Origin of the sequence: Algoriphagus marinus, assembly GCF_001936475.1 — a bacterium.
Lineage (GTDB): Bacteria > Bacteroidota > Bacteroidia > Cytophagales > Cyclobacteriaceae > Algoriphagus > Algoriphagus marinus.
This window is the reverse complement of record NZ_MSPQ01000013.1, coordinates 57672-153126: the sequence shown is the minus strand read 5'-3', so window position 1 is coordinate 153126 and position 95455 is coordinate 57672. Positions and strand designations below refer to the sequence as shown.

General features: G+C 37.8%; 85 protein-coding genes and 2 tRNA genes (1 of these 87 running past the window's edge). 51 read left to right on the top strand and 36 right to left on the bottom strand.

The window, feature by feature from the left end:
• Positions 1-326: 326 nt before the first annotated feature.
• The 16 genes from BVC88_RS18135 to BVC88_RS18060 form a co-directional block, all read right to left on the bottom strand.
• Positions 327-1229 carry a glycosyltransferase gene (locus BVC88_RS18135; protein ID WP_075352129.1) on the bottom strand — a complete coding sequence of 301 codons (903 nt, stop codon included), beginning with the start codon at positions 1227-1229 and terminating at the stop codon, positions 327-329.
• 1 nt (position 1230) lies between these two features.
• On the bottom strand, positions 1231-2271 hold the full coding sequence (locus BVC88_RS18130) for a hypothetical protein (RefSeq protein ID WP_075352128.1): 1041 nt from the start codon (positions 2269-2271) through the stop codon (positions 1231-1233).
• Positions 2261-3010 (bottom strand): hypothetical protein, encoded by a 750-nt coding sequence (locus BVC88_RS18125; protein ID WP_139316605.1) that lies wholly within the window; start codon positions 3008-3010, stop codon positions 2261-2263. The genes BVC88_RS18130 and BVC88_RS18125 overlap by 11 nt, the downstream gene beginning before the upstream one ends.
• Before the next feature lie 56 nt (positions 3011-3066).
• Complete coding sequence (locus tag BVC88_RS18120; RefSeq protein WP_175574446.1) at positions 3067-3855, bottom strand: glycosyltransferase domain-containing protein; 789 nt, start codon at positions 3853-3855, stop codon at positions 3067-3069.
• Positions 3852-5750 (bottom strand): asparagine synthase (glutamine-hydrolyzing), encoded by a 1899-nt coding sequence (gene asnB, locus BVC88_RS18115; protein WP_075352125.1) that lies wholly within the window; start codon positions 5748-5750, stop codon positions 3852-3854. The genes BVC88_RS18120 and asnB overlap by 4 nt, the downstream gene beginning before the upstream one ends.
• Before the next feature lie 43 nt (positions 5751-5793).
• The gene (locus BVC88_RS18110; RefSeq protein ID WP_075352124.1) at positions 5794-6789 is read right to left on the bottom strand and encodes a glycosyltransferase; all 996 of its coding nucleotides are present in this window, start codon (positions 6787-6789) and stop codon (positions 5794-5796) included.
• A gap of 40 nt (positions 6790-6829) precedes the next feature.
• Positions 6830-7432: a class I SAM-dependent methyltransferase gene (locus BVC88_RS18105; RefSeq protein ID WP_075352123.1), complete on the bottom strand. Its 603-nt coding sequence runs from the start codon at positions 7430-7432 to the stop codon at positions 6830-6832.
• Positions 7425-8669, bottom strand: a complete 1245-nt coding sequence (locus BVC88_RS21395) for a flippase (RefSeq protein ID WP_083639150.1) — start codon at positions 8667-8669, stop codon at positions 7425-7427. Before BVC88_RS21395 ends, BVC88_RS18105 begins: the two co-directional genes overlap by 8 nt.
• Before the next feature lie 93 nt (positions 8670-8762).
• Positions 8763-9851 carry a Wzz/FepE/Etk N-terminal domain-containing protein gene (locus BVC88_RS18095; protein ID WP_075352121.1) on the bottom strand — a complete coding sequence of 363 codons (1089 nt, stop codon included), beginning with the start codon at positions 9849-9851 and terminating at the stop codon, positions 8763-8765.
• Positions 9852-10132: 281 nt separating this feature from the next.
• Positions 10133-10756: a NeuD/PglB/VioB family sugar acetyltransferase gene (locus tag BVC88_RS18090; protein ID WP_075352149.1), complete on the bottom strand. Its 624-nt coding sequence runs from the start codon at positions 10754-10756 to the stop codon at positions 10133-10135.
• 59 nt (positions 10757-10815) lie between these two features.
• Positions 10816-12135 (bottom strand): UDP-glucose dehydrogenase family protein, encoded by a 1320-nt coding sequence (locus BVC88_RS18085; RefSeq protein ID WP_075352120.1) that lies wholly within the window; start codon positions 12133-12135, stop codon positions 10816-10818.
• Positions 12136-12155: 20 nt separating this feature from the next.
• Positions 12156-14768 carry an SLBB domain-containing protein gene (locus BVC88_RS18080; protein WP_449353818.1) on the bottom strand — a complete coding sequence of 871 codons (2613 nt, stop codon included), beginning with the start codon at positions 14766-14768 and terminating at the stop codon, positions 12156-12158.
• A gap of 140 nt (positions 14769-14908) precedes the next feature.
• On the bottom strand, positions 14909-15370 hold the full coding sequence (locus BVC88_RS18075; protein ID WP_245803679.1) for an ArsR family transcriptional regulator: 462 nt from the start codon (positions 15368-15370) through the stop codon (positions 14909-14911).
• 169 nt (positions 15371-15539) lie between these two features.
• Complete coding sequence (locus tag BVC88_RS18070; protein ID WP_075352118.1) at positions 15540-15911, bottom strand: hypothetical protein; 372 nt, start codon at positions 15909-15911, stop codon at positions 15540-15542.
• Positions 15912-15916: 5 nt separating this feature from the next.
• On the bottom strand, positions 15917-18331 hold the full coding sequence (locus tag BVC88_RS18065) for a penicillin acylase family protein (RefSeq protein ID WP_075352117.1): 2415 nt from the start codon (positions 18329-18331) through the stop codon (positions 15917-15919).
• Positions 18332-18465: 134 nt separating this feature from the next.
• Positions 18466-19035, bottom strand: coding sequence for a DUF2911 domain-containing protein (locus BVC88_RS18060; RefSeq protein WP_075352116.1), 570 nt, complete (start codon positions 19033-19035; stop codon positions 18466-18468).
• Between the two features lie 226 nt (positions 19036-19261).
• Here BVC88_RS18060 and BVC88_RS18055 point away from each other — a divergent pair, with 226 nt between their 5' ends.
• Positions 19262-20305 (top strand): endonuclease/exonuclease/phosphatase family protein, encoded by a 1044-nt coding sequence (locus BVC88_RS18055; protein WP_075352147.1) that lies wholly within the window; start codon positions 19262-19264, stop codon positions 20303-20305.
• On the opposite strand, the gene BVC88_RS18050 is transcribed toward BVC88_RS18055, so the two are convergent.
• On the bottom strand, positions 20280-22562 hold the full coding sequence (locus BVC88_RS18050; protein WP_075352115.1) for an efflux RND transporter permease subunit: 2283 nt from the start codon (positions 22560-22562) through the stop codon (positions 20280-20282). The two genes, BVC88_RS18055 and BVC88_RS18050, sit on opposite strands and share 26 nt — an antisense overlap.
• 132 nt (positions 22563-22694) lie before the next feature.
• Here BVC88_RS18050 and BVC88_RS18045 point away from each other — a divergent pair, with 132 nt between their 5' ends.
• Positions 22695-23489 (top strand): thymidylate synthase, encoded by a 795-nt coding sequence (locus BVC88_RS18045; protein ID WP_075352114.1) that lies wholly within the window; start codon positions 22695-22697, stop codon positions 23487-23489.
• 38 nt (positions 23490-23527) lie between these two features.
• On the opposite strand, the gene BVC88_RS18040 is transcribed toward BVC88_RS18045, so the two are convergent.
• Entirely contained in the window at positions 23528-26356 is a 2829-nt protein-coding gene (locus BVC88_RS18040; protein ID WP_075352113.1) for a S9 family peptidase, read from the bottom strand.
• Positions 26357-26360: 4 nt separating this feature from the next.
• A complete protein-coding gene (locus tag BVC88_RS18035) occupies positions 26361-28280 on the bottom strand; it encodes a M14 family metallopeptidase (protein ID WP_075352112.1) in 1920 nt (639 codons plus the stop codon).
• 612 nt (positions 28281-28892) lie between these two features.
• On the opposite strand from BVC88_RS18035, the gene BVC88_RS18025 reads away from it, so the two are divergent.
• The 10 genes from BVC88_RS18025 (at position 28893) to BVC88_RS17980 (ending at position 37501) form a co-directional block, all read left to right on the top strand.
• The gene (locus BVC88_RS18025; protein WP_075352110.1) at positions 28893-29366 is read left to right on the top strand and encodes an Lrp/AsnC ligand binding domain-containing protein; all 474 of its coding nucleotides are present in this window, start codon (positions 28893-28895) and stop codon (positions 29364-29366) included.
• A gap of 231 nt (positions 29367-29597) precedes the next feature.
• Entirely contained in the window at positions 29598-31043 is a 1446-nt protein-coding gene (gene sufB / locus BVC88_RS18020) for a Fe-S cluster assembly protein SufB (RefSeq protein ID WP_075352109.1), read from the top strand.
• A 46-nt stretch (positions 31044-31089) separates the two neighbouring features.
• A complete protein-coding gene (sufC, locus tag BVC88_RS18015; protein WP_075352108.1) occupies positions 31090-31854 on the top strand; it encodes a Fe-S cluster assembly ATPase SufC in 765 nt (254 codons plus the stop codon).
• Between the two features lie 22 nt (positions 31855-31876).
• On the top strand, positions 31877-33145 hold the full coding sequence (gene sufD, locus BVC88_RS18010; protein ID WP_075352107.1) for a Fe-S cluster assembly protein SufD: 1269 nt from the start codon (positions 31877-31879) through the stop codon (positions 33143-33145).
• 6 nt (positions 33146-33151) lie between these two features.
• Positions 33152-34375, top strand: a complete 1224-nt coding sequence (locus tag BVC88_RS18005; protein ID WP_075352106.1) for a cysteine desulfurase — start codon at positions 33152-33154, stop codon at positions 34373-34375.
• Positions 34375-34806 carry a SufE family protein gene (locus BVC88_RS18000; protein ID WP_075352146.1) on the top strand — a complete coding sequence of 144 codons (432 nt, stop codon included), beginning with the start codon at positions 34375-34377 and terminating at the stop codon, positions 34804-34806. Before BVC88_RS18005 ends, BVC88_RS18000 begins: the two co-directional genes overlap by 1 nt.
• Positions 34799-35152 carry an iron-sulfur cluster assembly protein gene (locus tag BVC88_RS17995; RefSeq protein WP_245803678.1) on the top strand — a complete coding sequence of 118 codons (354 nt, stop codon included), beginning with the start codon at positions 34799-34801 and terminating at the stop codon, positions 35150-35152. Before BVC88_RS18000 ends, BVC88_RS17995 begins: the two co-directional genes overlap by 8 nt.
• Positions 35153-35173: 21 nt before the next feature.
• Positions 35174-35596, top strand: coding sequence for a BrxA/BrxB family bacilliredoxin (locus BVC88_RS17990; protein WP_075352105.1), 423 nt, complete (start codon positions 35174-35176; stop codon positions 35594-35596).
• A gap of 238 nt (positions 35597-35834) precedes the next feature.
• Positions 35835-37121 carry a citrate synthase gene (locus BVC88_RS17985; RefSeq protein ID WP_075352104.1) on the top strand — a complete coding sequence of 429 codons (1287 nt, stop codon included), beginning with the start codon at positions 35835-35837 and terminating at the stop codon, positions 37119-37121.
• A gap of 119 nt (positions 37122-37240) precedes the next feature.
• Complete coding sequence (locus tag BVC88_RS17980) at positions 37241-37501, top strand: acyl-CoA-binding protein (RefSeq protein ID WP_075352103.1); 261 nt, start codon at positions 37241-37243, stop codon at positions 37499-37501.
• A gap of 20 nt (positions 37502-37521) precedes the next feature.
• Here BVC88_RS17980 and BVC88_RS17975 read toward each other — a convergent pair whose 3' ends face one another.
• Together BVC88_RS17975 and BVC88_RS17970 are read right to left on the bottom strand one after the other, a co-directional pair.
• Positions 37522-38517 (bottom strand): bile acid:sodium symporter family protein, encoded by a 996-nt coding sequence (locus BVC88_RS17975; RefSeq protein ID WP_217694772.1) that lies wholly within the window; start codon positions 38515-38517, stop codon positions 37522-37524.
• The gene (locus BVC88_RS17970) at positions 38514-39260 is read right to left on the bottom strand and encodes a TrmH family RNA methyltransferase (protein WP_075352102.1); all 747 of its coding nucleotides are present in this window, start codon (positions 39258-39260) and stop codon (positions 38514-38516) included. The genes BVC88_RS17975 and BVC88_RS17970 overlap by 4 nt, the downstream gene beginning before the upstream one ends.
• Between BVC88_RS17970 and tamL the strand changes: the two genes are divergently transcribed.
• The 16 genes from tamL to BVC88_RS17890 all read left to right on the top strand — a co-directional run bounded on the left by tamL (position 39250) and on the right by BVC88_RS17890 (position 57976).
• A complete protein-coding gene (gene tamL / locus BVC88_RS17965; protein WP_449353817.1) occupies positions 39250-41700 on the top strand; it encodes a translocation and assembly module lipoprotein TamL in 2451 nt (816 codons plus the stop codon). The two genes, BVC88_RS17970 and tamL, sit on opposite strands and share 11 nt — an antisense overlap.
• A 17-nt stretch (positions 41701-41717) precedes the next feature.
• Positions 41718-42629, top strand: a complete 912-nt coding sequence (gene hemF, locus BVC88_RS17960) for an oxygen-dependent coproporphyrinogen oxidase (protein WP_075352101.1) — start codon at positions 41718-41720, stop codon at positions 42627-42629.
• Positions 42626-43201 carry a phosphatase PAP2 family protein gene (locus BVC88_RS17955; RefSeq protein WP_075352100.1) on the top strand — a complete coding sequence of 192 codons (576 nt, stop codon included), beginning with the start codon at positions 42626-42628 and terminating at the stop codon, positions 43199-43201. The genes hemF and BVC88_RS17955 overlap by 4 nt, the downstream gene beginning before the upstream one ends.
• 238 nt (positions 43202-43439) lie before the next feature.
• A complete protein-coding gene (locus BVC88_RS17950; protein ID WP_075352099.1) occupies positions 43440-44918 on the top strand; it encodes a hypothetical protein in 1479 nt (492 codons plus the stop codon).
• 2 nt (positions 44919-44920) lie between these two features.
• A complete protein-coding gene (locus BVC88_RS17945) occupies positions 44921-46081 on the top strand; it encodes a hypothetical protein (RefSeq protein WP_083639148.1) in 1161 nt (386 codons plus the stop codon).
• A 4-nt stretch (positions 46082-46085) separates the two neighbouring features.
• Positions 46086-48428, top strand: coding sequence for an OmpA family protein (locus tag BVC88_RS17940; RefSeq protein WP_139316603.1), 2343 nt, complete (start codon positions 46086-46088; stop codon positions 48426-48428).
• Between the two features lie 84 nt (positions 48429-48512).
• The gene (locus tag BVC88_RS17935) at positions 48513-49682 is read left to right on the top strand and encodes a helix-turn-helix domain-containing protein (protein WP_075352141.1); all 1170 of its coding nucleotides are present in this window, start codon (positions 48513-48515) and stop codon (positions 49680-49682) included.
• Between the two features lie 126 nt (positions 49683-49808).
• Positions 49809-51371, top strand: a complete 1563-nt coding sequence (locus tag BVC88_RS17930) for an arylsulfatase (RefSeq protein WP_083639146.1) — start codon at positions 49809-49811, stop codon at positions 51369-51371.
• Between the two features lie 58 nt (positions 51372-51429).
• Positions 51430-52455 (top strand): HAD family hydrolase, encoded by a 1026-nt coding sequence (locus BVC88_RS17925; RefSeq protein ID WP_083639145.1) that lies wholly within the window; start codon positions 51430-51432, stop codon positions 52453-52455.
• Between the two features lie 127 nt (positions 52456-52582).
• Positions 52583-53236 (top strand): outer membrane beta-barrel protein, encoded by a 654-nt coding sequence (locus tag BVC88_RS17920; RefSeq protein WP_075352096.1) that lies wholly within the window; start codon positions 52583-52585, stop codon positions 53234-53236.
• 256 nt (positions 53237-53492) lie between these two features.
• On the top strand, positions 53493-54689 hold the full coding sequence (locus BVC88_RS17915; RefSeq protein WP_075352095.1) for a BamA/TamA family outer membrane protein: 1197 nt from the start codon (positions 53493-53495) through the stop codon (positions 54687-54689).
• A gap of 175 nt (positions 54690-54864) precedes the next feature.
• On the top strand, positions 54865-55335 hold the full coding sequence (locus BVC88_RS17910) for a hypothetical protein (protein ID WP_075352094.1): 471 nt from the start codon (positions 54865-54867) through the stop codon (positions 55333-55335).
• Positions 55336-55353: 18 nt separating this feature from the next.
• A complete protein-coding gene (locus tag BVC88_RS17905) occupies positions 55354-56001 on the top strand; it encodes a DUF4136 domain-containing protein (RefSeq protein ID WP_075352093.1) in 648 nt (215 codons plus the stop codon).
• 2 nt (positions 56002-56003) lie between these two features.
• Positions 56004-56597 (top strand): outer membrane beta-barrel protein, encoded by a 594-nt coding sequence (locus tag BVC88_RS17900; protein WP_075352092.1) that lies wholly within the window; start codon positions 56004-56006, stop codon positions 56595-56597.
• A gap of 173 nt (positions 56598-56770) precedes the next feature.
• The gene (locus BVC88_RS17895; protein WP_075352091.1) at positions 56771-57313 is read left to right on the top strand and encodes a DUF4136 domain-containing protein; all 543 of its coding nucleotides are present in this window, start codon (positions 56771-56773) and stop codon (positions 57311-57313) included.
• Positions 57314-57337: 24 nt separating this feature from the next.
• Positions 57338-57976, top strand: coding sequence for a DUF4136 domain-containing protein (locus tag BVC88_RS17890; RefSeq protein ID WP_075352090.1), 639 nt, complete (start codon positions 57338-57340; stop codon positions 57974-57976).
• Positions 57977-58026: 50 nt separating this feature from the next.
• On the opposite strand, the gene BVC88_RS17885 is transcribed toward BVC88_RS17890, so the two are convergent.
• Positions 58027-60561 (bottom strand): phosphoenolpyruvate carboxylase, encoded by a 2535-nt coding sequence (locus BVC88_RS17885; protein ID WP_075352089.1) that lies wholly within the window; start codon positions 60559-60561, stop codon positions 58027-58029.
• A 168-nt stretch (positions 60562-60729) separates the two neighbouring features.
• Between BVC88_RS17885 and BVC88_RS17880 the strand changes: the two genes are divergently transcribed.
• Entirely contained in the window at positions 60730-61863 is a 1134-nt protein-coding gene (locus tag BVC88_RS17880) for a lactonase family protein (RefSeq protein ID WP_075352088.1), read from the top strand.
• On the opposite strand, the gene BVC88_RS17875 is transcribed toward BVC88_RS17880, so the two are convergent.
• On the bottom strand, positions 61860-62942 hold the full coding sequence (locus tag BVC88_RS17875; protein ID WP_075352087.1) for an o-succinylbenzoate synthase: 1083 nt from the start codon (positions 62940-62942) through the stop codon (positions 61860-61862). The genes BVC88_RS17880 and BVC88_RS17875 overlap by 4 nt on opposite strands.
• 70 nt (positions 62943-63012) lie before the next feature.
• Between BVC88_RS17875 and BVC88_RS17870 the strand changes: the two genes are divergently transcribed.
• Entirely contained in the window at positions 63013-64224 is a 1212-nt protein-coding gene (locus BVC88_RS17870; protein WP_245803677.1) for an S-adenosylmethionine:tRNA ribosyltransferase-isomerase, read from the top strand.
• Here the strand turns inward: BVC88_RS17870 and BVC88_RS17865 are convergent, their stop codons facing one another.
• A complete protein-coding gene (locus BVC88_RS17865) occupies positions 64225-64653 on the bottom strand; it encodes a LytR/AlgR family response regulator transcription factor (RefSeq protein ID WP_075352086.1) in 429 nt (142 codons plus the stop codon).
• Between the two features lie 155 nt (positions 64654-64808).
• Between BVC88_RS17865 and BVC88_RS17860 the strand changes: the two genes are divergently transcribed.
• Complete coding sequence (locus BVC88_RS17860; protein ID WP_075352085.1) at positions 64809-66356, top strand: hypothetical protein; 1548 nt, start codon at positions 64809-64811, stop codon at positions 66354-66356.
• Here BVC88_RS17860 and BVC88_RS17855 read toward each other — a convergent pair.
• Both BVC88_RS17855 and BVC88_RS17850 read right to left on the bottom strand, forming a co-directional pair.
• Positions 66353-67633: a hypothetical protein gene (locus BVC88_RS17855; RefSeq protein ID WP_175574444.1), complete on the bottom strand. Its 1281-nt coding sequence runs from the start codon at positions 67631-67633 to the stop codon at positions 66353-66355. The genes BVC88_RS17860 and BVC88_RS17855 overlap by 4 nt on opposite strands.
• A 218-nt stretch (positions 67634-67851) precedes the next feature.
• Positions 67852-68097 (bottom strand): hypothetical protein, encoded by a 246-nt coding sequence (locus tag BVC88_RS17850; RefSeq protein ID WP_139316600.1) that lies wholly within the window; start codon positions 68095-68097, stop codon positions 67852-67854.
• A 239-nt stretch (positions 68098-68336) separates the two neighbouring features.
• Here BVC88_RS17850 and BVC88_RS17845 point away from each other — a divergent pair.
• Positions 68337-68425, top strand: a tRNA-Ser gene (locus BVC88_RS17845).
• Between the two features lie 301 nt (positions 68426-68726).
• Positions 68727-68800 (top strand) — tRNA-Pro (locus tag BVC88_RS17840).
• Between the two features lie 224 nt (positions 68801-69024).
• Here the strand turns inward: BVC88_RS17840 and BVC88_RS17835 are convergent.
• A complete protein-coding gene (locus tag BVC88_RS17835) occupies positions 69025-69543 on the bottom strand; it encodes a hypothetical protein (RefSeq protein WP_075352082.1) in 519 nt (172 codons plus the stop codon).
• A gap of 256 nt (positions 69544-69799) precedes the next feature.
• On the opposite strand from BVC88_RS17835, the gene BVC88_RS17830 reads away from it, so the two are divergent.
• Positions 69800-71221 carry an alanine/glycine:cation symporter family protein gene (locus BVC88_RS17830; protein WP_075352081.1) on the top strand — a complete coding sequence of 474 codons (1422 nt, stop codon included), beginning with the start codon at positions 69800-69802 and terminating at the stop codon, positions 71219-71221.
• Positions 71222-71235: 14 nt separating this feature from the next.
• Here BVC88_RS17830 and BVC88_RS17825 read toward each other — a convergent pair whose 3' ends face one another.
• The gene (locus BVC88_RS17825; protein WP_075352080.1) at positions 71236-72330 is read right to left on the bottom strand and encodes an AI-2E family transporter; all 1095 of its coding nucleotides are present in this window, start codon (positions 72328-72330) and stop codon (positions 71236-71238) included.
• Positions 72331-72547: 217 nt separating this feature from the next.
• Here BVC88_RS17825 and BVC88_RS17820 point away from each other — a divergent pair, with 217 nt between their 5' ends.
• From BVC88_RS17820 to BVC88_RS17765, 12 genes are all read left to right on the top strand, one after another.
• The gene (locus BVC88_RS17820) at positions 72548-73393 is read left to right on the top strand and encodes an alpha/beta hydrolase (protein WP_075352079.1); all 846 of its coding nucleotides are present in this window, start codon (positions 72548-72550) and stop codon (positions 73391-73393) included.
• A 68-nt stretch (positions 73394-73461) separates the two neighbouring features.
• The gene (locus BVC88_RS17815) at positions 73462-74604 is read left to right on the top strand and encodes a 1-acyl-sn-glycerol-3-phosphate acyltransferase (RefSeq protein ID WP_075352078.1); all 1143 of its coding nucleotides are present in this window, start codon (positions 73462-73464) and stop codon (positions 74602-74604) included.
• Complete coding sequence (locus BVC88_RS17810; protein WP_075352077.1) at positions 74601-75170, top strand: peptidylprolyl isomerase; 570 nt, start codon at positions 74601-74603, stop codon at positions 75168-75170. The genes BVC88_RS17815 and BVC88_RS17810 overlap by 4 nt, the downstream gene beginning before the upstream one ends.
• 68 nt (positions 75171-75238) lie before the next feature.
• Positions 75239-76318 (top strand): Gfo/Idh/MocA family protein, encoded by a 1080-nt coding sequence (locus BVC88_RS17805; protein ID WP_075352076.1) that lies wholly within the window; start codon positions 75239-75241, stop codon positions 76316-76318.
• Between the two features lie 62 nt (positions 76319-76380).
• Complete coding sequence (locus BVC88_RS17800) at positions 76381-77139, top strand: SDR family NAD(P)-dependent oxidoreductase (RefSeq protein ID WP_075352075.1); 759 nt, start codon at positions 76381-76383, stop codon at positions 77137-77139.
• A gap of 146 nt (positions 77140-77285) precedes the next feature.
• Entirely contained in the window at positions 77286-78149 is an 864-nt protein-coding gene (locus BVC88_RS17795; RefSeq protein ID WP_075352074.1) for a fumarylacetoacetate hydrolase family protein, read from the top strand.
• Positions 78146-78976, top strand: a complete 831-nt coding sequence (locus tag BVC88_RS17790) for an amidohydrolase family protein (protein WP_075352073.1) — start codon at positions 78146-78148, stop codon at positions 78974-78976. Before BVC88_RS17795 ends, BVC88_RS17790 begins: the two co-directional genes overlap by 4 nt.
• A 28-nt stretch (positions 78977-79004) precedes the next feature.
• The gene (locus tag BVC88_RS17785) at positions 79005-79769 is read left to right on the top strand and encodes an L-fucose dehydrogenase (protein ID WP_075352072.1); all 765 of its coding nucleotides are present in this window, start codon (positions 79005-79007) and stop codon (positions 79767-79769) included.
• Positions 79766-81082, top strand: coding sequence for an L-fucose:H+ symporter permease (gene fucP / locus BVC88_RS17780; RefSeq protein WP_075352071.1), 1317 nt, complete (start codon positions 79766-79768; stop codon positions 81080-81082). Before BVC88_RS17785 ends, fucP begins: the two co-directional genes overlap by 4 nt.
• A gap of 129 nt (positions 81083-81211) precedes the next feature.
• Positions 81212-82129: an alpha/beta hydrolase gene (locus BVC88_RS17775; protein WP_075352070.1), complete on the top strand. Its 918-nt coding sequence runs from the start codon at positions 81212-81214 to the stop codon at positions 82127-82129.
• Positions 82130-82151: 22 nt separating this feature from the next.
• Positions 82152-82850 carry an HAD family hydrolase gene (locus BVC88_RS17770; protein ID WP_075352069.1) on the top strand — a complete coding sequence of 233 codons (699 nt, stop codon included), beginning with the start codon at positions 82152-82154 and terminating at the stop codon, positions 82848-82850.
• Positions 82851-82889: 39 nt separating this feature from the next.
• Entirely contained in the window at positions 82890-83810 is a 921-nt protein-coding gene (locus tag BVC88_RS17765) for a DMT family transporter (protein ID WP_245803676.1), read from the top strand.
• Between the two features lies 1 nt (position 83811).
• Here BVC88_RS17765 and BVC88_RS17760 read toward each other — a convergent pair whose 3' ends face one another.
• The 3 genes from BVC88_RS17760 to BVC88_RS17750 all read right to left on the bottom strand — a co-directional run bounded on the left by BVC88_RS17760 (position 83812) and on the right by BVC88_RS17750 (position 87654).
• Positions 83812-85569: an ABC transporter ATP-binding protein gene (locus BVC88_RS17760; protein ID WP_075352068.1), complete on the bottom strand. Its 1758-nt coding sequence runs from the start codon at positions 85567-85569 to the stop codon at positions 83812-83814.
• A gap of 107 nt (positions 85570-85676) precedes the next feature.
• Positions 85677-86075, bottom strand: a complete 399-nt coding sequence (locus BVC88_RS17755) for a DUF1573 domain-containing protein (protein WP_075352067.1) — start codon at positions 86073-86075, stop codon at positions 85677-85679.
• Positions 86076-86202: 127 nt separating this feature from the next.
• Positions 86203-87654, bottom strand: coding sequence for an ATP-dependent DNA helicase (locus tag BVC88_RS17750; RefSeq protein ID WP_075352066.1), 1452 nt, complete (start codon positions 87652-87654; stop codon positions 86203-86205).
• Positions 87655-87667: 13 nt separating this feature from the next.
• Between BVC88_RS17750 and BVC88_RS17745 the strand changes: the two genes are divergently transcribed.
• From BVC88_RS17745 to coaD, 4 genes are read left to right on the top strand one after another with little or no spacing between them, the layout of a single operon-like run.
• Entirely contained in the window at positions 87668-88177 is a 510-nt protein-coding gene (locus tag BVC88_RS17745; protein ID WP_075352065.1) for an NUDIX domain-containing protein, read from the top strand.
• Positions 88178-88226: 49 nt separating this feature from the next.
• On the top strand, positions 88227-88808 hold the full coding sequence (locus tag BVC88_RS17740; protein ID WP_075352064.1) for a hypothetical protein: 582 nt from the start codon (positions 88227-88229) through the stop codon (positions 88806-88808).
• A gap of 9 nt (positions 88809-88817) precedes the next feature.
• Positions 88818-89636, top strand: coding sequence for a DUF3822 family protein (locus BVC88_RS17735; protein ID WP_083639144.1), 819 nt, complete (start codon positions 88818-88820; stop codon positions 89634-89636).
• 3 nt (positions 89637-89639) lie between these two features.
• The gene (coaD, locus tag BVC88_RS17730) at positions 89640-90095 is read left to right on the top strand and encodes a pantetheine-phosphate adenylyltransferase (protein WP_075352062.1); all 456 of its coding nucleotides are present in this window, start codon (positions 89640-89642) and stop codon (positions 90093-90095) included.
• Here coaD and BVC88_RS17725 read toward each other — a convergent pair.
• Complete coding sequence (locus BVC88_RS17725; protein WP_075352061.1) at positions 90083-90769, bottom strand: NUDIX hydrolase; 687 nt, start codon at positions 90767-90769, stop codon at positions 90083-90085. The genes coaD and BVC88_RS17725 overlap by 13 nt on opposite strands.
• Before the next feature lie 92 nt (positions 90770-90861).
• Between BVC88_RS17725 and pyrE the strand changes: the two genes are divergently transcribed.
• Positions 90862-91506 (top strand): orotate phosphoribosyltransferase, encoded by a 645-nt coding sequence (pyrE, locus tag BVC88_RS17720; RefSeq protein WP_075352060.1) that lies wholly within the window; start codon positions 90862-90864, stop codon positions 91504-91506.
• A 29-nt stretch (positions 91507-91535) separates the two neighbouring features.
• On the opposite strand, the gene BVC88_RS17715 is transcribed toward pyrE, so the two are convergent.
• The 4 genes in view from BVC88_RS17715 to BVC88_RS17700 are tightly spaced (at most 42 nt apart) and all read right to left on the bottom strand, a layout consistent with a single transcriptional unit that may run on beyond the window.
• On the bottom strand, positions 91536-92726 hold the full coding sequence (locus tag BVC88_RS17715; protein WP_075352059.1) for a hypothetical protein: 1191 nt from the start codon (positions 92724-92726) through the stop codon (positions 91536-91538).
• The gene (locus tag BVC88_RS17710; RefSeq protein ID WP_317044979.1) at positions 92723-93553 is read right to left on the bottom strand and encodes a type 1 glutamine amidotransferase; all 831 of its coding nucleotides are present in this window, start codon (positions 93551-93553) and stop codon (positions 92723-92725) included. Before BVC88_RS17710 ends, BVC88_RS17715 begins: the two co-directional genes overlap by 4 nt.
• A gap of 42 nt (positions 93554-93595) precedes the next feature.
• Positions 93596-94714: a carboxylate-amine ligase gene (locus tag BVC88_RS17705; RefSeq protein ID WP_217694771.1), complete on the bottom strand. Its 1119-nt coding sequence runs from the start codon at positions 94712-94714 to the stop codon at positions 93596-93598.
• 19 nt (positions 94715-94733) lie between these two features.
• Positions 94734-95455, bottom strand: partial view of an ATP-grasp domain-containing protein gene (locus BVC88_RS17700; protein ID WP_075352058.1) — the 3' portion only. It continues 235 nt past the right edge of the window; 722 of the gene's 957 nt are visible here — the last part of the coding sequence; its start codon lies beyond the right edge, outside the window — the gene reads right to left on this strand; the stop codon is at positions 94734-94736.

The window sequence follows — 95455 nt, the reverse complement described above, 5'->3', positions numbered from 1 at the left end:
AGTTTTATAATATAAAACCATTTTTTTAACTTAAAGTTAATGATATATTTAATACCAATATGAAAACATTTACAGATCTAAAACTAAATAATATATTTTAAAAAAAGTTCTTAATAGATTTTATATAAATGATATACATCCTAATAAAACCAGTTACTTATTGAATTATTGATAGATATAAATTCCTTTAAGGAAAATGATAACCATAGAAAATACTAATATCAAAATAATTAGAAAAAAAATTAACAAAATTTGAAAATGTTTCTAAAAAAGTACATGATTAGATGAGAACCAAAAGTATTTACAATTAATACTTTGTTTATTTCTCAATTATTCTTTAAAAAAAATCGATTAAACTGATTTGAAATTTTGTAAAAAAAAGAGAAAAACAAAGTCAATACTATAAAGCCAAGTTTATTATAAGGTCTAAGATCCAAAGAATTCTTGAAAAGAATAGCTAGGTCATCAGTGGTATCAAAACCTCTTGAAAGAAGGAATTTTTGATAAAGCAGCAGTGTCTTTCCGTGCCTATATGATTTTATTATCTTTAAAATCGGATTTGATTGAGAAGCACCCAAAACATTGTTGGAATGCTGTCGATAATAACTTAATTGCTTAGGAATAAATTTATATGAGACAGAATTATGCAATACTAATAATGAAAGATACCAATCATGCATTGGAATCCTTTCATCAAACTCAAGGTTAATATTTTTTAGAAAAGAACTTGACATGGCAATCGTGTGACCTATAACACAATTGGAAAGAAACAAACTTGGAAGTGAAAAATCTCTTTGAACATCCCAAAAATTATGATAAAAAGAAGGCTTAATGGTCTCAAGATCAGAATTCACAATCACTACATCATGAAAAACAAATTTCGCTCCTTTTTGTATTTCTTCGAAAACAATCTCATTTTTTGTATGAATCCATACATCATCCTGATCACACAAGTAAAGAATATATTCAGAATCAAAATAGAAGTCTCTGATAATTGAGATTGAATTGAGAAATGAATGACAGGCTGATTTTGCGTAATCAAAATATTGAAACGACAAATGAGCATAGTCTCTGCTTAGTTTCTCAATCTTACTTCTTGATAAATCAGTGGATCCGTAGTCATGAATGATCACCAAATCTATCTCCAAGGTCTGATTCATAATACTCAAAACCTGTTCTTCGATGTAATTTTGTCCATTATATGAACAAATCAAGGCAATTTTCAACATTCTATTTTCTAAAGAAGTAACAGCATGTCAAAAACCAAATTGGTAAAAACAGCCATGGGTTAACAAATCCTATAGAAAAATACATAAGAGTGCTTTGAATAGGTTTTTCAACATCACTAAAATATAAAATAAAGAAAATAAAAGAAGCCAAAAGCAAAAAACCAAAAAAGCCCATTTGAAGAAATAGCATTGGTAATTGCATTTCAATTTGATAAGGTTGATTAAAATCTGTAACAAATTCATCAATTACAAACCCAAAGCCCCTTCCAAAATACAAGTAATCTCCACTAACCATACTTATAATACTTAATAACTGATTATACTTAAACACTATGCTCAAAGCAAGGTCAGCTCTTAATACATATGATAATAACTCAACACCTAATAAAAGGACACTAATTAAAATAAGTGGAAGAAAATACCAAAATTTTTGCATTATTAATACTTTGTAATCTCTCCATAATTTCCAAACAAAGAAAATAATAATGAAAAAGCTTTTGCACAAAACAAACACATAAATAAAAGTCAACAAAAACAAAACAATATTTAAATATTTCTTCTTGAATGAGCGATAATCATTAAGTATTAAAAGCGGAGTAGTCTCTATAAATACTCGATGAATAACTCCATCGGATCCTCTGATAAAATTTAGTCCTCGAAAAAAACTAAAATCAAGATTGAGAATGAAAAATAAGATGGCAAGAACTATGGAAATAAAATTAAATAAAGTTATCCACTTTAAATCAAAATCAAAATTAACTTTATATGAATGTCCTATTAAAACAACCGAAATAATAAAAAGAATAAAACCGATAAAATGATTATACCCAAATTCATTCTTCAAAGAATCGTTAAGCCAAAACAAGGTTAGAAAAGAGCCAGAAATAAAGAAGAAAAGGAAAAAGTAAATCATTAATTTCTCTTTCTTAGAAATCAAAAAAGACAAGATCTGTACCGGAATAAGTGCTTTTTGACTCAAAATCAGAAATATTGGCCAGACAGAAAAAATCCAGTTCGTCAGACGAATATCTTTAATTCTCATTCCAATTATTTATGACACTAGTTGATTTGATCTTTTTAAAACCAAAATTTCTTTCAATATCTTTCTTTAAAAATAAACTGTAATTAATTCGCTCAAATTTCAGTAGTCCTTTAATATTATCTAAAAAACCAAGTTTAATTAAAAACAATATATATCCTTTAAATTTTAATCCCAGATTTGGTTTAAACATAATCGAATAATTCCACCTTAGATTATCAACAACATAATCGTAAGTTTTTAATTCAAATTGCTCAATAACTTCAACTCTTGTAAAAGGTCTGTCATACTTTTTACAAGCATTCGATATTATATTTATGGAATTTGGGTCATTTTTGAGGTTTATTCCAAACAAAAAAGTTTGAAAATGCTTTTTAATCTCTTCACTTAGACTAAAACTAACAAAAATCGTTTCCTCCAACTTCTTATTCATTGTTATCAATGTATTACTAAAAATCGATGGGTTAGAGATATGAATAGAATTATTTATGAAAATAAACTTCCTTTTTTTTCTCAAGATACCTTCCAAAAATCCTCTTATGTAGCAATTTAAATCATAACCTTGGGTAGGATTTGGAAAAGATACTACCGTCTCTGGAACCTGATCCAGGTTAGTCAAATCCCCATTGTAAACTAATAGCACCTCGAAAGCGGAATTTCTTGAAATTTCTTCTAAGAAGGCCAACATATCCGTTCTCAGCTTAGAATTTCGCTCATAAATCGCAATAATAAGGGTTGTCAAAATTTTATTCGCCTAAAGAGAAAACCTATTTCAAAACTTCTATTCATGTCAAAGATTCAATTTGTATTCGCCAGTTTACCATAAACTCTATCAACAAAATCAAAAAAAGGTGGTAAGGGCTGATTAGAATCATAAAATCGCTTAAATTTTACATATCCGATCATACGGTTAAATTTTGTATCAAATCTTTTGTGAAGCGCAATCGAAAAATAGGGGCTACGTCTGATGGAAAAAATATTGGTATTATAATCAACATTCAATTTCCAGAGCACATACATTAATGACAGTTGATCTCTTTTACTTTTATTGCTAAACTCCCTCCACCAAAGCTCCATAGACTCAATTATCTGAGGATCAAGGTGTCTTCTGAAAAGCAAACCATTTTCTGTTAATCCGAATTCTTTGGGAAAGCCTTCCTCTTGATAACCTTTCATTTGAAGATTTACAGTATTTGCTTTCTCTTTTTTAGATTTAATAATAATCTGGGCTTCCTGATAAATACAGTTTCTTTCAAAGTGCTTAGAAAGAACAAACTTGTATTTACTCTCAGTTAATTGAAGAAATAACTTACTGGCCTTTTCTTTAATCACAATATTAGAGTCAATGTAAATACTCATCTCATATTGCTGTAAATACAAATGAGGTAATATTTTATACATTCTATTGAGTTCGAGTGAACTCCGATTTTCAGCAAAAACGAGCCGAATATCCCAAACTTTAGAAACAAGTGACTCTTGGTCAGTAAAGCAAATAAAATCAACCCCTTCAAAATTCCCATTGGGATCACTCAATTGATCATAATCCCCGAATAGAGCTGTATAAACTGCCAACCGATTAATTTTCATCGCATCCATTTATCGTACCACATTTGGAAGATCAAAACAGTCCAGACTTTTCCTGAAAGGTAAGTATGACCTTTCAAGAATAATTGCTTGATTTTTAGAATCTCAAATTCATTAAAAAGCCCGTGTTCCCTTAGTTTATCTGGATGAAAATAAAAATCAAGGTATTCACCAAAGCCATCAACCAACCATTTTTCTAAAGGAATACTAAAACCCATTTTGGGACGATCCAGTAATTCTTTAGGGATATATTTGTGCGTAATTTCCTTAAGGAGATACTTTTTATTTCCTTCCTTAATTTTTAAGCTGGAATCTAACCGAGCTCCAAATTCAATCAATCTGTAATCAAGTAGCGGCTCTCTTCCTTCCAAACTTACTGACATAGTCGAACGATCTACTTTGGTTAAAATATCATCCACTTGGTAGGTTTTAAAATCTAGCGCCATCATTTTATCTAGATCAGACAAATTTTCCGCTAGAAATTCCAAATCATTGAAACCAGTGACGGTATGTTCTAAATCAAATCGCATTAATTCATTGAGCTCTGAAGTTGTGAAGAATTTCTGAAGACTTTCCATGAATCCAGAATGGAAATCGGACTTCATAAATGACAACGAACGATAGAATTTTTCACTGAATTTTGGAAATAAGGAATTCACCTTCATTTTACGAGGAGAAACTTTTTCCAATACTTCTGAAAACTCTTTTCTATTGGGGATACGATTAAACAGATTATAGTATTTACCTGCAGCGATATACTTTTCATAGCCTCCAAATAATTCATCTCCACCATCGGCACTTAGCGATACAGTCACCTGCTGCCTAGCTAGTTTACTAACCAACATCGTAGGAATCAAAGAGCTGTCTGCAAATGGTTCATCAAAATAAAAAGCAAGATCTGGCAAAATATTCACAGCATCCTGTTGGGTACAATAATATTCCGTGTGATCAGTTTTTAAGTATTCGGCAATTTTTTTTGCATGGGGAGCTTCATTTAAATTTTCCTCAGAAAAGCCAATAGAGAAGGTTTTAATCTTTTCGGTCCGATCAGTTTGTAGTAAAGCAGTCACTGCAGAGGAATCATACCCCCCACTCAAAAAAACACCAACAGGAACATCAGCTATCATTCGATACTCACAGGCCGATCTCAACAAACTTTCAGTTTCTATCAAGACTTCTTGCTCTGAAATCACCAATTTCTCCTTATTGTAACAGTTCACGACATCCCAATATTTTGAAATTTTTATTTGGGATTTTTCAAAGGAAAACTCTAAAATATGACCTGCCATAAGCTTATGAGTATCCTTAAAAATAGTGTAAGGCTGAGGTATATACCCATATTGAAAAAACAGGCTTAACCCTTGTTTATCTATCTGCTTAGAAAATGAGGGATGTTCATGAAAGCTCTTCAACTCGCTGGCAAACATGAATAAGCCATCTTTAAAATACCAATAAATTGGTTTGACACCTGCCCGATCACGGATCAGGGTAACAGCTTTTTTACGCGCATCATAAATAACAATTGCAAACATGCCGTTCATCCGATGAACCATTTCTTTACCCCAATGGCTAAATGCCTTCAAGATAACTTCAGTATCAGAATTAGAATCAAAAGAAAACCCCAATGCCTCTAATTCTCTACGTATTTCTTGAAAATTATAGACCTCTCCATTATAGATAATCTGAAAATGCTGAAAAACCATAGGCTGATGACCTTGCTTCGAAAGATCTAATATCGAAAGTCTTCTATGCCCAAGTCCGACCTGAATTCCTGAATCGGTCGAATAATAGTATCCAGAATCATCTGGTCCTCGGTGCAATAAAGAATCCGTCATTTTCCTTAACACCTGCTCATCCGAAGAATACTGGTAATCTACAAACCCTGCAATTCCACACATAAAATAAATATCTCGCCTAAATGATTAAAATTAAATTCCTAAACTACTCTTGAGTCTGAGAATAATTACTAAACTCCCCTTTTTCGCCCAAATTGATCGCAGAAAACAAAAATTTCAATCGAGTATAAATGAAACTTGGGTTCTTGAAAAATTTAAAGGACCCCCAATAAATGAGAATAAAAAAAAGTGATAAATGATTCAATTTGTACTTTAACTTATTGGTTTTTATTTGTTTATAAAAGAAAGTTGTATTTCGGAATGAATAATACAACTTAACCAAAGAAATATTGGGGCTAAAAATATCCTCTCCCTCTTTATAAGACATATCCAAGTCTTCTATCTGGCTGGTATAAATCAAAAACTGAGTCACCCCTACTTGAGAAAACCTTATGGTATACTCATGGTCATCGGCGTATACAAAAAATTCTTTTTTGGGTAACCCTATTTTTTTAAAATTACTCACATGAGAGAACAATCCGCCATATGGACCATACTCTGTTTTGATAACAGGAAATTTGACTTCGTTTTCGGTCTCCAAATTGGGTTTCTTAGAAAACTTATTACCTAAATAGCTTAGAATATCGAACCCACAGAAAGAATTAACTCTTGGACCTTTAATAACACCATGCGTTACCGCCAATGCATCATCTTTCCAATGCTTGCCTCTATAGCTGTACAAAACGGGTTTCTCCATCCTTCTTGATAGAAGTGCATATGCTTCTTTTAATGCAAGAAGGGAACCATTGGTGGGAAGGTTGTCATCATCTAAAAACCAGAAATAAAAGTCATTTTCTAATTTAATTGCCTCATCTAAGATTCTTGCATACGCCCCAGCAGTTCCGATATTCTCTTCATTGGTGAATAAACGACATATCGAATACTTTTCGCTCAAAGAATTCATCCCCTGTTTGGATTCGGCAGAAGAACCATTGTCAAAAATCCAAACTTTAGAAGCGCCTTCAAGAATTGACGCTTGAACAACCTGTTCCAAGAAATGAAACCTACTTCCGTAAGTAACAATAACTACTATTACTTCCATTTATTTAAAAAACAAAAATGAAATTTTAACCATTTAAAGGTCAAGATTTTGGTTTTTGAATAACAAAATACAGCTCATAGCATGGGAAAATATACGAGAATGATTCTTCATACAATTCTTTCATATAGGTAGAAGAGTTGAATAGAAAAGTTAAAAATCTTTTAAATAAATTTCTAATTCGGAAATCAGATCGAAAAACTAGTTTAACATCAATAATCTCGAAACTAATGTCATTATAATACGCAGGAACTCGTCTTTTAAAAATTGAATTTTTACTAAAATAAGATATAGAATATAATCCCCAAAAACCTTTGTGGGTATAATCACTGTAGAAATAAGGATTTGAAAAGTGTGGTACCACATTAACCATCCGTCCTCCGGGCTTTAAAATTCGAAATGTTTCTTTCAAAAAAAGTGGGAGATTCTCGATGTGCTCCAAAAAATGACTGGAATGAATTTCATCAATACTATTATCCTGTATAAATGAAAATCCATTAGACAAGTCACAGATATAATCCACACTATCTTTTTTCATCATATCCAAACCTATGCAATATTCAAACTGCTTAGTCTCTCCAGGACCTAACTCCAATACACACTTTCCGTATTTATTTTGGTATTTTAATAATATGTCTTCAAACATTTTGTGTAGTTTTTAAAATCGAATAACTGGTGTAATATAAAGATAGTGTAATCAAAGTTTCAGAAACCAAAGTAGCATACAGAGCACCTTTATAGTCAAACTTAGGTACTAAAAGAAATAATAAGACTAAATCGACTCCCACACCTATCCATACAATTATGCTAAACTTTTTAGAATTTCCAGTTGACAAAAGGTATTGAACAGCGGGCACATTTATTCCTATTATAAATAAAGCGATAGCTAAAAATTGTAAAATTTCGATAATCACGGCCTCCTTACTACCCGATACGATAAGGGAAATAAAATCTGAGAAGAAAAAAGTTGAAAGAAATATACCTATTGAAAGGAAAACCGAGAGGGTGAACAGGTTTTTCAATGTTTCCGAGATTCCTGATTTTTTTTGATCCTGGGCTTTCGAAACACTTGGGAAAAAAGCTTGAGATAAGACTACATTCAATCCATTGATGGCTTCAAATATTTTCTTCCCAATTGAGTAAAACCCTAAATTGATTGGATCAAGGTAAAATGCAAGGATGAGCATTGAGTTATTTTTGTAACCCAAAATTGCCAAATTTGAAGTAAATATATTCCAGCCATCTTTAAGATAGTAGCTGACCGAATCTCTTTCAGGTATGTGGAATTTGACGCCAAATTGCCTAATTACTAAAATTAGAGAAAAAGCCCCGACCAAGATAAGGCCAATGGAATTTAGAAACGGGACTAACCAAATATCACTTTCCCCCTTCACAAAAATGAAAATCCCTAGTGTAAAAATCAATTTGGCGAGAACACTCAGATAAGTAATATACTTCATTTTTTCCATCCCCTGAAAAAGCCAGATTGGGAATAAAATCTGGCCAAAAACCATCCCAAATGAAAGAAATAATAAATCCTGGATTTGGTTGAATTTTTCAAAAGTGAAAACCAAACCTATCAAAATAAAAAAGCATCCGAGCATTAGGACTAATTTAATAATTAGGACGGAGCCGAATATTTCATTTACTTTTTGAGGATTATCTCTATGAATTGAAATCTGTCGGGTTGCAGAGAGGTTAAATCCATAGTCTGTAATCAATACAAAATAAGAGGTAACAGCTAATGAAAGCGAAAGAATACCATATTGATCTACTCCTAGTACCCTTACTAAATAGGGGAAAGTAACCAAGGGCATGATATAATTAATGCCCTGTAGCAGCAGCAAATTAAAAATATTTGAAACTATACTTTCTTTTCCCAAAAAATCAAGATCGTTAGGTATTTATTTCTTCTAGTAAATTCGGATTAAAAACTAATTTAGTTAAATCAATAATTTTAAGAGATTTAACCGATCCTAATTTGATTTTAACCTATTAAAAAATTCTACTCCTATAATGTAGGCAATAGAAAAGAAAATGCCGATCATCATAAAAATTACTAATATCACTGAACCTCTTAAGTTCGACTTTTCAAGTGGAACTGAAACTGGCTGAATAATGGAAAATACTGGAGTATTCTTAGCTACTTGTAATTTTGCTTGCTCCACTTGTTTAGCAAGCTCACTGTAAACTTCGAAATAAAAATTGTAGTTTGTTTCTAATCGTTGCAACTGATTAATAGCATACTCGGAATTTAGATTTTGGTTTCGATCTTTAAAATATGCTAATTTTTCCTGAGCTTCCTCAAAATCTTTCTTCCTTTCCAAAAACCGCTCCTCTACAAATCTTAATTGCTCTTTTGCATTCTTTATTTTAAACTGAATTATTTCTTTCTGGAGCAAATCAACTGCAAACTTAGCCATTTCTGCAGCCATTAGGGGTTCAGGCATTTTAAAGTAAACTGATACGATCCCTTCTTTTTCATTTGGAACTATCTTCAATTGGGAAGATATTCTTTTAAAATGGGAATATTCTTCAGGGCTAACTTTCAGTATTCCAATTTCTTCTTGATTGACTTCAATCTCTGTCTCACCTTTAAGGCTTTTTAGCAAAATCCCAGGCAAACCTATTGTATATTTTTGAATTAATTCTAAAACTCCAGGAGTTTGAACCTCTTTGTAATATTCCTGATAAGTCATGGTGCTATCAAATCCATTTACATGAATTTTGGCATCCAATAAAGCCTTTTGAAAACTGATTGAAGAAACAATTTTAGGATACAAAACAGGAGATATATCTGATCCCCCTGCCATTCCGCCAAGATTGAAACCCGCTAAGGATGCCAGACCACCCAAAGAGGCTCCAGACTTTGCCGATTCATCCATTTGAGGAATAAAGGTAGCAGTAGCGGAAAACTCTTTAGGAGCAATCAACGCTGTGACAATTCCCAGAAAAGCAAACGCAAAGGTAATCATCAAGACAACTTTTCGTTTTTTCCAAACGATTATTGCAAGGGAAATCAAATCGATTTCAGCAAAAGAAATTTTTGAGGTATTCTCAGACATATAACTATTAAAGTTGTCAAATAAGCAGTAAATAAACCAACTCCTGAATAATTATTTCAAGGATCTTTTATGTCCATAAGACACTAAAAAGCAAACCTTAAGAATTCTCAAACCAATTGGTTGAGGTAATTAAGTTCTCAAACTGTGTTTTCAAACAGTCCCAAATCTTCCCCTATTTCTTTCTGGATCTAGTCTGGGTTTGATAAAAACCCGAATTTCTCCCTTGGAAAATCTTTCAGTATTTAAAATTTGGATTCTGCGAATTCTTAATACAGTTAAATTTATTCTTTTTTTCGAAGTGGTACTGCTGGAATTCCTATTACAGTTTGATTATCCACAACATCCTTTGTCACGACCGCACCTGATCCTACGGTCACTTCATTTCCTAACTTGACTCCGGGTAAAATAACAGCACCTGCACCAATTCTACAGTATTCCCCAATTTGAGAGTTTCCAAGCATCATTGCTCCTGGTCCAATATCGCTAAAATCACCAACTTGACATTCATGATGAATATGAGCGCGAGTATTGATCAGAACACCTTTTCCAATTTTTGTTTTAGGCCCAATAAAACTGAATGGAAGCGCATCATATTGCCCATTAGCAGTATGACTAATAAAAGATGAATCATCTTTAATACTTTTTAATGAGCCTCCTGTAAGTTCTAATAAATCGCATAAATTCTGTCTTGCGGCAGGATTACCAACCCCAAGACAGAAATCATTTGAAATTGTGAAATGATGTTTTACTTCAACTAGAGAGGAAACTACTTTAATTCCATCTATTTCTTGACCATTTTTTTTAGGGTCTTGATCAAAAAACAGAATTTCATTTTTTGGAAAACCATTCTTTAATAAGACTTCCAAAACCTCTAAACTATGACCTCCAGCTCCAGCAATTATCATTTTCTTGGTTGCAATAAGAAATCTAAATACCTCCGAATTTAAATCCGGAGGCAAATTTTTTACTTAGATCCAATGCCGAAGAGCTCAAAGTCAAGGGACTTGAGATACTTTTTATCGTAGATATTTCGACCATCAAAAATTACTTTGTTTTTCAAAAGCTTTCCAACTACATCCCAACTTGGGATTCGGAACTCAGACCATTCAGTTACAAGTAATAATGCATCTGCGTCCACTAATGCTTCATAAGCATCTTTGCAATAAGTTACTTTATCGAAAATATAATGTGCTTTAGCTTCTTCCATCGCAACAGGATCATAGGCTTTCACTTGGGCTCCAGCAGCTCTAAGTTCATCAATGATTACTCCTGCAGGAGCTTCTCTCATATCATCCGTATTAGGTTTAAAACTCAAACCCCACATCGCAAAAGTCATCCCAGTCAAATCTTCTCCAAAATGGGCTTTCACCTTTTTAGAAAGTACAAATTTCTGAGCATCGTTTACATCTTCAACTGACTGAAGTACTTTAAGATCGTATCCATATTGTTTTGCGGTTTTGATAATTGCCTTCACATCCTTAGGAAAGCAAGATCCTCCATACCCCACACCTGGGTAGATAAATTTGTTACCTATCCTTGGATCCGATCCAATCCCTCTTCTTACCATGTTTGCATCAGCTCCTACCAACTCACATAGATTGGCGATATCATTCATAAAAGATATTTTGGTAGCAAGCATTGCATTGGCTGCATACTTAGTCATTTCTGCGGAAGGGATATCCATATAGATGATTCGCTCTCCACTTAATTGAAAAGGCTTGTATAATCGCTGCATGATCTTCTCCGCCCGCTCATCATCAACCCCAATTACTATTCGATCAGGCTTTAAAAAATCATCAACAGCTGCTCCTTCTTTCAAAAACTCAGGATTTGAAGCTACCGCAAAAGGTAAATCCGAACCCCTATCCTTTAATGCACTTGCTATAGCTGCGCGCACCTTCTCTCCAGTGGTAACGGGGACTGTACTTTTTGTAGCAACTACGATATAGTCGGTCATTTTTCGACCAATTTCATCCGCCACCGCAAGCACGTACTTTAGATCAGCTGATCCGTCTTCGCCAGGAGGAGTCCCAACAGCAATAAATGCAACTTCTGCACCCTGAATTGCTTCACCCAGATCAGTACTAAACTTAAGTCTACCACTTTTATAATTTCTGATTACAATCTCTTCTAAACCAGGCTCATAAATTGGCATAATACCACTCTTAAGCTTGTCGATTTTCTTCTGATCGATATCCACACAAGTGACTTCGATTCCTACATCTGCAAAACATGCTCCAGACACCAAGCCTACATAACCGGTTCCTACAACTGCGATTTTCATAAATTAATAGTTGATTATTTCTATTGAATTAAATTATTAACGAGTATTCCCAAGGTGGCTAAACTAGAAGCAAGCCCTATCCAACCAGCGGCACTTAAGCCTTCTTTCTCTGGCTTTCTTGGTACTATTATTTCAGCTCCAGGTTCAAGCTCGGGATAAAAATTCAAGCCCAGAAAACTGTGAGTACGTTTTGCATCACCATTGGCATAGACCACATAGGTTTTTGATCTCCTCGCTTTTTCAGTGAATCCACCAGCCTTTGAAATATAATTTTTGAGGTTTCTGTTCAAATCAAATCTAGTAGTGGTAGGAAGCAATACCTCACCAACCATTCTTACTGTTTGCAACTCCTTAGGAATTTGAATAATATCGCCTTCCATTAATATTAAATCTTCAGCACTACCGGGATTTTTCAGAATCTTTTCCAAGTCAATTCCAACGAAATCTTGCTGATTCATTCTCATACTGTAATCAGTTGAGTCACTATTTAAGGTGAGGTTAGTAAAAATCGTATTCTTTTCAATTTCCTTTTCGGTTTTCAGTTTTTCAAGCTCTGCTAACTCCAGCTTTTTTTCTATTCGTTCAAATAACAACTCCTCAGCTTCATTACCTTCTCTATTTTTTAGAGGGTCTAAATTATCTCTAATTTCCCGAAGCAAATCCTCTCTGATTTGATCATCAGTTTCTCCTTTGAAATAAATTGTCCTTCTGATTAAACTTGCACCTTTCGGATAAGCAAATTGGTTTAATCCACCTGCCCTTTTTATGACATCGGATATTCTTTCGTTGGCCCCCGATATAGCAAATTCACCGGGATAAATTACCTCTCCCTTTATCTGAACTATTTGCTCACGTTCAAACCCGGGTTTTCTTCGAATAAACACATGGTCAAAAGGCCTCAATGGCTTATTAGCCTCCTCAGAAGTCAAAATCAATTCCGGGTCGATATTCAATGTTTCAATTTCTGCGAGCTTTCCAGATTCATTATCCCGCACTCTTCTGGCAATCTCAATAAATGAATTTGACGCAGATTCCAAAAGTCCACCGGACCTTAATATCAAATCACCCACGGTCATTTCAGTTGCATAGGGATAAGTTCCGGGGAAATTAATCTCCCCTGAAATCTTCACATAATACTCCTCTTGAATATCATACCTGCTAGGCACAAAGAGAAGATCTTCATTTTTGAGTGGCACGTCCGGAACTGTTCCATCAAGAATTCCTTTTAAATCCAAAGGCTGAGCAGCTAAAGTAAGATCTTCGCTAGTTCGGTAAAGAGTAGCACGATTCACAAAAGCCTCCGGCTTGAGTCCTTGAGATTTATCGATTAATTGTTTTACAGTTAACCCGCTTTCATCAATCGAATATTCCCCTGGACGGTTTACTGACCCTGTGATTTGAACACGGTTGGAAAAACGTTCCAAAGCTTCCCCTACAAGAATTTCGTCTCCATCTTTTAGAGAGAATGACTGAAATTGATCGGATGATACATCAATTACTTTTCGTTGATTGTTTTCAATCCTTCGAATAGTCACTCTATCCTGATAAGCCAGACTCGTAAACCCACCCGTGTAAATGTAAAGATCACTCAGTGACTCACTTGGTTTTACTTCGAAAAGTCCCTCCCTGCGAACAGGGCCAATTACTTCCACACGTGCAGATATCGGAGGAACAATCACTACATCGTTATCCTGAAGCATGATGTTAGCCGATTGATCGCCCTTCGATAAAAACTCATAAATATCTACAGTAGCTACTAATTTACTATCTCTATATACTTGAATGTTTCTAAAGGCTCCGTTTTCATTTGGTCCACCTGCGGCAAATAAACCATTAAAAACTGTAGCAAAAGATGGTAAAGTGTAGGTTCCGGGTTTGGAAAGCTCTCCTACCATGGAAACTTTTATAGAACGAATATTACCTAATCTAAGCTGAAGAAAAGTATTCGGATTCGAACCGTTTAATCCTGAATAAATACGGCCCAAGGATCCTTTCAATCTTGAAGTAGCTGCTTCAATAGTAGCACCACCTACCTGAACAGGCCCGAGATTAGGTATCAAAACCCTTCCTTCGGGGCTTACTGTCAAATCAAAAGATTGCTGTGAGGCACCGTACACATCAATAAGTAATTGATCACCTGAACCCACGACATAATTTTGAGGGGTAGGTAAATTAAGACTTGGATTAAAATCAAGATTTTTGTTGTGGAACAGCTTATAACCAAAAATCTTTTTTTGTGTTGGTGTTAAATCAAAATAAGGATCAGCCCTTCTAATCGAGTCAAATAAATCAGGACTTTTTTCAAAATCGAATCCTCGGTTTACTTCTGATAATGAATTGCTTTGTGGATTAACCTTGCCCTGTAAATCGCTGATTCGCTGTCTCAACTTTGCCGCTTCCAATGCTGGCATTCCTCGTTCTCTTGCGAGGGATTCAAGCTGCGTAGCGCTCAAGCCGCTAGCTTCTGCTTTTTTGATTAATTGCTCAATTTGCGCGTCTGAAAGATTATCCACTTTCAAATTCTGGATATCGGATAAGCTTTGGCCGCTTACTGAAATAGTAATGAATACCAAAAGCAATAAAAGAAGTAATCTAAAGTTCGACTTGATACTATTCGATATGGTCAAATTAATATGTTTCAATCTTAATTGAGTTATGGAAGTTTTGATGGCTAATTTCTCACTTTTAATTTGTTTTCAAACTATGACTTCAAAGCTTCGCCCTTTCAGTCACAAAAGTGCCTAGCTAACTAAATAATATAATGGACAAAAAATCAGCTCCCTGCTTCCTTGTCAAATAATGTCAGCCCGGGAGATGGCATCCGGTGATCAAGCAAAGTCAACACCACTTTCCGCTCAATCATTTGCTCAATTTTGGCAGTAAGGCCCAGAATATAATTTTCATTTAATTCATCTCCTGTAACTACCACCTCTATTTTCCCGGAATCTATACCCTTTGCAATATCTCCTATAAGAATAACTTGACTGACCTCTCCCATCCGCTCCAAAATTTGCTCCAGCAGTCTATCCAGGCCTAGGTATTTTCTGATAATTTCTTGGATGTTTGAGAAGAAAGGGTGAGCCACGTTCGCTTGATACTCTATCTTATTTTTATCTGTCTTTTTTGTGAGAATCCCTGCTTGTGTTAAGTTGTTCAACTCCTTCCGTATTGCATTGGTGGACTCACCAAATTCATCGGCTAAGCCGCGAAGATGACTTTGTGTTTTTGAATTCACAAAAAACTTAACAAGCAACCTCAAACGAGTTTTCGAGGTGATTAAGGATTCTAGCATAAAAATTCACTTCAAAATAGTGAGTAACAAAGGTACTCATTTCAATGAACCCACGAAATAAAAAAAGATTCTTTAGTGTTAAAAGAATCTTTTTTTAAGCATTAAAACAGAATTACCCTCTATACAGGTTGTCTGGTTTTTTTCGAAATAAGTTTCTGAGCAAGCTGCCCGTTAAACCGCTGAAACTACCGAGGAAAAATCCAACAATCGCTGTAAGGCCTGCGATAGTCATTCCACTTCCTATGCCCATAAGTTCTGCCATTCGATTTGGAAGGTCACTTCCTGTTGTGGCACTGATAAATAAAGCTTGTCCAAGCCAAGCCAAACCATAGCCTAAACCTCCAGCGAGAAATCCCTGAATTCCACTTAATCCTAAAAGAGCTGAAAGTAAAGCAATTACTATCATGATCACCCAGAACGGAAAAAAGGGATTTAAAAAAACTACGACACCTATTACAACGAGAATAAATAGTATAAATCTCATGATGATTATTTTAAGATAGTTTGAAACAGGACACCCTCAGAATCTTCCTTGCTTCGAAGATTAAAATTCAAATATTCTCCATTGGCCCAAATTGGGATGAAATTGCTATAAAATTTACTCCCTGGATTTCCGGATTGACCACCAGGATAGACTCCAAACGCCGTAATTTCATCTCCCATTTCGACTACCATTCTCCAACTGGCACCATGGCGTTCACTTGTGGCATTAAGAATCCCTCTACCTCCTCCTGTATAGATATTGGTCACTGAGAATGGCGCAAATTGCGGTACCAAATGTTGTACGCTGGTTCGTTTATAATTTGCCCAAGAATAATCACCCTCTTTTTCCTCCCATTCCTTCATCGACTTCACCATAGCCTGGAAACCAATATTAATATGATCTGAAGCTGTCTCTACTACATCTGTTTTATCTATATCAAAAACGGGATCCTGAGGAGTTAATTCAAGTAAACGAACTGTTTGATAATTATTCGGTCGAACGACAGGAACACCAAATTCACCCCATTTCTTCCAGATTTGATCATATGTTTTATCCCACCAGATATAAAAAAGTGTTGGTGCCTTTTGATTGGGATCTGCGAAAAAATCCCAGCTTTTCAACTCATCTATATATTTCTTGGCTTCAGGATCAGAATCAAAGCTTGTCCCTAGCAGGCCTATCATTACAGGCAATGCCTCTGCTGCATGCAAGTAATAGTCATCAAACTGCAATAACTTCATGTCATCGGTAGTAATGTCGCTTAGCTCCCGAAGACGATTGTTCAACCTTCTATTTCGATAATGCTCATAGCTATTATCGAATACATAATAAGGATATGAGGGGTCAACAGGATGTTGATTTGCAGAAGAAACAAAACCCCTTTCAGGATTAAGAGTGGCGGCATTTTGTTCATTTGGAATATAACCTTGCCATTCAAATCGTGGATCAGCTCCATCCATGAAAAACTTACCTTGCTCTTTCCATTTCAGAGGAAATTTACCCTGAATCCTCATGGCGATATCTCCAGATTTGGAAGCAAAAACAAAATTTTGAGCAGGTGCTGAATAGTTATCCAGCGCCTTATTGTAATCTTCATGGTTTTTACTCTTGTTCATCATTATGAATGTTCTTTGTTCATTAGAACCTTCATGAACAGTCCATTTTAAAGCAAAATTGACATCCTGCCTCTCACTTTTGAAAGTACGATCGTAAACCACCGGGCCGTAATGAGTATATACTACGGTATCCAAATAGGGATTTTCCCCTTTTACTTTGATCTCTTCGATTCGAAAAGAAGTAGGCCTCCACTCATTGCCATATTTATAGGTTTTTCTTTGTTTGTCCTGAAATGTGATTTTATACCAATCCCGTGCATCTTTGGTAGCATTTGTAACTCCCCAGGCTATATCTTCATTAAATCCTGAGATCACTCCCAAAGCTCCCGGCAGGGTGGCTCCTTTCACAGAATGATTTGGAGTACTCAACTGCATACTATACCAAAGGGAAGGCAAGTTCAAACTCAAATGGGGGTCATTTGCCAAAATCGGATTACCACTTTTTGTTTTGGATCCTGAAACCGCCCAGTTGTTAGATCCTGTTCCTTCCTCAGGTTGGGGAAGTGGATCGATCGCGAGTAAATCATTTGGAAAAGGAATGCTGTCAGGCTTTATAACAGAAAGCGGAGTAAAGTCCCATACATGTTCTGACTCAATGACAGGATCATTATCTACTGGAAAATCTGGATAAAGCTTATCAAGCATTTCCTGACCTAAAATTTTTCTCAAATTTGAATACTCAAGATCCCGGTCTCCCACCAACATGTCAGACATGTATTTGAGTAGTAAGATGGATTTATAAGCAGTCCACTTTTCTGGTCTATAATTCAAAATCTTATATTCTACAGGAACTTGCCCCGGAGATAACTGGTCAATGTATTGATTGACTCCATCCGCATAGGCTTCAGCCAGCTTGAGTATTTCAGGATCGTTTTCTTGAAGGTATTTTAATCCTAATTCCGCTCCATACCCCAGACCTTTCCTTCGAGTCATTCTGTCAAGTTCTATAGCTATAGGACCTACTATTTCTGAGATTCTTCCAGAAGCAGCCATGGTTTGAAATTCCATCTGCCAAAGTCTGTGTTTTGCAGTAACATACCCCTGTGCACGATAAAGGTCTTCCTCATTTTCGGCAAAAATATGGGGGATTAAATTTTCATCATAGACCACAGTGACCGGAGAAGTCAAATTGGAAAGCTCCAACTCATCCTTAGCGAGTTCATCTTCACTATATGAGTTTTGCCAAAAACCATGATTTGGATCTAAAAGCGGAGCCAACGGCGGAACGGGTCCGAGAGGCATTGAAACTGCTATAGCAAGTGCAACTGTGATAGCTAAAGCAATAAAGAAACCGAAGTATTTCATTTACTAAACATGAAAGGGTGATTGGGCGAATTTAATTTATTCTATTAATTAAAAGTTTACCATTCCCGAAGTTTTGATACGGATCAAAAAAAACCTTCAAATTTTCACTTGAAGGCTCTTTATTTCAAAAACTTTTATTTCATCGATATCGGAAGCTTCATTTTCTCCCAACGGATTACAATCCCCGGATTTTCCACTTTAATAGAAAGTCTTTCTTCCGAATTCCCCTCCCAGGTGGGCATAACTTCAACTCTCAACACATCATTTTTTTCATCATATTGAAAATGTCCATGTTCTAAATTCCATTCAGAGTTGAAAATTACTGTCCAAGGTCCAGATTCTTTCGGAATAGTAAATACAGAGTATTTTCCTGCAGGGACAGAATTTCCCTCAACCATAAAGTCTTCTGCTAAGTCTACATAAGTTGCTTCATTTGCGCCAGTTCGCCATACAATGTTGTAGGGAACCAAATCACCCCAGAGTGTTCTGCCCTTTACTGCTGGGGAACCGTAGTGAATTTTGATATCTTTTCCTCCAATTTTTCCTTCCTCAATCACTACAGGAGAGGGTCTTTCATCTTCTGTTTCTGCAGGTACTGTTTCTTCTGAATTGCTTGATTCAACAGTATCAGTGGACTTAGGATTACACGAGAATATTCCTCCTGCAATTAAACCTGTCATCAAAATAGTTTGGTATGTTTTCATAGTGGGTAATTTAGGGTCTAAATAACAATTATTCAGTAAATCTTCAAAGTCTGAGCCTTGAATTCTCCGGCAGTCAAAGAAAAGTTTTCAATAAATACAAATGGCATACATTTACACGTTGTTTGTTATTGTTATTCAATTCCATCAAACTGATAATGCAAAACTATTTCAAATTCTTTTCGTGGATGAATAGTTGTTTTTCAATTCCTTTGTTCCTCATGGCAAAATGAAATTTATTACCTGGGTTGTTTTTATTGCTTCAATTGTTCTTTTTTCGAGCGTCTACATTTCGCCGGAGTATTTTGAATATGTGGGGTTGCTCCCATTTTTCATCCCTATTATTCTGGTAGTAAATGTTGTTTTGTTTGGTATTTTGACCCTTTCCTGGAGAAAATTAGCCTTAATCCCCCTACTTACGATGGTTATCGGCTACAAGTTTTTTTTGATTACGATTCAGGTCCGTTCCAATAATGAACCGGTTGAGGGTCTTCGAGTTTTGAGTTACAACGCGCACCTTTTTGATTATAAAAGCAGAACTGAGGGGAAATTTGATCCAAATGTATTCAACTGGCTTAGTGAGCAACCCGCAGATGTGATGGTTTTTCAGGAATTTTATCAGGATTATACCACTGCTTCAAGAAATGCCATTAAACTATTAGGGTCTGATATTGGATTCAACGTATCCTATCAAATAATCGAGGGCAATCCAAGTAAGCGTTCCTATGGGATGGCAATTTTTTCAAAATACCCGATAGTTAATGAAGGTAAAGTATTTGATAATAACCGTACTAATGGGGCCATTTTTGCAGATATAAAAGTAAATGAAGATACCATCAGGATTTACAACGCACATCTGGAATCAATGAAAATCAATTCTAAGGGATTGGAAGATATAGAAGGAGTCAAAGAAAATTATCGGCAGACTTTAGGCAAACTCCACCGTGGGAGTCTCGCAAGAAGCAAGCAACTTAAGGTTTTGGTAGATCACTACTCCAATAGCCCTCATCCTATTATTTTGATGGGAGACCTTAATGAAATCCCTTACTCCTATACCTATTTCAAATTGGGCGAATCACTCCAAAATGCATTCGAGATCGCTGGGCGTGGATTTGGTTTTACATATAACCGAATTCTTTTCTTTCTCAGAATTGATCATATTTTTTCCAGTCCAGAGTTAATTCCGATTCAATTTAAAACTCATCGCGAAGTAGATTATTCTGACCACTATCCCGTCTCAGCCGTTTTTACTTGGGAAGGATTGGAGCTTTAGAAATCCGTTTGTGAAACTTTTCATCCCACTTTTTCTTCATAGGTAAAAGCAAAATAGGGAGCAAAAAAAGATCTGCCAATAGCGCAAAAATAAGGGAAGCAGCAATCAGCAGGCCTGTAAAATGTGTTACTCCAAATTGGCTGAAAATCAATAATCCAAATCCTGCAACCAAGATAATGGTAGTTTGGATTATGGCCTCACCAGTCTCTATGAACGTTCGTTTCAAACCATAGATCAAGTTTTTCCCAGTTTGAAGTTCTTTACGAAGTCTGGTCATAAAGTGAATACTATCATCCACGGCTATTCCAAATGCTACTGTAAAAAGGATTGCAGTAGTCAGCTTAAACTCAATCCCCAAAAAATACATTAATCCCAACATCCAGATTAATGGGATGAGGTTAGGAATCAGCAAAATGAATGAAATTCGCCAAGACCGAAATAAAAAACCTGCAATAATCCCCACTAAAATAAAAGCTACTCCTAATCCTTTAGCCATTTGCCAAGTGACAGATTGATGTCCTTTATCTATCAAGAAGGAAGTTCCTGTCCACCGAATCTGGAGCAACTCCGGATTTATTTCCCGATCTGTAAAATCCTTGAGCGCTTGTCTCTTTTTAGACATTTCTAAGGTTCCAAGATCAGCCGTTCGAGTACTCAATCGACCTGTTTTCCGATCTTCACTCAATACTTTGATACCAGATTTTTCAAAGGCCTGATCTAAAAATCGTTGCATCCGCTGATACTGTCCTTTGGAGGGGAGTGAGAAGGCTTGGACACTTCCTTGATTTTGCGCCTGATTGAGCGACTTGACAATCGTTAAGGGACTTATAATTTGTCCTCCGAAAAACAAGCGATCTACTTCTTTCTCCAATTGATCAAGCTCTTCCAAGACTTTCAAATCGAGTAAGTCCCTTGATTCGGAGCCAATCATCAATTGAATTTCCAAAGGATTTGATCCACCAAACTGAATATCAAAATATGCAAAAGACTTTTGGATCGGATGTTCTGCAGGAAGGTTATCCAGTAAAAACCCATTTACTTTCAACTGTGAGCCAAGAAAAGCAGAAAGAATGGTGACAGAAATAAAAATGACCGCAATCCCTTTCCTTTTTCGAAGAAGAATCAAAAACAAACTGCTTAGATTTAGAAATTTGGTTTCACTTCTAGGTTTATCTGGAATCTTGATTGGAAACAAATAAAGAAGACCAGGAGTAATCAAGATTACAGCTAGAAACATGACTAAAATCCCTAGCCCAGTGGTCAATCCAAATTCCTTTAGCGCAGGAATTGAAGTGAAATAAAGCGAAAAGAAACCAAGAGATGTAGTCAAAACTGTCAGCCAGACAGGCACGAAAAGAGACTTAAAAACTTCTCTAACCGCCTTATCTTTTGGGCTTTTTAACCGTAACTCTTTGATCAAATGGTTGAAAAAATGAACTAGGGAACTCAATCCCACAATCAAAAAAATGGTCGGCTGCATAATTGACATAACATCCAATGCTTTACCCAAATGTAAAATCAAACCAAAGGCCCAAGCTACCCCGATAATTAAAATCAAGAATGGAATTACTACTCCCCACCACGTCCTAAAAATCAAGGCCAACATCAAAAGCATCAAGATGATAGAGAAGCCGAAAAACAAGCCAAATTCGCGTTGCATTAGATTTACAAAATCTCCTTGAGCTTGTATTTTTCCCGCCACAGCCTTTACAGTTACTGGAGCAGATTTAAAAATAGAGTTGATTCGATTATACAATTCATCACCGTCTTCTTTGCTGATATTTTGCTCATTTTTTACCCACAAGAGAAGACTTTCTCCATCTTTTGAAATCAGTTCGGTACGGTATTGATTAATTTTTTCACTTTGGCCTGCCAGATTCTCAGCATCTGTCCAGTCTAAGACTTTAACTTTCCGAAGTCCAAAAACCCCGATTACCGGTTGCTCAAGATTCAAAATTGAAATAACAGTATCTACTTTTTCCATCGCTTCAACCTCCTTTTGCAGAACCAGAGCATTTGATAAGAAGGTGGAATCAAGTAAAGCCCCATTGGGATTGCCAAGAGCTAAAAGCAGATAGTCGTTGTCATTTTCAAACTGCCGGCGAAATTCTTGGTAGAACTCCAAATCATCATCGTTCTGCGGGAAAAACTGCTCAAAATCATAATTAAAAACTGGTATTGGCCTGAAAATGAGAAGCAAAATTGAAATCAAACCAGCTATTCCAAGAAAAAAGTAAGCTCGGAATTTTTGAAACATGGGTGTTTTTGGATTTAATTCAGTTCGAATTTCTTTCCAAGTATAATAAGTTTGGCTAGTCTTTGTTTGTTTTCAGTTCCTTTTATTACTCGAACTCCTTAACTTGGCCCCTAGAGAAAAGCGATAAAAAATATGAAGCAGTATCACGATTTGATGCAGAAAATCCTTGATGAAGGAGTGAAAAAAGAAGACCGAACCGGAACGGGAACACTCAGTATTTTTGGTCATCAAATGCGATTTGATTTGTCTGAAGGTTTTCCGGTAGTCACTACCAAAAAACTGCATCTAAGATCTATAATTATAGAGTTACTTTGGTTTCTCCGTGGGGAGTCAAACATTGGCTACCTGAAGGAAAATAAAGTGTCTATTTGGGATGAATGGGCAGATGAAAATGGAGATCTAGGACCTATCTATGGATACCAATGGAGACATTGGCCTGACGGAAAAGGTGGTGAAATCGATCAGATCAAAAACCTAATTCATCAAATCAAGACTAAGCCTGATAGCCGAAGACACATAGTAAGTGCGTGGAATGTAGCAGATGTTGATCACATGGCTTTACCCCCTTGTCACACGATATTTCAGTTTTATGTTGCTGATGGCAAACTTAGCTGTCAACTATACCAGCGAAGTGCAGATGTGTTTTTGGGAGTTCCTTTCAATATTGCATCTTATGCTCTTTTCACAATGATGGTGGCACAAGTTTGCGATTTAAAACCAGGGGATTTTGTCCATACATTTGGTGATGCACACTTATATTCCAATCATTTGGAGCAGGCACATTTGCAACTGAGCAGAGATATCCGACCATTGCCTACAATGAAAATAAATCCTGATGTAAAAGATATTTTCGGCTTTAAATACGAAGATTTTGAGCTGATGAATTATGATCCGCACCCTCACATCAAAGCGGCTGTAGCAGTATAAAAAAAGCTCCGAATTTAGAAAATTCGGAGCTTTTGTTTTTAGTTGCCCAATTCGTATTTGAGTGTTTTCCCTTTTTCGACAGCAGGTAATCCCTCTGTCATCCAAAGCGGAGCAGGAGCTCCCTTCAAATAATGATCAAAGAATTGACTTAGCCGTATCGAAAGGTCTTTTCTGTTTTTTCGCTGAACCAGGTTATGATCTTCCCCATTGTATTGTAAAAGCCAAGCTGGCTGATTCAATCGCTTTAAGGACATAAACATTTCAATCCCCTGATACCATGGAACTGATCCATCAGCATCATTGTGCATAATCAGGACTGGAGTTTTTACGCGATCCATGTAAAATAGCGGAGAATTCTCCAGGTAATAAATTGGCTTTTCCCAAAGTGTGCCTCCAATTCTGGATTGAGTTTGCTCATACTGGAACATTCTGCTCATACCTGTTCCCCAACGAATCCCTCCATAGGCTGAAGTCATGTTAACTACAGGTGCTCCGGCACCAGCTGCCTTAAACATATTCGTCTGAGTGATCAAGTAGGCCACTTGATAACCTCCCCAGCTTTGTCCCTGGATAGCCATATTATCAGCATCTACAAAACCACGAGCCACAATTGACTGCACAGCAGGAATAATGCAATTGTATGCTGACGGTCCTGGAAGTCCCAAATCATATTTGATATCTGGAACCAAAACCAAATAGTCATTACTTACAAAATAAGGAATATTGATAGTCGAAGCACTCGGTGCAGGTGCTCTATAGCGGTGAATCCCATCACTGTTTCGCTCATAGAAATACACCATCATCGGATACTTCTTATTCGGGTCAAAATTTTCAGGCTTGTATAATAAGCCTTGAAGAGGCTCTCCATCATTTGCCAAATAGTTGACCAGCTCAACAGAACCCCAATTTACATTAGCTTGCTGAGGATTGAGGTTGGATACCTTATTCAAGTTTTTAAAGGACAAATCACCCAAATAAACATCAGGATTTTCCACATAGGTAGAACGATTCAATAAAACCGCATCTGCTTCCTTGGCTTTAATCAACCCAGAATAGCTGTGAGCAGTCATCAAGATTTGTTTTGGAGCAGCTTTTCCATCTATTGAACCTGTATAAAAACCAGCATCCTTGTCTTGTTCATTGAATGCTGATAGAAGTAACATTGCTTTTGGATCGATACTTCGCTCTTCCCGATCAAGATCTTGTCTTCTAAAAACAATATTTTCTTTTCTCCCCATACCCTGCGTGATGTTAATTGCAGCAGAAGGATTTTTTGGGTCGATTCTCCAAATGTCAAACCGGTCATAAATCAGAACTGCGGCGTCTCCGGCAATCCATCCTGCACTACCATAACTTCCAGGCAGTGAAGGGCTATCGTGAATCTCATCATAGAAAACCGTTGGAAGACTTTCGGACAATTTGATTTTAGCTTTGGACGCTACATCATAAGCTACCCAACTACTATCTCTGGCATCATACCAAGTCACATATTTCCCCTCAGGCGAAATCGAAGGAAAACCAGAAGCATTTTCTTCTACAAGTGTTTTTTGTCCTGTTTTGAAATCTACCAAGTACAAATCTCTACCGATCTGAATATCCCAACTGTAGCTTCGTCGGTAAGGTTGATCGGTATAAGCTAAGCCAAAGTCACGCTCTACCTTTGATTCTAAAGCCACATTGTCCAACTCTGGGGTCGCTAATTGTGTGATCTTTTTGGATCCTAAGTCCATGCTTGCGAGATATGACTTCTTTTCGTCTCGAGATTTACGAACCAGTTGCATAGGTTGAATCTCGTCATCTTGCCAACCCCAAATATCTAGGCTAACTCGCTCCTCATCTAGGATAGTGGTATCGTTTTGATAAGCATAATCTACGTAATCAGGAGCAACTCCGAAAAATAAACGATTCTCATTTTCTGAAAATTTCAGATCCCCATCCGGGCTGATTCTACCATTTGCAAGTATTCCAGAGGAGCTTTTTGAAGCTATTTCCTCCACAGTTCCTGCACTAGTATTTACTAGATAGAGCGAATGGTAAGGCTTTTTCGATTTGGCGGAATCCGCTGTTGCTAAGTAGGCCAAGTATTTGGATTGAGGGGAAAACGTCATGTCCGAATAAGTTGTCATTCCCTCTGAGATTAACTTGCTTTCGCCATTTGCTAAATTCAGCAAGTAAATCGCAGCGTTATCTAAGGTATCTTCCTCGGCCAATACATATTGAAGAAAATCACCATTTGCAGAAAAACTATAGGACTTCACCCGATCAAAACTATAAGTTACGGAACCATCCAATTTTCTAACCTCTAGCTTTGTCCCATCAGTTTTCTTCGGTTTTTCAGCTTTTTTGGTTGAATCGGTAGCCGTAGAGTCTGATTTCCCAGGTTTTTTCTCTTTTTCCTTTTCGTAATTGATCGCAATCCAACTTCCTTTTTCCGAAGGAATAGCGAATGATTTCACCTTTGGGATTTTTATCAAATTGCCATTACTCATCTGATAGATGAATAAGCTATCCGAAGGCATATCGTCCTTTTTGGTTTTTTTGAGCTTTAGAACTCGGATAGAATCCTGTTGTGGTGTGATTTTACCGACAGCATAGGAATCATCCGCCGTAAAATCAAAAGCAGTACCTCTAGGAATTACAATTCTATTTGTAGGGTTTTTGAATGAAAGAATCTCCAATCTCCCATCTCCTTCTTGAGGAGATACTTGATAGCCGACCCACATTCCGTTTTTAGTGATTTTTTCTGAAGCAACCCGTTCCCATCCATCGTAGTCTGCATGTGTCAAAGGTCTCTTTTGCTGCGCAAAGCTGAATTGCACAGCAAAAATCAGGAGGAGAAAAACTCCTTTTGATAGTTTGTTTGTCATTGGTTTAATTATTTAGCTTAAATTCTTGTTCGAAATACCCCCCTCGGGTTGAGGAAAGTTTTATTTTTCCAGTAACCGGGTCATCCCCTTCTACTGTCACTTTAAAGGAAACCGACTTGGCTTCTCCCTTATCTGTATATCCAGTATAGATAGTTTTATCATATAGCTCTGGACTGATTATTTTTACTTTTGCAGTTTCATATCCTTTCGTCAATTCCTTATCAAAATCGAGGGAAACCCGATCTTCTTGAACAATCTTCACAAGTTTGGCCTGCTCCAATGCAACAGGAAGTCCTCCAACATTCTTCCAGCTGATCGAAACTTCAAATTCTCCTTTACCTGTTTTGACAACTCTCACAGGAGAAACTTCAAGCTCTGGCAGTTTTTTAGCCATTGCAAGATTGAAAAGTGCTTGTTTCTTGGCCCAGTTTTCAAGCTGCCAAGGAGGCCCATTTTGTCCAAAAAACTTTGGATGAAAACCACCAATCTCCACTTCACCTAAAGAAGGGTGTGTAAATGATGTCCAGGACTTAAATCCTTTGCCACCGTTCTCAGTTTCATCCCAGACCAAGCCATCGTAATCATCATAGATCCCATCCCCATTGTAATCTTTCATGGCTCCATTATTCCAAAGCTCGTCCCCATACCAAATACTCCCGAAATAGAAGTACCCAAAATCTGGCCCGTGACCAAAAAGTGGCGTTGGTTTTAAAGGATCTCCAGTCATGTCATCGACTTTATAGCGGGTTGCATACGTCTCATATACATCACCTGCCCAAGGGTATGCAGTAAAAGAAAGACCCAGTTGATCCATCTCTTTATATATTGCAAGATCTGAAGGGTACATACGTTCCTCTGATTTAGAAGTAGAAGGAGCTCTTAGATGCATCGGCACTCGGGTATCCATAGAGTTTACTACCGAAATATTAGGATGACTGAGAATCCAAAGAACTGTGGCTTTTGATTCCACTTCACTCAATGGAGCTTCGCCTGCTCCATACTGGGTATATCCTCTTCCGGTAAGATCGCCTCCAATATCTGGTCTCCAATTTTCCGGATAATTCCGATGAAGATCCAAACCTCCTATTCCATCTTCGTTATAACTCCCATCCAGATCATTATCTATTCCTTCGGTGTACATAAGATATTCACCTTTTCCAGGAAAAACCCTCTTCATGAGTTTACCCGATGGATGAGCTGGATCAATAATAAAGTTTGCCTTTTCTTTTTCCTCTTTAGTGACCGCTTTTTTCCGAATCTGATAAATCACTCCATCTCCATCAAGGTCTTCCTCCGGATCTTCATCCAAAAGCCCATCACGGTCATTATCATGTGGTTTTACAGTGCTGCGGTTACGCTGCTCAGTAAAAAGGTAAAGATTTGACCCATCAGGATTGTTCTGAGGTCGTAAATAAATTGTCTTTGAATCAATTAAATGGGTGATTTCAGGATCTTTTCCATAGTTCTCCAATAAATGCTGAGTCAACCAGAGAATCGATTCACTTGCTGTAATTTCTCCGGAATGTCTTCCTCCTTCGAAGTATGCCGCAGGTTTGTCAGTATCCTTTCCAGTCTTTTTATTGGTGATTGTCATTTGGTAGATAGGCCGGCCTTCATAGGATTTGGCAATCTCATACAAGTCAACAATCTCGGGAAATTGCTCAGCCCATTTGATATACCAATGATACATTACCTCTACAGTGTGGTATTTATCGAAGGTCAATTGATCAGTAGGCTGATATTCTACTTCAGGGAATTCGAATTTCTTGAAAAATGAAGCCCCATGTCGTTCTCCGGAAACGGTATGAAATTTTGCATTGGGGTTGTTTTCGGGGAAAACATGTTCCTTTTGAAAAGATCTTACTTGGGAGTAGGAAAGGCCTGAATATAAAAACAGGAATAAGAGGACTGTGATTTTTTTCATTAAAGAAGAAGTTTTAAGAGCGCTAAAAATAATTATAGGAGATACCCTTTCCCCAACCGCTTAAAAAAAAAGAGAAAGAAACTGGAAAATTACTTTCGAATAATTAATTAAGAATGCAATGATTTCATGTCTTTAGACCCGAAAAAAATATGATATGGTATTCCATTCCCTAATAACTTTTTAAACTTCCTTCTCTGATTCCGCTTTCAACAATTCCCTGTCGATTCAAACAAATAACCTGCAAAATGGGCTAAAGAATGGGCTTTCTGGAAGTTCAAGTTTCCTCCATAGAAAAAATGATTCTAAACCTCGATTTACAAAACAAAAAAGTCTTGCCAATAGCAAGACTCTTTTCAGAATATAAACCCAAATATAACTTTAGAGATTAAAAGTTTCCTTTTTATGAACTAAAATTTGGCCAAATCAAAAGCCGCAAATTTTAATTTGAACAAATGTCTCAATGACAAAATTATCAATTGAACATTCATCCAGCGACAAAGTAAAGTGATTTTGATTTTAATTACAAATTGAAAAAAAAATTTTGCAATATTTTGAACAATCTCTAATTTACAGGCGGATTCATTATAAATCATCTAAATCCACAGCGAAAAAATGGATAAAATTTTAGATATCGACAACATAGACCTAAAGATCATCTCACTTTTAAATGAAGATGCTAAAACCCCTTACACTGAAATTGCGAAAAAAGTATTTGTAAGCTCGGGTACAGTCCATGTTCGAATGAAGAAGCTTGAGGATATGGGGATTGTGAAAAGTGCCACTTTGAATATTGATTTTGCGAAACTTGGCTATGACATATCAGCTTTTTTAGGAATCTACTTGGAGAAAAGTTCGCTTTATGACAATGTTATTGAAAAACTAAAAACCATTTCTGAAGTAGTAAGTGCCTATTATACAACAGGTAACTATTCCATTTTTGCTAAAATAATTTGCAGAGATACTAATCATCTGAGAACTGTCCTTGATAACATTCAAAAAGTAGATGGAATCGATCGGACGGAGACTTTGATCGTTTTAGAGGAGTCTATCAATCGTCCAATTCAATTTTTTGACAAAGAGAAATAAAATAATTTGGATTAAATCTAAATAACAATTTTAGAATTTTATAAAAGAAAAAGCATTGAGGTCTCAATGCTTTTTTTTTCGTTAAATCTGTCATTTAAACACAAAACGGAACTGTTTAGATAGGGAAATTGTATAAGCAATAGAAAAATCAAGTAGCTGTAAACATTATAAATTCATTAGAAGTTATACATTTGCAGTTAAATTGTAATTAGTCTAAATAACTCTGCAAACATGAGCAAAGACAATCAGATTTTAGAAGATTTCACTTCAAAAGAATATGAGCATGGCTGGTCAGTCAATTATGAAGCTGATGAAGCTCCTATAGGACTGAACGAAGACATCATTCAATGGATTTCTGCTAAAAAGGAAGAGCCACAATGGCTTTTGGAATGGAGATTAAAAGCATTTCGCACTTGGCTAACTATGGAAGAACCAAAGTGGGCAAATGTACACTACCCTAAAATCGACCTTCAGGGGCTTAGGTACTATTCAGCACCGAAGCAGACCAAAAAACCAAAAAATTTGGATGAAGTAGATCCAGAACTTTTGGATATATATAAAAGACTCGGAATTAACTTAAATGAGCAAAAGCGACTTCAGGGGATTGCAGTCGATGCTGTTCTTGACTCAGTTTCAGTAGCCACAACTTTTAAGGACACACTGAGTAAACTCGGAATTGTGTTTTGTTCATTTTCTGAAGCAGTTAAAGAGCATCCTGATTTAATAAAGAAATACTTGGGTTCTGTGGTGCCAATGACGGATAACTACTATGCAGCATTAAATTCGGCAGTATTTTCGGACGGATCTTTTTGCTATATCCCTAAAGGGGTGCGTTGCCCGATGGAGCTTTCCACTTATTTCAGGATCAATGCAGCAAATACCGGACAATTTGAGCGAACTCTAATTGTAGCTGAAGATGAATCGTATTGCAGTTATCTTGAAGGCTGTACAGCTCCTCAAAGAGATGAAAATCAACTTCACGCAGCAGTGGTTGAAATCTATGCCGGAACTCACGCTGAAGTAAAGTACTCCACAGTACAAAACTGGTTCCCAGGAGATAAAAATGGAAAAGGTGGAATTTACAATTTCGTTACAAAGCGAGGAATCTGCGCAGGAGACCATTCAAAAATATCTTGGACTCAAGTAGAAACTGGTTCTGCTGTGACTTGGAAATACCCATCATGCATCCTTAAAGGTGATTATTCAATAGGTGAATTTTATTCTGTAGCTGTAACAAACAATTATCAGCAGGCAGATACCGGAACCAAAATGATTCATATTGGAAAAAACACCAAATCAAGAATTGTTTCAAAAGGTATTTCTGCGGGTAAATCACAAAATTCTTACCGTGGACAAGTTCAGGTAATGAAGCGTGCTACCAATGCGAGAAACTTCTCTCAATGTGACTCATTATTGATGGGAGATCGTTGTGGTGCTCATACGTTTCCATACATCGATATAAACAATCCTACTGCAAAAGTTGAACATGAGGCTACGACTTCTAAAATCGGTGAAGATCAAATTTTCTATTGCAATCAAAGAGGAATAGCGACTGAAGACGCTGTAGCATTGATCGTAAATGGTTATGCCAAGGAAGTATTGAATCAATTACCGATGGAGTTTGCGGTAGAAGCACAAAAACTTCTCGCATTAACCCTGGAGGGATCAGTTGGATAATTTTCTGATTCAAAATCGGAATAGTAAAAATTGAAAAAATAGAAAAATGTTAAGTATAAAAAATCTACACGCTTCCATCGAAGGAACGCCTATTTTAAGAGGAATCAATCTGGAAATAAAAGCTGGTGAAGTTCACGCCATCATGGGGCCAAATGGCTCAGGGAAATCTACTCTTGCATCTGTTTTGGCAGGTCGCGAAGAATATGAGGTAACCGATGGTGAAGTAATTTTCAACGGAAAAGATTTACTCGAATATTCACCGGAAGATCGGGCTAGAGAGGGCGTCTTTTTAGCATTTCAATACCCGGTTGAGATTCCAGGTGTAAGTTCAACAAACTTTCTTCGTACGGCTGTGAACCAAGTGAGAGAGTATCGTGGACTTGATCCTTTGGACGCTGTTAAGTTTTTGACTCTAATGAAGGAGAAAATGAAGCTCGTTGAGATTGATCAGAAACTTCTCAGCAGATCTTTAAATGAAGGATTTTCCGGTGGAGAAAAGAAGCGAAACGAAATTTTTCAAATGGCTATGTTAGAGCCAAAACTGTCTATTTTGGATGAAACTGATTCAGGTCTTGACATTGATGCTTTGAAAATTGTGTCAAACGGAGTCAATCAGTTGAAATCAAAAGACAATGCCACGATCGTTGTCACTCACTATCAGAGATTATTGGATTACATAGTTCCAGACTATGTGCATGTGTTGTACAAAGGTAGAATCGTAAAATCAGGCACAAAGGAGCTTGCGCTTGAATTGGAAGAAAAAGGATACGACTGGATCAAAGAAGCCGTAGATTCTGAAGCAACAGTCTGATTTTTAAATTAACAACAAATTTATGAGTACGCTTACCAAGCAAACAAAAATTGGGAGCCTGATCGATTTTCCTGCTAAAGGATTTGAGGCAGCACGCTCTCAAGCCAAGGAGGCTTTTGAGATCCAGGGATTACCCGGTACAAAAACTGAAGAATATAAATTCACGGCGATCACCAAAAAGCTGGAACAGCAGCTCAACGATGTGACCATGGCAGAACCTTTTGAGGTTACTCCTGACATGGTTAATTCAAATCTATTTAAGGGGTTTGATGGAGACGTTCTCGTTTTTGCAAATGGCCATTTCCAGGCAAATGTTTCGTCTCAAATTGAAGGGATAGAAATCTCCCTACTTTCAAATAACTCGGACACTCCTATCGGGAAAATTGCGAAGCCTGAGAAAGACGTATTTTGCGCCATCAACCAAGCTACTTTTACAGGCGGTCTTTTTATAAGTATCCCCAAAAAGATTCAACTAGAAAAGACAATCTTGTTCATGAATTTTACCAAGATTTCTGCTGGACAGGTAATTCAACCTCGGATTTGGATAGAAGCAGGTGATTTTGCTGAAGCCACATTTATCGAACAAGCGATTAACCTGACGGATGTTACTTTTTTTGTAAACAAAGTCGTAGAAATCAAAGGCGGGCATAATACTCATTTGCATTATTACAGACTGCAAAATGAAGGTTCAAACGCAATAGAAGTCAGTAACATTGAAACCGATATTCAACAGGATTCTACATTTAGCTCTGTCGTAATTTCGCTTTCCGGTGAGATGGTTAGAAACAATCTCAGCCTAAATCTGCTCGGAAGTAATTCTGAAGGGAATATGTATGGACTTTACCTTCTCAATGGTAAAACGCATGTGGACAATCACACCAATGTCGATCATACTATTCCTCATGCTGAATCCAACGAGCTTTACAAAGGGATTTTAGCAGATCACTCCAGAGGAGTATTCAACGGGAAGATTTTTGTCCGTCAGGATGCCCAAAAAACAAATGCTTTCCAGCAAAACAACAATATCCTTTTATCAGAAGATGCTGTTGTTAACACAAAACCCCAACTCGAAATCTGGGCGGATGATGTGAAATGTTCACATGGTTGCACCACGGGACAGTTGGACGAAGAAGCTTTATTCTATCTTCAGACCAGAGGGATCGGTAAACAACAGGCTAAAGGCCTATTGCTTTATGCATTCGCCGGTGAAGTGTTGGAGCATATTAAGCATGAAGCTTTTAAAACATACTGCACACAATTGGTAGAAGATCGCCTTGGTGCTAAACTATAATCATTCATGAGTTTTGATATCGAAAAAATCAGGAGTTTGTTCCCCGTACTTCATCAAGAAGTACATGGGAATCCCTTGATTTATTTTGACAATGCAGCAACTACTCAAAAGCCTCAGGCTGTTCTAGATGCATTGACCACCTATTACAATCATGATAATTCAAATATCCACCGAGGTGCTCATGCACTAGCCGATCGTGCTACTAGATATTTTGAAGAGACCAGAGAAACTTTAAAAGATTTTATCAATTCCAAAGAGGCTGCAGAGATTATTTTCACTAAAGGAACTACCGAAAGTATAAATCTGGTAGCAGCAACTTTTGGAAGAAAATTTATTGGAAAAGGAGATGAAATTATCATTTCCACTTTAGAGCATCACTCCAACATTGTGCCTTGGCAGATGCTCTGTGAGGAAAAAGAGGCAGTTTTAAAGATTATTCCCATTACTGAATCTGGCGAAATCATCTACGAGGAATTTGAGAAATTGCTTTCTTCAAATACAAAATTCGTCAGCATAGTGCATGCCTCGAATGCTCTGGGAACGATCAATCCTGTTCAAAAAATCATCAATGCCGCACATGCAGTTGGTGCAAAAGTCCTTTTGGATGGTGCCCAAAGTACCAGTCATTTGGAGATCGACGTGCAGAAATTAGATTGTGACTTTTTAGCTTTTTCGGCGCACAAACTCTATGGACCAACTGGTTTGGGTGTTTTGTATGGAAAAAGAGAAATTCTGGAATCTATGCCTCCATTCCAAGGAGGTGGAGAAATGATCAAGGAAGTGTCTTTTGAAAAAACCACCTATAATGAAATTCCATTCAAATTCGAAGCTGGCACTCCCAATATTGCAGATGTAATAGCATTCAAGTCCGCACTTGACTTTATCAATTTATTGGGTAAAAAAGACATCAAGGCACACGAGGACGAGCTTCTCGCTTACGCCAATGAGCGGATGAGTGAAATAAAAGGATTTATCCCAGTTGGTACTGCTCCAGAAAAAGTCAGTGTTTTATCATTTAACATCAATGAAATGCATCCATATGATGTAGGTATGATGCTTGATGCAAATGGAATTGCAGTCCGAACAGGTCATCACTGTACTCAGCCATTGATGAAAAGATTAGGACTTGAAGGAACTGTTAGAGCTTCATTCGCTGTTTACAATTCCAAATCTGAAATTGACAAATTAGCAGACGGTGTAAGCCGAATCGCTAGAATAAAAAATAAATGATGAATAGTATTGCTGAGATCCAAGATGAAATAGTTTCCGAATTTGAAATCCTTGGGGATGACAAAGAATCTACTATCTACTTCATCATGGAGCTGGGGTCAGGAATGGAGTCCTATCCTGAAGCAGCCCGAGTTGAAGAAAATATCATCAAAGGTTGCCAATCTAAAGTATGGTTGATTGCTGAAGAGCAAGAAGGAAAGGTTCACTACATGGCTGACTCCAATACGGATATCACCAAAGGTTTAATTTCCCTGTTGCTCCGTGTTTTAAATGATCGGACTCCTGAAGAAATTCTTGATGCAAAACTTGATTTTGTAGAACGAATCGGAATGGGATCAATCATTGGAAGCCAGAGATCTAATGGTTTTGCAGCCATGATGAAGCAAATCAAATTATTTGCTTTAGCCATTCAAAGCAATCAAAATGTCTAATCACATGGAAACTGAGCAAAAAGAAAATAACGTAGGGCAGATTGAAGGCTTAAAGGAAAAAGTCATACAGGCAATTAAGTTGGTATATGACCCGGAAATCCCTGTAGATGTCTATGAGCTAGGATTGATTTATGAAATCACAGTTTATCCTGTAAATAATGTTTACGTACTGATGACATTGACCTCTCCAAATTGCCCTTCTGCGGAATTTATTCCCACTGAGATCAAGGATAAAATTCAGCAAATCCAAGGAATAAATAACGTAGAGCTGGAACTTACATTTGACCCACCATATGCTCAAGATATGATGTCAGAAGCAGCCAAACTTGAATTAGGATTTCTATAAAACAAAATAAACTTAATTGATATGTATCCAGAGGAATTAATCGCTCCAATGAGAGCGGAACTTTCGACCATAGGATTTGAAGAGTTCAGGACAGCGGAACAAGTAGCTACTCATCTAGGACCAGACCATAAAGGGACAACATTGGTGGTAGTAAACTCCGTCTGTGGTTGTGCTGCTGGTGCAGCTAGACCAGGTATTAAATATGCCGTAGAAAATTCAAAGGTAAAGCCAACAACATTAGCGACGGTTTTTGCGGGAAATGATCGCGATGCAGTAGAGAAAGTTAGAGAGCTTGTATTACCTTATCCTCCCTCCTCTCCGGCAATGGCTCTTTTTAAAGATGGTGAATTAGTTCATTTTATCGAAAGACATCATATTGAAGGTCGAAATGCTAAAATGATTGGTGACCACTTGGTAGAGGTTTTCGAACATTTCTGTGACTAAAAATTGCCCTTCGGGGCTTTTTTTAATTTGAAAAATCGGAAAAATTGAATACTCGTTAAAATAACCTTTGGTCATTCAAAATTGAAAAGAAGTTGAGAATACTTTATTTCGAAAAAAAGATGATTTCGTAAGATTATTTTTCCGATCAACATATTAAACTTAAAAAAACTTAGTGTTTTTGTTAACTTAAGGCCACTATTTAAGGTTTAACCCTTTGAGCAATACTAATAATTTATTTATGTCTGAATCAGCTAAACTTTCCTTTAAAGGACAAGAATTTGAATTTCCAGTAATCACCGGAACAGAAAACGAATCTGCAATTGACATTGCAAAATTACGTTCTGAATCAGGATTAATCACCCTAGATCCTGGATACAAAAATACCGGAGCAACAAAAAGTGCAATTACTTTTTTGGACGGAGAAGAAGGCATACTCCGATACAGGGGCTATAGAATTGAAGATCTTGCTGAAAAGTCCACTTTTCTTGAAGTCTCTTACCTTCTTATTTATGGAGAATTGCCAACTCAATCTGAGTACGAAAATTTCTCCAAAGAAATCACTCACCACACCCTAGTGCATGAGGATATCAAAAAAATACTTGAAGGTTTCCCTTCCAATGCGCATCCAATGGGAGTCTTATCTTCTTTGATTTGTGCTTTGACAGCATTTTATCCTGATTCTTTGAATCCAAACAGAAACATTGAAGAGGTAAATTTGAGCATCATCAGATTAATAGCTAAGATGCCAACTTTTGCAGCTTGGGCTTATAAGAATGAGATGGGTCACCCTGTGAATTACCCTGATAATTCTTTGGATTACTGTTCAAACTTCCTCAAAATGATGTTTGCACTCCCTGCTGAGAAATATGATGTAGACCCAGTTGTATCCTCTGCATTGGATAAGTTATTAATCCTCCACGCAGATCATGAGCAGAATTGTTCTACTTCAACAGTAAGAATCGTTGGTTCATCTCAAGCAAGTATCTATGCCTCTATTTCTGCTGGAATTAATGCCCTTTGGGGACCACTTCATGGCGGAGCCAACCAATCTGTAATCGAGATGCTTGAAGCAATTAAAGCTGATGGTGGTGATGCTAAGAAATACCTGGACAAAGCAAAAGATAAAAATGATCCGTTCCGATTGATGGGTTTTGGTCATCGTGTTTACAAAAACTTTGATCCAAGAGCAAAAATCATCAAAAAAGCAGCAGACGATGTCCTAGAAAAGCTAGGCGTTAATGATCCTATTTTGGAAATCGCGAAAGAACTGGAGTTTGCTGCCTTGAATGATCAGTATTTCATCGATCGTCAATTGTATCCAAATGTAGATTTCTATTCTGGAATCATCTACCGAGCTCTTGGAATTCCTACCGATATGTTCACTGTAATGTTTGCATTGGGAAGACTTCCAGGTTGGATCGCTCAGTGGAAAGAAATGAGAGAAAATAATGAGCCAATTGGTCGTCCTCGTCAAGTTTATACTGGGGCCAATGAGCGCGATTATGTGTCTATGAACAGAAGGTAATTTTAAATTTCCTTTTTATTAAAAACCAGTCTAGCGACTGGTTTTTTTTGTTTAACAAAATTGTAAACAAATGATTTTTGACTCATTTTTGAAATTGAAAACACCCAAACCAGTTTAACATGACTATTACAAATTTAGAGGAAGCTAAAAACCTCACACAGCAATTCACTTCTAAACCAAGCAATGAGGATTTGCTTAAGCTTTACGGCTTATACAAACAAGCCACAGAAGGTGACAATCTAACAGAAAGACCTGGAGGATTTGATTTCAAAGCAGCAGCCAAATACAATAGCTGGCTAAACTATAAGGGAAAAAGCAAAGAAGAAGCAATCAGTGCATATATAGAGCTTGTCGAAGAATTATCGAAAAAACATCTTTAAAAGAATTGAAGCCTGAGTAATCAGGCTTTTTTACTTCTAGCAAACCAACTTGCTATTATGGAACCTGCTATTAATTGCTGAATATGGTAAAGCATAACCGGAAGCAATACTAAACCCAAAATCGCAGGATCTGGAAAAATTACTTTTCCGATTACTACCCCCTGAACAAGTGATTTTTTTGACCCGCAAAATAAAGCGGTGATTCGATCTTCCAATTTGAATCCAAGTAAACGACTGAAAATCTCAATGATAGACCAAATCAAAAAGAATAAAATCAACATTGAAAAACTGATTTTAAAAAGCGTACTCAATTGGTAAGGCGAAAAAACCTCCTGCGAAAATGACTGTGCAAACGAAGTATAAACAATAATCATGATCACGGTCTGATCAAGCATTTTCAATTTTGAAAGATATTTTTCAAGTTTTGGAAAAATCAATTTATGAAGAGATATCCCTAAAAAAACAGGAAGCAGTACTTTGAGAGTCAATTCACCTAAAGTGGAAGTAAAATCCAGGTCCATTCCGGAAGAATTTCCCAGAATCCCCATCCAGGCGGGAGTAATCACAACACCTATTAAACTCGAAATACTCGCATTAAAAATCGCTGCAGGAATATTTCCTCTGGCTAAAGAAACCATGACAACCGATGCACTTACCGTCGAAGGCAGAACTGATAGGTAAGTAATTCCAAGTTTAAAATCATCCTCTATCCAAGGAGCTATTTGGAGAATCCCTAAAACCAGTAGTGGGAAAATAAAGAAAGTAGTAAGTTGGATCAGTACATGCAACTTCCAGTTTTGAAGCCCCGATCTCAATTGCTTAGGGTCAAGTTTCACTCCATAAAAGAAAAAAACCAACCCTATTCCTATATTAATAATTTGCTTCCAGGGAATGCCCGAATCAGATGATCCAAATTGAGGAAAAAGCCAGCCTAGCAATATTGCGGCAAATAAGCCCAGCAAAAAGCCATTTATTCCTACTTTATTAAGGAGACCTACTATTCCCGAACTTTTCAAGGTAGAAGTCGCTTGAAATTATCACAAATAATCGCAGTTGCAATTGCCACATTCAAGGACTCTGCTGCCCCAAAACCTGGAATTGTCACTTTCTGTGTTACCAACTTTTCTAATTCGCCAGAGATACCTTGGGATTCATTCCCCATTAAAATAATTCCAGGAGCAGGTTTAGTCATTTGGTGAATATTTTGACCGTTTAGAAAAGCTCCATATACGGGAACATCCCATTTCTCAAAAATATTTTTGAGATCCGTATAGAAAAAATTAACTCTTGTAAAAGAACCCATACTTGCTTGAATCACTTTTGGGTTATAAAAATCGGCGGTTTGCTGCGAAAAAACCAGATGTTTTATTCCATACCAATCTGCAATCCGAATGATTGTCCCTAGATTTCCGGGATCACGCACATCATCCAAACCGATTACTAATTCTCCTGCAGGATAATTGAATTCCTCATTAGATTTAAGTTTGACTACAGCTAAGGCACTATCATTGCTCTGGTATTGTCCGAGACCTTCAAGTTGTTTCTGAGTCACCGGGATCAACTCTGTTTTGGCTTCAGAAATTAAAACTCGGTTCGCAGAAATGAAGGTTTCTGTGGCAAGTAATAGTTCTACTTCAAAAGTAGAATTAAGTACCTCCAACACGCTTTTCTCACCTTCCACAAAGAATCGTTGTTCCTGATTCCGGAATTTCTTCTGATGTAAGGATTTTATAAACTTAACTGTATTTTTGCTAAGCATTCGGACTTATTCTTCCATTTTGAAATCCCTCAAATATATACTTTTTATCACTGTTCTTTGGATAATTGGCAGTTGTTCATTGACTAAAAACCTACCAGAGGGTCAATATGCACTTTATGAAAATAAGCTGGAAGGAATTGAAAAATCCGATGAAGAGGCTATTTCCAATCTTTTCCTTTCAGAGCCAAACACTCGAATCCCACTGACTAATAGCTCTTTAGGCGTTACCATTTACCGCCTAGGCGAAAGTTTTTATGATAGTGCAAAAGTCGCCAATAAGCTTGAAAATAAAAGAATAGAGCTTCAGGAGGCCAAATCTCAACTAAAGGAAAACGAAGGAGATAGAAAGCTTCAAAAAAGAGCAGATAAACTTGAATCCAAAATAAAGGATTATGAGGAAAAATTAGAGTTTGGAAACTTCCTCATGCGGACTGGAAATCCGGTAACCAAACTTGATAGTGGTAAAACTCAACTCACTGTAACTGAAATAGACAATTACCTCTATAATCATGGTTTTTTAGACTCAGATGTCGACTTTAGGGTTGAGACTAAAAAGAAAAAAGCAACAGTAACCTATCTGATTGATGAGAAAAAACCTTACACAATAGATTCCATTTATACCAATTCTGATAACGAGTCTATCAAAAAGTTGCTTGCTCAGAGTCAAAACAAATCTTATTTGAAAGTTGGACAATATTACGATCAAGATGCTTTTGTATCTGAGCGGAATCGGATTGAAGATCTTTTAAAAAATAACGGGTATTTCATGTTTAATAAAGGGTTTATAGATTACAACCTTTATTATGATACTGCTAAAAAATCAATAAACGCAGAGCAAAGAATTCTAAAACCCACATTTTCAGAGGATCATGAAGTCTATACAATTGACTCAATTTATTTTTTCGTAAATCCCCCTTCTGAAGATTTTGAAGACAGAAATGTAATCCGAAACTTTAGAAATATTGATTTTGAATTCTATAGAGATCGTTATTCTGAAAAAATATTATCCTCAAGAATCTTCTTCCAAAAAGGCGAGCGATATAAGCGTTCTGATTTTATTGAGACGCAGAAACAACTGAGTAATCTCGATCTTTTTCGATTCATCAATATTTCCTTTGATACTTTAGGCACCTCACTCCTAGCTAAAATCGTAACTCAACCAAACCAAAAATATCAACTGACTAACCAGCTTGGTCTAAGCATCACCGAGCAGCTTCCCGGTCCTTTCTTCAGTGCCTCACTCCGGAATCGAAACTTTTTTAGGGCAGGAGAGATTTTGGAATTCAACTTCCGCGCAGGACTGGAAGGAGTAGCGTCAGCTACCGATCAGGGAGTCTACCAGAGTAGAGAATTAGGGACTTCAGCTTCGGTCATATTTCCAAGATTTCTGATCCCATTCTATCAATCGAGTCTACAAAAATTCGGGAAGTTCAACCCAAATACCAGGACCCAAATTGGATACAACTATACCAACAGACCAGAATACACCCGGAGTGGCTTGAATGGTTTGCTGTCTTACACTTGGGCTACTCAAAACAACCGTCAGCAATTTACCATCAATGCGGCTGACCTAAATTACATTCGAACACCTCAGATTCAGGATGAATTTCTTCAAATACTAACAGATCTTCAAAGTCAAGGCAATAACCTGATTTGGTCATTCTTACCTTCATTTATCAGTTCAATATCGGGACAGTCGATTATTAACTTCAATCAATACGGTAATTTCAAAAACAATAGTGCCTCACTCCTCCGCCTTTTTGCTGAAAGTGGTGGGACTAGCTTGAACTTCCTGAATGTCAAAGACAACAGTGAGGACATTGAATTTGCTAATTTTCAATGGCTCAAATTCCAGGCAGACTTTAGAAGGTATTACCCTTTGGACAAAAAGCAGACTTTAGCTTACAGAGCTAATTTTGGAATTGCTCAACCCTACGGTATCAGTAATGGTATTCTTCCTTATGAAAAGTATTTCTTCGCAGGAGGAGGTACAAGCATTAGAGCATGGCAGGCCCGAAGGCTAGGGCCTGGAAGTTACTCTCCAAGAATAGGCGAAAGAGGACCTTATGATTATCCTGTCGAACAGCCTGCTGAGATGATATTTGAAACAATGCTTGAATACCGACGAAAACTTATCGGGTATTTTGACATGGCTCTTTTTATAGATGCAGGTAATTCCTGGGTAATTGGAGTGGATAATTCCAGACCAGGTGCAGATTTCCGCTTTAATCGCTTTTATAAAGAAATTGCCGTTGGTTCTGGAATTGGTCTACGAATGGATTTCGACTTTTTAGTTATAAGGTTAGATTTGGCAACGAAAGCAATTGACCCAGCCCAGCCTGAAGGCGAAAGATGGGTTTTTGACAACATATCACTTAAAAATCCATTTGGTGTAAAAGGCCAAACCGTTCTTAATTTTGGGATAGGTTATCCATTCTAATTCATCATATCAAGGAAATGGCAAGAAAAACAAAAGAAGAAATCGCTGAAATCTACCAGCAAATGCAAGACTACATCTGCGAGCGAATCTCCAAAGCAGATGGAAGCGGATATTTTGAAGAGGACAAATGGAATCGTGCTGAAGGAGGAGGTGGAAGAACTCGAATCTTCAGAAACGGAGCGATTCTTGAGAAAGCGGGAATCGCCTTCTCTGCGGTACATGGTCCTACCCCAAAAAAGATTTTGGATAAACTTGGTCTAGACGAGGCAGATTTTTTTGCAACCGGAGTATCTATCGTGATTCACCCCAAGAGTCCGATGGTACCTATCATTCATATGAATATTAGGTATTTTGAAATGGATAATGGTGAATATTGGTTTGGTGGAGGAATTGATCTCACCCCTCATTACATTGATCCTGCAGATGCATCTTATTTCCACCAAAAAGTCAAAGAAGTCTGCGATAGGTTTGAAAAGGACTATTACCCAAAATTCAAAAATTGGGCAGACGACTACTTTTTCATAAAGCATAGAGATGAAACCCGAGGTATAGGAGGTATTTTTTATGATAGGCTCAAAGCTGAGAATGATGAAGGATTTGAAAAAATACTTGATTTTAGTCTGGCGATTGGAAGACTCTTCCCTGAGGTTTATGGACACTTTATGTCGAAAAACTCTTCTTTGCCCTATGGGGAAAATGAGGTTTCCTGGCAAGGTTTGAGGCGGGGAAGATATGTAGAATTCAACTTGGTATGGGATGCAGGAACAAAATTTGGATTGGACACAAATGGGAGAACAGAAAGTATTCTAATGAGTATGCCTCCTGTGGCCAACTGGGAATACATGCATGAGGTAGTTGAAGGTAGCATGGAGGACTTCACACAAAAAAATTTAAGAAAAGGTATCGATTGGCTAAATTTTGAGAAATGATTCAGCAATTAAAAAATTGGGACGAGGAGTTATTTATTTGGCTGAATAGCTTTCATGCAGATTGGCTGGATCCAATCGTATTTCAATTGACTCAGACGATCACTTGGATTCCATTTTATGCGATACTGATTTATCTTATTTATCGTGCTGACCACAAGGGGATTTGGTGGGTCTTAGGAGGAGCTGCTTTGACTATCCTTATTTCTGATCAAGTTACTTCTGGATTTATGAAGCCATTTTTCGAACGCTTGAGACCTTGTCATGATGAACGTTGGGAAGGAATCATGCATAATTATGGAAGATGTGGCGGATTATTCGGGTTTGTTTCTTCCCATGCGGCAAACACTTTTGGAATTGCCACATTTTTAAACCTTAAACTGAAAGGCAAAATCCCATTTTTGAAATGGCTCTACCTCTGGGCATTTATCATATCATACACTCGGATCTATCTCGGCGTTCATTATCCTTTTGACATCCTTCTGGGGGCAGTTATTGGAATTATTGCCGGCTTACTTACTTGGTTTTTAATTGTATTTGTCAAGCGGGAAATCTTAAAAACATTTTTGAAATAAGTTTTTTAAATCAATTGATTTGTCAAATTCTGAGGAATCAGAACATGTTTTCTCTCCGCTACAAAAATATTTTTCGGTGATTTGATTTAAATCACCTGCAAGTGAATTTCATTCACTTGCAGGTGATTATGTAGGTCATATTGTTATTGCAGGTTACAAGAAATCGAATTAAAATTTGCAAATTAAGACATATGATGAATAATTAATAAACTCTTATTTCCATAAACAAATTTTTATTATGTCTCTGTTTCAGCATAAAACTTACTTAACTAAGAAAACTGAAATCTTATTTTTCATTCTTTCATTAGTTTTTTGCCTCACCGTTCACAAATCAAATGCTCAAGACACACATCATTGGAACAATCAGTTTGGAACTAGAGCCGCACTTTTAGGAGGGGCGGTTTTGACTGATACCATAGACAATGCAGGTGTATATTATAATCCCGGTAATCTAGCCTACCTCGATACCACTACCCTATCGATTAATGCAAACTTGTATGGCATTGAAAATATTAAAGTTCAAAATGCATTAGGCCAAAAAGCTGATTTCAAAGGCGTCCAATTCAATACTATCCCGCTACTTATATCAGGATCTATTCGCAATAAATCAAAGTGGAATATTAGCTACGGTTTATTAACTCCAGTAAGTTTTAAGTTTAATGGGAATGCAAGAATTGTAGGGGATTTTGATTTGATCGAAGAAGCTGAGAGCCCTGGAAAAGAAGAACTTGTCGCTGAATCATCGATCAATACCACCGTCCAGGAAACTGCATTGACTTTAGGTATTGGTAGAAAAATAAAACCCAATCTTGGCTTTGGTTTAAGTCTCATCAATACTTTCAGATCGGTTAATTATGATTATAGATTCTCTGCAAGGACTCTTTTGATTAATCCTACTACTGAGCTTCTCGTCGGTCGAAATCAAAACGAGTTTGTCAATTACTATAATGTGCGTACTGCCTTAAAGATGGGATTTAACTATCAAAAACCTGGTTTTGGTCTTGGATTAACATTGATGAGTCCGGGGATAAGGCTAATGGGGAGTGGAACAGTGGCAGGAGATTTGACCCTATCTAACATTCAATTTGGCGAGAATAGATTATCGGCATTTGCCTCTGATCGACAAGAAAAACTCAAATCAAACTACAAATCACCATTTGAAATCGGGTTAGGTTTTCACAAGCAAATTAGCCAATCTATAATCAGTTTAAATGTCACCCATTTTGGAGGATTCGATCCTTATTTAATTATTAAAGCTGAACCTGGTGTCTTTGTAAGACCAAGTAATATTGGAGAAGATCTAGGAAGCGAAAAATTTCTAAATCTTGAAACCGGAATGAAATCAGTGACAAATTTCTCAATCGGGTACCAAACGAAAATCAAAACAAATGTCTCTTTAATGGGAAGTTTCAGATCTGATTTTTCATATTTCGACAGCTCGTCATTAGAAGCACAACAACTTACCACAGAGTTTAGCCAATGGGATATTTATCACCTTTCCATCGGAACAATAATAAATCAAGAAAGAAGTAGCTTAACATTAGGTTTAATTTATAGCTTCGGCGGCACAGACGAATTTGTACAGGACAATAGCTTCAACGACGTTGAGATAAACAATCCACTCACTGGCTCTTTGAAAATAATTCAAGCCAACTATTTCAACATTGGGATATTAGTTGGGTATTCCTTTCGATTTAAAAAATTTAATTTTAACTAAGTATGATGAAAAATCTACTATTCCTCTTGTTGTTACTCTTCGGTTCAATGCCTTTGCAAGCTCAAATCGAAACTATCAACCTGGATATTGTGACTGGGAAACTGAACGGTACAAACCCAATTCCTGCTGAGAAGGAATTTTACATACAGGGTTCCATTCCTGAAAAAATAGAAATGGTCAAATTGACTATCTACCCTTCCAAGAAAACTGAGAAGGCAGGCTATTCTTATTTTTGGAAATCTCCTTTTGGATATAAGGAATTATCCTATCAGGTGCTCGTATCCAACCCGCTTCGATCAAGCCAAAATTACTATTTGGAATTTGGTTTCTACCAGAAGGCCGGCAAAGACCAAATCGATGAAGTGACACGATTAATTAGTCAAAACATCGAATCCTATCTGTCTACTATTACCACAATAAAACGAGGAGGCATCAAATTTTCAGAGTCAAATGAGGTAATTCTCTCAAATTTGGAGCAAATCCTTGAAAAAGGGTCTTATTACTTTGAGCTTCCAAATGGAGAAAAATTCCCTGGATTCAGTGATATCTCAAGAGCTAAACTTGAGCAACGTGAAAAACTGAAAATGGGAAAAGCGAAATACAATGCAACCCAAGTCGGTGAAAATGACAATGCTCGAGCCATATATGCTGCCCAATATTTAGCAGAATTAAATGAAATATTGACAGCAGAGATCGCTCAATACCTTAGCCCTAATATGCTGGTAAGAGTTGACGAGAAGATTTTTCGAAATTATCCAACAGAAAAAACCGCAAACTTAATCCCAATTAATATTGGATATGGAGCAATTTCGCTAAGCAAAGGTCTTCCCGATCAGGAGTTTACTCATAGCCCTTATGTGGGATTTTCATTTCCTCTCGGAAACCGGACTTTTGCCCGATTTATGAATAATCTTTCCATTTCCTCGGGAGTCTTCATTTCCGGAAATATGGAGAACGCCCTGAATGAACGTATCTCAGGACCTATTGACAGACCTATATATGTAGGACTAGGCTATAATTTCTTTCGCGTCATTCGACTCAATGCAGGAGGCACATTTATCACTACAGAACAATTGGGAGGAATGAATGTGGATAGCTTTCAGCCATTTGTGGGTTTGAGTGCAGAATTCAATCTTTGGTTAGGTTTTGGAAAAAAGAAATAAGAATATGAAAAAGCTACTTACCAGTATTCTAGTTCTTTTAATCACATGCTCAGCTCATGCACAGCTTCATGGAAATAAATGGAGGTTTGGACTTAGCATGGGTACTACAAATTATATAGGAGATATAAGACCAATGCCCTTGAGAGAGTTTAAAAACATACCGAAACTCTATACCCACTACAAGACTTATTCAGAACAGTTCTCTTATCAAGCCTCGCTTGAATACGCTCTGGGCAATTCTGTAGGTCTTATGTTGACAGCAGGTAGTTATCAATTTGGATCGGGAGATCGTTTCGTCCAAAATGATGGAACTCTTTTGATAGAAAGTTCGAGTTTTGATCGTGCATTAAATTTTCAAACCAACCTCTACGATGCCGGTCTTTCATTTGTGTTCAAACCAGATAACAACTGGCTTCTTTCGGGGAAATCATTTTTTGCTCCCTACCTTACTTTAGGTCTCGGGGTTCAGACTTTTGATGTTTCGGGAGACTTATTGGATGCTAATGGAAATCGCTATGATTACACCAATCAGAATACAATCCCAGACGGAAATTTTGAGACTTCTCTAACTTCTTTGGGGACTGAGCGAATGGATGGATATAATCGGACCACGCTTTATGCTAATCTAGGATTAGGAGTGCGATTCAGAATCACTAAATCAATAGAATTCTTTGCCCAGTCTGATTTTAAAAGAGCCGCTACAGATTATTTAGATGATGTATCAGGAGAATACCGAGTAACTTATGACAATGATTTTCAAGAATATGCTGCAAAGCCAGGAACAAATATTGTGAGTGCGGAGAATCCTAATAGAGGATTTAATGATGGAAAGAGGGATTGGTACATCTATCACGGTATGGGTATCAAGTTTAGTTTTGGAGCTAATAAGGAAGCCTTTAAACCTCCGGTAATAACACAACGATACACTTATGTTCCTACAGAGCTTTCCCAAAAGCAACTTGAACAAGAAGAAATCAAAGAAAGGCTTGGAAATGAGGCAGGCACTACAAATAATTATTTTACTGTGATCCAGCTTCCCGGAAGTGAAACAAAAGCAGGGTCGAAAGCACCACTAGATTCAATTCAACAAGCTAAAAATCAATCGCTAATTGACTCATTAAGCCTTCAAGAGCAAGTGTTGATCTCTGAAATTAAAGTGGCAGAGACCGAATTAAGTTCGATTGACGAAGCAATAGACTTAGCACAAAAAGATACTTTGGTATCTGAATCTATTCTGGCTACAAGACTTGAGGTGATGGAAAGTGAAAAATCACTGATTCAAGGGAAAATAACGAGTTTAAACTCTCTGAGCAGTGGAAATAAATTTAAGCTAGATTCTTTAATCCAAGAATCAAAGCAGTTTACAGTCGCTGATTCTACAATTGATTCTGCTGGTTTAATGCGTGAATTAATCATTTACCCCGGTCAAGTAAGTCGGATTTTATATGGCGCAAATTCTCAAGCAGTTCTAAAGCTAGATTCAGCAAATCAACAAACAACTGCAATGAGTAGATCGGTAGCTAATGATGGGTCAATAAGTAGAAAAGAACTCGAGGCTGAAATGGAAAAATTCAGGTCAGAAATGATCCAAGCCCAAGCGAAACGTGATTCAGCGATGATCATGGCTTTTGCAAATAGATTTCAAGTCTCAGAAGATGAACCAAAAGGAAAAGCTACTCAGGCAGATCCACAAGAAATCACAATTAAGCAGGAAGGGGTTGATAGTAAAACAGCAGAGAAAAATAATGAGTTACTGAAGGACGCCCTATTAATCGGCGGGACAGCAGCTGTAACTTCTGCAATTGTAAGTGATAAAAAAGAAACTAAGGTAGATTCAACCGAAATAGTAACACCAGAAATCATTGCTTCTGACTCTCTGAATGTGAGTGCTTCTGATTCTGTCAAGTTAAATACTACGGCTGTGGTACCCGTCTTGACTCAGCCTGAAATCAGAATTGACACTGTATATAGAACTGATACACTATTTGTAGAGAATGAAATTCAAGTTCTAATGAGTCAAGCCAAAATTGAGGTTTATTTCGAAACAAATAAAGCCACCCTTTCTGAATCTGAAATAGCAAAATTAATTCCTATCAAAGAACTCCTCGATAGAAATCCAGACAAGTTTTTGGAACTTGTCGGTTTTGCTGATAATACCGGTTCTATTGCATATAACTTAACCCTTTCTGAAAAACGAGTGGAGTCAGTCAAAAAGATTCTCATAGAAACTTACCAAATTCCTGTCGAAAGAATCAAGACAGGTGATGGGGGTCTAATCGTACGGGGAAAAAACAAAGGGGCGGAAGAAAAAGATCGAAAAGTGGAAATTCGCATTATCAACGAATAAGTAAAAGAAATAGTGGAAGGAGAAAAACCTGTTGTTTTAACGACAGGTTTTTTTTATTTCTATCTTTGGATGTCTAATAGAATTATGGATATACTTTTAAACTTCAAGGAGCTCTGTTATTTTGTCTCCATAATCATCGGTATTGAGGTAAGTTTGGTGCTCTTTATTTTTGGTATTAAAAAAGAAAAAACAAATATTTTACTTGGGTTCAATATTTTTTTTACGACCTATTCTCTTTTTCTAGCAAGTCTAATTTCCTCTGGAATGTTGGTCAATTTTCCGGAGTTATATAGAACTGGAAATTTTACTGGACTATTGATTGGACCATTGCTCTACATTTATATTAGAAATGTAGTTTATCAAAACTCACTTTCATATAAAGATCTGATTCATTTGATTCCGTTCCTGGTTTTTTTGATTGATTTCTGGCCAATTTACTTTTTAAGTTCTTCTGACAAACTAGGATTAATTCTAAGCGAAATTGATGATCCAGCTAAGTTTACCAATTTCAATCAATCAAGATTTTTCCCTTCAAACTTTCACGGAATTTTTAGGACAATATTGTTAGCTTTCTATTGGATACTTTCTAGTAGAATTGTCTATAAAAACAGGAAGCATTTTCTAAAAACTAAAAACCAGTTCGGTTCTATCTGGCAAAAATGGATTACACTTTATTTATTTTTATGGCTATTTTCATTTCTCCCCTATTTTCTAATTGGAATTAAAGGTGATCCTCAATTAGCATTCGATTTGATCCACTTTTCAGTAGCGTTGATCACCATTTTTGCAGGAGTAGCTTTGCTTTTCTTCCCAAAAATCCTATATGGATTGGATGAGTTCGAATTTATTGTAAACGAACAAAATGAAGTGGATGAAAACTTAGAAAAGCATGTACTGAGTACCGAAAAGATCCAAGAACTAAAGAAAAAAATACACAAATCGTTGAAAGAAGAAAAGGTCTTTCTAATCAAAGGGTATTCCTTGGCTGATCTTGCAAAAGACACTGAAATACCTAGCTACCTTTTAACTATCTACATTAATAAATATCTAAACTGCTCCTTTTCAGATTTGATCAATAAAGAACGTGTTGATGAAAGTATAAGAATGATTGAAAATGGGTATTTGGAGCAAAAAACTTTTGAGGGAATCGCTGATCTATGCGGATTCAACAATAGAAATTCATTCATTAATTCCTTTAAGAAATATAAAGGAATGACGCCATCCCAATACAAAAATCAGCTGAATATAGCTTAGAATTTGACCTTAATGTGTCAATTCATCGATTGTTAGCAAGGTAAAATACCCTTGTTAGGCTTTTTGAATGACTTTTTTTAAATTTAATCTGCAACATTCAATTTCAATCTTAATTCTATTCATTTTATGAAGAAATTACTTTTAATGCTTTTGGGAGCATACCTAAGTGTAGCAAGTTATGCTCAGGAGAAAAAACCAAATATTCTTGTCATTTGGGGCGATGATATTGGGACTTGGAACATCAGCCACAACAACCGTGGTATGATGGGATATAGAACTCCAAATATTGACAGAATCGCAAGAGAGGGAGTGGCATTTACTGATTATTACGCACAGCAGTCTTGTACTGCAGGTAGAGCAGCTTTTATTGGAGGAAATGTACCCGTGAGAACAGGTATGACTAAAGTAGGAATGCCAGGAGCAAAAGAAGGATGGCAGACTACGGATATCACCATGGCTACAGTATTAAAAAGCATGGGCTATGCTACTGGACAATTTGGGAAAAATCACCAAGGAGATCGGGACGAGCACTTGCCAACCAATCATGGATTTGATGAGTTTTTTGGAAATCTTTATCACCTCAATGCTGAAGAAGAGCCAGAGAATGAGGATTATCCAACAGACATGATCTTAGCAAATGGTAAGAAGTTCCAAGATGTCTATGGACCAAGAGGTGTTATTCACTCTTGGGCCGATGGAAAAGGAGGACAGAAAATCGAAGACACCGGTGCTTTGACCAAAAAGCGAATGGAGACTATCGATGATGAGTCAGTAGCAGCCGCAAAAGAATTTATCAAAAAGCAGGTAGCCGCAGGAAAGCCTTTCTTCACTTGGTGGAATGGTACCAGAATGCACTTTAGAACACACGTGAAAGAAGAGCATCGTGGAATCTCTGGTCAAGATGAGTATGGTGACGGAATGGTTGAGCACGACATGCATGTAGGCGAGCTCCTTGCATTATTAGATGAGCTAGGTATTGCCGACAATACTGTTGTCATGTATTCTACAGATAATGGCCCACACTATAACACTTGGCCTGACGCTGGAACTACTCCTTTCCATGGAGAGAAAAACAGTAGCTGGGAAGGTGCTTTCAGAGTTCCTGCCTTTGTTAAATGGCCAGGTAAATTCCCTGCTGGAACTACTTTGAACGGAATAGTATCACATGAGGATTGGTTGCCAACTTTTGCAGCAATCGCTGGAGATCCTGACGTGAAAAGCAAAATCATGAAAGGAGTCACTATGGGAGGCCGAACCTACAAAAACTACATTGATGGAGTTAATCAATTGGATTACTTAACTGGAAAAGTCGCTGAGTCACCTAGAAAAGGATTTGTATACGTGGATGATGCAGGATCTATAGCCGCTTTGCGTTATTTAGATTGGAAAGCAATGTTCTTAGAGAACCGAGCAAGCCATCTTCAAATCTGGTTAGAGCCATTCGTAGAACTTAGAGCTCCTTATTTGATGAATCTACGAAGAGATCCTTTCGAGAAAGCATTATATGGCTCAAATACCTATTATGATTGGTACATAGACAGAGCTTATATTTTGACATCGATCCAAGGATATGCCTTCAACTTCCTCTCCACTTTCCAGGAATATCCACCTAGCCAGACTGCTGGTGACTGGAGCTTAGGGAAAGTTCAGAAACAAATAGAAAACATGTCTAAAGGACAAAATCAATAAAATTAAAAAAAACCGGTTCAGAACGAACCGGTTTTTTTCCTAGTAAACTAGATTAGCTATGAAAACGAAATTCATTCTTTTTCTTTTTATAAGTAGTATCATTTTCACTTCGTGTGAATCCCCAAACTCTGCAGATGAAAGCTCAAGTACTACTGAGTCTGTAGTATCGGACCCACTTCCTTCTTGGAATGAGGGAATATCCAAGCAATCTATCCTTGATTTTGTAGCTGCGACCACCACTGAGGGTAATCCGGACTTTGTAGCTCCAGCTGACCGAATCGCAACCTTTGACAATGATGGCTGCCTTTGGTCCGAACAACCCTTCTATTTTCAGTTACAATTTTCATTAGATAGAATAAAGGCCATGTCTCCCGACCATCCTGAATGGTCCAAGGATCCTCTTTTAGCAGCTGCAATTGCAGGAGATGTGGAAAAGGTATTCTCTTTTGGAGAACACGGATTGCTAAAATTAGTAATGGTCACTCACTCAGGAATGACTGAAGATGAATTTAATACCGAAGTCCTTGATTGGATTAACTCAGCAAGACATCCAAAAACCAATCTGCTTTATAAAGAAATGGTCTATCAGCCTATGCTCGAAGTTTTAGACTATTTAAGGGCAAATGGCTTTAAGACTTTTATTGTTTCAGGAGGTGGAATTGATTTTATGCGGCCTTGGAGTCAGGAAGTATATGGAATCCCATCTGAGCAAGTCATAGGTAGTTCCATTAAATCAAAATTTGAAATGGTGGACGGCAAGGGAACTATAATCAAACTGCCTGAACTAGATTTTATCGATGACAAGGATGGTAAACCAGTTGGAATACATCAATATATTGGGAAAAGACCTATTGCTGCTTTTGGAAATTCAGATGGAGATTTACAAATGCTTCAATATTCAGCAGGGACTGAAGGTAAATCATTACAAGTCTACGTGCATCATACAGATGCTGACAGGGAGTGGGCCTATGATCGAGGTTCTCCAATTGGTGGATTTGATAAAGGATGGGACTATGCTACTGAAAATGGTTGGACCATTGTAGATATGAAAAATGATTGGAAAAAGATCTATCCAAAAGAATAGTTTTATTTTCTAGTTTATCCAAAATTATCAGAGATTTAAAAGTAATAAAACACCAAAACTCAATTAATATTAACTCCCCAAAGGGAAAAATAAATTCTATTTTGCTTTCCATTTAACTCACAAAAAAATGAAAAAATCATTATTAATATTATTTCTTTCAGTTATTTCCTCTGCGGTTATGGCTCAGGAAATCCGCTTAAACACTTACGGTGGCTATGTCTTTGATGATGGAGTGGACTCATACTTTTCGAATACGTCTTTCTATGATGGAACCATCAAGGGAGGCTTCCGATGGGGAGCAGGATTGGAATATCATATTCCTGCAAAAGGGGCAATTGAAATTCAATATTTACGACAAGATACCAATGCACCTACTATTTATCAGGATGGAGGAATTCTAAATGGTCAGCTTCAACAAACCGATTTTGATCTTGCCTTAAATTGGATCATGTTGAATGGTACAAGGTATTTCCCTGTCAATGAAACTATAGAACCATTTGCTGGTGCTGGTTTGGGAATGGGAATATTTGCTTTAGATAATCCTGATAATGGAAACTCTAGAAATTCCACCAAATTCGCATGGAATATTCGAGGAGGAACAAATATTTGGTTAGCAGAAAATGTAGCCTTAAGAGTGCAGGCCTCACTTTTCTCGGCTGTTCAATCTGTTGGAGGAGGATTTTACTTTGGAACCGGAGGAACAGGCGCAGGATTGAGCACATATTCTTCTATGTACCAGTTTGGCTTTGATGGTGGACTTGTTTTTAGAATTCCTAATTAAAAAGCTGCATTTGCAAGTCAATGAAACAGTTTCAAATATTACCAAAAGGGGAAAAAGAAATTACTTTTTCCCCTTTTAAATTTTATAGAAAACATGGGTCATGTTTACAACTTTAATCTTTTGACAAAATTTGATTATTGCTAAAAAAGACGGAAATAGCCTATGGAATTTAAAAATTCTCCATACATCTAACAGTTCCAATTAACTGGAAAAAGGAATAATTAAGCAATCAAAATTCAAAACAAAACCTCTCCAAATGAAAAGAATCTTACTTCTAGTTAGTTTAATTTTGATTGCATTTTCAGCTTCTTCTCAGGATTCCATCAGTTACCAGCCTAATAAATTTAATCAGTTTAAAGTAGTGCCTCTTCCCGCGATTGGATCCAATCCCGCAAACGGTTGGTTATTTGGAATTGCCCCTTCAGCTACTTGGCGAATGGGGGACCCAAGCATTACTCACCTTTCTAATTTGGTTGGGAATTTTCTTTATACCACTAAAAAACAATGGATTTTTAGTTCAAGAAGTAATATTTTTTTAAATGAAGATTCCTGGATCCTAGTGGGAGATTGGAGGTACTTCATTACCTCACAACCAACTTTCGGCCTTGGAGGTAGCAGTCCGAATGAGCCAATGGAAAACCCAAACCAGCCAGGCGTTTATTGGGGAGAACAACAAATGGATTACAGCTGGGTGAGGTTCTATGAGACAGTTTTAAAACGGGTTGGAGATTCTAAATTTTATTTAGGACTCGGTTATCACTTAGATGTTTACTCTAAAATCGAGAACTTTATTGATTCAGAAATTCCTTCAGAATTGAATTTTTCTCATGATCATTACAATCAGCAATTAGGATTTAATACCGATAAATACACGGTTTCTGGCTTGACTTTCAATGCAATTATGGAAAATCGGGATGTGGCAGTTTCTCCTTATGAGAAGAATTTCGCATTGATTTCCTATAAAGTCAATCCTTCCTTTCTAGGTTCGGATCAATCTTCCTCTACCCTCTTACTTGATTACCGGCATTATTTCAATCTGAGTGAAAAGCGAAAAAGACACTTGATCGCCTTATGGGGATTTGGAAACTTCTTAGTTTCTGGGAATTTACCTTACATGGGCCTTCCATCAATTGGATACGACATGTTTGGGCGAGGTGGAAGAGGTTACGCACAAGGGAGATTCCGGGGAGAAAGCATGGCTTATTCAGAGGCTGAGTATCGATTTCCTCTCCAGAAAAATAAAGAGACTTTTGGAGGAACCGTATTCTTGAATGCAGCAAGTTTCAGCAGTAGAACTACCAAAGAAAAACTTTTTACCAATTTGAATCCGGGATATGGATTGGGCTTAAGAGTAATGATTAATAAAGAAAATCGCACGACCATTACAGCCGATTATGGTTTTGGACAAAACGGTAATTCAGGTTTTTATCTGAACATCAATGAGACTTTCTAAGAAGTTTGAATGACTTTTTTATCCTTATTTTTCTTTAATACGGGAGTTGTTTTTGTTTCAAATTGCGATAATTCAGCAAAATCGAGCAATTCCAAAGTCTTAAAAAAAACAAATCTCGGATCATATTTTTATATTTGAGATCAATTTGTATCAAGTTATTATTTATTATTTCGAAATGAAAAAACTCATTCTTTTACCTCTTATGCTTTTCGCTTTCGGTTTAGCCCCATCAATTGCCCAATCAATTGATGATGAAATTACTCTCATTCAAGCTGCTTTTGGAAAAGACAAAAAGATGCTCATCGATGCTTACATGGATCTTCCAGAATCTGTTTCACAGAGTTTCTGGAATGTTTACCAAGAATATGAGTCAGAGCGACAAGTGATCGGAAGAGAGCGAATCAAAATAATCAATGATTACCTAGAGGGCTACCAGTCTATGGGAGAGGAAGAAGCCGATCTTTTGGCATCACTTACTCTAAAAAATGATTTAGCTCTTAGTAAGCTTCATGCTAAGTATTATAAGAAATTCAAGAAAGCGACTTCAGCTTTAGATGCAGCGAAATTTATGCAGGTGGATAGTTATATCCACAATACCATACGAAATGCAATGCAACAAGAACTGCCTTTTATCGGCGAATATTAATTAAAATCAACTACCAGAATGTTTAAAAAAATCAATGCCTTAGTTGCCATTGTAAGTATTGCAATGGTATCTATTTCTTGCTTCCCCGATGGGGCAGAGTATATCGATGAATTAGATATTGTCTACACCAACTATGACGATTCATTCAATTTTCAAAGCAAAAGCACTTTTGCCCTTCCTGATAAGGTGATCAAAATCGATCAGGAAAACATCCCTGGTGAACCGGGTTTTGAACCAGAATTTGTTTCTCCTGCTTATTCAGCGGCAATTTTAGCATCTATCCGATCCAATATGAGAAGTTTGGGTTATACAGAAGTCACTTCTACAGCAGATCCGGATTTAATTATCCTTCCTGCAGTATTTCAGACTGATCAATTGTACTTCTACTACGATTGGTGGTATTGGAGCTGGTTTTATCCAGGTTGGGGTCCAGGATGGGGCTGGTATTATCCTGGATATTATCCTCCACAAGTGACGCGAATCAGAACTGGATCAGTAATCATGCAGATGACGGATCCTAAAAATCAAAATGCCGCAGATCAGATTCCGGTAGTTTGGACAGGAGTAGTCAATGGGCTTTTGGAAGGAAACGTAGATACGATTACTTCAAGAATCGGCACCACTATTAATCAAGCATTCGAACAATCACCATACTTAGCTAAATAATCATGAAAAAGTCAATCCTACTATTTGCTCTTTTGGTGATGATTATTGCTGAAAAAGCTAATGCACAAAAATCTTTATTTTCTTTCAATTACGCAGTAAGCATACCTACCGGAAATACTTCTGACTTCATAGATCAAGCTTCAGGAAGAGGATTCACTGCAGAGTTTCAAGTATTCACTAAGCGAAATATCACTTTCGGTGGAGAATTAGGTCATTTTACCCTTTACAAGCGTGAGCTAAATAAAGTCTATACCGAAGGAACAGCCTCACTATCAGGAGTTCAATATCGCTATCAGCAAAGTTATCCAATTTTAGCGACTGGAACTTATTTTGCAACCACCGAAGGTGCTGTAAAACCATATGGTAGTTTGGGATTAGGAACGATCGCACACAATCGAAGAATTGATATGGGCATTTTTACCTCTGAGAATACGTACTGGCAATTTGCATTAAGACCAGAGTTAGGGGTTTTGATCGCACCATCTGAAAATTTTGGTTTCAAGATTGGTGCTAAATACTATCAATCTTTCTCCGGAGGTGGATTAGATGGCCAATCAAACATTGGATTAAACTTTGGATTCGTATTCATTAGATAATAAGATGCTTGGCATTTCAAATTTTAAAGCCAGGTTTGACTATCATTTTTGAAAGTCAAACCTGGCTTTATGTTTAAAAACTGTACTTCATTTTTCCAGAAAAAGTAGCACTACACGCTTCCCATTAGTAATTCAGAATTACTGGCTAAATTAGAAATCTAAAAAAACACTTTATGAAGACTAAAAAACTAATATTCTTAGTATTCCTTTTCGGAGTATTTTCCTGCGGAGGATCGCGAGTAATTGTAGAGAATGATCAGTATAAAGATTTTAGTTTAACTGATTACAAGACCTTTGATTTCTTTGAAATAGATGCTCCAAACTCTGAAAACCCTAATTTCAAAGAGAATATTTCTTATTTAGAAGAAACTATAAGCAAGGAGTTAGTCGCACGTGGACTTACTAAATCTTCTACCAATCCTGATCTTAAAATCAACTTGGGAATAAAAATAGAAGACAAAGTGCAAACAAGAACAACTAGCTTAGCTACTGATCCATTCATGTATTCAGGACAACGATCCTATACTTGGCAAGCCAAAGAATTACCGGTGAATACTTATCGGGAAGGAAGCCTAACCGTACACCTAGTCGACCGTAACTCCAATAAAGCTGTTTGGGTAGGAACCATTGATCAGGTCCTTCCAAACAAACAAAAAAATACTCCGGCAGCTATAGAGTCTGCAGTATCAGAAATCTTCAAAGAATTAGACAATTAGAAAATCCACTTAACAAAAGTCAAAATGAAAAAACTAAATTACCTACTTGCCCTAGTCTTAATAGCTATGGTAAGTGCTTGCTCTCCTAGTACGAAAATAATTGGATCTTGGACTGGCCCAAACACTCCCTCTGAGCCGTATAAAAGTATTTTTGTAACAGCTATTTCTGAAAATCTGGTAGCCAGACAAACCATTGAGAATGATATTGATGCCATGCTTGAAAAAGATGGTGTAGAGGCTAAAAGTAGCTTCGAAATCATTCCTCCAGGTTTTAAAGCGACTGCAGAGAATAAAGACGCTACTGTTGCAGCAATACGCGATGGTGGAAGCGACGCTATTTTAACAATTGCACTACTCGATCAGACTTCTGAGACGCGTTATGTCCCTGGTACTACAATGTATTCTCCTATGGGATACGGTGGATACTACGGCAGATTCTCTGGATATTATTCCTATTATAACCCCGTAATGTATAGCCCTGGTTATTATTCTACAGATAAGAATTATTACCTAGAGATCAACTTATATGATGCTAATACAGAAGAACTTGTTTGGTCTGCTCAGTCAGAGACTACTAACCCATCCTCAATTGAGACCTTTTCCAACTCATTTTCCCAACTTGTCGTAAACCAACTGATTAAAGATGGTTTGATTGCCAAGTAATTGATTACTAAAAATTAAAAGGCCCGAACCTTAAAGATTCGGGCCTTTTTTTATGCGGCATTTCTAGCAGCATTTATGATTCCAAACATACTTCTCAACACCAATCGCTGCAAGATCTCGTCACTTTTACCCGTTTCAAGCATTTGCTGAATCGCAAACTGCTGTACGGTAATAAGTGGAAGTACAATTCGCTCTCTGATCTCTATGGATTTTTTTGAAACAGGATTATCTCCCATCAATTGATCCATCGAAGAAACTATTTTTAATTTCTCAATAGACCGCTTGTACTCTTCAAACATAATTCTCCAAAAATCACCATAGGCTTCGTCTTCACTCAAATAAGCTGTAGCTGGGTAAAAACACTTTGACAAGGATTGCATGGAATTTCCAAGCAGAGTACGGAAAAATAAGGAATTCTCATAGAGTGCTTTCAATTGCTCCAGCTTTCCTCTTTTCTCCAATACCTCAACGGCCTCTCCCACTCCATAAAAGCCAGGAATATTTTGCTTCATTTGTGCCCATGAGCCTACAAACGGAATTGCCCTCAAGTCTTCAAACTTCAACCCCTCTCCTTTGCCACGCTTTAATGGTCTTGAACCAATATTAGTCATCCCAAAATACTTCAGTGGGGTAACATATTCTAAATAAGGCACAAACTTAGGGTGACTCTTGAATTTCTTATACGACTCATAAGCCTCACTTGCCAACTCGTCAATTAATTCTCTTTGTTCGGAGTTTAAATTTTTCTCTGAATCCTGATACAAATGATTTTCCAGACCTGCGCTCAGAAGTTGCTCCAAATTGTAGGTACAAGAAGCTTGCTTCCCATAATTTGCAGAGATCGTCTGTCCTTGAATAGTGACCTGAATCTCTGCATTCTCTACTTTTTCACCCATGGAAGCATAGAAATTATGCATATTCCCTCCTCCTCTTGCAGGAGGCCCACCGCGACCATCAAAAAACACAACTTCAATATTATTCTCTCGAGATACACGAGTCATCTCTTCTTTTGCCCTAAGGATAGACCAGTTGGCTTGAATATATCCACCATCTTTGGTTCCATCAGAAAACCCAAGCATAATCGTTTGCTTGTTACCTCTGGATTTAAGGTGATTTTGATACTCGGGCAATTGATACAGGCTAGTCATGATTGCAGGTGCTGCAGCCAAGTCATCTATCGTCTCGAAAAGAGGCACTATATCCAATGGCATTTGCTCTTTACCTTTTCCGAGGGTTAATTTTGCCAACTGATAAACTTCAAGTAAGTGCTTTCTTGATTGACAGTTGGAAATAATATATCGATTAAGAATATCCTCACCACTTTCCTTTTGGATAGGATCGATAACCTCAAATGAACGAAGCATCTCTGCATGAAATGGCTCTTGAAATTGATCCAGGCCTGGAATGCTTTCTGTAGCAAGAATTTGATCAATTTGTTCTTGCTCAGATGTACCCATTTCTATGCCCTTTATTTTAAAGAGCTCTTCCCAAAGTGCATCATGTTTTCTGCTATCCTGACGCATATCCATGTAGCCAAAGTGAAAACCGAAAATTTTCACTTTAAGAATAAATTCATCTAAGACCTCAACAAATAACCCCTCGTGATGCTGTATTAACGCTGTTCTGGCCTCTAACAAATCATCTATTAGTTGATCTTTGGTCTGATAAACCTGATTGTTTTCAAAAAGTGTTGCGAAAATTCCCCGCTCAACTTTCAATATAATCTCTTCGACATGCTTGAAAGTCAATCTTCTTTTCAACTTTCTCATGTCTCGGTAATAACATCTTAGAATCCATTTTTTTAGTCTTGACGCAACTTGTTGAGTAATGTCATGCGTCACAAATGGATTGCCATCCCGATCTCCACCTGGCCAAAAACCAACTTTCAGTAATCCAGGATTTTCCCAGTCATGTAACGGAATATTCAAAGAATTCAACAACCGGATCATGATGTCCGAAATACTTTGATAAAAGATATTTTCCAAATACCAAATCAAGCTAATTGCCTCATCGTAAGGAGAAGGCTTCTCACGCTTCGTAAAACCCGTTTTCCCCAGTTGTTGAAGTAAAGAGTTTATCCGGCCTATGTCATCGGTTCGAATTGCATTTTCGAGATCTGTGATGATTCCTAAGACATTTCCGGGATAGAATTGAGTCGGGTGAGCTGTTAGTGTTAATCTAACGGAAAAGGTCTTAAGCTTTTCAATTAATTCAGCTCGTTTTTTATCATTATCTGTCCGATTTATCAAAGCATTGATTGATCCTTTCCCCTTCAGATCATTGATTTTATCATAAGCTGCATCCTCGATCGAGTCAAATAAAACCACTTGTCTTTCGACATATTGAATCATTTGAAATAACAGATCCATATGTGATTTTTCACTGGCATCTGGCAGCATTTCTTCAAAAAAACCATTAATAATTTGCTTTGGAGTCAGTCCATTTTCAAATCCTTTTTGACATGCAGTACCCAAAATTGGAAGCAGCGTACCCGTTCGATAGATATCATTGAAAGGAAGATCCAAGAATAAACTGTTATAAATCGTAAATCGCTTTGCGACTTCAGTATCATAGGTTTTTTGCATTCTAGAGCGAAAGTTTAATTCAATGGTTAAATTAGTGAAAATTCTAAAAACACCCTAAATCATTACAATATCTCCAACAGAAAAAGTATTTTATTCCGTTTTTTTAAAATTTAATTGATTTTAAAACCGAGCTTTAAACTTAAAGTATGATTTACTTATCTTAACCAAATGAAGCAACTTACTTTAGGTATTGTGATACTAGTTTTCACTATTGCCTGTAATCCACCCAAAACGACTGAAATGGAAACTCCTTCAAAAGCTTATTCTTTTTTAGTTGGAACGTATACGGATCAAGAAGACCAGGGCATCAACTTGGTACGATTTAATCCCGACTCAAATTTATTTGAAGTAAAGCTGATAGCACCTGGAGTAAAAAACCCATCTTTTGTGATCAGTAATAAAGCGGAAAATCTAGTCTTTGCTTTAGAAGAAGATATGAGTCAAACCGGAGGAAATGTGATGACTTTTTCTAAAGTCGGAGATGAACTCATTCCCCTCGATACTATTCCTTCGTATGGAGATCACCCCTGTTATTTGGCTCTGTCGCCAAATGAAGAATTTCTTGCAGTCGGTAATTACACTGGAGGCAATCTTAGTTTTTTCAAGGTGGGTAATGGAAGTAAATTGGAGTACCTCCAGACAATTCAGCATGAAGGATCCAGTGTCAATACAGACCGGCAAGAGAAAGCACATGTACACAGTACGGTTTTCAGTCCGGATGGAAAATACCTGATCGTGGCAGATCTTGGTACTGACAAAATATATACATATTCCATTGTCTCAAGTAAAGAAACACCTCTTGAATTGGTTTCGGAATATGAGGTCATTAAGGGAGATGGGCCTAGGCATTTGGCTTTTTCATCAGATGGAAAAACTGTATTCGCAGTACAGGAATTAACTGCAAACTTGGAGGTCTTAGATTTCACAGAAGGGATACTAAGTTCTAGACAACGACTTTCAATGCTTGAGGAGGGTTTCCAAGGAGGCGTGGGTGCTGCAGAAGTTCGCTTGTCTCCAGACGGAGAAAATGTGTATGTATCTAACCGTGGAGAAGCAAACACCATTTCTGTCTTTGGGAAAGATGAATCAGGAAGCTACAAGCTTATTCAAGTCATCTCATCCGGTGGCTTAATGCCGAGAAACTTCAACCTAACCTCTGACGGAAAATATCTTCTTTGTGCACATCAGGCAAGTAATGATATTGTGGTATTTGAGCGAAATTCAAATTCCGGGTTACTTTCTCAGAAAGCTTGGAAGGTAGCAGTTCATAAACCTGTTTACTTATTTCCTTTGGAGAATTAAGAAGGATTTTCCCAGTCTAGATCTGAATGATAACTAATCGTACCTGATTCTATCACAAGTGGAGATTCCAGATTATTGTGAAAAAGTTTACCCGTCCCCAAGCCTTGTGGAATAGTAGGAATCAAACTGGAAGCCAATTGAGCAATTGCGTTCAGCCCAATATTACTCTCCAGCGCAGAAGTCATCCACCAGCCAATATTACGTTCTTCAGCAAGTCTAATCCACTCTCTGGTTTCTAAAATGCCCCCTAATAAGGTAGGCTTTAGAATAATATGTTGTGGTGCTATGGAATCTAAGAGCTCAGCCTTTTCGATTACACCGATCAATTCCTCATCCAAAGCAATTGGCAGAGGCGTTCCTTTACAAAGCTCAGCCATCTCTTTAATCTTCCCAGCAGGGATAGGCTGCTCGATGCTGTGAATATCAAGTTTGGCAAGCTCCGCAAGTTTGATCTTTGCTTCTGCTACCGAAAAGGCACCATTTGCATCCACTCGAAGGGTCATTTCTTCTTTCGAGAACCGGCTTCTGATGTATTCCAAAAGTGCTAGTTCCTGTTCAAAATCTATTGCCCCAATTTTCATTTTGATGCAATCGAAGCCCTGATCAATTTTCTCTTCAATCTGGGAGGCCATAAATTCAGGATCTCCCATCCAAATCAATCCATTTATTGGAATGGGCTGATTTTCATCAAAAAATGGATTAGGAAGGATTCGCTTTTTCCCACCATTCAAAAAATCCAAAACTGCTGTTTCCAGTCCAAATCTGACACTTGGCAACTTGGGAGAAACGATCTTTTTCAGATGCAGTAAAACAAGTTCTGCATCATTTTCAAAGTTTATCCCTTGAAGTCTTGATAGCTCCTTTTCCAATAACAACTCAAAATCCGGAATATCGTCCAAACTTAGTTTCACCAGAGGCGCTGCTTCTCCCCAGCCTACTCGTTTTGGCTGCTGAGGATCAAAAGCTTTAATCCAATAAACTGGTCTTGTCTTTAGAACTCCCCGCGAAGTCCCTGCATCAAATCGGAAGTTTAAGGTTCTTTTGATCCATTCAAATCGAAGCAAAAATGTTGAAGGCATTGAATTTTGGAGAATTAAAATAGGATTAAAGCGAATGGTCTATATTTGCAAACTGAAATTTAGACCTGTCATGCAGATCCCAAAGATTGATTTAAAAGACTACGAATATACGCTCCCAGAGGAAAGAATAGCCAAATTTCCTTTGAAAAAGCGAGATGAATCCAAGCTACTTCAATATAAAAATGGAGAAATCAGCCATTGGAATTTCTATGACATCCCTGCAATATTACCTAAAGATTCACTATTGGTCTACAATGATACAAAAGTGATCCCGGCAAGATTGATTTTCCAACGAGAGACGGGAGCAAGAATTGAAATTTTTCTTTTACAGCCTATTTTGCCCACAACGGTCATTCCTGAAATAATGCTTGCCAAGCATCCGGTAGTCTGGGAGACAATGATTGGAAATTCCAAAAAATGGAAAGATGGAGAAATCCTGACCGGAAGAGTCTTGCTAAACGAGAAAGAAATTCTTTTACAAGCAAAATTATTGGATCGAGAAAGCCGGAAAGTTGAATTTTCCTGGAATGATTCCCAAGTTGCTTTTGTAGATGTGGTAGAGGCCAGTGGTGAGGTACCACTTCCGCCCTATCTCAATCGAAAGCCAGAAACTGAAGATAAAAATCGCTACCAGACTGTGTACTCAGAAAAAGAAGGTGCTGTGGCCGCTCCGACTGCAGGATTACACTTTACACCTGAGATTTTTGAAAAACTAAAACATAAAGGAATACAGAAAACACAACTGACACTCCATGTCAGTGCAGGGACCTTTCAGCCGATCAAAGCAAAGGATGTCACTGAACATCCCATGCACAGTGAACAGATTCATGTGAACAAAGAAACTATTGAATCTGTGTTGGCAATGGAGGGTAAAATTATAGCAGTTGGTACGACTTCAGTCAGAACTCTGGAAAGCCTTTTTTGGTACGGAGTGAAATTGATAGAGAATAAGGGCGAGGAGCTTAAAATCGAAAAGCTATTCCCATATCAAACCAGAGAACGTATTCCAACATTGAGAGAATCCTTTGAGGCAATTTTGGGATACATGAATCAAAAAAATCTTAAGACAATCATGGGAACTACCGAGATTTTTATTTTCCCAGGATATTCCTATCGTGTGGTAAACGGGTTAATCACGAATTTTCATCAGCCTGGGTCAACGCTTATTCTTTTGATTGCGACTATTCTGGGCAATGATTGGCGAAGTGTTTATAATTCAGCTTTAGATAATGATTACCGATTTCTAAGCTATGGAGACAGCAGTCTACTTTGGTTGAGTTAATTATTCTCCGCTTAGGCCAAGCTTTTGGATACCATTGATTAAGGCATGGTAGTAAGTCCTTCCAACGGGAACAAGATCACCGCTAACATCAACTTCTTTAGAACTTATTGATTCTATTTCATCAATACGAACTACATAACTTTTGTGAATTCTCATAAAGTCTTTTGAAGGCAATTCACTTTCAAAGTTTTTGAGAATGTTACGGATCGAAAAAACACCTTTTCTGCAGACTAAAGTAGTGTAATTCCCGTCAGCTTTAAGCCATAAAATATCTGTGAATTTCACCTTAACTAAGCTACCTTCATGTCTGACAAATATGGCATCTTTGATTAGAAGCTCTTGATTGTTAGACATCTTTTCTTTTTCCTCTTCTTTTTGCTTAGAAGTTGAATATCCATTTATGTTCACTTTCCCAACTAACTGTTCCATAACCTTATCATTTGATTTTTCAACAGACTGATTAAGATCATTGTTTAGAATCTTTTGAAAAAAGGATAGCTGATGTGGTTATTTGGTATTTTAGCCTGAATGATAAACCTTTTCCTTTTTAATATTTTAATTTTGAAGCAATCACATACAAGATTATGAGGAGTTTTTATTCAAACTGTTTTATTCTTTTTTTTATTCTTTCAGGTATTTCTTGTACCGAAAAAGAAAAACCTAATAATGACTTTGGAACCATTTCCTTCATTGGGATCGAGTTGCTAAACCCAAGTAGTTTTCCTTCTGGAAAAATAAGCTCTCAGAATGTTTGGAAGCATACCTACCAAAATCGTATCACGATTCAATTTGAATCAAGCACTGGACAGACATTTAATCTGGAAATACAGCCAAATGACTTCAGTACTCCATATTCCATCGAACTACCGATTGGAACTTATTCTTTGTCCAGTACAAGGTCAACAGACCTTTATTCTGATTTTCTACCTATTTGGATCAATCAAGAAATCACTATCAATCCCGGAACTCAAAGTCTAACTTTAGAAGCGACTTCCGATTATGGACTTTTTACATTATCGAATAAAAATCTTGGAACCTCCACCCCTGAGTTAGTATCACAGAATATCCAATTGTTTTCAAGAGATAATTTTTTCTACATCTATGCTCTAAAAGACCAAGCCCTGAGCATTAGAATAAATCTGCTTGATAATGAGACTTATTTTAGATCCTACTGGCAAGTTGTCAGCTATGCTCATCGTCATTTGGATCTCTATTTTCCAGACCAAAGCGCCACGAACTTTTCATTTATCCCGGTTGATTTCTCGATTGAGCAAAACTTCATATCCTTAAATGCAAATGGAATCCCTGTATCATTATCCCCGACAATTTTAGCCGATTTGGAGATTTCTCAAAATGAAAATTCAGGCTTGGCATTTATCCAAAATCGACTTTTTTCAATCAATGATGGAGGAAATAGCTCGGAGATTTTTGAGCTTGATCCTCTTACCGGAAAAGTTATAAGAACAATTAATGTAAAGAATACCACCAACAACGATTGGGAAGATTTGGCGCAAAGTGATACGCATCTTTTTATAGGAGATTTTGGAAATAATAATGGAACTCGGAAAGATCTTGCCGTTTTAAAAATTCCTATTTCCAATATTTTAGCAAATGAAGAAGTTGAAGCATCACAAATATCGTTTTCTTATTCTGACCAAATAGATTATTCCGGTAATGGCGGGAATCATAATTTTGATTGTGAAGCATTCTTTTTTTGGAATAATGAGCTTCATCTCTTCACTAAAAATAGGTTGGACCAAAAAACCAGTCACTATACTTTAAATCCAAACTCATCCAACGCTACAGCACTTCGTGTTGGGGGATTTGAAGTTGGCGGGCTGATCACGGGAGCAAGTATTTCTCCAGAAGGAAACATGGTTCTACTTGGTTACCAAGAAAATGGCTTTTCCTCTAAGTCATTTGTTTGGCTTTTCTCTGATTATATAAATACTGATTTTTTTTCTGGCAGAGCCACACCAATCTTTCTTGGAAGTCCTGCTGTTTTATCGCAGACGGAAGGAATAGTATTTGAAAAAGAAGGAAACCTATTTATTAGCGGTGAAAGAATTTCACTCGGAGGTCAGAGTCTTCCGGCGAGAATTTCAAAAATAGATTTAACAGGACTTTTTTAGTCGAAGGCGCCTAAGCGCTTGGCATTGGTTCGGATCACTTCATCCAACTCTTTTGCCAGAGGTTTTAAATAAGAGAAATACTTCTGATTCTCCTGATCAAGTTGTTTAGGATCGATGAGATCCAACAGACCCAACATAGAGGAAAGCGGAGATCTCAAGATGTAAGATGGGTTCATAACCAACTCCCTCAAAGCTTTATTCTCAGCTTCTAAATTTGTCAGTCGTTTGCTTATCTGTGGAAGCATAATTCCATGTACTGCAATAAGATTTACCAATCCCATTTCATCAAAAATAGGTCGAATACCTACATGCCAATAAGTAAACTGAGTGCCAGAGGGATTGATTTTCAATTCAAAATCAGAAGGATTCCCTTCGAAGCCCTTAGAAAAATTCAGCTTTAATTGCTTTAAGCTTTTCAATTCTGAGTTGAAAATAAAGTCGAATGAACTTGTATAAGAATTACCTGACCATTCCAGCGTAGTATCAGAAGCCAGCTGGTTCTGTTGAATAAATCTCAATGACTTATCGATCACCCAAACTGCTCCTGGAAAAGAAGCCAAATGACCGGGAGTAAAAGGTTTGGTAATATTCGGCATCTTATTTCTCCTGGATTTTGGTAAAATATACAGTTGATATTCCTCCTCAACTTGATTTAATAGTGCAGAAAAGTGAATCCCAGATTCTTTATCCGTAAGTACCAAGCAAGTTGGTTGAGCACCCATAGCTAAAGGCTGGAGCTTAAGAGGCAATTCTGAAAGAAAAAGCTCTCCATTACCTTCCTGCTCAGCGGCCCCAATTCCTAACCAATGAACTACCTTATCATCTAAATCGAGTACCCTAAATTCTTTATCCAATTGAATTTTCCCAAATTCCAGTAGGTCCACCAAGTTGTTCCAAGGCATTTCTTGTTCTAAAAATTTGGTGCTCACGCCTATTCCAATAATCCCAATAAGATCCATCTCTGAGTCAATAATTGTGGAAAATTCCCACCATACTTGATCAGATTTCATGTTTTCTCCATTTAAAATGGATAATACTATTTGCCGTTTTTCTTTGGGAGAGGCTAAAAGCAGATCAATAGTTTCTTCAAATTGAGAGATAAATTCGGGATCTAAAAATTTTGAAAAATTTACAACTTCTGTAGAGTAATATTTAGAATCTATCTTTTTCGACGAACTCATAACATTCCCTTCTACATCCAAAAGTATTGTTTGGAAATAGTTTGATTCTATTAAGAAATCAGGTATTAACTCATCAATATTAGAGGTACTAATCAATATTTCAGGTCGAAATGGAGGGAATTAAAGACACAATTCTACCGAAATATTGAGAAAAACATTTTCTAAAAAAAATGGATTCACAAAAGTAATCACTTCGAAAATGTTGATTATCAGTATTTTATTTCTTTTTGGGTATTAAAAAGCTGATGCCAAAATGAAAAATGCTTTTCGTCCCAAAATTACTTCCCGAAAAAAAATTTCAAAATTTGAAAAAATTAATTGGACTGAAATGTAGAATCAGAGTAATCGATCTCTTTAACCATTATAATCAACGCATTCGCAAATTCATCCTTGCTTGCACATACTTTAAATGGAAAATTATCATTAGAATCCGAATGGATATTTAACGAGCCGAAAAACCGCTGTAATTCATCAGAAGAATTGGAATAAATCAAAACGAACCCATCATTTGATTGATCAGATTCTATCAGAAATTTTGCATTTGTAGTTTCTATAACCATGATTCCAAAAATATTTGACGCAAATAAAAGATCGATTTGGGAAATACGGTAGCTTTTGAACAATTGTTTTCAAAAAACACAAAAATAATTTTAAGTGATTTACAGTCGGTTAGAAGTATTATTATTTATACTGATAAGCAATCTGTTTTTGATTTGCTAAAATCTAATCATTTGGATTATATTTGCATCGCTTAATGAAACGGGAAAACGATCCTCTTCTTTAAGCTTATTATGCACCCAGAGAGTTGGGTGAGTGGCTTAAACCAGCAGTTTGCTAAACTGTCGTACGGGTCATTCCGTACCGGGGGTTCGAATCCCCCACTCTCTGCAAAACAGGCCTCCAAAGCCTTCAAAGGACGTTTTTCTTCGGAAGACGTCTTTTTTTTTTACTCATAATCTGAGTAGTTCGAATTTGAGATCTTACTCGCCTTCTAAATCGGGTTTATTTAATAGAAAATATTTATTCAAAAGAACACCAATTCATTTACCTGACTTATAGGTATTTACACCTCTTTAAATTGAGTTAGCTTTCCTTTTTTTCAAAAAAGTTTCAAGATTTTCAAATCTGAAGTTGATCAACAGACAATTTTATTTATGTTTGCACTCCCTTAAGGGGAAAAGATACCGTTCGGGGTGTAGCGTAGCCCGGTATCGCGCCTCGTTTGGGACGAGGAGGTCGTAGGTTCGAATCCTGCCACCCCGACTTAAAACTCTTAGATTAATTTCTAAGAGTTTTTTTATTTTAAACCTAAAAGAGGTCGTAGGTTCTCCCGATAGTGATCGGGACTGCCTCCCCGGCTTTAAAATTCTTGGATTAATATCTAAGAGTTTTTTTATTTCAAAACCATCAGATCTAGAATATCCTACCACCTATTCCACTTCCAATCTTATACTTTGAAAATCCTAAAACTGGATTTCCACCAAAGTTTATTTTTCAGGTTTCCATCCATCAAAAAGCCAAGAATCATCAATTTTATCATCATCTAGATCTAATACCTTTTCCCAAAAAACAAGTGATAAACCAGATTCTCTAGAAAAATATATTTCCACATCCAGAACCTCTTCATATTTAGGAAAATCCCAACGTCTTCCCTCCCACTCCCCCAACAAAAACTCATCTTCTTCTTGAGCTCGCAGATAAAGGGATCTTTTATTGTCAGCTCCCATTATTTCAGTGAAGCCGTTGATTAAGAACTCAAGTCTATTCCATTGAGAAACATCAAATTCCGGAGCTTTAAAACTGAAATTCTTTTGCGAGCAAAATGCGGATCTGATGACTTCTACTTCGGTAAAAATTTCAGCTACAGGGTTATCAAATTCCTTGATGTAAAAAAATGTTGGAATATTGCTTTTGCCGGCTATGATCTTATCAGGCAAATACTCTGAGGAAGGAAATTCACTAAAAGAGTACTCCAAAAATCCCTCAATCCGTTTCTTGTAGTCCATAGGAGAAAATTTTAAATTAAGATTTAGTTGAATTTAAGCATACTTAAATATAAAACTGAAATCTCATTCCATTTTTTCAACCATCATGACGCTATTTAGGGACTATTTAACTCTGTTTTCTTGAGCTTGAAGTTAAAGCTGTTGAGCCGTTTGTATGATTGTATTAAGTTTTCTGCCTTATTTTTCTTTTCTTTCCGGCTAAATCGATTCAAGAAATTTGAATTAAATCTTACTTAAGTAAGGAAATTAAACCAACATGAAAGAAATAATTGAGGCGATCAACGCCGTAATTTGGAGTGATGCATTGATTTTTTTATGCCTGGCAGCGGGTGTTTATTTTTCTATAGCGACTCGGTTTTTGCAAGTAACTTATCTGAAGGAAATGGTCACACTCCTTTTCAAGGGAGAGTCTTCTGAAAAGGGAGTTTCCTCTTTTCAGGCTTTTGCAATAGCCATCTCCGGAAGAGTAGGAACAGGTAATATTGCCGGAGTTGCTACAGCCATCGCAATGGGAGGTCCTGGTGCGATTTTCTGGATGTGGGTAATCGCTTTTTTAGGAGCATCATCTGCATTTGTTGAAGCCACTTTAGGACAAATCTATAAGGAGGTCAACAATGGCCAATACCGAGGTGGTCCAGCTTATTACATAGAAAAAGGTCTCGGAGTGAAGTGGTATGCCATTGTATTTGCATTTGCCACGATTCTAGCAACAGCCCTATTTATGCCAGGCGTGCAAAGTAACAGCATTGCCCTGAGCGCAGAAAATGCCTTTGGGATTCCTGTAATCTATACTGCAACCATCATTACTGGCCTGCTTGCATTGATCATTTTGGGTGGAGTAAAGCGAATCAGCAAAGTCGCTGAGGTGGTGATCCCAATTATGGCCGCAGCTTATATTACAATGGCATTGATTATCATCGGAATGAACATCACTGAAGTCCCTGCAATCTTTGCATTAATAATCAAGTCGGCTTTTAATTTAGAAGCTGCATTCAGCGGAGTATTTGGAATGGCTATCGCTTGGGGTGTTAAAAGAGGGATTTATTCCAATGAAGCAGGTCAAGGAACTGCCCCACATGCCGCGGCAGCTGCTGAGGTTTCTCATCCTGTTAAGCAAGGATTGGTACAATCTTTCTCCGTTTACATTGACACGCTTTTTGTTTGTACTGCAACTGCCTTGATGATTCTTTTCACAGGTCAGTATAACGTTTTGAATCCCGAAGGAGGTTTTATCGTGGAAAACCTTCCGGGTGTTGCCTTTGGGCCTGAGTACACCCAGTTTGCCGTTGCTACAGAGTTCCCAGATTTAGGAAAAGGATTTATCGCGATCTCTCTTCTCTTTTTCGCATTCACTACTATAATGGCTTACTACTATATCGCAGAAACTAATCTGAGCTATTTAACACGCCATATGTCTTCCAAATGGAGTTTAACCGCACTAAGATTATTAATTCTGGGAGCTACTTTCTATGGGTCCATAAAAACTGCCGAAGTAGCCTGGATGATGGGAGATATTGGTGTTGGTTTGATGGCTTGGCTCAATGTGATCGCTATAATTTTACTTCGGAAACCTGCTTTCAAAGCCCTTGCTGATTATAAAAAACAGCGAAAAGCTGGGAAGGATCCTGTATTTAAATCAAAAGAAGTTGGAATCGAAAACGCAGACTTTTGGAAATAAAGAAAAAGAGCAACTCAAGAGTTGCTCTTTTTCTTTGCAATTTTTCTTCTAAAAGCCTTCCAATAATTCTCATTCTTCTCCGATATTGGGACATCATCACCAAGCAAGTAAGCAAATGCTGACATGTCTGAGGACTTCTCTAGACTAATCTTCAAAACACCAACTAAGGGGATAAATAATATCATTCCAGATATTCCCCATAGCCACCCTCCTATCAGGATTGCTAGCAAAACTGCCAAAGCATTAACCTTTACCTGAGAGCCAACTACCAACGGAGTGATAATATTATTTTCCAACAATTGAATACCCCACAAGACTGCAATCGCAATTATCGGGTATGTAACTGAATCAGTGGTAAGAAAAATGTAAAGCACTGCAAAAAACGAACTGATAAATACACCAACATAGGGTATCAAATTCATAATGGCGATAAACGCAGCAAACAAAATAAAATATTTTACCCCAATCAGAAAGAAAAACAAACCTGCGAGTATGGACACGATAAATGTGACTTTGAGCATACCTGAAAGATAAGATTGAATCACTCTACCAGAATCAGTGGCCCAAGTCAAGACTGCATCATTTCGATCTGCATATAGTTTAAGAATAAATTCTACGAAAAAGTCCTTATAGTAAATAAGCAAAAAGGTATACAGCGGAATTATTCCAGCCAAAGTCAACGATTTACCTGTTTGAAAAATAGTAGTGTTAATATTTTCAAGGTTTAATAGACTCGAGAGGCTTAAACTCTCAAAATTAATCGCGCCTGAACCAATTAGCTCATTAATTTCCAGAATCGAACTTTTAAGTTTGTTTTCTAAAGTCTCTTGTATTTGTGGAATTTCATCTAAAAGTCCTATAACCTGATTAACTAAAAGATAGAATATTCCAACGACTACCATCGTGACTAGTAAAATACTGATTGCAATTGCTATGCCTCTCGGAATCCGTTTTATCTCAAACCAATTGGCAATCGGGTTAAGCGCAAAAGCAAAGAAAACTCCCCAAACTAATGGCACAATTAGAAATGCTCCTTCCTTCAGGAGGATGGCTCCAAAAACGATTGTGACCAAGAAATAGGCTATTTGTTGAATTCGTGAACTTTCCATGAATTTTGGTTAATATGTAAACTCCTCCCAGCTAAGTCCATCTGACTGGAAGATACACCATCTGCTCTCAAAAACCCATAATTATGCCTATTTTAGAGCTTAGTATAAACCTAATTTCACCCTTTCAAAGATCCTAATTACAAGAAATTGAGCTTGTTTCAACTCAATTTACTCTCCAATAAATTTGGAACATCCCTAAATTTCACCAAAATAATAAATGCGAAAATTACTTCTATTACTCTTTTTAATCCCTTCTCTAAACTTTGCGCAGGCAAAGGTGGATACTATTCAAGTCTACAGTTCCTCTATGAAGAAAAACCTGAAAGTAGCGGTGACTTTTCCCACCAGCTATCAGCAAGGCGAGGAACGGTATCCCACTTTATATTTATTGCATGGTGGCAGTGGTTCCTTTTCAGATTGGCTCACCAAGGTGACTGAACCGGGATTGGTCAATCGAATGGCAGAAGAATACGACATGATTATTGTCAATCCGGGTGTAGGGCCGAGCAGTTATTATTTTGACAGTCCACTCCTCGATTCGGTTCAATATGAAACCTACATCACAGCTGAATTAATCCCAGAAATTGACAAAAAATACCGTACGCTAGCACAAAAAGAATCGAGAGCTATTACAGGTTTGTCTATGGGAGGTCATGGAGCAATCACACTAAGTGCCAAGCATCCTGAATTATTCGCTGTAGCCGGGAGTATGAGTGGGGTGATGAATATAGATACCAGAATGTGGGAAGTCGGGGAGGCATTGAAAAACATGAGAACCGAAAGCCAAAAAGTAATGCTTGGTGAGATAGAATATGAGTTTCCTTTTTCGACCTACACTGCTGTGGGACTTGTAAATCAAATAAAAGCCAATGGGATTCCATTGATCATCGATTGTGGAACAGAGGATTTCTTAATCTCCACCAATCGTCAAATGCATCAGCTTCTCTTGGCTAATAAAACTCCCCATGAATACACTGAGCGACCAGGAGCACATACCTGGCAGTATTGGACTGAGGCATTACCAGTACATATGCATTTCATCAACAAACATCTCAAACGATAAAAGAACCCTAAGTATTTCTTCACCTTTTGATCTTAAATTTGCTTTTTGCAAAATAATTAATCCCAGCTATGTCCCAATTCGATACCATTAGGCCTTTTTATGAGACCGAGGCAAACGCTGCCATTCGTCAGATCATAGATGATCCTATGCTAGAAGCCATGATGGGTTTTACATTTCCAGATGATCATTCAAAAAACTGGAAAAATTTAATGCTTCACACCCACTCCTTACGGGACTTTCAGGTAAATTTCATTTACCCAGGTGTTAAAAAAGTGCTGGAGAAAAGTTCAAATGGTTTAAGCACCGGTGGTTTTGACCAACTTGAGCCTAACACGGCTTACCTGTTTATTTCCAATCACCGAGACATCATCTTAGACACTTCTTTGCTGAATGCTTGTCTTTATGAAAATGGTTTGGTGCTTACGACTTCTGCAATCGGAGACAACTTAATACAAAAGCCTTTTTTGCACATCTTATCCCGATTGAACCGGAATTTTGCCATCAAAAGAGGACTGCAAGGACGTGCCTTACTGGAAAGCTCGCAGTTGGCTTCAGCTTTTATTCGAAAAAGTTTGCTCAATGAAAATCGTTCAGTCTGGACAGCACAACGAGAAGGTCGAACCAAAGATGGAAATGATGCTACGCATAAGGGCGTTTTAAAAATGCTCACCTTAGCAGAAGAAGGTAAAGATCAATTTTCCTTTTTTGAAAAGGTAAAAGTGGTTCCGATTTCCATATCCTATGAATATGATCCTACAGATGTATTGAAAATGCCCGAACTCTTGGCAAAATCAAGAGATGAAAAGTATGTGAAAAGTGAAAATGAAGATTTCCAGAACCTCCTAAGGGGTCTCATGGGAACTAAAAAAAGAATCCATCTTCAAGTAAATGGACTTCTTACCGAAGAGATCAAAGAAATCTCTACTTCCGGATTAGGTTCGGGGGAGAAGCTAAGTCAGCTAGCTAATATCATTGATCAGAAAATTTGGGCAGGCTACAAACTTTGGCCTAGCAACTACATTGCTCATGATTTACTCTATGGAGATGAAGAATTTAAGAATGAATATACTAATGAGGAAAAAGAGGCTTTTGAAAAACGACTTCGTGAAAAAGTAGATATCCAGAATGATTTTCTGGTAAAAAGCTTTCTCTCAATGTATGCGAATCCTGTAAATAATCAGATTAAGGCACTTTCACCAAAAGAAACATGAAACAAGGATTTTATCTAATTGCATTTTTTTTAATTCCTGTTTTATGTTTTTCTCAGGAGAAAATTCCATTGGGAAAAATCGTAACTCCATATGGTGAGATATTTATTGAACTCGATGACCGTACTCCCAACCACAAGGCGAGTTTCATCGAATTGGCAGAAGCTGGCTATTGGGATTCACTGACTTTTAATCGAGTAATTCCGAATTTCGTAGCTCAAGGCGGATGCCCTGATACGGAGGAAGGATTCAACGATCCTGAATACCTTTTGGCTCCTGAATTTGTCCCGGAATTAAAACATGTCTATGGTGCAGTCGGAGCAGGTAGAGATGGAAATCCGGACAAATTATCCGCCAGATGTCAGTTTTATATCGTTCAAAACCCAGAAGGAATTCCCAGATTAGATGGAGATTATACGATTTTTGGCCAAGTGATTAAAGGAATGGACATTATCGAGCGAATCGTACGCGTCAAACGAGATAGCAAGGATGAACCTGTTAAACCGATAGCCTTACAAGTATCAATCGTTTACTTAGACCAGCAGGAAATAGAAAAAATTCGAGGATAAAATGATGTCATTTGTTTCTTCCTCAATAACTGTCAGTTCAATCACATTTTGAGAAAAAAACCAAGAAAATGAATCAGAAAAACCCAATTCGAATACTAGTAGTGGGCTGTGGAAATATGGGAGCATCCCATGCGACAGCTTATCATCACATGCCTGAATTTGAAATCTGCGGGCTGGTCTCACGAGGAGATAGCAAGGTAAAACTCAATCAGTCATTGAAAGAAAACTATCCGCTTTTTGAGGATTTTGAAACAGCCTTAGACAAATCAAAACCTGACGCGGTTTGCATATCCACCTATCCTGATACACATGAAGAATTTGCAGTAAAAGCATTGGAAGCCGGCTGCCATATTTTTATCGAAAAGCCCTTGGCTGATACGATTTTGGGTTGCGAGCGAATTATTTCCAAAGCAAAGGAAACGGGCAAAAAAGTCGTGGTCGGCTATATTTTAAGACATCATCCTTCCTGGATTCGTTTTATCGAGGAAGCTCAAAAGATGGGAAAACCATTAGTGATGCGGATGAATCTCAATCAGCAAAGCCACGGCTACATGTGGGATGTTCATCGAAATTTGATGAAAAGTCTCAGCCCCATCGTGGACTGCGGAGTGCATTACATCGATGTGATGTGCCAGATGACCCGATCAAAACCAGTTTCGGTATCCGCAATCGGAGCAAGACTTACTCCAGATATTGCGGTCGATAATTACAATTACGGGCAGCTTCAGATTCGATTTGAGGATGGATCAGTTGGCTGGTATGAGGCGGCTTGGGGCCCGATGGTTTCAGAAACTGCTTTCTTTATCAAGGATGTCTTTGGCCCAAAAGGATCTGTATCAATCACGGCAAAAGACGCTGCATCATCTGGCAAATCTGACCATGTGGACAGCCATACCAAAACCGAATCCATCCGAGTGCATCATGCCGATATTGATTCCAAAAATGAATTCACCAAAGCTGATGAGTGGATTGATATGACCGATGAGCCCGGACATCAGGAATTATGTGATCGTGAACAAGCTTATTTTCTGAAAGCAATTTTGGAAGATATAGACTTAAGCGATCATTTGGATGATGCAATAAATAGCTTGAAGATCGCTTTCGCCTGTGATGAATCTGTGAAAACCGGTGAAATCGTTAAGCTCTAGCCTTATCCAATTCTCTTTTGCTAACTTGAAAGAGTTCGGTATATTTCTTTTTTACCCAAGCTATGAAAAATAAAACAGTAGTAATCACAGGTGGTGCAAGCGGAATTGGCTTGGCAATGGTGAAAAAATTCGCATCAGAAAATTGGGATGTATTTTTCATTGACACTAATCAATCAGAGGGAGAAAAGGTCGCGAAGGAGCTAAAAGAAAAAGGCTATTCTATCACCTTCCTGAATTGCAATATTACCGAGGCAGAATCAGTCAAATCAACATTTGAAGCCATTCCGGGGAAAATTGATACCCTCATAAACAATGCTGGAATTTCTCATATCGGAAAAGTAGAAAACACCTCAGAAGCTGATTTTGAGCGGCTTTTTCAAGTGAATGTCAAAGGCTCTTTTCTTTGTATTCAGGCAGCATTACCCAAGCTAAAGCAAGACGGCGGGGGTTCGATTCTCAATATGGCCTCCGTAGCTGCAACTATTGGTATTCCTGATCGCTTCGCCTACAGCATGACTAAAGGTGCGATGCTCACCATGACCCTCAGTATCGCGAGAGATTATGTCGCAGATGGGATCCGTTGCAACTGTCTTTCTCCAGGAAGGGTACATACCCCTTTTGTAGATGGATTTATTGCAAAGAACTACCCCGGACAGGAAAAGGAAATGTTTGACAAACTTGCCGCTACTCAACCCATTGGAAGAATGGGATCACCAGAAGAAATCGCTGAATTGGCCTATTTCATCAGCTCAGATGCAGGTGGCTTTATTACCGGAAGTAATTATACTATTGATGGTGGATTTATGGGATTGAAAATGTGAGGTAGGGATTGGAAAATTGAAAGATTTGAAAATTGAAAGATTAGGATCACACTAAATAATTGTCCGATTAATAAACTTGACCCAAGATTATTGGCCCTAAATCTTGATACTAATGTCTTGATAATTAATACTTAAAAAACTAACCTATGAAACTGATACGATTTGGCGAATTCGGAAAAGAAAAAGCAGGAATTCAGGACGCTGCTGGAAGAAATCTGGATTGCTCCAGTTTTGGAGAAGATTGGAATGAGGCATTTTTCGCTTCGGATGGATTAAAACGATTGGAAGAATGGCTTTCAAAAAATCAAAATTCATTGGCGGAAATCCCAGCTAATGCAAGAATAGGATCTCCCATAGCAAGACCTTCTAAAATCATCTGCGTAGGACTAAATTACAGAAAGCATGCAGAGGAAGCAGGCATGGCGGTACCAGAAGTTCCGATCATTTTTATGAAAGCCACCTCCTCACTTTCCGGACCATTTGACCCAATTTTGATCCCAAAGAATTCAGTACAGACCGACTGGGAGGTTGAACTCGCCATCGTAATCGGAAAGCGGGCCAAATATGTTTCAGTGGAAAATGCGATGGATTATGTTGCTGGCTACTGCCTCCACAATGATGTGAGTGAGCGGGACTTTCAGCTACGTCATGGGGGACAATGGGTCAAAGGAAAAAGCGCAGATAATTTTGCTCCCCTAGGCCCAATATTAGTAACAAAAGAAGAAATCACAGATCCTCATCACCTCCGTCTTTGGTTGAAACTGAATGGGAAAATCCTGCAGGATAGCAATACTTCAGATTTGATCTTTGATCTGCCTACGATTGTCTCCCATATTAGTCAATACATGACGCTGCTTCCGGGAGATGTAATCTCAACAGGGACACCTGCAGGAGTGGGAATGGGACTGAAACCCGAGCCAAAATATTTACAACCTGGTGATATCGTAGAATTGGGAATAGATGGTCTCGGCTGGTCGCGGCAAGTGGCGATGATTGACCCTGAAGCATGAAGATAGATTCACACCAGCATTTCTGGAAGTACGATCCTAAGCGTCAGCCTTGGATTAATGAAGAGATGAAACTAATCCGCAAAAATTTTCTCCCGGATGATCTTTTTCCAATTTTAGAACGAAATACGATAGATGGATGCATTGCTGTTCAAGCTGACGAAAGCATTCGAGAAACAGCCTTTCTATGCGACCTGGCTTTGGAGCATGAGTTTATCAAAGCAGTGGTCGGCTGGGTAGACCTTGGGGCAGATAAGCTCGATCAAGAATTAGATCAGTTCGCAAAACAAACCAAACTCAAAGGTTACCGTGAAGTACTTCAATCCAAAAATGTAGACTATATGCTCCGACCGGAGTTTATCAGAGGAATTACCAAACTTGGAAAACGAGGCTATACTTATGATCTTTTGATTTTTGCAAATCAATTGGAAGCGACCTATCATTTTATAAAAAGAGCTCCCGAACAACCTTTTGTGATCGATCATTTAGCTAAACCTAACATCAAGCTAGGAATCTGGCGGGAATGGAAAAAAGAATTGAGTTTGCTTGCGGAGCGGGATTATATCTATTGCAAGCTTTCCGGGATGATCACAGAAACTAATTGGAATACTTGGAAAAAAGCAGAGCTAAAAGTCTACCTCGATTCAGCACTCGAACTTTTCGGACCGAAGCGCTTGATGTTTGGAAGTGATTGGCCGGTATGCTTGGTTGCAGGTCATTACGAGCAGGTATTGGAGATTATCGAGGCCTTTATTCAACCTCTTTCTCCAAGTGAGAAAGCACAAATCATGGGTGGAACAGCCATGGAATTTTATGGAATAAAGCCTTAACTTATCGCTTGATCTAGACCGAATCTGCATGAATTTGAATCTCAAAGACAAAGTTTTTTTAATCAGCGGAGGAGCAAAAGGAATTGGCGGAGCTGTGGCAACTGAACTTTTAGCCGAAGGCGCAATCCCCGTAATCATAGATCCGGATGAAAAAGCTGGGGCTGAGTTACTTCAAAATAGCAGAGGACTTCAAATTCCAATTTTGCTTTCCAACGAAAAAGATTCTGAAAATGCCGTGAAACAAGCATTTCAGGCTTTTGGAAGAATCGACGGGATCGTAAACAATGCAGGAGTCAATGATGGGGTCGGTCTGGAAAAAGGAAATCCAAAAGCATTCATAGCTTCCGTCGCAAAAAATCTAAATCACTATTATGATTTGGCTCATTTTGCTTTGCCTCATCTAAGAGCAAGCAAGGGAAGTATTGTCAATATCAGTAGTAAAACAGCCCTTACAGGTCAAGGAAATACTTCAGGCTACACAGCGGCAAAAGGTGCGATTCTTTCCCTCACTCGGGAATGGGCAGTGGAGCTTCTCCCCTACCAAATCCGGGTAAATGCCGTAATTCCAGCAGAAGTGATGACACCCATGTATGAAAGTTGGATTCAAACATTTGAAGATCCGGCAGCAAAATTGGATTCAATCAACTCTAAAATTCCTTTGGGAAATCGAATGACCAAACCTGAAGAAATAGCCGCGATGGTGATATTTCTTCTCTCGGACAAAGCCATGCACATCACTGGACAACATCTCCATGTGGATGGCGGCTACACCCATCTTGACCGCGCCCTATGAGCAAAAAGCCCGCATTAGTCCCTAAGGAATTACTCCTTCCTTTCATCCTGATCACATCCTTATTTGCACTTTGGGGCTTCGCTAATGACATCACCAATCCCATGGTCGCAGCCTTCAAACGGGTTTTGGAATTAAATAACACCCAAGCTTCATTTGTCCAACTTGCCTTCTATGGGGGCTATTTTACAATGGCTTTACCCGCTGCATTTTTCATTAAAAAGTATTCTTACAAAACAGGAATCCTACTTGGATTAGGCCTTTATTTCTTAGGAGCAATGCTTTTCTACCCCGCGGCAGCTTGGGAAAGCTATGGTTTCTTCTTGGCTTCACTTTACATTTTGACATTTGGATTGGCCTTTTTGGAGACGACTGCCAATCCTTACATCCTCTCTATGGGTCCTGAGGCTACAGCGACTCAACGATTGAATCTGGCCCAAGCTTTCAATCCAATGGGCGCACTAGCTGGACTTTTTGTAGCAAAGGAATTTATCCTAAATGCACTACAGTCTAATGCTACAGATGCAGATGGAAAAATCATCTTTGAGTCTTTGGATGAGTCTGCCAAAGCAGTCATTCGAACAGCTGATTTAATGGTCATCCGAGATCCCTATGTGATTCTCGGATTGGTGGTTTTGGGGATTTTGGTTGTGATAGCCTTGGCCAAAATGCCGGAAAATAAAGATTCCAACTCCAAAGTAGACTTCAGGAATACCATGCGGAGACTTTTGAAGAATCGAAATTTTGTGGAGGGAACCCTTGCGCAGATGTTTTATGTCGGTGCACAAATTATGGTTTGGACCTACATCTACCAATATGCCGAAGTACTGGGAATCAGTAATGCTGAGGCTGTGAATTTTGGCTATGCCGCTTTGCTGGTATTTCTAGTAGGACGGTGGATTTGTACGTTCCTACTCCGTTTTATCCAGCCAAGTAAACTGCTGAGTATTTTCTCCATTTTAGCTATAATATTCACAGCTGGAGCCATATTTTTACCGGGAATGGCAGGCCTATATAGCCTTGTCGCTATATCTTTTGCGATGTCACTCATGTTTCCCACGATCTATGGAATAGCTCTTGAAGGACTGGGGGAAGATTCCAAATTTGCCGCTGCTTATCTCGTCATGGCAATTGTGGGTGGAGCAATCATGCCCACGCTGCAAGGAATGCTTTTGGATATCGGAGGTTCTAACTACAATGATGTGCTGATCCTGGGAGTACCTGAGGTGAATTTTTCTTTCATATTGCCTTTAGCCTGTTTTGTCATGGTCCTATTATTCAGCCTTCGTGCAAAAAATTTAGCTTCCAATAAATAATCAAAACCATGAAATGCCCATGTTAAAAGGGCTCCTACAGGGAAATAATCATTCAGGGCATTCTCCCGATCCCGATAAATATCGGGACGGGACAGGCTATATGACCGCTAAAAAACAAATTATAAACCTATGAAATCACTTTTCCTTCTTTTGGTACTAGCTATGATCTTCCCTTCCATTCAAGCACAACAAGTTACTTTACCCTTATGGGAAGGAACTCCTCCACTTCAAAAGGCTATGGACCTCAAAGAGGAAGTAGTTGCTGAAGGAATCGTAAGAATTGGGAATGTTCAAATCCCCACGATTGAGGTGTATCTTCCAGCAAAACAAATTGCAACTGGACAAGCTGTGGTCATCTTCCCTGGAGGAGGTTACAGCATTTTAGCCTATGATTGGGAAGGGACTGATTTTGCAAAATGGCTCAATTCACAAGGAATCGCGGGTATCGTGGTGAAATACCGACTTCCAAAATCTGCGTCACTTACTGACCCGAAGGAAGTGCCGCTGATGGATGCTCAGCGTGCAATTCGCATGGTTCGGCAAAATGGGCCAGCTTGGAATATTGATCCGGCTAAAGTCGGAATAATGGGTTTCTCGGCAGGCGGTCATTTGGCTTCGACATTAAGCACGCAATACAATCATGTAGTAGATCGTCCGATGGATTCCATTGATCAGCTTTCTGCAAGACCAGATTTTTCAATTTTAGTTTATCCAGTGATCACTTTTGTGAATCCTGCCATCCATTCCGGATCTATGAAAGCACTTTTGGGAGAAAACCAAACTGAGGAGTTGAAGAAACGATTCTCAGCAGAATTGAATGTAACAACCGATACCCCTCCAACTTTTTTGGTTCATGCTGGAGATGATACCGCTGTGCCAGTTGAGAATTCCTTGCTTTATTATGCGGCACTTCGTGAAAAAGGCATTTCTACCTCACTTCATGTGTATCCAAAAGGTGGGCATGGATTTGCCTTTGGCTTAGGTAAAGGACCGATGGAGAATTGGAGAGGAGTCCTTTTGGATTGGATCAAAAACTTGCAAGATTAACACTCAAAACTTTCGGTTTGATATGGCAATAAAAGTAATCGCCTTTGATGCGGATGACACTCTTTGGGTAAATGAACCCTTTTTTCGTGAGGCAGAAGAAAGATTCGCTGAGCTCTTAGAGGATTTTATGCCTCAGCACAGCACCTTAAAGGAACTATATCATACTGAAATTGAAAATCTCAAGCTTTATGGCTACGGCATTAAAGGATTTATGCTTTCGATGATCGAAACAGCAATGCGGATTTCTAATCAAAAGATTTCGATGGCCATGGTGGAGAAAATTCTCCAAATCGGTAGAGAAATGCTGGAAAAACCAGTCGAATTACTTCCTGGTGTAGAAGAGGTTTTGAAAGAATTAAATGGTGATTATCGAATAGTGCTCGCCACTAAAGGTGATCTGCTGGATCAGGAGCGAAAGTTGAAAAAGTCAGGATTGGAACAACATTTCCACCATATTGAGATCATGAGTGATAAGAAAGAATCTGACTTCAATAAACTTATCAGGCATTTGGATATCAAGCCTGATGAATTCTTAATGCTGGGAAACAGTCTCAAATCTGATATTTTACCTGTTTTGGATCTTGGCGGCTTTGCAATCCACATCCCATTTCACATCACTTGGGAGCATGAGACCATCGCGCATGAAGTTTCTCATGAACGATTTTTCCAAGTATCGAAAATCGCAGAGGTGGCAAAAGTCATTCGAGAAATTGGGAAATAATTCTTCAAAAAATCAATTTACCTATCAGATCCAAGTGAGATGATGAATATCCCAACCGCTTATCAAAAGGTGCCTGGTCTGATTATGGCTGTCGTATCTGCAATATTTTGGGGAGTTTCAGGGACATGTGCCCAGTTCCTTTTTGAGGAAAAAAGCCTTGATCCAGGCTGGTTGGTCTGTTGGAGATTAGTATTGGGAGGCGTCTTATTGTTGATTTTCTCTCTTTCACAAAAGAAAAGGGACACCTTTCAAGTTTGGAAAAAGCCAATAGATGCCTTCCAAATCATTCTTTTTGGGATTCTGGGGATGGTAGCTGTTCAATTCACCTATTTCTACAGCATTTCATTATCCAATGCGGCGACAGCCACCATTTTACAATATTTAGGCCCCGTATTGATTGTTGCTTTTTTTGCCATAAAGAACAGGAGATTACCCAATTGGACTGAGTATACAGCACTTTTCATGGCCCTAGCGGGAACATTTTTGTTAGTGACCCATGGTAGTTTTGATTCCTTGGTGATCAGTGATGAAGCCTTAATTTGGGGTTTGCTTTCTGCGCTAGCTTTAGCTTTTTACACCATTTTTCCAGTAAGCTTATTACGGAAATTCTCTCCAGCAACAATCACAGGCTGGGGAATGCTGGTTGGCGGATTAGTGATGATTCCAATTATGAAGCCCTGGGAAATTCAGGGCATTTGGGATCTAGAGACTTTTCTAGCTTTCGCATATATCATCCTTTTCGGAACCGTATTAGCGTTTTACTTATTCCTTTCCTCCGTCACCATTATCGGAGCTACCAATGCAAGCTTACTATGCAGCGTTGAGCCTTTGGCTGCTGCGGGAACCGCGGTGGTTTGGTTAGGAGTCTATTTTGGAATAATGGATTGGATAGGGACCATTTTTATCTTTTTGACCGTAGTCATTTTGTCTCTTACCTCAAGAGGCAAAAAAACCAGCTAATTTAAATTCTAGATTGATAGGTGAAGAGTTGGAAATACCTGCCTTGCAAAGCAATCAACTCATCGTGTCTTCCTCGCTCTACTATTTCCCCTTGTTCTACCACTAAGATCTGATCTGCTTGGCGAATCGTACTTAATCGGTGAGCAATCACAAAGGTCGTTCTGCCTTTCATCAATTCTTTCAAACTTGCCTGAATCAAAGTCTCCGATTCAGTATCTAAGTTTGACGTAGCTTCATCTAAAATCAAAATCTTTGGATCAGCAAGAATCGCTCTTGCGATAGCAATTCGTTGGCGCTGTCCACCGGAAAGCTTCACACCACGCTCTCCAATCAGCGTATCCAACCCTAATTCAAAGCGATCGGTGAACTCTTGAACATGAGCCGCATGAACAGCTTCAAGAAGCCTAGCTTCTGTTGCATCAGGTCTTGGAAAGAGGATATTTTCTCGTATTGTCCCTTCGAAAAGAAAATCATCCTGAAGCACGACCCCGAGTCTGGAACGGAATGATTCAAGGGTAATCGTCTGGAGATCGTTTCCATCCAAGGTGATTTTTCCTGAATCAGGATTTAAAAAAGTGGCAGCTAAGCCGGCAATGGTTGTTTTTCCTGAGCCAGACGTACCCACTAAAGCAGTCACAGAGCCTGCAGGAGCAGAAAAACTCACTCCTTTGATCACATCCTTTTCTTCTTCATAAGCGAATGAGACGTTTTCAAAAACGATGTCTCCACGAAAATCCTGAATTGCCAAAGTTCGCTTTCGATCATCCGCTTCCAATGGTGTGTTCATGATTTCTTCTGTTCGATCCAATCCTGCAAAAGCCTCTGTAAGCTGGCTCCCAATATTTGACATTTGAACAATCGGCGCAATCATAAATCCTAAGTAAAGGGTAAAAGCAAGAAAATCCCCAAAGGTCATTTCTCCCTGCATGATCATATACCCACCCATTCCCATGATTCCAGCTGAAGCCAATCCTAAGAGAAGTGCGCCTGCAGAGGTTACTAAACTCGTTGCTGTTAAGCTTGCTTTCACATTTTGAAATAATTCATCCACTCCTTTTGCAAAAGTTCGGATCTCCTGTTCTTCGGCATTGAAGCCTTTGATCACTCGGATTCCGCCGAGTGTTTCTGTGAGTCTACCGGTAACTTGGGCATTAATCTTCCCACGTTCGCGAAAGATGGGACGAATTTTCCCAAAAGCTTTCAGCGAAACCAATCCAAAAACGACCACAGGAAGCAACACATAAAGCGTCATCATTGGGCTGATACTGATCAATAAGAAAAGTGAAATGACTGCTGTAAGAATACCTCCAATCATTTGCGCGAAACCAGTTCCGACTAAATTCCGAACTCCTTCTACATCTGTCATGATTCTAGAGACGAGTTCGCCGGTTTTAGTATTATCAAAAAATCGAATCGGAAGTTTGATGATATGTGCTTGAACCTGTGACCTGAGTTTAGAGATTAGATTCTGCGCTTCTACGCTTAGAATTTGAGTTAGTGCATAAGATGTAGTGGATTGGACCACAATCGCTGCCACGACACCTGCAATTAGCCACTTGAGCATCGTTAAGTCATTACTTGGGATGACATCATCAATAAGAATCTTTGAAGCCCCTGGTAAGACCAGACTAGCTAGTCTACTGATAACAATCAGAAAGAGTCCTAAAAATAAATGCTTTCGGCGAGGCCAAATTATGGTCTTAAATACCGAGCTCATCGTAACTCTTTTTTCTTTTGGGGTGGTGGTTGATTTCTTCATATAACTTGAATGCAACACAAAAAGCTACTGGATAAGTTCTGTGAATAAAAAAAGCCCGGATTAAACCGGGCTTTAGTGTTATTTAAAGGGAATACAAAATCAATTTATTAATTGGTTTTGGGCAATACATTTGAGATCAAAGATACTTTTTCGATTGGTTCTGAGGCATTGGAGTAAATTCGTACGACAGAATTCTGTTTCCCCATTTTTCCTGCTGAATTAAAGGAAACCTTGATTTCTGCAGATTTTCCTGGCGCGATTGGCTCCTTTGGCCAAACAGGAACAGTACATCCACAAGTTGCTGCTACATTCGAAATAATCAGAGGGGTTGAACCTGAATTGGTGAGTTCGAAAGTATGAGAAACTTTATCTCCTTGAACGATGTCTCCAAAATCAATGGATTTTTCTTTGAAAGTGATGGCAGCTCCCGATGTTGCTTCCTGGGCACTTGCATTAAAAGCAAACACTAATGCAAGAAGTGTAAATAAAATTCCTACTTTTTTCATGGTTATGTTTATTTGATTCAGAAGTTCAATTTTAGACTAAAAGAGAAACGTTAATTGTACTTTATAGATTCAAATTTAGAAAAAATGATGCCAATTATGCTCATTTAAATCATTATCTGCATAGTCCCTAATCAGATTCTTTATCATTTTTCGCCTTGAAAAAGAACGACTGATCAAAGTTTACAAGGTAAAGTTCTTCCGTAGCTCTCGTGATCGCCGTGTAAAGCCATCTCGTAAAATCCCGATCTATTTGCTCTTCGGGTAAGTATCCCTGATCGACAAAAACAGCCTTCCACTGCCCACCTTGTGCTTTGTGACAGGTTAAGGCATAGGCAAATTTGATTTGTAACGCATTCAAAAAGGGATCTTTTTTAATCAGCTCCATCCGTTCTCCCTTGTTTGCCACATCTGCATAATCCTCCGAAACTTGCCGATAAAGCTCTCTGTATTGGTCCCGAGTCAATGATGGGCTAGGTGAATGAAGTGTATCCAAAATAACTTTGGCTTCAAAATGAGGCTCATCCGGATAATCCAGGAGTCTAAGTTCCAGTGTTGCAAACCGGAAGCCATAAAATTCCTCAAAATTTCGAATTTTCATTACTTCAGCCATATCTCCATTTGCAAGAAAATTCACACGATCTGATTCAGCCATATACGTATAATTGTTTTTGACAATCATAAGCAAATCACCCGAACTGATCTCATCATCAAAAAAATGGATAACTCTTCGGATATACTGATTGTATTGGACGGCATTTTTGTTTGATCTGGTCACAATGGTGGTATTCTCTGTCCCATATTTATCATAGGCGTATCTAAGACCATCCTCAAGCCGCTCTCCTGTCATCTTAAAAGTATCCTTGAAAGCTTTGGTCGATATTTTTATTTCGGGCTTTTCAAGTTTTAATTGTTCTCTGAGTGCTGTTGCGTTAAATAAAATCCCTGATTCCAATTTTTGGCGCATTACCTCTGTCAGTTCGATCTGATCTGCCTCCAAGCGGAAATGCCTTAAAAGATATCCCGCCTCAAGAGCCGGACTGTAATCACTACCTACGGGTGGAAGCTGAGCGGTGTCACCAACTAAGATCAAGCGGTTTCTTTCACCATAAAAAACAAACTGAATCAAGTCCCCCAGTAGATTTCCTGACATTCCTCCATCATCAGCTAGCATGGATGATTCATCAATGATAAAAATTGTGTCTTTATAATAATTCTTCTGGAGAATAAAGCCACCTGATAGACTCCCATCTTCTCCTTTGGGCTTATAAATGATTTTATGGATTGTATAAGCCGCTCTCCCACTGTAATTGCTCATGACCTTCGCTGCTCTTCCTGTAGGAGCCAGCAATAAGGAACGCATCCCCAATCGTGGGAGAGTTTTGACCAAGGCTGAAATAACAGAGGTCTTTCCAGTACCAGCATATCCCCGAAGGACAAAAGTGGCTTTACTTTCGGCAGGCAAACTAAGAAAACGATCCATTTTGGAAAAAAATGCAGCTTGACCCGAAGTTGGAGCAAAGGGAAAATTTGAAGTAAGTAAAATGGAAGGCTTGAGAGAAGGCTCCTTATCTTTGGACATAGAACGAAAGTAAATGGCAAACGACAAAATCAGCAAAGAAATCGAATCTAAATTCGGAAATCATTTACGAATGAGGGTAAACGGTATTTTGATCGAGGATAATAAACTTTTGATGATCAAGCATAAAATGGGAAATGGCAGGATTCTTTGGTCAGTTCCCGGTGGAGGGATGAATTTTGGACAATCCGCAAGAGAAAATCTCATTAGAGAGTTTTCTGAAGAAACAGGTCTTCACATAGAAATAGGTGAATATCTTTTCGTTCATGAGTACTTGAAACCACCTCTTCATGGAATGGAGCATTTTTTTTCTGTCAAGACAAAATCCGGACATTTAAAACTTGGGACAGATCCAGAACTGCTTCCTGATCAACAAATCATTGAAGAAATGCGCTGGATGGCTTTCGAAGACCTCCAATCATTGCCCAAAGATACCCTTCATCAAATCTTTTGGAGAATTAATTCTCTTCAGGACCTAGTATTGTTGCGAGGATATTTTAATTTTGAAAATAATTCTCTAAAATAGCACGTTTTAAAAACCTTCAACCATACCCAGATTTTAAAATTAAAGCAAAATGAATTTATCAAAAGTACTATCACTAGTTTTCTTCGCAGTAGCAATTGGTCTAGGATACCTTCTTTGGAAGGGTGTAGATGATGTAGTGGAAGAGGAGAAAAAAATCGCTCTGATTGAAGCTGCAATTATCGAAAAACTTCAAATGCTTCGAGATGCTGAGTTAGCTTATCAGGCTTCAAATGGTGAATATGCTGACAATTGGAATGACCTTAAGAAATTTATTGAAGAAGGTAAAATCTGGATCGTTCAGCGAACTGAAACTACAAAACTTCTAGAATACGGAAAAGAAGAAATCACTGTTGAATTTGATACACTTGGATCTGTAAATGTGATTGATTCTTTGTTCAACGACAGAAAGTATCCTGACTTCAACTTGGAAGCTCTTGCAGTAGTTCCTGGATCGGGAGGAAAAATGTTTGAATTCTTTGCAGACAAAGTTGAAAGAAATCAGTACGATGTAAACGTATTTGAAATCAGAGACCCTGCTCCTATCAACCCAGAAAGAAGATTAAACAACAATGAAAAAGCTCTTAAAGTAGGTTCTAGAACAGACGCTTCAACAGAAGGTAACTGGAAATAATACCAGATTTTGGAAACCGACCTTAAAGTATTTAAAAGTGATAGATTTGATATTCAAGAAGTATCGGGTCTATCACTTTTTTTATATCCTCATTCCCTTCACATTTTTGCAAAAGATGCTAATGGATCCAATAGTTGTATCCATTCCTATTCCTCTTTTTCGGAGAATGATCTAGACAAATTGATTCTTTCAGATCAATTAATGAGAAATGATCTACCAATTAACGTCTACATTCATCAGTCCTATTTTGCATTAGTGCCAGGTGTGCTTTTTCAACCTGAAAATGAAGCTGTTTATCTCGAATTTGCAGGTAAACCTAAAGGCAATCTGTTTTATTTTAATTCGGCATTAGACAGCAATAATCTCCAAATTGTCTCTGCAATTCCAGAAAAAGTCAAAAAATCACTGGACGCTAGGTTTTCAGAAATAAATTTATTTCACGGATCGGTTTCTATTCTTTCTTATCTATTTAAAGAACGATTCAACCTCATCGGTCAAGAAATTTTAATCTATTCTTTCGAGGGTCATATGTATGCCACAGCATTTTCAGACCAAGAGCTGGCAGTATTCAATATGTTTGATATAGATACCGAGGATGATATTTTAAAATATATTCTGATTCTTATCAAACAATTAAAATATGATCGAATTCACGTTAGAATCACAATTCTCGGTTTCGATTCAGCATTAAAAATTACTGAAGATTGGGGAAAAAGCTATTTTCAAAACTTTAGAATCATCAGTCCAACATCCAATCAAAACTATAATCAAGGCTTCAAGAATTTAAAGTCGCTCAATCTCTTTGAAGTAAACTGGCAATATTCCTGAAACATGAAAAAGATAGCAATATTTCCTGGCTCATTTGACCCTTATACCCTTGGGCACCACGATATTGTAATCAGGAGTTTGAGTCTTTTTGACGAGGTAATTATCGGAATAGGTTATAATTCCACTAAGAAAAATCGCTATTTCGACATCCAAATGATGGTGGAGCAAATAGAGCAAGTATATCAGGATACTGATCGCGTAAAAGTTGTCATCTACAATGAATTAACTTCTACCCTTGCAAAAAAATATGGTGCACAATTTCTGCTCAGAGGACTTAGAAACACCACTGATTTTGAATATGAAAATACCATCAGCCAGATGAACCGCTACTTGAATGAGGAATTAGAGACAGTATTTCTTATAACATCTCCTAAGTATGCGGCTATTAGTTCTACGATTATCCGAGAAGTGCATCGCTTTGGAGGAGAAGTCAATGAATTTTTGCCTTATAAGCTCTGAGTCTTGAGGTGAGTTTTTAAAAAGTTCTTGAAAAGGAATCGCATGGAAGGGTAAGAATTGACCAATGCTATTTTGGCGTCGCCCTCATAAAACCATCTGATATCCTCGATTCCCTCTTCTGCTTGAGGTGTCATCTTTTCATCGCTGATACAGTCCATCTGAAACCAATAGGTTTTTTTGAGAATGCTTTTGCGATCCTGAGTATACGTATGCCAAGTTGTGATGAGGGGTTTACCTGCTTTTACCTTTATTGCACACTCTTCTTCTACCTCCCGCAATGCACATTGAATTGGGGTTTCTCCTTTATCAAATTTTCCTTTTGGGAAATCCCATTTACCTAAACGATAAATCAACAGGATTTTATCTTTTTTGGTAACAACACCTCCTGCGGCTTTGATTGTCAAAAAACGACTTTTTATAAATTTCTTTAAGCCAGATTTATCTTTGGTAACCAAGGTAATAGAATCAAGTTTTTTTAATTTTCGTGTTCGCAAAGTATAAAGCAAACCAATAATCAAATCATGTGAAGGTTCGTGAATTAACACATCATCTTCCCAAAAAATCTCTGAAGGAGGGCTATCTGAGGGGAAATATTCGGATTCAAAGTTCTTCGAAGAGTCTAATTCTTCGTAGCTTACTAGATCCAATGGTTTGTCATTGACGAAGATTCTCATTTTTGAATCGTTATTGCTTGAGTAAATTCAAAAATGCATAAATTTTCACGTTGCAACAACCTTCACCAAACTTAATATCTTATTTTTGAGTCATGGAAATTTTAGATCAAAATGTAGCCGCAGAAATAGCTGACAAGCTATTAGAAATTCAAGCCATTCGGCTTCAACCTTCTAAGCCTTTCACTTGGGCTTCTGGTTGGAAATCACCTATATATTGCGACAATCGCCTCGCCCTTTCATTTCCAAAGGTGCGAACTATGATCAAGGAACAGTTGGTACGAAGTATCCAACATTTCTTTCCTACTGTAGAAGCCATCGCTGGAGTAGCTACTGCAGGAATCCCACAGGGAGCCCTTTTAGCCAATGATTTAGATCTTCCATTTATCTATGTACGATCCAAGCCAAAAGGTCATGGCATGGAAAATATGATCGAAGGAAAAGTTGTTCCTGGGCAAAAGGTAGTGGTTGTGGAAGATTTGGTCTCGACAGGTGGAAGCTCCCTAAAAGCTACACAAGACCTAAAAGATGCAGGATTTGAGGTTTTAGGAATGGTTGCTATATTTTCCTATGGTTTTGATATAGCCACTAAGAACTTTGAGGATGCCGGTGTAAGATTAATCTGCTTGAGTCACTACGAAGCTTTGCTTCCAAGAGCAGTACATCGCAAGTACATTCAGGATGACACACTCAAATCTCTCTCAGAATGGAGAAATGATCCTGCTAGATGGAATCCATAAAAAAAGAGCGCTGTTAAAGCGCTCTTTTTTTATTTCTCAAACAGTCCAATCGACCCTCCTACCCAGTCTTTGTCCTTATTGAATTTCACACCGATCATCTCACCTCTACTGAGCCTGACAAGGTTGCATACAAAGGTAGGTTTGATGTCTTCTTCGGGCCAAAGTGCTAGAATCCTAACTTCCACTTTTACTTTACCATCGGGCGAATGGATAACAGGCTCATAATGAACCTTCTTTTGAAGAATATAGAGATCTTTTTGAGTAACTTTTGCAATATCCCCTGGAGTAACATTAAAAACCACACCGGAACCCGAGAATGAAAAAAGAGGCTTCAAAACGTAATTTTCAAGATCATTAGGAATTTGCTCCAACTCACTTAACAGTGTCGTCTCAATAAAATATTTCCCTTCGAGATATGGGAGAATATACTTAGAAATTCTTGTGTACCAGTTTGGATGACCAGCCCATTCCACTTCGAGTTCATCCTGAAAACTAAATTGGAGTTTAAGATCCTTTCTCAAGTCTAATTCGTCAAAAATAACACGGTTATAAATTCGCTTCACTTGAATTTTTTGACCATTCTCGTCGAGATAAAAAAGTTTCTTATTTTCCTTTATCAGCTCAGTCACACAAACTAAAGGAATACCTAAATCTTTTTTACAGTAATAAAAATCGATTTTCGTATTCTGCTTTTCGGGTTCAATTTCCAAAAGAATCACTTCAGAAGGATGGTATCCCTTTAGAATTACTTTTCTAAGCAGATCAAGATAGTTTTCTTCAGAGATTCCTTCAAAAAAAGGCGTCATATCCTTCAAAAAAGGATAATGTGCTTTTAATTTTTTGAAAAGATTTTCCTGAAAATTGAAAATGGAGGGAAATCCTTGAACTTCGATAAGTTTAGGAATTAGTTCGCCATTTTCAGAACAAATCCCGAAATCGATTGCCAAAAATTGGGTATGTGCGTCCTCATTGGGAACGTTGGTATTCAAATCAATAGCCCGCTGGGTTATTGATTTGAAGTCCTTCCTCCTTATAAAATCAACAACTTGATGGCTTGCCTCAATTAATTGATCTCTAAGCTCAGAAGGAATAAAAAATGGGGTTTCAGCAATTCTAAAAGTAGGCAAATAATCAAAATCAGATGCGATATCCTTTAGAAGGGATTGATACCTTTCATTGGTAAACTCACTATTGAATTTATCTCTTCTTGCGCTGATCATACTAGATTTAGAAGTTGAGATTTTTTGACCCTCTGGATAGAATTTTCCAGAAAGTTAGGTATCAGGGTTTCATTGGTTTTGAAAATCTTATCCTCGTCAACCAAGTGCTCAATCATCGCTCTAAATTTTGCTTTTCCCTTGGAAGCAATAATTTTCTCTTTAACCTCCGTCTTTTTCAAATGATTTAAGAAGCTTATTGGGTCTGCTTCTGGATGAAACTGAGTGCCTACCATTTCATCTGAAAATCGAATAGCCATAATTGCCCGTTCGTATTGAACATGGTCTCGGATTTTCTCGAGAGCTAAGATTTTTGCGCCAAGCACTTTAAACTTTTTGTGGTCAGGTTGAACCACTTGATAATCTCTGGAATCTACAGCCCAGAAGGGATTATCTAGATTTTGAAGCATTCTGTCTTGCTTTCCTTCGGCTGTTTTGTGAACAGACATTACTCCGAAAGAGGTGGATTTTCGCTTGGTCAATTGCCCCAAACCAAAATGCTTACAGGCCATTTGAAAAGAATGACAAATTAAAAGTATATACTTTTTATGATTATGGTTTTGATTCCAGATCCAGATTTGATCTAAAAAATCAAAATACTTCAAATCCCAATTCCCGTCACCTTCCAATGGATTACCTGGACCTCCAGTCGAAATATAAATATCAAAATCTTGGACATCAGGAAGTTCTGATTCCCCCCTTACATCAAATACTTTATAATTAAGTTGACTTTCAAATCTTCCGATAATATCTTTTATACAGCGCATGCCTTGATTCGGCTCGCCATCATACATATCTAATATCGCCAGATTTAATTTCTTCTTTCCCACTTCGCTTGTCGGTTTATTTTTGTGCAAAAGTAATATCTGGGATTATATCCCTTGATTAAACTTTGAAGTAATTAAGTCAACCACTTTTGTCAAATCACCAGTTTTTTCAAAAACTGCCAATTGTTGATCCGCACCAGTTCCATTTTTGAAAATTTGATGGACATAGTCGATTTCATTTCTACTGCCTAATTCATCAACTACATCATCAATGAAATCAAGAAGCTCGAAGATTAACTCGGGGGTCGGCACTTCTATTTTCTTACCAAAGTCAATCAATTTACCTTCTATACCATTTCGAGCAGCTCTGAACTTATTTTCCCGAATCAAGGCAATTCGATAAATATTGAAACTGGTATTACTCATCAGGAGCTTGTACAGTTTAGCCACAACCGCCTGAATGATAGCTACGATACAAATTGTCTCATCAACAGTCAGGCACATATCACAAATTCGAAATTCGATCGTACTGAAGAACGGGTGAATTCTTAAGTCCCACCAGATTTTTTTTGGATTATCGATGCAATTTGTCTTAACTAAAGTCTCCAAATAATTGTCATACGATTGTACCGAATCAAAATATTCAGGTAAGCCAGTTCTAGGAAATTTTGCGAAAATTTTGGCTCTAAATGCTTTGAAGCCTGTATTTCTACCTTCCCAAAAGGGTGAATTGGTCGTCAGTGCATAAATATGAGGAAGAAAATAACAAGCCTGATTCATCAACTGAAGTGCAGTATCTCTATTATCTATACCCACGTGGACATGCAGGCCAAAAATCAAGTTTGATCTGGCAATGTCTTTCAATTCGTCAACAATATTATGATAACGAGGATCATCCGTAATCTCCTGATCTTGCCATCTCGAGAAAGGATGCGTGCTAGCAGCACCTACCAACAGTCCTTGATTACCGGCTAATTCTGAAATCTTATTTCTCAGAAAAGAAACTTCTCTCCGCGCTTCCGCAACATTTTGGCAAATATTAGTCCCTACTTCAACAACAGATTGATGCATTTCTGCCTTGACTTGCTCATGAAGGGATATCTTACCACCCTCCACGATTTTTGACATGTGAGATCTAAGATCTCTGGTAACAGGATCAATAATTTGATACTCCTCCTCCACTCCAAGGGTAAATTGCGGAAGTTTCTTCAAAAGTGCAGTCATGGTTTCTTTAGGGATAAGATTAAAATCTTTTGGAATCAGCGATTGAGTCACGCATGAAGGTTCCCCAAGTTAAATTCGTTTTTCCGGGTTTCTGAGCCTTAGCGTAGCTGATTGCCATTTTGGCTGCTTCTTCTACTACCCAGTCAAAGTTTTCCTGTCCAACAGAATTCACATCTGCATCAGGCGCTGGATTTCCAAAATCGATCGCATACGGAATGCCGTCTTTCACCGCAAATTCAACGGTATTGAAATCATACCCTAATCCCTTGCATAGACGAATAGTATAATCTTTGATAGTAGCAAGAAGCTTTTTAGAGGAAGGTGGACGATCTACCACATAGCGAAGATGATGTGGATTTCGAGGCTCATAAGGCATGATTTTGACAGCCTTGCCCCCTAGACAATAAACTCTAAAATACTCCTCAAAAACAATTTCTTCCTGCAGTAACATCACCAGCTGCCCAGTTTGGGGGTGTGTCTTGAAAAACTCTTCTTTATCCTCAAGTCGATAAACGTTCTTCCAACCTCCACCAGCATAAGGCTTCATGTAGGCTGGAAAACCTACATATTCAAAGATTCCTTCCCAATCTAAAGGAGCTTTTAAATTTCTAAATGATTTGGAAGTCGTATCATCCGGATGCTTTGCTGAAGGCAAAATCACAGTTTTCGGAAGAGGAACTCCGAGCTGGTCAGCTAGAGCATTATTGAAAAATTTATCATCAGCACTCCACCAAAATGGAT

Coding starts and splice junctions, on each gene's coding strand:
- BVC88_RS17745 (WP_075352065.1), top strand. CDS start 87,668: ATGGCAAACGACAAAATCAGCAAAGAAATCGAATCTAAATTCGGAAAT.
- BVC88_RS17810 (WP_075352077.1), top strand. CDS start 74,601: ATGAAACAAGGATTTTATCTAATTGCATTTTTTTTAATTCCTGTTTTA.
- BVC88_RS17795 (WP_075352074.1), top strand. CDS start 77,286: ATGAAACTGATACGATTTGGCGAATTCGGAAAAGAAAAAGCAGGAATT.
- BVC88_RS18050 (WP_075352115.1), bottom strand. CDS start 22,562: ATGTTTCAAAAATTCCGAGCTTACTTTTTTCTTGGAATAGCTGGTTTG.
- BVC88_RS17750 (WP_075352066.1), bottom strand. CDS start 87,654: ATGTCCAAAGATAAGGAGCCTTCTCTCAAGCCTTCCATTTTACTTACT.
- BVC88_RS17925 (WP_083639145.1), top strand. CDS start 51,430: ATGAAAACGAAATTCATTCTTTTTCTTTTTATAAGTAGTATCATTTTC.
- BVC88_RS17830 (WP_075352081.1), top strand. CDS start 69,800: ATGAAAGAAATAATTGAGGCGATCAACGCCGTAATTTGGAGTGATGCA.
- BVC88_RS17760 (WP_075352068.1), bottom strand. CDS start 85,569: ATGAAGAAATCAACCACCACCCCAAAAGAAAAAAGAGTTACGATGAGC.
- BVC88_RS18120 (WP_175574446.1), bottom strand. CDS start 3,855: ATGAAAATTAATCGGTTGGCAGTTTATACAGCTCTATTCGGGGATTAT.
- BVC88_RS17955 (WP_075352100.1), top strand. CDS start 42,626: ATGATTCAGCAATTAAAAAATTGGGACGAGGAGTTATTTATTTGGCTG.
- BVC88_RS18110 (WP_075352124.1), bottom strand. CDS start 6,789: ATGGAAGTAATAGTAGTTATTGTTACTTACGGAAGTAGGTTTCATTTC.
- BVC88_RS17755 (WP_075352067.1), bottom strand. CDS start 86,075: ATGAAAAAAGTAGGAATTTTATTTACACTTCTTGCATTAGTGTTTGCT.
- hemF (WP_075352101.1), top strand. CDS start 41,718: ATGGCAAGAAAAACAAAAGAAGAAATCGCTGAAATCTACCAGCAAATG.
- BVC88_RS17820 (WP_075352079.1), top strand. CDS start 72,548: ATGCGAAAATTACTTCTATTACTCTTTTTAATCCCTTCTCTAAACTTT.
- BVC88_RS17995 (WP_245803678.1), top strand. CDS start 34,799: ATGTCTAATCACATGGAAACTGAGCAAAAAGAAAATAACGTAGGGCAG.
- BVC88_RS17870 (WP_245803677.1), top strand. CDS start 63,013: ATGCAGATCCCAAAGATTGATTTAAAAGACTACGAATATACGCTCCCA.
- BVC88_RS18005 (WP_075352106.1), top strand. CDS start 33,152: ATGAGTTTTGATATCGAAAAAATCAGGAGTTTGTTCCCCGTACTTCAT.
- BVC88_RS17990 (WP_075352105.1), top strand. CDS start 35,174: ATGTATCCAGAGGAATTAATCGCTCCAATGAGAGCGGAACTTTCGACC.
- BVC88_RS17935 (WP_075352141.1), top strand. CDS start 48,513: ATGGATATACTTTTAAACTTCAAGGAGCTCTGTTATTTTGTCTCCATA.
- BVC88_RS17905 (WP_075352093.1), top strand. CDS start 55,354: ATGTTTAAAAAAATCAATGCCTTAGTTGCCATTGTAAGTATTGCAATG.
- BVC88_RS18085 (WP_075352120.1), bottom strand. CDS start 12,135: ATGAAAATCGCAGTTGTAGGAACCGGTTATGTAGGCTTGGTGTCTGGA.
- BVC88_RS18090 (WP_075352149.1), bottom strand. CDS start 10,756: ATGATAATTGCTGGAGCTGGAGGTCATAGTTTAGAGGTTTTGGAAGTC.
- BVC88_RS17765 (WP_245803676.1), top strand. CDS start 82,890: ATGATGAATATCCCAACCGCTTATCAAAAGGTGCCTGGTCTGATTATG.
- BVC88_RS17980 (WP_075352103.1), top strand. CDS start 37,241: ATGACTATTACAAATTTAGAGGAAGCTAAAAACCTCACACAGCAATTC.
- BVC88_RS17860 (WP_075352085.1), top strand. CDS start 64,809: ATGAGGAGTTTTTATTCAAACTGTTTTATTCTTTTTTTTATTCTTTCA.
- fucP (WP_075352071.1), top strand. CDS start 79,766: ATGAGCAAAAAGCCCGCATTAGTCCCTAAGGAATTACTCCTTCCTTTC.
- BVC88_RS17775 (WP_075352070.1), top strand. CDS start 81,212: ATGAAATCACTTTTCCTTCTTTTGGTACTAGCTATGATCTTCCCTTCC.
- BVC88_RS17900 (WP_075352092.1), top strand. CDS start 56,004: ATGAAAAAGTCAATCCTACTATTTGCTCTTTTGGTGATGATTATTGCT.
- BVC88_RS17910 (WP_075352094.1), top strand. CDS start 54,865: ATGAAAAAACTCATTCTTTTACCTCTTATGCTTTTCGCTTTCGGTTTA.
- BVC88_RS17800 (WP_075352075.1), top strand. CDS start 76,381: ATGAAAAATAAAACAGTAGTAATCACAGGTGGTGCAAGCGGAATTGGC.
- BVC88_RS17875 (WP_075352087.1), bottom strand. CDS start 62,942: ATGCCTTCAACATTTTTGCTTCGATTTGAATGGATCAAAAGAACCTTA.
- BVC88_RS18025 (WP_075352110.1), top strand. CDS start 28,893: ATGGATAAAATTTTAGATATCGACAACATAGACCTAAAGATCATCTCA.
- coaD (WP_075352062.1), top strand. CDS start 89,640: ATGAAAAAGATAGCAATATTTCCTGGCTCATTTGACCCTTATACCCTT.
- BVC88_RS17825 (WP_075352080.1), bottom strand. CDS start 72,330: ATGGAAAGTTCACGAATTCAACAAATAGCCTATTTCTTGGTCACAATC.
- BVC88_RS17920 (WP_075352096.1), top strand. CDS start 52,583: ATGAAAAAATCATTATTAATATTATTTCTTTCAGTTATTTCCTCTGCG.
- BVC88_RS17880 (WP_075352088.1), top strand. CDS start 60,730: ATGAAGCAACTTACTTTAGGTATTGTGATACTAGTTTTCACTATTGCC.
- asnB (WP_075352125.1), bottom strand. CDS start 5,750: ATGTGTGGAATTGCAGGGTTTGTAGATTACCAGTATTCTTCGGATGAG.
- sufB (WP_075352109.1), top strand. CDS start 29,598: ATGAGCAAAGACAATCAGATTTTAGAAGATTTCACTTCAAAAGAATAT.
- BVC88_RS17835 (WP_075352082.1), bottom strand. CDS start 69,543: ATGGACTACAAGAAACGGATTGAGGGATTTTTGGAGTACTCTTTTAGT.
- BVC88_RS17945 (WP_083639148.1), top strand. CDS start 44,921: ATGATGAAAAATCTACTATTCCTCTTGTTGTTACTCTTCGGTTCAATG.
- BVC88_RS17725 (WP_075352061.1), bottom strand. CDS start 90,769: ATGAGAATCTTCGTCAATGACAAACCATTGGATCTAGTAAGCTACGAA.
- BVC88_RS18000 (WP_075352146.1), top strand. CDS start 34,375: ATGAATAGTATTGCTGAGATCCAAGATGAAATAGTTTCCGAATTTGAA.
- BVC88_RS17705 (WP_217694771.1), bottom strand. CDS start 94,714: ATGACTGCACTTTTGAAGAAACTTCCGCAATTTACCCTTGGAGTGGAG.
- sufD (WP_075352107.1), top strand. CDS start 31,877: ATGAGTACGCTTACCAAGCAAACAAAAATTGGGAGCCTGATCGATTTT.
- BVC88_RS17805 (WP_075352076.1), top strand. CDS start 75,239: ATGAATCAGAAAAACCCAATTCGAATACTAGTAGTGGGCTGTGGAAAT.
- BVC88_RS17715 (WP_075352059.1), bottom strand. CDS start 92,726: ATGATCAGCGCAAGAAGAGATAAATTCAATAGTGAGTTTACCAATGAA.
- BVC88_RS17790 (WP_075352073.1), top strand. CDS start 78,146: ATGAAGATAGATTCACACCAGCATTTCTGGAAGTACGATCCTAAGCGT.
- BVC88_RS18055 (WP_075352147.1), top strand. CDS start 19,262: ATGAAATTTATTACCTGGGTTGTTTTTATTGCTTCAATTGTTCTTTTT.
- BVC88_RS17815 (WP_075352078.1), top strand. CDS start 73,462: ATGTCCCAATTCGATACCATTAGGCCTTTTTATGAGACCGAGGCAAAC.
- BVC88_RS18060 (WP_075352116.1), bottom strand. CDS start 19,035: ATGAAAACATACCAAACTATTTTGATGACAGGTTTAATTGCAGGAGGA.
- BVC88_RS17740 (WP_075352064.1), top strand. CDS start 88,227: ATGAATTTATCAAAAGTACTATCACTAGTTTTCTTCGCAGTAGCAATT.
- BVC88_RS17930 (WP_083639146.1), top strand. CDS start 49,809: ATGAAGAAATTACTTTTAATGCTTTTGGGAGCATACCTAAGTGTAGCA.
- BVC88_RS17885 (WP_075352089.1), bottom strand. CDS start 60,561: ATGCAAAAAACCTATGATACTGAAGTCGCAAAGCGATTTACGATTTAT.
- BVC88_RS17770 (WP_075352069.1), top strand. CDS start 82,152: ATGGCAATAAAAGTAATCGCCTTTGATGCGGATGACACTCTTTGGGTA.
- pyrE (WP_075352060.1), top strand. CDS start 90,862: ATGGAAATTTTAGATCAAAATGTAGCCGCAGAAATAGCTGACAAGCTA.
- BVC88_RS18105 (WP_075352123.1), bottom strand. CDS start 7,432: ATGTTTGAAGACATATTATTAAAATACCAAAATAAATACGGAAAGTGT.
- BVC88_RS18045 (WP_075352114.1), top strand. CDS start 22,695: ATGAAGCAGTATCACGATTTGATGCAGAAAATCCTTGATGAAGGAGTG.
- BVC88_RS18065 (WP_075352117.1), bottom strand. CDS start 18,331: ATGAAATACTTCGGTTTCTTTATTGCTTTAGCTATCACAGTTGCACTT.
- BVC88_RS17985 (WP_075352104.1), top strand. CDS start 35,835: ATGTCTGAATCAGCTAAACTTTCCTTTAAAGGACAAGAATTTGAATTT.
- BVC88_RS18070 (WP_075352118.1), bottom strand. CDS start 15,911: ATGAGATTTATACTATTTATTCTCGTTGTAATAGGTGTCGTAGTTTTT.
- BVC88_RS18135 (WP_075352129.1), bottom strand. CDS start 1,229: ATGTTGAAAATTGCCTTGATTTGTTCATATAATGGACAAAATTACATC.
- BVC88_RS18040 (WP_075352113.1), bottom strand. CDS start 26,356: ATGACAAACAAACTATCAAAAGGAGTTTTTCTCCTCCTGATTTTTGCT.
- BVC88_RS17785 (WP_075352072.1), top strand. CDS start 79,005: ATGAATTTGAATCTCAAAGACAAAGTTTTTTTAATCAGCGGAGGAGCA.
- BVC88_RS17950 (WP_075352099.1), top strand. CDS start 43,440: ATGTCTCTGTTTCAGCATAAAACTTACTTAACTAAGAAAACTGAAATC.
- BVC88_RS18035 (WP_075352112.1), bottom strand. CDS start 28,280: ATGAAAAAAATCACAGTCCTCTTATTCCTGTTTTTATATTCAGGCCTT.
- BVC88_RS17940 (WP_139316603.1), top strand. CDS start 46,086: ATGAAAAAGCTACTTACCAGTATTCTAGTTCTTTTAATCACATGCTCA.
- BVC88_RS18095 (WP_075352121.1), bottom strand. CDS start 9,851: ATGTCTGAGAATACCTCAAAAATTTCTTTTGCTGAAATCGATTTGATT.
- sufC (WP_075352108.1), top strand. CDS start 31,090: ATGTTAAGTATAAAAAATCTACACGCTTCCATCGAAGGAACGCCTATT.
- BVC88_RS17890 (WP_075352090.1), top strand. CDS start 57,338: ATGAAAAAACTAAATTACCTACTTGCCCTAGTCTTAATAGCTATGGTA.
- BVC88_RS17915 (WP_075352095.1), top strand. CDS start 53,493: ATGAAAAGAATCTTACTTCTAGTTAGTTTAATTTTGATTGCATTTTCA.
- BVC88_RS17895 (WP_075352091.1), top strand. CDS start 56,771: ATGAAGACTAAAAAACTAATATTCTTAGTATTCCTTTTCGGAGTATTT.
- BVC88_RS17865 (WP_075352086.1), bottom strand. CDS start 64,653: ATGGAACAGTTAGTTGGGAAAGTGAACATAAATGGATATTCAACTTCT.
- BVC88_RS17850 (WP_139316600.1), bottom strand. CDS start 68,097: ATGGTTATAGAAACTACAAATGCAAAATTTCTGATAGAATCTGATCAA.
- BVC88_RS17970 (WP_075352102.1), bottom strand. CDS start 39,260: ATGCTTAGCAAAAATACAGTTAAGTTTATAAAATCCTTACATCAGAAG.
- BVC88_RS18130 (WP_075352128.1), bottom strand. CDS start 2,271: ATGAGAATTAAAGATATTCGTCTGACGAACTGGATTTTTTCTGTCTGG.